This window comes from Sphingobacterium sp. JB170 (assembly GCF_900163865.1).
In the GTDB taxonomy this organism is placed as follows: domain Bacteria; phylum Bacteroidota; class Bacteroidia; order Sphingobacteriales; family Sphingobacteriaceae; genus Sphingobacterium.
Map to the genome: position 1 here is coordinate 458,757 of NZ_FUKU01000013.1, position 82,224 is coordinate 540,980.

General features: G+C 43.3%; 70 protein-coding genes, 1 tRNA gene and 1 pseudogene (1 of these 72 cut by a window edge). 45 read left to right on the forward strand and 27 right to left on the reverse strand.

What is annotated here, in order from left to right:
• Window positions 1-1,389, forward strand: the 3' portion of a protein-coding gene (locus tag FM107_RS03500) for a TonB-dependent receptor plug domain-containing protein (RefSeq protein ID WP_086947120.1). Its footprint begins 1,002 nt before the window's first position; 1,389 of the gene's 2,391 nt are visible here — the last part of the coding sequence; its start codon lies off the left edge, out of view; the stop codon is at window positions 1,387-1,389.
• A gap of 27 nt (window positions 1,390-1,416) precedes the next feature.
• Complete coding sequence (locus tag FM107_RS03505; RefSeq protein ID WP_086947121.1) at window positions 1,417-2,703, forward strand: DUF4374 domain-containing protein; 1,287 nt, start codon at window positions 1,417-1,419, stop codon at window positions 2,701-2,703.
• Between the two features lie 60 nt (window positions 2,704-2,763).
• Here the strand turns inward: FM107_RS03505 and FM107_RS20175 are convergent.
• Together FM107_RS20175 and FM107_RS19905 are read right to left on the reverse strand one after the other, a co-directional pair.
• Window positions 2,764-3,107: pseudogene (locus tag FM107_RS20175) on the reverse strand (JAB domain-containing protein).
• Window positions 3,107-3,232 carry a hypothetical protein gene (locus FM107_RS19905; RefSeq protein WP_256959310.1) on the reverse strand — a complete coding sequence of 42 codons (126 nt, stop codon included), beginning with the start codon at window positions 3,230-3,232 and terminating at the stop codon, window positions 3,107-3,109. The pseudogene FM107_RS20175 and the gene FM107_RS19905 overlap by 1 nt, the downstream one beginning before the upstream one ends.
• 95 nt (window positions 3,233-3,327) lie before the next feature.
• Here FM107_RS19905 and FM107_RS03515 point away from each other — a divergent pair, with 95 nt between their 5' ends.
• Both FM107_RS03515 and FM107_RS03520 read left to right on the forward strand, forming a co-directional pair.
• Window positions 3,328-4,098, forward strand: a complete 771-nt coding sequence (locus FM107_RS03515; RefSeq protein WP_143559417.1) for a ComF family protein — start codon at window positions 3,328-3,330, stop codon at window positions 4,096-4,098.
• Window positions 4,099-4,258: 160 nt separating this feature from the next.
• The gene (locus FM107_RS03520; RefSeq protein WP_143559418.1) at window positions 4,259-4,699 is read left to right on the forward strand and encodes a hypothetical protein; all 441 of its coding nucleotides are present in this window, start codon (window positions 4,259-4,261) and stop codon (window positions 4,697-4,699) included.
• Between the two features lie 263 nt (window positions 4,700-4,962).
• On the opposite strand, the gene FM107_RS03525 is transcribed toward FM107_RS03520, so the two are convergent.
• From FM107_RS03525 to FM107_RS03540, 3 genes are all read right to left on the reverse strand, one after another.
• Window positions 4,963-5,274, reverse strand: coding sequence for a hypothetical protein (locus tag FM107_RS03525; RefSeq protein ID WP_086947124.1), 312 nt, complete (start codon window positions 5,272-5,274; stop codon window positions 4,963-4,965).
• An 82-nt stretch (window positions 5,275-5,356) separates the two neighbouring features.
• Window positions 5,357-6,919, reverse strand: coding sequence for a Fic family protein (locus tag FM107_RS03530; protein WP_086947125.1), 1,563 nt, complete (start codon window positions 6,917-6,919; stop codon window positions 5,357-5,359).
• Between the two features lie 777 nt (window positions 6,920-7,696).
• Window positions 7,697-8,050, reverse strand: a complete 354-nt coding sequence (locus FM107_RS03540) for a helix-turn-helix domain-containing protein (protein WP_086947126.1) — start codon at window positions 8,048-8,050, stop codon at window positions 7,697-7,699.
• 87 nt (window positions 8,051-8,137) lie between these two features.
• Here FM107_RS03540 and FM107_RS03545 point away from each other — a divergent pair, with 87 nt between their 5' ends.
• The gene (locus FM107_RS03545; protein WP_086947127.1) at window positions 8,138-8,644 is read left to right on the forward strand and encodes a DoxX family protein; all 507 of its coding nucleotides are present in this window, start codon (window positions 8,138-8,140) and stop codon (window positions 8,642-8,644) included.
• Between the two features lie 67 nt (window positions 8,645-8,711).
• On the opposite strand, the gene FM107_RS03550 is transcribed toward FM107_RS03545, so the two are convergent.
• The gene (locus tag FM107_RS03550; RefSeq protein WP_086947128.1) at window positions 8,712-9,095 is read right to left on the reverse strand and encodes a JAB domain-containing protein; all 384 of its coding nucleotides are present in this window, start codon (window positions 9,093-9,095) and stop codon (window positions 8,712-8,714) included.
• Between the two features lie 272 nt (window positions 9,096-9,367).
• Here FM107_RS03550 and FM107_RS03555 point away from each other — a divergent pair, with 272 nt between their 5' ends.
• The gene (locus tag FM107_RS03555; protein ID WP_086947129.1) at window positions 9,368-10,306 is read left to right on the forward strand and encodes an NAD-dependent epimerase/dehydratase family protein; all 939 of its coding nucleotides are present in this window, start codon (window positions 9,368-9,370) and stop codon (window positions 10,304-10,306) included.
• A gap of 758 nt (window positions 10,307-11,064) precedes the next feature.
• Here the strand turns inward: FM107_RS03555 and FM107_RS03560 are convergent.
• Window positions 11,065-11,415, reverse strand: coding sequence for a helix-turn-helix domain-containing protein (locus tag FM107_RS03560; protein ID WP_256959311.1), 351 nt, complete (start codon window positions 11,413-11,415; stop codon window positions 11,065-11,067).
• 89 nt (window positions 11,416-11,504) lie between these two features.
• On the opposite strand from FM107_RS03560, the gene FM107_RS03565 reads away from it, so the two are divergent.
• The 4 genes from FM107_RS03565 to FM107_RS03580 all read left to right on the forward strand — a co-directional run bounded on the left by FM107_RS03565 (window position 11,505) and on the right by FM107_RS03580 (window position 13,913).
• Window positions 11,505-12,101, forward strand: a complete 597-nt coding sequence (locus FM107_RS03565; RefSeq protein ID WP_086947130.1) for a short chain dehydrogenase — start codon at window positions 11,505-11,507, stop codon at window positions 12,099-12,101.
• Between the two features lie 85 nt (window positions 12,102-12,186).
• Window positions 12,187-12,843 carry an NAD(P)-dependent oxidoreductase gene (locus FM107_RS03570; RefSeq protein ID WP_086947131.1) on the forward strand — a complete coding sequence of 219 codons (657 nt, stop codon included), beginning with the start codon at window positions 12,187-12,189 and terminating at the stop codon, window positions 12,841-12,843.
• Between the two features lie 90 nt (window positions 12,844-12,933).
• Window positions 12,934-13,431 (forward strand): hypothetical protein, encoded by a 498-nt coding sequence (locus FM107_RS03575; RefSeq protein WP_086947132.1) that lies wholly within the window; start codon window positions 12,934-12,936, stop codon window positions 13,429-13,431.
• Between the two features lie 284 nt (window positions 13,432-13,715).
• The gene (locus FM107_RS03580; protein WP_086947133.1) at window positions 13,716-13,913 is read left to right on the forward strand and encodes a hypothetical protein; all 198 of its coding nucleotides are present in this window, start codon (window positions 13,716-13,718) and stop codon (window positions 13,911-13,913) included.
• A gap of 361 nt (window positions 13,914-14,274) precedes the next feature.
• Here the strand turns inward: FM107_RS03580 and FM107_RS03585 are convergent, their stop codons facing one another.
• The 3 genes from FM107_RS03585 to FM107_RS03595 all read right to left on the reverse strand — a co-directional run bounded on the left by FM107_RS03585 (window position 14,275) and on the right by FM107_RS03595 (window position 18,914).
• Entirely contained in the window at window positions 14,275-15,402 is a 1,128-nt protein-coding gene (locus tag FM107_RS03585; protein ID WP_086947205.1) for a glycoside hydrolase family 105 protein, read from the reverse strand.
• 863 nt (window positions 15,403-16,265) lie between these two features.
• Window positions 16,266-17,267 carry a pectinesterase family protein gene (locus FM107_RS03590; protein WP_086947134.1) on the reverse strand — a complete coding sequence of 334 codons (1,002 nt, stop codon included), beginning with the start codon at window positions 17,265-17,267 and terminating at the stop codon, window positions 16,266-16,268.
• A gap of 6 nt (window positions 17,268-17,273) precedes the next feature.
• On the reverse strand, window positions 17,274-18,914 hold the full coding sequence (locus FM107_RS03595) for a glycoside hydrolase 43 family protein (protein WP_086947135.1): 1,641 nt from the start codon (window positions 18,912-18,914) through the stop codon (window positions 17,274-17,276).
• Between the two features lie 186 nt (window positions 18,915-19,100).
• Here FM107_RS03595 and FM107_RS03600 point away from each other — a divergent pair, with 186 nt between their 5' ends.
• The 12 genes from FM107_RS03600 (at window position 19,101) to FM107_RS03655 (ending at window position 34,120) form a co-directional block, all read left to right on the forward strand.
• Window positions 19,101-19,850: a rhamnogalacturonan acetylesterase gene (locus tag FM107_RS03600; protein ID WP_086947136.1), complete on the forward strand. Its 750-nt coding sequence runs from the start codon at window positions 19,101-19,103 to the stop codon at window positions 19,848-19,850.
• A 10-nt stretch (window positions 19,851-19,860) separates the two neighbouring features.
• Entirely contained in the window at window positions 19,861-20,877 is a 1,017-nt protein-coding gene (locus tag FM107_RS03605) for a zinc-binding alcohol dehydrogenase family protein (RefSeq protein WP_086947137.1), read from the forward strand.
• A gap of 379 nt (window positions 20,878-21,256) precedes the next feature.
• A complete protein-coding gene (locus FM107_RS03610; protein ID WP_086947138.1) occupies window positions 21,257-21,616 on the forward strand; it encodes a hypothetical protein in 360 nt (119 codons plus the stop codon).
• A gap of 18 nt (window positions 21,617-21,634) precedes the next feature.
• Complete coding sequence (locus tag FM107_RS03615; RefSeq protein WP_086947139.1) at window positions 21,635-23,545, forward strand: glycoside hydrolase family 88 protein; 1,911 nt, start codon at window positions 21,635-21,637, stop codon at window positions 23,543-23,545.
• 106 nt (window positions 23,546-23,651) lie between these two features.
• Window positions 23,652-25,118 carry a tagaturonate reductase gene (locus FM107_RS03620; protein ID WP_256959321.1) on the forward strand — a complete coding sequence of 489 codons (1,467 nt, stop codon included), beginning with the start codon at window positions 23,652-23,654 and terminating at the stop codon, window positions 25,116-25,118.
• Window positions 25,100-26,746: a UxaA family hydrolase gene (locus FM107_RS03625; protein ID WP_086947141.1), complete on the forward strand. Its 1,647-nt coding sequence runs from the start codon at window positions 25,100-25,102 to the stop codon at window positions 26,744-26,746. The genes FM107_RS03620 and FM107_RS03625 overlap by 19 nt, the downstream gene beginning before the upstream one ends.
• Before the next feature lie 20 nt (window positions 26,747-26,766).
• Window positions 26,767-28,173, forward strand: a complete 1,407-nt coding sequence (uxaC, locus tag FM107_RS03630) for a glucuronate isomerase (RefSeq protein ID WP_086947142.1) — start codon at window positions 26,767-26,769, stop codon at window positions 28,171-28,173.
• Window positions 28,173-29,204: a sugar kinase gene (locus FM107_RS03635; protein WP_086947143.1), complete on the forward strand. Its 1,032-nt coding sequence runs from the start codon at window positions 28,173-28,175 to the stop codon at window positions 29,202-29,204. Before uxaC ends, FM107_RS03635 begins: the two co-directional genes overlap by 1 nt.
• A complete protein-coding gene (locus FM107_RS03640; RefSeq protein WP_086947144.1) occupies window positions 29,197-29,844 on the forward strand; it encodes a bifunctional 4-hydroxy-2-oxoglutarate aldolase/2-dehydro-3-deoxy-phosphogluconate aldolase in 648 nt (215 codons plus the stop codon). The genes FM107_RS03635 and FM107_RS03640 overlap by 8 nt, the downstream gene beginning before the upstream one ends.
• 55 nt (window positions 29,845-29,899) lie before the next feature.
• Window positions 29,900-31,336, forward strand: coding sequence for an MFS transporter (locus FM107_RS03645; RefSeq protein WP_086947145.1), 1,437 nt, complete (start codon window positions 29,900-29,902; stop codon window positions 31,334-31,336).
• Between the two features lie 41 nt (window positions 31,337-31,377).
• Window positions 31,378-32,997, forward strand: a complete 1,620-nt coding sequence (locus tag FM107_RS03650; protein WP_086947146.1) for an NADP-dependent glyceraldehyde-3-phosphate dehydrogenase — start codon at window positions 31,378-31,380, stop codon at window positions 32,995-32,997.
• A 112-nt stretch (window positions 32,998-33,109) separates the two neighbouring features.
• On the forward strand, window positions 33,110-34,120 hold the full coding sequence (locus FM107_RS03655; protein ID WP_086947147.1) for a LacI family DNA-binding transcriptional regulator: 1,011 nt from the start codon (window positions 33,110-33,112) through the stop codon (window positions 34,118-34,120).
• Between the two features lie 56 nt (window positions 34,121-34,176).
• Here FM107_RS03655 and FM107_RS03660 read toward each other — a convergent pair whose 3' ends face one another.
• A complete protein-coding gene (locus FM107_RS03660; RefSeq protein WP_086947148.1) occupies window positions 34,177-35,355 on the reverse strand; it encodes an MFS transporter in 1,179 nt (392 codons plus the stop codon).
• Between the two features lie 93 nt (window positions 35,356-35,448).
• On the opposite strand from FM107_RS03660, the gene FM107_RS03665 reads away from it, so the two are divergent.
• The 4 genes from FM107_RS03665 (at window position 35,449) to FM107_RS03680 (ending at window position 39,121) form a co-directional block, all read left to right on the forward strand.
• Window positions 35,449-36,387, forward strand: a complete 939-nt coding sequence (locus FM107_RS03665) for a glycoside hydrolase family 43 protein (protein ID WP_086947149.1) — start codon at window positions 35,449-35,451, stop codon at window positions 36,385-36,387.
• A gap of 98 nt (window positions 36,388-36,485) precedes the next feature.
• Window positions 36,486-36,558, forward strand: a tRNA-Lys gene (locus FM107_RS03670).
• Window positions 36,559-36,938: 380 nt separating this feature from the next.
• A complete protein-coding gene (locus FM107_RS03675) occupies window positions 36,939-37,313 on the forward strand; it encodes a nuclear transport factor 2 family protein (RefSeq protein ID WP_086947150.1) in 375 nt (124 codons plus the stop codon).
• 437 nt (window positions 37,314-37,750) lie between these two features.
• Entirely contained in the window at window positions 37,751-39,121 is a 1,371-nt protein-coding gene (locus tag FM107_RS03680) for a Gfo/Idh/MocA family protein (RefSeq protein WP_086947151.1), read from the forward strand.
• A 274-nt stretch (window positions 39,122-39,395) separates the two neighbouring features.
• Here FM107_RS03680 and FM107_RS03685 read toward each other — a convergent pair whose 3' ends face one another.
• The 6 genes from FM107_RS03685 to FM107_RS03710 all read right to left on the reverse strand — a co-directional run bounded on the left by FM107_RS03685 (window position 39,396) and on the right by FM107_RS03710 (window position 49,667).
• Window positions 39,396-40,055 (reverse strand): ABC transporter ATP-binding protein, encoded by a 660-nt coding sequence (locus FM107_RS03685; RefSeq protein ID WP_086947152.1) that lies wholly within the window; start codon window positions 40,053-40,055, stop codon window positions 39,396-39,398.
• A gap of 159 nt (window positions 40,056-40,214) precedes the next feature.
• The gene (locus tag FM107_RS03690; protein WP_086947153.1) at window positions 40,215-42,620 is read right to left on the reverse strand and encodes an ABC transporter permease; all 2,406 of its coding nucleotides are present in this window, start codon (window positions 42,618-42,620) and stop codon (window positions 40,215-40,217) included.
• 115 nt (window positions 42,621-42,735) lie between these two features.
• The gene (locus FM107_RS03695; RefSeq protein WP_086947154.1) at window positions 42,736-45,096 is read right to left on the reverse strand and encodes an ABC transporter permease; all 2,361 of its coding nucleotides are present in this window, start codon (window positions 45,094-45,096) and stop codon (window positions 42,736-42,738) included.
• A 112-nt stretch (window positions 45,097-45,208) separates the two neighbouring features.
• Complete coding sequence (locus tag FM107_RS03700; protein ID WP_086947155.1) at window positions 45,209-45,889, reverse strand: ABC transporter ATP-binding protein; 681 nt, start codon at window positions 45,887-45,889, stop codon at window positions 45,209-45,211.
• Between the two features lie 39 nt (window positions 45,890-45,928).
• Window positions 45,929-48,325 (reverse strand): ABC transporter permease, encoded by a 2,397-nt coding sequence (locus tag FM107_RS03705; protein ID WP_086947156.1) that lies wholly within the window; start codon window positions 48,323-48,325, stop codon window positions 45,929-45,931.
• An 88-nt stretch (window positions 48,326-48,413) separates the two neighbouring features.
• Entirely contained in the window at window positions 48,414-49,667 is a 1,254-nt protein-coding gene (locus tag FM107_RS03710; RefSeq protein WP_086947157.1) for an efflux RND transporter periplasmic adaptor subunit, read from the reverse strand.
• 406 nt (window positions 49,668-50,073) lie between these two features.
• Between FM107_RS03710 and FM107_RS03715 the strand changes: the two genes are divergently transcribed.
• The 3 genes from FM107_RS03715 to FM107_RS03725 are packed head-to-tail and all read left to right on the forward strand — an operon-like array spanning window position 50,074 to window position 54,071.
• Entirely contained in the window at window positions 50,074-51,381 is a 1,308-nt protein-coding gene (locus FM107_RS03715) for a TolC family protein (protein ID WP_086947158.1), read from the forward strand.
• A gap of 14 nt (window positions 51,382-51,395) precedes the next feature.
• Entirely contained in the window at window positions 51,396-52,748 is a 1,353-nt protein-coding gene (locus tag FM107_RS03720; RefSeq protein ID WP_086947206.1) for a sigma-54 dependent transcriptional regulator, read from the forward strand.
• A gap of 48 nt (window positions 52,749-52,796) precedes the next feature.
• Entirely contained in the window at window positions 52,797-54,071 is a 1,275-nt protein-coding gene (locus FM107_RS03725; RefSeq protein ID WP_179204393.1) for a PAS domain-containing sensor histidine kinase, read from the forward strand.
• 15 nt (window positions 54,072-54,086) lie between these two features.
• On the opposite strand, the gene FM107_RS03730 is transcribed toward FM107_RS03725, so the two are convergent.
• Window positions 54,087-54,878 (reverse strand): NIPSNAP family protein, encoded by a 792-nt coding sequence (locus FM107_RS03730; RefSeq protein WP_086947160.1) that lies wholly within the window; start codon window positions 54,876-54,878, stop codon window positions 54,087-54,089.
• A gap of 253 nt (window positions 54,879-55,131) precedes the next feature.
• Here FM107_RS03730 and FM107_RS03735 point away from each other — a divergent pair, with 253 nt between their 5' ends.
• Entirely contained in the window at window positions 55,132-55,374 is a 243-nt protein-coding gene (locus FM107_RS03735) for a hypothetical protein (protein ID WP_143559420.1), read from the forward strand.
• Between the two features lie 60 nt (window positions 55,375-55,434).
• Here FM107_RS03735 and FM107_RS03740 read toward each other — a convergent pair whose 3' ends face one another.
• From FM107_RS03740 to FM107_RS03750, 3 genes are all read right to left on the reverse strand, one after another.
• Complete coding sequence (locus FM107_RS03740) at window positions 55,435-57,132, reverse strand: RagB/SusD family nutrient uptake outer membrane protein (RefSeq protein ID WP_086947162.1); 1,698 nt, start codon at window positions 57,130-57,132, stop codon at window positions 55,435-55,437.
• Between the two features lie 26 nt (window positions 57,133-57,158).
• Window positions 57,159-60,431 carry a TonB-dependent receptor gene (locus tag FM107_RS03745; RefSeq protein WP_086947163.1) on the reverse strand — a complete coding sequence of 1,091 codons (3,273 nt, stop codon included), beginning with the start codon at window positions 60,429-60,431 and terminating at the stop codon, window positions 57,159-57,161.
• A gap of 650 nt (window positions 60,432-61,081) precedes the next feature.
• Window positions 61,082-61,849: a DeoR/GlpR family DNA-binding transcription regulator gene (locus FM107_RS03750; RefSeq protein WP_086947164.1), complete on the reverse strand. Its 768-nt coding sequence runs from the start codon at window positions 61,847-61,849 to the stop codon at window positions 61,082-61,084.
• 373 nt (window positions 61,850-62,222) lie between these two features.
• Here FM107_RS03750 and FM107_RS03755 point away from each other — a divergent pair, with 373 nt between their 5' ends.
• The 6 genes from FM107_RS03755 to FM107_RS03780 are packed head-to-tail and all read left to right on the forward strand — an operon-like array spanning window position 62,223 to window position 68,883.
• Window positions 62,223-63,452, forward strand: coding sequence for an MFS transporter (locus FM107_RS03755; protein ID WP_218778908.1), 1,230 nt, complete (start codon window positions 62,223-62,225; stop codon window positions 63,450-63,452).
• Between the two features lie 32 nt (window positions 63,453-63,484).
• The gene (locus FM107_RS03760; protein WP_086947165.1) at window positions 63,485-64,489 is read left to right on the forward strand and encodes an NAD(P)-dependent oxidoreductase; all 1,005 of its coding nucleotides are present in this window, start codon (window positions 63,485-63,487) and stop codon (window positions 64,487-64,489) included.
• Between the two features lie 9 nt (window positions 64,490-64,498).
• Window positions 64,499-65,947, forward strand: a complete 1,449-nt coding sequence (locus FM107_RS03765; RefSeq protein ID WP_086947166.1) for an FGGY-family carbohydrate kinase — start codon at window positions 64,499-64,501, stop codon at window positions 65,945-65,947.
• Window positions 65,944-67,386 (forward strand): FGGY-family carbohydrate kinase, encoded by a 1,443-nt coding sequence (locus FM107_RS03770; protein ID WP_256959312.1) that lies wholly within the window; start codon window positions 65,944-65,946, stop codon window positions 67,384-67,386. The genes FM107_RS03765 and FM107_RS03770 overlap by 4 nt, the downstream gene beginning before the upstream one ends.
• A gap of 5 nt (window positions 67,387-67,391) precedes the next feature.
• Window positions 67,392-67,988 (forward strand): histidine phosphatase family protein, encoded by a 597-nt coding sequence (locus FM107_RS03775; protein ID WP_086947167.1) that lies wholly within the window; start codon window positions 67,392-67,394, stop codon window positions 67,986-67,988.
• Between the two features lie 19 nt (window positions 67,989-68,007).
• Window positions 68,008-68,883 (forward strand): glycerophosphodiester phosphodiesterase family protein, encoded by an 876-nt coding sequence (locus FM107_RS03780; RefSeq protein ID WP_086947209.1) that lies wholly within the window; start codon window positions 68,008-68,010, stop codon window positions 68,881-68,883.
• A 22-nt stretch (window positions 68,884-68,905) separates the two neighbouring features.
• Here FM107_RS03780 and FM107_RS03785 read toward each other — a convergent pair whose 3' ends face one another.
• Window positions 68,906-69,838: a ketopantoate reductase family protein gene (locus FM107_RS03785; RefSeq protein ID WP_143559421.1), complete on the reverse strand. Its 933-nt coding sequence runs from the start codon at window positions 69,836-69,838 to the stop codon at window positions 68,906-68,908.
• Window positions 69,839-69,983: 145 nt separating this feature from the next.
• Here FM107_RS03785 and FM107_RS03790 point away from each other — a divergent pair, with 145 nt between their 5' ends.
• Window positions 69,984-70,442, forward strand: a complete 459-nt coding sequence (locus FM107_RS03790) for a hypothetical protein (protein ID WP_086947169.1) — start codon at window positions 69,984-69,986, stop codon at window positions 70,440-70,442.
• Window positions 70,443-70,516: 74 nt separating this feature from the next.
• Here FM107_RS03790 and FM107_RS03795 read toward each other — a convergent pair whose 3' ends face one another.
• Window positions 70,517-70,966, reverse strand: a complete 450-nt coding sequence (locus FM107_RS03795; protein WP_086947170.1) for a hypothetical protein — start codon at window positions 70,964-70,966, stop codon at window positions 70,517-70,519.
• 166 nt (window positions 70,967-71,132) lie between these two features.
• Between FM107_RS03795 and FM107_RS03800 the strand changes: the two genes are divergently transcribed.
• The 6 genes from FM107_RS03800 to FM107_RS03825 all read left to right on the forward strand — a co-directional run bounded on the left by FM107_RS03800 (window position 71,133) and on the right by FM107_RS03825 (window position 76,253).
• The gene (locus FM107_RS03800; RefSeq protein ID WP_086947171.1) at window positions 71,133-71,477 is read left to right on the forward strand and encodes a HopJ type III effector protein; all 345 of its coding nucleotides are present in this window, start codon (window positions 71,133-71,135) and stop codon (window positions 71,475-71,477) included.
• 51 nt (window positions 71,478-71,528) lie between these two features.
• The gene (locus FM107_RS03805) at window positions 71,529-71,993 is read left to right on the forward strand and encodes a hypothetical protein (RefSeq protein WP_086947172.1); all 465 of its coding nucleotides are present in this window, start codon (window positions 71,529-71,531) and stop codon (window positions 71,991-71,993) included.
• A 24-nt stretch (window positions 71,994-72,017) separates the two neighbouring features.
• Window positions 72,018-73,073 carry an 8-amino-7-oxononanoate synthase gene (locus FM107_RS03810; protein WP_256959314.1) on the forward strand — a complete coding sequence of 352 codons (1,056 nt, stop codon included), beginning with the start codon at window positions 72,018-72,020 and terminating at the stop codon, window positions 73,071-73,073.
• Between the two features lie 223 nt (window positions 73,074-73,296).
• Window positions 73,297-73,581 carry an HU family DNA-binding protein gene (locus FM107_RS03815; protein WP_086947173.1) on the forward strand — a complete coding sequence of 95 codons (285 nt, stop codon included), beginning with the start codon at window positions 73,297-73,299 and terminating at the stop codon, window positions 73,579-73,581.
• Between the two features lie 4 nt (window positions 73,582-73,585).
• Window positions 73,586-74,419 carry a hypothetical protein gene (locus tag FM107_RS03820; RefSeq protein WP_256959315.1) on the forward strand — a complete coding sequence of 278 codons (834 nt, stop codon included), beginning with the start codon at window positions 73,586-73,588 and terminating at the stop codon, window positions 74,417-74,419.
• A 280-nt stretch (window positions 74,420-74,699) separates the two neighbouring features.
• A complete protein-coding gene (locus FM107_RS03825; RefSeq protein ID WP_086947174.1) occupies window positions 74,700-76,253 on the forward strand; it encodes an Rne/Rng family ribonuclease in 1,554 nt (517 codons plus the stop codon).
• 29 nt (window positions 76,254-76,282) lie between these two features.
• On the opposite strand, the gene miaA is transcribed toward FM107_RS03825, so the two are convergent.
• The 3 genes from miaA to FM107_RS03840 form a co-directional block, all read right to left on the reverse strand.
• Window positions 76,283-77,248, reverse strand: coding sequence for a tRNA (adenosine(37)-N6)-dimethylallyltransferase MiaA (gene miaA, locus FM107_RS03830; RefSeq protein ID WP_256959317.1), 966 nt, complete (start codon window positions 77,246-77,248; stop codon window positions 76,283-76,285).
• The gene (locus FM107_RS03835; protein WP_086947176.1) at window positions 77,245-78,417 is read right to left on the reverse strand and encodes a Gfo/Idh/MocA family protein; all 1,173 of its coding nucleotides are present in this window, start codon (window positions 78,415-78,417) and stop codon (window positions 77,245-77,247) included. The genes miaA and FM107_RS03835 overlap by 4 nt, the downstream gene beginning before the upstream one ends.
• A gap of 80 nt (window positions 78,418-78,497) precedes the next feature.
• A complete protein-coding gene (locus FM107_RS03840) occupies window positions 78,498-79,277 on the reverse strand; it encodes a hypothetical protein (RefSeq protein WP_086947177.1) in 780 nt (259 codons plus the stop codon).
• 70 nt (window positions 79,278-79,347) lie between these two features.
• Between FM107_RS03840 and def the strand changes: the two genes are divergently transcribed.
• Window positions 79,348-79,935, forward strand: coding sequence for a peptide deformylase (gene def / locus FM107_RS03845; protein ID WP_086947178.1), 588 nt, complete (start codon window positions 79,348-79,350; stop codon window positions 79,933-79,935).
• Between the two features lie 44 nt (window positions 79,936-79,979).
• On the opposite strand, the gene FM107_RS03850 is transcribed toward def, so the two are convergent.
• The gene (locus FM107_RS03850) at window positions 79,980-80,585 is read right to left on the reverse strand and encodes a trimeric intracellular cation channel family protein (RefSeq protein WP_086947179.1); all 606 of its coding nucleotides are present in this window, start codon (window positions 80,583-80,585) and stop codon (window positions 79,980-79,982) included.
• Window positions 80,586-80,710: 125 nt separating this feature from the next.
• On the opposite strand from FM107_RS03850, the gene FM107_RS03855 reads away from it, so the two are divergent.
• Complete coding sequence (locus FM107_RS03855; RefSeq protein ID WP_086947180.1) at window positions 80,711-81,901, forward strand: TIGR03862 family flavoprotein; 1,191 nt, start codon at window positions 80,711-80,713, stop codon at window positions 81,899-81,901.
• Window positions 81,902-82,224: the final 323 nt, after the last annotated feature.

The window sequence follows — 82,224 nt, forward strand, 5'->3', positions numbered from 1 at the left end:
GGACAATATTACAAAGAGATGCAAACAGGCGCACTTATCAATGCTGTATATGGCGCCTGGCACCTTAGGGGCAATGTTGCGATGCCAACCCTGAAATATCGAAAAAAGGACCTATTCATAAAGGGGCTTGACGTGACACTGAATGCCAACTACAATCTGGGACGGGAACAAAGTGTAGATACCGTCCACGCACGGTATAACTGGCTTGGTGAATCACGTCCTATGACGGGAAAAGGGGGCGAGTTGACCTATTTCCACAACATCTATAGAAATAACAAGGCAAGCGGAGCAGCGACCGCAACCTATAGGTTGGGTGACAGACATTTTTTCGCTGTCAATAATGTACTGAATCTTTTTAATCGCAAAGGATACGATGCCGTATTACCCGGAAGCGAAACTAACCAGATACCAAGAAAAGCAGACAAAAATATCGTAGGGCTTAGCTATCAATATAAAGGTTCCGAGAAATGGAATGCGACGGTATTTGGAAAATATCTATCACAGCGGGCACATACCACTGTATTCGTGATCAATCCAGCCAATCCATTGGATACTATTGTTAAAGATGGCCGTCTTAACCGTGATAAATTCGGGTATGGTTTTGCTTCCACCTATTTTATACAACCGAAAACCCAGGTAAAGCTTTCCTACGAAAAGACAACCCGGCTTCCGGAAGCGGAAGACCTCTTTGGCGACATGATGAACAGGATCGGGAACTGGGACCTGAAGCCGGAAAGGAGTGATAATATCAACTTAGGAATAAACCATGCCATTTCGTTTGCGGAGCACCGTGTTTCAGCTGGAGTAACAGGGGTATATAGTTATGTCAAAGATTATAATTACGATGTATTTGACGGGTACACGAACAGGCTCATGGCGGACAATGTATTGAAGGTATCCAATCTGGGCCTAGAATCCGAAATACGCTATTCATATGGAAGTCTATTAAGCGCAGGTGCTAGTGCTACGTATCAAAATTTACGGGATCGCGAACGGTATCGTCAGGATCTTGGTCCCGATATACAGATATTGAGCACTACTTATGGTGAGCGCATTCCTAACATCCCCTATTTTTTTGGTAATGCTGATGCGAGTCTCTATTTAGACAACCTGCTTCAGCAATCAGATAAGTTCAGTATTTCCTATAACCTTCTCTATGTACATTCGTTTTACCAGTTTTGGGCAACGGAGGGTGCAGCTGAAACAAGGCGTACCATTCCGACCCAGCTAGCGCATGATGTCAATTTGGTATATAGTCTTGCTGGCGGACGCTACAACATCGGACTGGATGTGAAAAATCTAACTGACAGAAAGTTGTACGACAACTTCAGTCTTCAAAAACCCGGGCGCAGTTTTAACCTGAAGCTCCGGTATTTTATAAATCAATAAATGCAACATTAAATTAAAAAACAAAACATGAAAATTACATCATTTTTTATTTATCTATTCAGTGCAGCGATTATATTCAGTGCATGCAGTAAAGACCCGGCTCCAATTGACGATAATAGCGGGAAAGAAGAGGAAGTTCCAAAAGAAGGCGTTTTTATCGTTACCACAAGAAATTCACCTTTCGCCGGCGCCGATGTGATCCATACGGTCAATTCATTGGACTCAGGCCTATTGGTGACCGTAGGAACGGGTATCCAACAATCGGCCGCCAGCATTAACTATTTATCAAATAATGGATTCTTATACAGTCTTCCCTTCAATCGTTCTGCCCCGGGCCCGATAAGCATTTTTAAAGCCACTGCTGATAAAAAAATAACCGCGTTGTCCGAAATCCAAACAGAATCCATGACGGCAATAGGAAATGTAGGCGATGAATTGCTACTGTTCAAAAATGCTTGGCAACCGGAAGAGGAGTTTACACAATGGTTTCGGGTAGATACCAAAACACAGGAGATTGTTGCCAGTGGGGAACTAAGTGCCAATAAATTGGCCGGAAATGGAGAAAAGGCTTTTTTTACCACGCCAGCAAAGGTTGGGGATAAAGTATTTGCTCCATTTTGGAGTATAGAAAGTGGTAGAACCTTTGGCTCCGCTTATCAGGATAGCTCATACATAGCCGTTTATAGCTACCCGGAAATGAAATTGGAAAAGGTAATCAGGGATGACCGTTCAGGTGGAATTGGCACACTTTTGACAAGCGGTATTGAGGTTGATGAACAGGGCGACACCTATATCTTCAATATGAAGATGACTTACGACAAAGCAGGAATAAATTATAGCACCAAAACACCGGTAGCTATTACTAAAATCAAAAAAGGAACGACGGAATACGATGAATCCTATTTCTTCGATATTACAAAGGCTTCCAACAGTCACTATATATGGCAAAAGAGCTATTTAGGGAAAGGTTATTTTCTGTTGACCATGTGTCCGAAAGCCTATGCATATGCCACACCTTTTTACAGCAGTATTATGGGAGGCGGTATGCGTTTTGCCATTGCTAATGTGCAGGATCAATCGTTCAAATGGGTAACGGGGGCGCCCGCTTCGGCAGATATCGTGAGCTCGACCGGAGAAAACAACTATTCGGCTCTGGATGGTACTGGCTATGTAGGTATTTATTACAATGAAGACAAAGTTGGCAAGTCGACGATTTTCAAAGTAGACGCTCCAACGGCCGTTGCAACGCCGACGTTAACGACAGACAATAAAGCAGCTATTACAACGATCAACTGGGTAGAAATACCAAAATAATAAGTTTAGATACAAAAGCCTAGCTTATATGCAGCGGCTCCTTGCTCCAACAGAGAAGCGCTATATCAGCCCTTCTCTGTTGAATGAATAATATCCTTCTGGAGTCAGGATCAGGGGATCAAGTATCCGAACGCCGAGCAGACCATCACCATCAGCCAACTTCTTTGTGAGTGCGATGTCGGCGGTGCTTGGCTTGAGTGTCCCCGAGGGATGGTTGTGCGCCTTATGATGCCTGATGCGATGTTCTTAAGCGCCGCTGTGAAGATTACCTTTGAATCTACCGGGACATAGTCGATACCTCCAGTGGATACCTCGAAAATGCCCGGTACTCTCTTGTCGTTGTTCAGCAGGAGTATCTTGAACTGTTCGACCAACTCGATCCTTCCTTCGTCCCAGCTAGCCATCAATATGTCGTAGGCTCGGTGAGGGTTATTGACGGCGGGGCGTTCGGAACTTTGACTTTGGATTTGTAAACGAGTTGGACTTCTGCTACGATGATGTTGTGCAGCGCTGTGCTTGTCACTTCCATAATTGATTGTTTTGAAGTGATGAAAAGAATTAATTATCGTGTCTGTCGCGACCGTTGTCGAGCAAGTTCAAAAAGCAACGGAATAAAGGTGGGGCTTGGTTGGTGGCATCCTGTTTACGCCGGAATTAAGGTTTGATGCAAAAAATGGATTGGTGTATGAAATGGTCTCCGTCAAAAAGACGTCCGTAAGTGACGATATGCTGGTTGCAAAGAGAACAACGCCTTTGTACGCCCTAACGGATATGGACTACGGGATGAAGTTCCTGGGGATTATAATGGGCGGTATGGCAGCTTTCGGTGGCGAAGACGAGGATGAAGATGATGATTACAGTATGGAAGAAGGGGATATCATCGTGCGCGCGTTGGGACATCAGGAGACGGCTATCCTGAGGAGGTCGGATCCGAAGCCGATGGATGTGCTGTGCCGCCATGTAGCGGATAAGGTTGGATGTGATTATGTTTCGGACCTGTTACGCAAGAAAAGAAAGAATGTGAAATTGAGGGGTTTAAGCCGCTTGGAGTGCGAAAGGACATTGGAGAATGGGTATGAGCTTGCCCCTGTGTTTGGTAGGGGCGATAAACGGGTTTGGATTGTAGATGATGTGGTGACGACCGGGTCGACCATTCGTGCTATTGCAGCTGCACTTGGGAAACTGTATACTTCCGTTGGGTTGAGTGCTTTTTGTCGGGCCCGGACGGATGGGTATTCTGGCCTTTTTGAGCGGGGTGTTTTGCAAGGGGAGCATTATGGGTGGGATATGCAGGGGGGATGGGTGGCGTTGGAGGAGGTTGCCAGATATGATGATCTGTGGCTGCCGGAGGCTGGGAATTTGTCGTGTCCGGAATTTGGGAATGAAGGCACGTAGTTCCTGGGGGTTGAGTGAATGGATTAAAATGGACCGCGGATTCTTATTGTTGGCTATGGCCTTTAGACGTTAATTGGGATGATGGTATGGGGCGCGGATGGAAAATGTTTTGTTTTCATTGGGAAAAGACATAACTTTAGGTTGGTCAAAATAAACGATTATGAGACTGCTATCATTTTTTTCTAAGATGTTCGGGTCAAAGCGGACATGGAGCGGAACGCCGGAAATGTTTCTTGCAATGGTCATGTTTATGCAAAAGAAGAATAATCCTGATTATGCTGAACATGAGGTATTGCAATGGGGCGAGGTGTTGCAGAAAGTGGTTAAGGTGAGCCTTTCTCCTTATAAAGATTTTAGTGATTTGCTGGAACGCGGTACACCAGATTTTTCCGTGGTGGAACAGTTGGAAGAAAAAGTGACTGAAATGCACCAGCGTATTGACCTTCGGAAAGCGATTTATGGAGAAAATGTCGATCTTGGTGATGACAATATCATGACGAGTAACTCTGATGGGGCTGTCTTTGCAAGAAAATTTGTTAAGGATTTATCAGAACATATTCAATTTCCAGAAGATGAGCAACGGAAACTTGATGATATTTAGCTTGATATTTTCTATAATTAAGTAGCGTACTTTTTATTGCCGAAATAAAAAAGCCTGCTTCGGGTAGCGAAACAGGCGGTTTGATTGAAATATTGTATCCGGGATTATTTGATGAGGTTTTTCATATTTAAAATAGCTTCGTAGTCATCGATGAGGTTAGACTTTCCGAAACTGCCCTCTACTTAAGGAGACACCACTTACTGGTTGTCTCCTTTTTTTATGCTAATAAAAACCTGTGAGCCAAACCGTTATAATCCGGTCATTTATAGTGCGATCTTTGTGAGTAAACTATTAAGCCTTTCGACGAGAATTGAGCTAAAAACAAGCTCCATTGCGTCATTAAGGTCTTTTTTAAAAGGTCGATTTCTCATCAAGGATTCGGCTTCTTGAGCCATATCTGGTTTGTTGTAGTTCTTTACGACAAGATACACAAAATCCAATATAATACTTACTTCATCCTCATTCACTTGGATACCGTTTTTTGCTAACGTCGCAATTGCTCGTTTATCCGAAGTTAAAAACCCAAAGCATAGCTGTTGCTTCAGGTTCTTTTGGAGTAATGTATTTTCGTCCATCCTCTTTGCCTCTGTTGATATATCCGAAAGAAGCTTTACCAGCCAGCGAAGACAGCATGGTTCGTATCCTAACTATGGTCTTTTATTTTTTTGGTAATTCAGCAACCGTTTTACCCTTTAGGTTTTCTTCTACCAAGTAACCGATAAATTTTGTGAAAGGCTCGATGTTTTGTTCAACACTGGCCTGTTCGAGTGCTTGCATATATTCATCTCGTCTTTCCACCGGAATGACCGACCATCTATATCCGCCCGATGCAAGCATGGCATTCAATAAAAAACGTCCCATCCTTCCGTTGCCATCCATGTAAGGGTGAATGAATACAAATATGAAATGCCCTAAAACAGCTCTAACAGATGCTTCTGTTTCTTCTTCCAACAATTCAAACAATACAGGCATCGCATCACGCATGGCGTCAACATTTAAGGGTACGTGCTTGGAGTTGCTGATATAAACCTGATTGTTGCGATATCCAGCCAGATCAACGGCTTTCAACAAACCTGCTGTCACGCTCGGATCGAAAAGTTGCCGATACCATTTCGAATGGTCTTTGTCTACCTGCATTCCCGCATTTGCTCCGCCCAATATGGAGTTGATACTTTCCTTGACGGACTGGAATGCCTGATAATAGCCTCTTGCCGCCATTGCATCGCGCTGTTTGCGATCCTCTTCACTCTCTTTGGTATCCCATTTTCCAGAACTTACCTTCTCAATCATTTCGGGCGTTACACGATAGCGCTCTATGGAGAGGGAATGGTAGGCATCAGTGACGTAGATATCGTCGATCTCTTTTAGGAAAGCTTCCTTATTTTCTGGTAGTCCCGGCGAAGTAGGGAAGTTCTGTATGATCACTTCTCGCATCTGCTCCCACATCAACCGGATACGGGTGGCATATGGGGATCGTTCGCGGGCTGGTATTTTAAGATCGATTTTATTTTCGAATGGATCTTCTTCGCGGATATCATAATCCGCCTGCTTAAAGGTATCTATGATCTGGTCGGCAATTCTTACCCTGTTGATATTTCGGAAGGCTCCTGCCAGTCGTCCTGCCAGTGTAGTGTGACCGTTTTCGAGTAGTATGGGCAGTAGTTCGGATGCGTCCCTTATTAATGACAATGCAGTACGGGCATCTATAGCATTTCTCGTGTAGATGGTTGCGCCGCTGTAAATGAGAGCAGACTGTAGATTGTACATTCGTATCCCATTATCGGTCATGACGAGCTGATCCGCTGGCGGTAGTTCTCCCCGTATATTGAAAAGAGATGTGTTGTGCGGCAATGCCGTTGGATGGTTATTTCCGTGGGGAGAACGAATAAGTAACTGCTGCGGTACAGATTGGTTGCCCGCATGAAGCAATAACGACTGGTCGGCTGAGAGGCACCAGTCGTCCCCATATCTATGATTTAGGAATACCGCAATAAAATCCCAATACGAACTATACCAGGCTGTGGTTTCGCCATCCTTCGCTTCCGGATCGGTAGCGATATACCAACCCTTGGCGACTTCCCTGATAAATCCATTCTTGGTCAGGATTTCACGGTATTTACGATTAGGAATGTCATCCGTATGGATGCTTATTGTCCCTTTTTCTTGCAATTGCTGTAGAAACTTTAGGGCTTCTACAAATCTTTCTCGCGGTGTTGCCATATCGTTATTCGTTTATCAAACACTGACGTGCTTTTGTTATCAAACGTTGATGTGGCAAATTTAGTAAACATTGTTGTTATATTTTTATTAAATCATGATGTGTTAATTTTATTAAACCGTGTTCAATTTTACAATCGCAGGTATTATGTTGGAATAGACTTTGCGAAAAATTAGCTAAAAACCAAAAAGAACTGCACTCCCTATTACCATTACCCCCGAGAAATTAGCTTTTAGGATTTTTTTAATCAATATATCAATTGATTCCCTGTTCAAGATCTATTTCTCTATTATTAAGTTATTTAGTCGAAGAGATCTTTTGCATTTAAAATGGCTTCATAATCCTCGACAAGGTTAGACTTTCCGCAACTCGACCCTACTAAAACGGCAAAATGCCTTGAAAGGTCGAATCAAAGCTAATTCTCCGATGATTTTTTTGTATAAATCAGTAAAAAACATTTCCTAAAAAGAACGACAAGGTTGCAAAGATAACGCGGACACCCCCGCATTGCCCAACCTTTGTCGATGTCCATAATGTTTGTAAGCCTGCTAAACGTTACGTGTGTTCCTGTCTTACATAGGCCGATTTGCCTGTGCTTGCCGTAGTATTCGGGATTTAAAGAACTGTCTGCAGTAATCCTCTTTGGTCAGCTTCTTTGGTTTGGAAGTCGCTCTTTTGGCATTGCTCGTTGACGGTTTTGTCTGTTCCGTTTCTGTTTCCGCAGTTTTAGAAGTTAAGTTATTAAAAACCCGTATTGGCGGTAGTTGTATGCTGTAGCTTTAATTTTGTTTTCGATTTTCCTCTCCCCATTGTGACATTTGGACAAGAATTTTCTTTAATGATTTTCCCTTAGTCGTTAATTTATATTCCACCCTTGGTGGTACTTCTGGGTAAGATGTTCTTTGAACTAAGTTATCTCTTTCTAACTCTTTTAGTTGAGCAATGAGCATTCGTTCAGAAATCCCTACTACTTTTCTCTTTAGCTCTCCATAGCGAAGTACTTTATCATCGAGTAAAAATCCCAAAATGCTAAGTTTCCATCTTCCGCTTATAACAGAAATAGTATAAGCCATTCCACAACTCGTCTCTAATTGATCTTTATTAAATGTGTTTGTTGAATTTATTTTTCTCATTTCTTACTTTTTTGTAAGTACATATAATTATGTATGTACTTGCTGAATACAAATATACTTAATTACTTTACGTCAAATTAAATTCTTATGAACGAGATATTTTTATTTAGAGATTATTTAAGCAATTTTAATTCGACAGGAGTTTTAATACTTAGGCTGATTGCTGGAATTTGTTTGTTGATGCACGGATTACCCAAGGCAGCTAATCCGATGAATTGGATGGGAGATCAATTTCCCGGTGTTTTACAACTGATGGCCGTTTTATTTGAGGTTGTCGGAGGACTTGCATTAATTATTGGTTTGTTTGTTCCTTTATTTTCGATAGGAATTGCAATTACAATGTTTGTGGCATTTATGGTTCATTTATCTTCGAGTGAACCAATCTTAAGACTGACCGTAAAAGGTTCATCAGAAGGAATAGGAAATAAGTTCTCTATATTCCCAAAATGGTTTGTCTTAGCAGATGGGAAAAGTGCTTTTGGGTCGGGTTCAGCCGAATTGGCTTTATTATTTTTGGCAATTGCTATCTGTCTGTTCTTTGTAGGTTCTGGAAAATGGTCGATAGATTATTTGTTGTTTGGATTGAAAAAGTAAAAATGATATAGTAGTAGTTGGGCTTGTCCTATTAAAGTTAAAGTGTTTGTAATCAAGTGAAAAAAGGCTACACGGGCCCTTCGTCCTGACAGGAATAATATCCGTTAGGTGTGATGATTAGGTGGTCAAGTGCCGTGATGTCTAGGAACTTGCCGCCACTCATGATTTCCCTGGTGAATGTGATATCTGCTTCACTGGGCTTAAGGTTGCCCGAGACATTGGCATTAAGTACTGCCGAGAATATCAACTTGAGACCGGCTACGCCTCGAGTAGAAACGTCATCGATTCCCAAAACCTGGCAGGCCGTACTCAACACCAAGATCTTGAACTGTTCCACAGATTCGATACGGTTCTGATCCCAATTGGATAGGAACCGTTCGTATGCTAGCGTTGAAGATGGGGTGTGCTTGTAGCTTCCATAACAAGTTGTCTTAAATGTGATTAAAATCATTAATTGTGGTGCCGGCCTGTTGTTTATGGCGGAATTTTTTGAACGCCACCGGAGCCAAGCACGAACTTGGTACCGGAATTATGGCTTGCTGGCAAAAAAGTAGAGTCTTGTCTGTATCATTATAACATCGGTTGGTTGTTACGTTTCTATATGGTGTAAAAGGCGAGTTGGTCTTGGGAGTTAACTTAATCACATAAAAAAAATAACATGATTCCATGCTGTTCTCATCATACCTTGATTATCTTTATGCGTTGTAAATTAGACTTATAGCTATGCAAACTATATTAGGCGCGGGAGGCGACATTGGAAGCCTCCTTGCAAAAGAACTTAAGCAATTCAGTGAAAAAATCCGATTGGTGGCTCGTTATCCCAGTCAGGTAAACGGCAACGATGAATTAGTTTCAGCCGATCTATTGGATCCAGATGCGGTATCTGAAGCCGTAAGAGATTCGAAAATAGTATACCTGACCGTTGGCCTGAAATACGACTTTCGAATATGGCAGTCGCAATGGCCTGCTATTATACGTAACGTGGTGGATGCCTGTGTGCTCCATGGCAGCAAACTGGTGTTCTTCGACAACGTATATATGTATGATAAAGGTGCCATTCCGAATATGACCGAAGACAGTCCGATGGCTCCACCTTCTAAGAAAGGAACCGTCCGGTTGGAGGTGGTACGACATATCATGGAAGCGATGGCGACCCGAAACCTGAAGGCGCTGATCGCTCGAAGCGCAGATTTTTACGGTCCAGCCTCCAAGAATGGCATATTGAATATACTGGTACTGAATGCGGCCGCGAAAGGTAAGAAGATGAGCTGGCAGGCCGATCCGTATAAAGTTCATTCGTTTACTTATACTCCTGATGCTGCTAAGGCAACAGCAATGCTCGGCAACACGGAAAGTGCTTTCGGACAGGTCTGGCACCTGCCCACTTCGTCCGAGCGATTGACCGGACATCAGCTTATTGAACTGGCTAGCGGTCTCAAAATGCGGAAAGCCTCTTATCGAGTTTTAACCCCTTTTATACTGTCCCTGGGCGGATTGTTTGACAGATCCATACGTGAGCTGAAGGAGATGCAGTACCAGAATGACCGGGACTACTTCTTCAACAGCGACAAATTCTGTACGGCTTTCGCATTTACTCCAACAAGTTACCGGGATGGTATAACCGAGACGCTGAAAAGGGAGTATCAATCTTTGAATCAATAAGCCGTCGTACCGTCTTTATTAAGAAATAATGAAATCTGGCGATGAACCTTTTGGCAATGCTCTATGTGGGTTTAGCTCTTGTTTTCAGGTTGAGTAATTGTTAATTCTATTTCTAATTGGGCGGTGGTGTGAATGAATGTTTGAATTCACTCATATTTAACGACTTGTAAATATTATTGTAATGTTCGATGTGTATCCAGTTAAGATCCGTTAAATGAAAACATACCTTACGGATTGTATTGTAAGGTCAATTTGCTGCTTCGTGAGGTTTCCAAATTGCAGAATATATTCAACCATTTCTTCCACTAATGCGAGGTAAAAATAATATTGTTTGTCTTATTTATCAGCTGTTAAACATTGAACTGCAATATAACACTGCTGACTTACTTTAATATCATCATATAAGTGTTCCTATATGCCAAATATAGCCAATCGATATAACCTTTTCCATTATCTTTCAAGCTTGTTTCCTTTGGCCAATAGAAATGAATAAAAGGATCTAATGCTTCACAAAGTCTTGTTTTTTATGCTTCATTGGTTTTCTATGGTGTCGTCCGCTACAATGTCCGCCAATAATATTTTTTTGCTAAGAAATTCTAGGAAAAAGCGAAAATAAGCAACACAGGTCAGATCAGTAGCCTATAAAAAGGTAGTCTAAATTAGGAAGTCGGTGTCTGATTATGGTTTGAGCGTAAAATGAGAAGGTTAGGGTACTAGATCATCACTGATTATAACCAAACTAAACATGGAGTGACAATCTATATTTCGACTGCATTATTCTTTTTACCCCATTCTGCGAGTAACTGCATCACATCGTTGAGCGACATCCCCTTTTCAGTGAGCGTATATTCTACCTTTGGCGGGACTTCGGCATATACCTTCCGGTTGATGATACCGTCTGCTTCCAGTTCTTTTAAATGCCTGGACAAAACCTTTAGTGCAATACCGTCAATGGCTTTATGAAGTTCGCCAAATCGTCTGGGACCTGATAATAACATCCAGATGATAACGGGTTTCCATTTGCCGCTGATGATACTGATTGACCCGATTATGGAGCAATCGCAATCCGGCGCAACTTTTTTTTCTTCTAACATGTTGATAACGAGCATTAGTTTCTTAAATGTCTATACTTGACAAATGTGCCATTACTTGCCAGATGTAAAGTTATCAATTAATTTTGTCAAAAAAATAAACAATAATGAAAATATTAATAGTAGGTGCCACAGGTACCATCGGAAAACACGTAACCGCCGCATTGCAAACAGATCATGAAGTGATTAAGGTTGGTTCAAGAAGTACTGATATACAAGTGGATATATCGTCAACCGAATCGATAGAAAACTTTTACAGACAGGTAGGGAAATTTGACGCCTTAATTTGTACTGCCGGGGACGCGCAATTCGGTCCATTAGCTAATATGAAAGATGCTGATTTCAGGATTGGCGTTAACAGCAAATTGATGGGACAGGTTAATCTGGTCTTGATTGGCCAGCATTATATTAACCCGAAAGGATCGTTTACCTTAACATCAGGGGTATTAGCCGAAGATCCGATTGTAATGGGAACAACCGTGAGTATGGTCAATGGAGCGGTTAATGGATTTGTAAAGGGCGCAGCCATAGAGCTAGAGAACGGTGTGCGTATCAATGTGGTCAGCCCTGAGGTGGTTGAAGAATCCACAAGCTATTTCCCATATTTCCCTGGACACGTTCCGGTTACCATGAACCGGGTTACCCAGGCTTATATCAAAAGCGTATTGGGCGGACAAACCGGCCAAATCTATGAAGTGCGTTAACAGCGGTTTAAAAACTAATACTGCTAAAAAGCTAAAAATGGTTTGTGTGCAATAAATGGATGCGAAATAAACAAAAATAAAAATCATGAAAATACTCCTTTTGGGGGCCACTGGCAGAACCGGTCGCCTTATCGTTGAAGAGGCACTAAAGCAGGGCTACGAACTAAATGTTTTGGTGCGGGATAAAAACAAAATATTCTTTAACTCAAAATCAATTAAAGTATATCAGGGAACTCCTACCCGTCGAGCAGATTTAGCGGCTGCAATGCAAGGGTGTGATCTGATCATAAGTGCTTTGGGGATCGTGAGAGCCTCTGATGCTCCCTGGTCGAAATTAATAACCCCAAAAAATTTCATTTCGGAAAGCATAAAAAATGTGATTGTCGAAGCGGGGCAGCAAAACCTAAAACGGTTAATTACTATCTCTGCGTGGGGTGTTGGGGAAACCAAAAAACAAGTCCCTTTTTGGCTCCGATGGTTAATTAACTACAGCAATATGGGCCCTGTTTACGCGGAACATGAATTAGAGGAAAAACTATTGGCAAATTCAGACCTAAACTGGACAGCGGTACGGCCTGTTGCCTTAAATGATTCCGATAAGATAAAAACTTTAAAGGTGAGTTTTAATAATTCGCCTAAGCCCAGTTTATATGTTAGCAGGAAAAGCGTAGCCAAATTCATTGTTGATATCGTGAAATCCGATAAGTATGTTAGGAAAAGTCCGACCATATCTGAAAATTAGTTCGACTTCAAAGGGCGATGTGAATACTTTACTACCCAAGTTCGGTTGTAGTTTAGGTCAAGTCAGTTTTTAATCATTTAATTTTTAGCAATGCACATAATATATCAAACTGCACTAATCACCCATATTGTGGGAATAACCCTGATGGCAGGTACCACCCTGGTGGAATATTTACTTACGAGACGTTTCTGGAAATTATACGTGGGCGAAGGATTGAGGGGCGTTACAACCAATGAAGAGGGATTTAACTTCCATTTACTGGTAAATATTGGAATTGTCCTCTTGATTCTCTCAGGTGTGACCATGTTTGTCATAACCCATGGACTTTTTGGTAACCAAATTTGGTTTCAAATAAAAATCGCTTTAATTGTTGTTATAGCCATTAATGGATCGCTGGTCGGGAGAAAACAGGATGCTAAACTCAAACACCTAATATCGCGGAAAAAACTACATCAGGGCTACGCACAGGGACCAGATAACCGGAAAGAGGATCTTTTGAAGATAAAAATCCGCCTTGACCTTTTTTATATTGCTCAACTCTGCATGTTCCTCGCCATATTCACACTTAGCGTTTTCAAATTTAACTAAACCTCAGCTTTTTTATAAGAACAGTCATACCACGTGGGATTTTTCAATTCGCTATTCAATCATCAATTTACAAATAACTGAAAGGATAAAATCTACAACGAAACGTAAGCTGTAAATAGCAATCAACGAATTGGGGATTGAAGCCGATAGCCTCGAACAACGCTCCGTTGAGCAGCTGAAAATATCAGGATTTCAAAAGTGACTAAACCGACAAATTTTATAATGTAACGCTATATAAGCAGGAAAAGGCAATTAATGAATTAGAAAATGACACGAACAGATCTATGCAAGTTATAGAAGCTGTTATAAAGCTTGCGGTTCGGTCTCTTTCTGATGTAAAAAATGATGTTCAAAAACGAGGATTTAAATATGTGGATGCAGAAATTCTCGTTTTTAAATACCTGAAGCCTGTTATTGTCTCAACACTGATCTACTATAATGCCACATTGCCGTTCCATTGGAACCTAGAATCGCTCTTTTAAATACTTGAAATTTAGCTATTTTATTTAATCTTTAAACCGTCCCGATTTTAATGGGACACTAGTGATAAAGGATAAAGAATCAATACTCTTTACCCTTTGTTTTTTATATTTTCAGGATTGATTTACAAGGTAATCAAATGAAAAAAAATGTAGTAAGCGCCATTACTAAATCGTTACCGATAGCGTTTCCCGCTCTTGTAAATTACTCTTTATTAGCATTCGCCACTTTTGGCGATAATCTCTTTTATTCAAAAATGAGCGGTTCGATAAGTTTTTTTCTCAATTCCAGTTCTTCAAGGCGTATGGAACGAATCACGACTAAGTTGATTTAATGGGCGCCATGGGAGATCTTCGAGTTAACTTATTGCATCAGCGCGAATGCTGTCCATAGTAATGGTGCTTGCCCGTGCAGGTCACCCGTCAACTGGCGCCGGTCCATGTAATATTGCCTGTCGTTCTTCTTGTTAGTCCCTTCGCATACAGCGCTAATATCGCCTCGTTCATCAATTTTATCAACGAGCGCAAGCCAAGCCCTACGGACAACCGGACCGAATTTTTTCTCTTCGAGCCAACCGTTCTTTACCCCTAAAGTCATCGCATAGCAAAACATCGCTGTACCGGAGCTTTCATTCCACGAGTTCGGATCATCAAGTAACTGCTTCCACATGCCTGAAGCATCTTGATAATCGAGTAGCGTGGTCATCATCTTCTGATACCCTGTAAGTATTTCTTCGCGGTTAGCGTTATCCGCAGGCAGTGATCGCAAGAGCTCAGCCATGCCTGCTGCATACCAACCATTTCCGCGACCCCAAAAAAATGGCACATCGTCTGCATGAAAAAACAATCCATTTTCCCGTTGTAAGCGTGCGAGATAAAGCGTCATTTCACGCGCTGCGCGGTTGATGTAGCTTGTATCCCCAGTCGCTCGATATGCTTGTGCTTGGATAGCTGATATCATAAACATGTCGTCGATCCATAAACGTGTCTGCCAGCTGTACCCCTTGTTGTGCCATTCGAGCTGATTCGCTTTGGGGTTCTCTGGTAGCACCCACTGTTGGTCAGCATAGGCTATTCCCTGCTGTAAGTAACGCGCCGAGTCGGTTTGCATATATAATTCCAATGGGATGCTTCCAAAAACCGTGTGATCGACATGATCAGCTTTGGGAATTAACATTTTCTCTGTAGACATCGCGACTTCATACCGGCCCTGGAGCGCTTTAAGTAGCATGTCATTTTTCGTTTGCTTTGCAAAGAGTAATGCGCCGTACCATGCACAGGTCTCGGGATAGGTGATTTCGTTTGCAGGACCCGAGTTCCCCCAGTTTGGATGGGGGCTCTGGATAAAACGTCCAGCGACTAGGAGTCCGATCTCTTCGGGCGAGCTTCCCTTAGGCCATTTTCGAAAATAATTATCCTGAGCGATCACACTCATAGCAAGGAATAGAAAGATGCCGAAGGTTAACAGTTTAAAAATATCCTTTTTTCTCATTTTTTGATTCGTAATATTTTTTAAATTTATGTTTTCATTTTGTATTTCAAGAAGATATCGTTCCTGGATATTCCTAAATACAAAGCGACCACAGGGAACTCTCTTCATAAAACCGAACGAAAAGCCGTCGATCAAAGGCTTCGGCCTTCGCACAACTAAACTAACACTTTTAAAAATGTTCAAACATTAGCGTGAAATGCCAAATACTGATGCGCGATTCACGCAAGCACACGGAGATTTATTATTTTCGGTAATCGTAGATAGCGTGCTTAATTGGCCTTAGGTATGCAGCACATGATAATCTTTGATATTGCTTTTATCCTAAAAATCGTCGTGCGCTGTGAGACGTTCTCGTAGCTTACCGGTACGTACGGAATCTTGCCAGCGGAAGGTCGCCCATGTCGTTGAGTCTCGCCCATGTACCGAAAAACCCGATGTCTACCGGGAATTTATCAGGGTCACAATATAACCCCTAAAGAATGCAGGCGGCACGTGAACGTGTTAGCCAACGAGTGGATACGAACCTAATAGGCCCCATATTACACGTTTATAACTTTATCAAACTCTCCACCCTGTTGTCAATAAACGGGTAAACCGCATAAACATCCAACGATCGATAAACGAATTAACGTATAAGGATAATTCAAATGGTGCCGTGTCGTAAACTTCTAATTGGTAAAAAAATTCACTTAATATCCTCAACGGAACATTGTTCCTTTAAACGATGGAAAAGGTCCCCCTTTATTAAGCCTTCTCGCTTCATTAAATCGGAATGTTCCTATTGTGTTGGGACGGTTACTGAGAACAGGTGTACGTCGCGATATCAAATGCCGTTTTGAACATAGCGTCTCCTTGAGTTACTTTTAGGGAGTCCATCCGCGGAGCACTTGTGTAAGCGTATATTCCTCTAAGTCTTCTTCAGTAAGTTTTTTGGCCCATCTCACACGCGAGCTTGTCGAACCGCCCCCGGCAACATGACTGCCATATTCAGCGTAGAAAGCCGTTTTTTCTTTATCCGGAAAGTTTTTATCACCGGGCCACGCGTGCCAACCTTCGCCCGTGATATGCGGCCCCATTTGCGTTTCGATAAACACGGTCTTGGCGTACGGTCGCCAGGGTCTACCCAGAAAGACCTTGTCGAGTTGTGGATCTTTAGCAACAAGGGAGCAGTCTTTAAATACGAAGCCATAAGATTCCTCTTTTGGTGTCGAGGCGGCGGTGATGTACGAATTGCTCAGGCTCTGAATGGTACAGTCTAGAAAATAGGCCGTTGCCGCGCCGAATATAAAATCTGTCGTTCCATTAATGAAGCAATCCTCCAGGTAGACCCTCGAACCTCCACGAGCTAGATAAAGCGTGTCTTGGTTGCCAAGAATTCGGCAGCGAAACAAGGTTATGCGGTCTCCTTCGGTATGTAGGGCAACACCCTGGCCCACCCTTCCCGAAGCATTCTGCACCGTTAGGTCTTCCAGGCTGCAGTCTGAGGCCGCAACGAGCAGCGTATAGGAAGTATAGGTGCTGTAGTTCGGGTCGCCAGTGAGGTCAATCCCGCGGTAGGGCTTTCCGGTATGATCACTATTGGTAATAATTGTCTTTTGCGCACCATCGCCCTGTAGGGTAATATTACGTTTGAAAGAAGGGATAACAACCTTCTCGTGATAGGTGCCGGCCTTGATATGGATCGTTACTCGCCGCTCGGCGTGATCGCGGACCATGTTTATGGCCTGCTGAATATTCGTGAAGTCGCCGCTGCCGTCTTTTGCGACAGTAAGCTCATAGCGGTTATCGATCGTTTGCGCCAAGGCCATTCGGTGTGGGCCAACGACCGCGCAAACAACCAGCAATAATAGGCTTATAGATTTCATGTGTTTTTAGTTTAATGGTTCAATGCGAAACCAATCGACCCGCGCGTATCCGCTATCGTTGATCGTCGTGTCTCGACTTGAGTAGAGCCCTAACGTGGCGCCGATCCATTTTCCGGCTCTAGCGGTAAAGGCTTGCCCAGCTGGTGTAAAGGTTTTTCCATCGGTACTATATGACCAGCTGCAAAGCCCGCCCGCCCGCACCTGAACGCGTAGGTACGTGTAGGCATGCTCGTCGATTGCCGCAACGCGTGTGCTGGACTCCTCGCCCGTTGTTAGCGCATCTTTGCATGATCCGTAATAGAGCGCTTGTTTACCGTTTTCACTTTTGATATATAATTGGCTATAGTCTTCGCCGACGACGGCAAAACCGGCTCGTTCTTCTTGGATTTTATCATTGTTAACCAGCTGAATCTTTGTGGTCGCCTGGAAAGATTCAGCTGGAAATTTCTGCGTCAATATATGGGGCATGTCGAGTAGGTTCGAATTCCCATCGTTTGGTGGCTGCTGGGTATAAAGCACAAGGTTACCCTGGTTGCTGGCCATCAGCCAGTTGCCCTCGGGATTTGCCTGCCACTGCCACTGCAAGCCCAGCTGTGGGGAGCTAAATTCATCGGACTCGGCCGGCGTTTCACGTGGATAAATTTTAGAGACGTTAGGTTTTTTATACCGTAGTACGGGTTCTCCCGTACCTTTCTTACCTTGCTCGAGGCCAATCACGGGCCAGTCGTCCACCCACTTCATAGGCTGCAGGTGTACGATACGACCGTAGGCTTCTTTGTCCTGGAAGTGTATAAACCAGTCTTCACCACTGTTCGTATCAACCCAGGCGCCCTGATGCGGTCCGTTGGTTGGGCTGCTCCCCTGCTCCATGACGACTTTACGTTCGTACGGACCGTAGATATTTTTGGATCGAAGCACCAGCTGCCAGCCTGTAGACACGCCGCCTGCGGGAGCAAAAAGGTAGTAGTAGCCACCCCGTTTATACACCTTTGGTCCTTCGACCGTGGGGTCAAGTTCATGACCATCGTAGACGATTTGCCCATCATCAAGGACTTTGGTGCCCGCTTGATTAAGCCGGGCGATAGCAAGGACACTTTTAATTCCCGCGCGGCTTCCCGCGTAGGCATAGGCCAAGTAGTTGTTGCCATCTTCGTCCCAAAATGGGCAAGGGTCGATAAGGCCTTTGCCTGGAAAAACCAAGATCGGCTCCGACCACGCTCCTTCTGGGTCTGTAGCACTAGTCATATAGATTCCGTAGTCTGGATCGGGGTAATATACGTAAAAGGTGCCCTCGTGATGGCGTATAGCCGGCGCCCATACCCCATTGCCGTGTTGCACGCTTGCAAATACATCCAGTGGGCGCTGGCGCGCAAGTACATGGTTTACAATTTTCCAGTTGACAAGATCCTTGGAATGCAAAAGGGGTAAACCCGGGGCGTGATTGAAGCTGGAGGCGACCATGTAATAGTCGTTGCCCACGCGCACCACGTCAGGGTCTGAATAATCCGCGTGTAAAATAGGGTTTTGGTAGGTGCCGTCACCCTGGTCGGCTACCCAAACAGAAGAAACGTACGGTTGTTGTGCTGCTAGATCGCCGGCAAATAGTCCAACGAATAGGATTGCCGAGGATAGAAATATTTTATTCATGTTTGCCCTCTAGATTTATTTTTGGTATACACAAGGTTACATATTTTTGCAGATTTACCAAATAGCTAACCGCGCAATCGATACCGGCATCGATTGCGAGGAAAGATCTGTATTATTCGGAAAAAAACCGGAAATTACAAGCTTTTAGCGGACGTTAGCTTTAACACGCTTGTAAACCTTTTCATCATGCATAAAAATATACTCGTTTGCTTGGCTTTAATATTAACGGCATTTTTATTTTCAAGTTTCCTTTTGCCATTAGGTAAACCGACCATATGGATGATCGGCGACTCTACAATGGCTATCAAGCAACCCGACAAGTTCCCCGAGACTGGCTGGGGAGTTGCATTTGCGGAGGCCTTTAACCACCAGGTCACCGTCGATAATAGAGCGCGCAATGGGCGGAGCACGAAGTCCTTTATAAGCCAGGGGCTTTGGGATGAGGTCGCGCAAGGAATGAAAGAAGGCGACTATTTGTTTATTCAGTTTGGGCATAACGACGAAAAGATACATAAGCCATCTACCGGAGCAGCTATCGATGAATTTAAAAAGAATCTCGCTTTTTTTGTTCAGCAGATACGCCGCGTGAAAGGAACGCCTGTACTATTAAGTCCTATCGCGCGTCGCAAATTCCAGAACGGTGTGCTTGTAGATACCCACGGACAGTATCCGGGAGCAGTAAAGCAGGTGGCAGATAGTCTTCAGGTTACCTTTATTGACCTCACCAGCGCGAGCTCGCAGATGCTCGCCCAGGCTGGCGAGGAATCCTCGAAAGCATTTTTCTTACAGCTAGCGCCCGGCGAGCATGAAAACTATCCCGAGGGCGTAATCGATAACACCCACCTGAATACCCATGGTGCCCGCGCGGTTAGCGATATAGTGACATCCGAACTAAAACGTATGAATGATCCGCTCGCGGCATTCTTAAAGAACTAAATAAAGTATAATGAAAAAATTAGTATGTGTCGAGCCGGGGCGGTTCGAATATACCCAGGTAGACATTCCCCAGCCCTCGGCGGGAGAGTCGCTACTGAAAGTAAAGAAAATAGGTATTTGTGGTACAGATATTCACGCTTTTGCGGGCAATCAGCCGTTTTTCAGCTACCCCAGGGTGCTCGGGCATGAGGTTGCCGCCGAATATATACAGGGCGATGCGCCGGGCTACAACCCAGGAGATAAAGTAACCGTTATTCCCTATTTCACCAAGGGAAAAGATATTGCCAGCCGTATGGGCAAGCCCAATTGTGCGAGTGATATGCAGGTGCTTGGTGTACATATAGATGGTGCGATGGCCGAATATGTGGTGGTGCCGTCCGATGCGCTGCGAAAGCTCGAAGGACTTGATTTTGACGATTTGGTGCTTGTGGAGCCACTGGCGATCGGGGCCCACGGGCTGCATCGCGCGCAGCTAGTTCCCGCAGAGAATGTACTGGTTGTCGGCGCAGGACCGATAGGCCTTGGAATCATAGCGCTCGCCAGCAAAGCCGGTGGCCGGGTTATTGCCCTGGATATGGATGTAAAGCGGCTGGCGATGGCCACCGCCCTAGGGGCCAATACGGTGATTAACGCCGCAGACTCCGACGTGCAGGAGCAGATAGCTGCGCATACAGGTGGTGATATGGCCTCGCTCATCTTTGATGCCAGCGGTAGCCGGGCCGCTATTAATAACGCGTTTTCTTTTATGGCGCACGGCGCGCGGTACGTCCTGGTGGGGCTACAGAAGCAAGAAATCGTGTTTTCACACCCCGAGTTTCATAAACGTGAGGGAACTTTAATGAGTAGCCGCAATGCACTCAGCACGGACTTCCAGTACGTGATGCAGCGCCTGTCCACGGGGGAGATTTCTGCTTCTGCGTTTATCACCCGGCGCGTTGCCTTTGATCAGGCAGCGGCACTGTTTTCTGATCCCAGCAAACCGCTGCTTGGCGGAATAAAAACGGTTATCGAGTTTGATAACCCGTAGCCCGCAGATACTTTCGGCGAGAAATTCTATCTTACAGCGAAAGCGCAAACGTTATCGATAACGTTTGCGCTTTTAATTTTGGTCTACGGCACCACGAAACCGAAATTTAATACCTAAATTTCGGTTCAACCAATTGGTCCGCAGTAGACTGTAATGTTGTTATTATAGATATATCCATATTATGCTTTCAGGGGAACTTTGCCGTAAGTAAAAAGGGGGATGCAGCGATGCGCAAACAGAGTTGAAGGTATTGGGAAGCCCATTTCGTTATACGGCAGTAGGCAAGATTTGTCCGGTAACGATTGCACAGTTTTTTCTTGCCTTTGCTAGACAAAGGATGTAGACTTGTGCTGCGAATGAACCAATTCTAGACAATATCATGATTAACACGAAGAAAACATTTGGAGCACAGCGTGGGATATTTTTTATCCTCAGATCGCTCGTGGGAACCCCCCAGCGGCATCAAAGACCCACACTCAAGCAGGTGACCTCCTTTGGTAAGGCCATCGTGATGGAGAGTAACTTGAATTTGCACCTACAGGGCCAGGCCGTTCTGTTATTCTCGGATGCGTTCGATCCCTACCAGCGCTTCGAATCGAATGGAGAAGGCGAACCTTCCTGGTGTATCCAAATTCCTATTTCAGAAAAAGACCGCCAAAATATAACTATGACCGAATCGCTTAAGTACAACAGCACGTTGGGTGCCGGGTCAACAAAAGACATGTTAATGATCAATTAACCGATTAAGAAAGAAATTATGAAAGTAAATCTAATATATACGTTTTGTCTGTTACTGTTAGCCACAGTAGGTTTCGCGCAAAATAAGACGATGTCAGAGCGCATGGCGATCTCGGCAATGGAAAAGCAGTTTAAGGGCGATCAGTTTACCAATAAGGAAAAAGGCCCCAAGTGGACTTACGACATGGGCGTCGTGCTGGACGGCATCGCCGAGGTATGGAAGAATACCGGTAAAGCGGAATATTTCAACTATATACAAGCTTGGATGGATCAGTTTGTGACTCCCGAGGGGGGACTAAGAAATTACGACCCCACAGAATACAATATCGATCACATTAAAAATGGGACATCGTTACTTCTTTTGTACAAAGTAACGGGAAACCAAAAATATTTAAAGGCCGCGGATCTGTTGTATACGCAGCTGCAATCGCATCCGCGGACCAACGAGGGCGGCTTCTGGCATAAGGAAATCTATCCGTACCAAATGTGGCTTGACGGGTTATACATGGGGCAACCATTCTATACAGAGTATGCTTCTATCCGCAACATTCCGAGTATATACGAGGACGTGGTAAATCAATTTACCTACATGGAAAAGCATGCGCGTGATGAGGAGACCGGTTTGTTATATCACGGATGGGACGAGTCGCGTAAGGAGCGCTGGTCGGACCCCCAAACAGGCCTCTCCAAGCACTTCTGGGGACGCGGCATGGGCTGGTTTTCGATGGGACTCGTCGATGTGCTCGAGTATTTCCCCAAAGATCATCCTCGCCGAAAAGAGCTGCTCGCTATTTTAGAGCGTACCCTCACTGCAGCGGCGAAATACCAAGACCCCAAAACATCAGTGTGGTATGATATCGTAGATTTAGGTACACGCGACGGCAACTATGTGGAGGCCTCTGCTTCAAGCATGTTTGTATACGCCATGGCGAAAGCCGTGCGCCGTGGATACGTGTCGGACAGTTTTGCCAAAAATGTTTATAAAGGATACAAAGGGCTATTGAAAGAGTTTGTTACCGATGACGGACCGGATAAAGTAGATATAAATGGCGTGGTCGAGGTATCGGGACTCGGTGGTTCGAAATACCGTGACGGCAGCTTTGAATATTATATGTCAGAACCGGTGCGTAAGAATGACCCGAAAGGGGTCGGCGCCTTTATTCGTGCTGCTTCGGAGGCCGAGTTTCTGCAGGGAATAAAAGGCAAGCACACCTATAACGTAACGCTTGACAACTATTACAACAACGAGTATAAGGAATCTGCAGGGGGGCAGCTGCTGCCCTACCACTACCTGTGGGACGGATGGGACAATAACGGGTATGGCTTGTTCGGCCGTCTTTTCGCACGCCAGGGAGCGAAACTGCACACCTTGAAACAGGCGCCTACCGCAGCGAATCTTGCCCAAAGCGATGTTTATATTATCGTTGACCCGGACACCCAGAAGGAAACCGATGAGCCCAACTACATGAACGAGCCGCAGGCGGTAAGTATCGCGCAATGGGTGCACGATGGCGGGGTGCTGGTGATGCTTCTAAACGACGCGGGAAACTGTGAGATAGAGAAATTCAACACCCTGGCCCAGAAATTTGGTATAACGTTCAATCAAGATAGCCGAAATCGCGTGCAAGGGAAAGCCTACCACACCGGAGCGATAGCGATACCCGCAGGAAATAGCATCTTAAAGGATACTAAGAAGATCTATATCAAAGAAATCTCCACGCTGCAAGTTGTATCCCCCGCCAAGGCGGAACTCGTAGAGAGCGGTGATGTGATCATTGCTACGGCGAAGTATGGTAAAGGGACGGTGCTCGCCGTGGGGGACCCCTGGGTATATAACGAATATATTGATGGACGCAAGCTGCCCGCCGAGTATGAGAATTTTAAGGCCAGTACCGAGATCGTGAGCTGGCTGTTAAAAAAGGCGAACTAGCCTCGCCCCGTCGATAAATAAGAATAAAATAGAAAAAATATAATACCATATAAAAATGTTGCTTACAAAAGAAAATATAGAAAAGATTAATGTTTCCGGTCTCGCGATGCCTACACCGGCATCCTTCGAGCTGCCCGAACGCGTGCTGCAGTTTGGCACGGGGGTACTGCTGCGCGGCCTTCCCGATTATTACATTGACAAGGCCAACAAGGCAGGAACCTTCAACGGGCGTGTGCTGGTAGTGAAGTCTACATCGTCGAAGGGGGCCGACGCTTTTGATAAGCAGGACAGCCTATATACCTTATGCATCAAAGGAATTCAAGATGGGAAACAGGAGGTGAGCTACCACATCAATAACGCCATATCGCGGGTGCTGGCCGCCTCGAGCAACTGGCCCGAGATAATGAACGCGGCACATAACCCGGAGCTGTCGATTATACTGTCCAACACGACCGAAGTAGGGATCGTGCTCAGCAACGACAATGTAAACGATGCTCCTCCGGCATCCTTTCCTGGGAAGCTACTCGCCTTTTTATATGAACGCTATAGGCACTTCAAGGGGGATGACCAGAAAGGACTGGTGATCCTTCCCACCGAGCTGATCACCGACAACGCATCCAAGCTCAAAGGCATCTTGCAGAACCTAGCAAAACAAAATGCCCTAGGGCCCGAGTTTGAAGGCTGGCTGCTGCAAGCGAACGACTTTTGCAACACCTTGGTAGACCGTATCGTGCCAGGGAAGCTGCCTGCAGCACAGCAGCAACAGACCGAGCAAGAGCTGGGCTACAGCGACGAGCTCATGATCATGGCCGAACCTTTTAGCTTATGGGCCATCGAAACGGATTCTCCCCGGGTGCACGAGCGGTTAAGCTTTGCGCAGATCGATAAAGGCATCGTTTTAGTACCCTCCATCGAGAAGTTTAAAGAGTTAAAATTGCGCCTGCTCAACGGTACGCACACTTTCAGCTGTGCAGCGGCACTAGGCAGCGGCTTTCAGGTGGTAAAAGAATCAATGGCCAACCAGACCTTCTGCACGTTTGTAAAAAACCTAATGCGCAACGAAATTGGCCCATCGATTTTAGGCGCCTATATTGAACCCGAAGATGTCGCACAGTTTGCCAATAGCGTAATCGACCGCTTTAGCAATCCGTTTTTAGACCACCGCTGGGAGAATATCGCCCTGCACTACACCTCGAAAATGAATATGCGCAATGTGCCGCTGCTCAAGAAGTGGTACAGCAAGAATGCCGCAGCGCCGGCATATATGGCGTTTGGGTTTGCGGCATATATTAAATTCATGGATAGCAGCCTCGAAGAGGGAAAATATTTTGCAACCATCGGCGGGCAGCATGTCGCATTACAAGATGAGTGCGCCCCGGCGTTGCACGAATATTGGAAAGATAGCACTACAGTTGTTTCTAAGGTGCTCGGTGAAGATAGTTTATGGGGCATGGACCTACGCACCTTCGCCGGTTTTGAGCAGACCGTGAGCGACTATTTACAGCAAATTAACGCCCAGGGCGTACATCAGACAATTGAAAAGTTAAACGCAGAATGGCAAGTAGAATATTAAAAATACACCCCAAGGATAACGTCCTGGTGGCACTCAAGGATTTGGCACAAGGTGAACAGATTGCCTTCGAAGGGAATCTATACGTGACGCAGCAAGATGTAGCTGCCAAGCATAAATTTTTTATGCACGACATGCAGCAGGGCAGTGAGATTTATATGTATGGCGTTTTAGTCGGTAAAACCCAGTATGCGGTGCCTGCTGGTGGCCTGATGACTACCGAAAACACCAAGCATGCGGCCGATCCGTATACCTTCCGCCCATATAACTATCACTGGGAGGCGCCCGCGGTAGACCGCTTTGCCGGCCGAACTTTTGCCGGCTACCAGCGTAGCGACGGGCGAGTGGGTACAGCGAACTATTGGCTGTTTATTCCGACCGTGTTTTGTGAGAATCGTAATCTTGATGTGATCAAAGAGGCGCTATATAACGAGCTGGGCTACTCGGTGACCGGCAAGTACCGTGATTTTACACATGAATTGCTGCAAGCATATAGTGATGGCGTGGACATACACACACTGGATACCGACACGCTTTCGGCGGCAAACCACAAGAAAGGCCGCGTGTTTAAGAATGTAGATGGTATTAAGTTTTTAAATCACCAGGGCGGCTGCGGTGGTATACGTCAAGATGCGGCCGTACTCGGGAAATTATTGGCAGCGTATGCTGACCACCCCAATGTAGCCGGGGTAACGGTGCTTTCCTTAGGGTGTCAAAACCTACAGCTGAATGACCTTATAAGTGACATTAAAACGCGCAACCCACAGTTCGATAAGCCCCTACTCGTCTACGAGCAGCAGCAGTCAAAGAGTGAAGAATCGCTCATCAAAGAGGCGATCCGCGATACGTTTGCCGGACTGGTGGAGATTAACAAGCATACCCGGCAGCCCGCACCTCTTTCTAAGCTCACACTAGGGGTGAAATGTGGTGGTAGCGATGGTTTTAGCGGCATATCGGCCAATCCGGCTGTGGGCTACGCCTCCGACCTCTTGGTCGCCCTAGGAGGCAAGGTCCTTCTAGCGGAATTTCCGGAGCTTTGTGGAGCCGAGCAAAACTTAATAGACAGAACAATAGATCCCCAGGCAGCAAAGAAGTTTATACGCCTGATGGGCGCCTATAGCCATGCTGCGGAAAGCGTTGGATCAGGCTTTCATATGAACCCTTCGCCGGGAAATATTCGCGACGGATTAATAACCGATGCCATAAAAAGCACGGGTGCAGCAAAAAAAGGCGGGACATCACCCGTGGTGGACGTGCTCGATTATACCGAACAGGCGACAAAGGCGGGACTTAACCTGGTATGTACGCCGGGAAACGACGTGGAGGCGACAACGGGGAAAGCAGCATCCGGAGCGACATTGATACTTTTCACCACCGGCCTAGGCACGCCTACTGGAAACCCAATCTGTCCGGTCATTAAAGTGGCTACAAATAATGAGCTTACCCGCCGGATGGGTGATATCATCGATATCAACACTGGAGGAGTGATCGAGGGCGAGAAAACCATCGAGCAAATGGGTGTAGAAATTCTTGAATTTTGTATTAAAGCAGCAAGCGGAGAAGTGATACCTAAAGCCGTGCAGCTGAATCAAGACGATTTTATTCCTTGGAAACGAGGCGTTAGTTTATAACCACGAAACAAACAGAAGACATGAAAAACTTTTTAGACGATAATTTTCTACTAAACAGCGAAACGGCGCAAGAGCTGTATAACCAGTACGCGAAGAACCAGCCGATCATCGATTACCATAATCACTTGATTCCAGAGCAGATTGCGAATAACAGGAGCTTTGAGAATATTACCCAAGTATGGCTAAATGGTGACCACTACAAGTGGCGCGCCATGCGTGCAAATGGTGTTGATGAACGATATATTACCGGTGATGCAACCGATAAAGAAAAGTTTTTGAAATGGGCCGAAACGGTACCCTACACCATGCGAAACCCGCTGTATCACTGGACGCACCTGGAGCTGCAGCGTTATTTCGGAATAACAGAACTCCTTTCACCCGCTACGGCAGAAAAGATATACGAACAGACGGCAGAAATGCTCGCAACACCTGAATATTCGGTGCTCGGGCTACTCAAAAAGATGAATGTGGAGGTGGTATGCACCACTGATGATCCGATCGATTCACTCGAATATCATCAACAATTCGCTAGGCAGCCCCAAAGCTTAAAGATGCTGCCCGCGTTTCGGCCGGATAAAGCGATGAACGCCGACGATATTCCGGCACTCAACGCCTATATCACGAAACTCGAGACCGTGAGCGGCCTTAAGATCGACACTTTTCAAAGTTACCTGCAGGCCTTAAAATCGCGCCACGACTACTTTGCTGAAAATGGTTGCTCTGTTTCTGACCACGGCTTGGAGCAGATATACGCCGAGGACTACACCGAGCAAGAGATCGCGCAAATATTCGAAAAGATTCGTCGCGAGCAACAGATTACCCATTCAGAAAATCTGAAATTCAAATCCGCGATGCTTGTCGCCCTAGCACACTGGGATCACCAGAAAGGCTGGGTGCAGCAGTATCATCTGGGGGCACTGCGGAACAACAACGAGCGTATGCTCGCAAAGAACGGTCCGGACACCGGTTATGATTCCATAGGCGACTTCAGCCAAGCACGCTGCCTGTCGAAATTTTTAAACAAATTGGACAGTACCGATCAGCTTGCAAAGACGATCCTTTACAACCTCAACCCGGCAGACAATGAGCTTATTGCGACCATGATTGGAAACTTCAACGACGGTAAGATCAAAGGGAAAATACAATTTGGGTCCGCTTGGTGGTTCTTGGATCAAAAAGATGGTATGACCAAACAGATCAACACGCTATCGAACATGGGACTGATCAGTGGCCTAGTGGGGATGCTTACCGACTCAAGAAGCTTTCTTTCATTTCCGCGCCACGAGTATTTTCGTCGTTTGTTATGCGATATCTTTGGAGAAGACGTGCAGAAAGGGGAGCTACCCAACGACCTGGAGTGGATTGGCAAGATCATTAGCGACATCAGTTATCACAATGCTAAAAACTACTTCAACTTTCAAGGGTGATGGGTGAAGGAAAAATTTTAAACTTCGGCGAGATCCTTTTGCGGATCTCGCCCGATACAAGCTCCAGCTGGGTGGAGAGTGGTCTGCTGCCCTTCCATGTGGGGGGCGCAGAACTCAACGTGGCGACAGCTCTAGCGTGCTGGGGACTGCCCAGCGCATACAGCTCCGCGATGCCCGACAATACGATATGTCGCGATATTGCAACGCATCTGCAAAGCAAGGGTATCGACGTCTCGCGCATGCATTGGTCTGGAGAACGGCTCGGTATATACTATCTGCCTAAAGGTAAAGACGTAAAAAATGCGGGTGTCGTCTACGACCGAGCAGGCTCTTCCTTTGCGAGCCTGTCGCTCGAGCAGATTGACTGGGATGCTTTATTCTTCCAGGTAGAGTGGTTTCATTTCTCTGCTATATGTCCAGCCATCAATCAACAAGCGGCAGACATCTGCTTAGCGGCGCTCAAGCAGGCCAAAGCACGTAACGTTAAAATCTCGTTAGACCTTAATTACCGCGCCAAACTGTGGAAATACGGAAAAACGCCCCTTGAGGTAATGCCTGCTTTAGCTGAATATTGCGACTTGATTATGGGTAATATTTGGGCTGCCGAACTTATGCTCGGCACGAGCCTCGAAGAACCCCTTCGAACGGTAGAACAGGAATACCCACGACAGCTGCTACTCGAGCAGGCAGAACGTACCAGTATCGAGTTGCAGCAGCGGTTTAAGAACTGTAAATATGTGGCCAATACTTTTCGCTTTGATTATCGGCAGACAGGTATAAAGTATTTCACCACCCTAACGGTACAGGACAGGTTCTTGGTTTCAAATGAGTACCTTTCAGAATCCATTGTCGATAAAGTGGGTAGTGGTGACTGCTTTATGGCGGGACTCATCTACGGATTTCACCAAGGCATGCAAGCCAATTATACACTCGAATTTGCGACCGCCGCGGCGTACGACAAATTGTTTATTGCTAGCGATGCGACTTCCAGTTCAGTCTCAGAAATAGAAAAAAGAATACAAAATGACTAAAAGAAACGACGTATTAGACGCGATCCAGCAACAAGGGATGCTGCCCCTATTTTATCATGCCCACGAGCGAGAAAGTATTGCCATCGTGCAGACCCTTTATGCAAATGGGATTCGTGTATTTGAATTTACAAATCGCGGTGAGCAAGCACTCAGTGTTTTTAAAGCGCTAATCGCAGCACGTGATAAGGAGATGCCAGGCCTTTACTTAGGGATAGGCACCATCAAAACCGAGCAGCAAGCACAAGATTTTATAAATGCTGGTGCTGATTTTATCGTTGCTCCCACCGTCAATACCCAAGTCGGTGAATGCGCGCACCAGGCAGGCCTATTGTGGGTCCCCGGTTGTATGACGCCAACAGAAATCGCTCTTGCCCAGCAAGCGGGAGCCGGACTAATAAAGCTTTTTCCGGCCAACATCTTGGGCCCAGGCTTCCTAACAGCGATTCGTGAGCTCTTTAAAGGGCAGCTATTTATGCCTACCGGAGGAGTGGACCTAGAAATAGGGAACCTTTCTGCCTGGTTTAAAGCGGGCGTATGTGCAGTGGGAATGGGCAGTAAACTCATCGATCCTAAAGACACCAGCGGGCTGGCTCAGAACACATTAAAGGCCTTAGCGCTCGTACAGCAAGCACGAAGTTGATCTCGTCGTAACCTAACTAATGATAACTAAAATTTAAACCTTATAAACTATACCAATGACGAATGTTAAAAAAAGTACTTACAGATGGTCAATCTGTATGCTTCTATTTTTTGCGACCACGATAAACTATATGGACCGACAGGTCCTATCGCTGACCTGGAAAGATTTTATTAGTCCTGAATTCCACTGGACCAATAGTGACTACGGCCTTATCACCGCATTATTCTCCATCTTTTATGCTGTTAGTATGTTGTTTGCCGGACGGTTAGTTGACTGGCTGGATACTAAGAAAGGATTTTTATGGGCAATCGGTGTTTGGTCTGTAGGCGCTGTTCTACATGCATTTTGCGGTATTGCCACCTCCGGAATTGTTGCTGGCGAATGGTTTGTCGGCTTCCATGGAGCTAAAGAGGCAATTGCGGGGGTAAATGATGTTAGCCGTGTGATCAACGTGAGCGTCGTGCTTTTTATATTTGCTCGTTTTGTGCTTGCCGTAGGTGAGGCGGGAAACTTTCCTGCAGCGATAAAAGCTACAGCAGAATATTTCCCTAAAAAAGATCGTGCACTTTCCACCAGTATCTTCAATGCTGGAGCGACCGTCGGTGCGCTGGCGGCGCCACTCACAATTCCGATTATCGCACAGAAATGGGGATGGGAGATGTCTTTTATCATTATCGGTGCCTTGGGATTTGTGTGGATGGGCTTCTGGAATTTCATGTATAAAAAGCCGCACGAGCATCCTAAAGTAAACAAAGATGAGCTCGAGTATATCATGCAAGACAATGATCAGGAACCTGTACTTGCGGAGGGTGAAAAAGCGAAAAAGGTATCGTTAATTGGAGCCTTTAAGCACAGACAGACTTGGGCATTTGCGTTTGGTAAATTTATGACTGATGGTGTCTGGTGGTTTTTTCTCTTCTGGATGCCGGCTTATTTGTCCTCTGTATACGATATTAAGTCTTCCGACACCGAAGGGCAGCTCGCAATATTTGTCCTGTATGTAATCACATTACTCTCGATTATCGGTGGGTGGCTGCCGACCTATTTTGTCGACAAAAAAGGTTTTGACCCCTACCAAGGTAGGATGCGTTCGATGTTAATTTTCGCTTTTATTCCTCTGGTGGTGCTCGTCGCCCAACCCCTGGGGCACTATACCTACTGGATCCCGGTAGTGCTTATCGGCTTAGCGGCGGCAGCACATCAAGCCTGGTCGGCGAATATCTTTTCGACTGTAGGTGACATGTTCCCGCGCAGAATGATAGCCACCGTAACGGGTATCGGCGGACTAGCCGGAGGCGTCGGATCCACGTTTATTAACTACGGATCAGGAATACTCTTTGACCATGCGGGACAAACGCAGATGAAGTTCATGGGCTTTCAAGGGGAAGAGGCTGGATATTTTATTGTGTTTTCATTCTGTGCTGTAGCCTATCTAATAGCTTGGGTTGTGATGAAGTCACTTGTGCCACGTATGGAAATGATTAAAGACTAAGCAAATGGACTAATTTTTATCACCTATATTAAAAAAAAAGAATGGACGTAGATTTAGAGCGGATATTCTTCCGGGAAGAAGATATTCCGAAAGAGTATGCCTTGCTGGAGCAGATTGACCAGCGCGAATTCCTTTCCAACGGCGAAATGTTGCCATGGTCAGGCCAGGTAAGTGAAGTGTTTTCACCGATATGTGTGAAAACCAAAGACGGGCTAAAACGAAAGCGTATCGGGAGCTACCCTGTCTGTACCGAAAAGGAATCGATGGAAGCGCTGGAGGCCGCTGTAAGTGCATACGACAACGGTCGTGGTGCATGGCCGACGATGAGTGTGGCTGACAGAATCGCCTGTGTGGAGACTTTCACGCGGAAGATGATCGAGAAGAAAGATGTCGTTGTCAAGCTCATCATGTGGGAAATAGGGAAATCGTTCACGGATTCAATAAAAGAATTTGATCGTACGGTAGAGTATATTTATGCAACAATTGATGCCTTAAAAGATATTGACCGCGATTCCTCGGGGTTCAAGATCGAGCAAGGTATCATTGCGCAGATTCGCCGTTCACCGTTAGGTGTGGTGCTTTGTATGGGACCATTCAACTATCCGTTAAATGAAACCTTTACCACGCTGATCCCAGCATTAATCATGGGGAATACGCTTCTTTTTAAACCTCCGAAACACGGGACGCTATTACACTATCCCCTTTTGGAGGCTTTTCGTACCAGTTTCCCTAAGGGTGTTGTCAACACCATTTATGGACGTGGGAATAAGATTGTTCCACAGCTTATGCAATCCGGGAAGATCAATGTGTTGACTTTAATTGGATCTAGTCGTGTCGCCGATTCGTTAAAGAAGTTACATCCGAAAGTAAATAGACTGCGCGCTATCCTGGGTTTGGATGCCAAAAATGCAGCTATTATCTCCAAAGATGCAGATATAGATTTAGCCGTATCGGAAACGGTTTTGGGATCGCTATCATTTAATGGACAGCGCTGTACGGCATTGAAGATCGTCTATGTCCACCGGAGTATTGCGCAGGAGTTCTTAAAGCGTCTGAGTGAGGAGGTTGGTAAATTGAAGTACGGAATGCCTTGGGAAAAAGGGGTGACCCTCACTCCCGTTCCAGAGCCCAATAAGCCGGCTTACCTAACCGAATGTCTTGAAGACGCCAAGAGCCACGGCGCCAAGGTTGTCAACGACCATGGCGGGAAGACTTTAGAGTCGTTTTTCTACCCAGCAATCGTTTATCCCGTAAATTCAAAAATGAAACTTTACCGGGAAGAACAATTTGGGCCTGTAATTCCGGTTGTTCCTTTTGATGATTTGGAGGAGCCAATAGAATACCTTATTGAATCTTCACACGGTCAACAGGTGAGTATTTTTAGCAATAATGCTGCGGTAATATCCTCGCTGATCGATCCCCTGGTGAATCAGGTAAGCCGCGTGAACATCAATAGCCAGTGTCAACGTGGACCTGATACGTTTCCATTCACAGGGCGTAAGGATAGCGCCGAAGGAACCCTATCGGTTGTCGATGCGCTACGCTCGTTTTCCATTCGATCACTCGTGGCGACAAAAAATAGCGAAAGCAATAAGAAGCTGTTAAACGAGATCGTGGGCGACCACAGTTCGAATTTCTTAAGTACAAAATTCATCTTTTAGTTAGATAGTTGGGTGCAGGGGTTGGTTGCTGGCCGCCCCTGTTCTTTTCTTATATCGTTCTTCCTCGGTTTTCGTACCATTATTTGGGTATTATTAGCTATTTTTACCTAATATGGCATTTGAAAACTATACCATTAAGGATATTGCAAAGGCATTGAATCTATCGACTTCAACGGTCTCTAGAGCACTCCGCGATAGCTATGAGATAAGTGCGGAGACAAAGAAGCTGGTGATGGATTATGCGCAGAAAATTAATTATCGCGCCAACCCCATCGCTCGAAGCCTCAAAGAGCGCAAGAGTAATAGTATAGGGATCATCGTAACAGAGATTGCCAATAATTTTTTCTCTCAAGTAATTGACGGAATTGAGTCTGTTGCCTATAGTAGAGATTATCAGGTTGTAATTTCGCAAACCCATGAGTCCTCTGAGCGGGAAAAACTGAATGTAGAACACCTTTTCTCGCGTTCCACCGACGGCCTGTTGATGGCGATGTCTTCCGAGACCGCTGACGTGACCTACTTGCGTAATCTCATGGAGCGAGGTTTTCCAATCGTGTTTTTTGACCGCGTCCCCAGTGGAATTGCTTCCCATCAAGTGATCGCAGATAACCGGCAAGGGGGCCTGGAGGCTGTTAACTACCTAGTCGCGCAAGGGAATAAGAAAATTGCCCACCTTACGGGTGCCCATAACCTATCCATTACCACGGAACGTTTAGAAGGGTTTAAAAATGGGCTAACCGCCAATAATCTCCCTTACTTTCCCGAACTTGTAAAGTATTGTGAATATGGTGGACTTCTCCAGGAGGAAATTGAAAACGCGGTAAATGAACTCGCGCAGCATAATTACGATGCTATTTTTATCTCAGGAGACAAGTTGACCACTGGATATCTGCAGGCAGCAATGGGAAGCTCGGATATCGATACGGATAAAATTGCGATTGCCGGTTTTACCAACTCCAAAGTTTTCAATATATTCTCGCCTTCGATTACGGCTATACGCCAACCCGCTTTTGAGATGGGAAAGCGCGCCGCTGAGCTACTGATAGAGCAAATTGAATCTAAATACCCCATTGATGAATTCCAGACTGTCGTATTGCCGACGACACTTATAGGCCGGCCGTAACTTCCTATTCAGGATGCACGTTGGCGCGTGAATGGTCTCTCCCTCGGCATACTGGTCTATTCGTTGTTGAAAGCTTTCAGCCTTGTTGTAAGCACCAACATTAGTAATCCAAAGAAAGCAAACAAGCCAAAAGAATAGCGTAAGTTAAAGAGTTCGGCGACATAGCCTATCAGCGGAGGGCCCATTAAAAAGCCCAGATAGCTCACGCTAGAGACCATTGCGAGTGCCACGCCAGAAGATATTGTAGGGTGCTTTCCTGCCACCGAATATACCGAAGGAATATTACAGGCAACCCCTATTCCTACCAGCATAAATGCAAGTGTGCATATGACTAAACTCGGAAAAAGTACAGCCGTCATCATACCCATAAACATGAGAATTCCACTTATTTGCAGCGTACGTTTACGGCCAATACGACCGATAACCCGATCGCCAGCAAATCGACCTAAGGCCATCATCACCATGAATGAAGCATATCCTAGAGTCGTAAGGGTTGCTGGAGCCATAACAATATCCTGAAAATATACGCCACTCCAGTCGAACATCGCTCCCTCGGTAGCCATACTACAAAAACCGATTACACCGAGCGAGATGAGGAGCTTATCGGGTTTAAAGGAAAATGATTTCTTGTCTGTGCTGGCAGACACGTCTTGGACAAGGTAGTTTTTATTGACGAATATATTTGCAAAGACGAGCACCGAAACGAGGAGAAAGTGTAAGCCTGTTGATATAGCTAGGTTCAAGGTGAGCAGCCCTATTAGTGCACCGCTGAACCCCGCAATACTCCAGGATCCATGGAATGAAGACATGATCGGTTTTTTGTACACGCCTTCGGCAAGTACACCCTGTGTGTTGACCGATATGTTACATATATTTCCAAGGATTCCAAACAAAAGTAGACACAACCCGAGTTGCCACGCATCGGTCGCTAGGGAGATCGAACAAAGCACGAGTAAATAGATTGCTACGCCAATGGGAAGAACGCGATGGCTTCCGTATTTACCGACCAGTTTACCAGAGATCGGCATGGTAATAAGTTGACCAATGGGCAACATTAATAATATTGTTCCTAGTTGAGCATCAGAAAGTTGTAGGTATCCTTTGATGATTGGTATCCGACTAGCCCAGCTAGCGAAGGCAATTCCTTGACCAAAGTAAAAAAGAGAAACTGCAATTCGAATGCGCGTTCTGTTATCGTAGTTTGCTCCGAGAGGAGCTGTTTCTGGAGTTTCCATCGCTGCCGTGTTTGAGTGCAAAATTACATCAAATTTTGATTAAAAAGTTGTAAACTTGTAAAACAGCTATAACCACCCAAACTTAGATTTCAGATGAAACACTTTCTTTGCTCGATTACCATTTTACTATTCAGTTTGTCTGCCGTTTTTGCACAAAAGGATAGCGTATATATGTTTTCCTATTTTGTTGGTAACGGTGAAGATGGCTTGCATTTGCTTTACAGCGAAGATGGATTTAAATGGGAAACAATCGAACGGACACCTTCTTTTCTTACGCCGAAATTGAGTTCTGATAAATTGATGCGTGACCCCTGTATTATACGTGGGAAAGACAATAAGTTTCATATGGTTTGGACCGTCAGCTGGACCCAAAAAGGAATTGGTTATGCCAGTTCGGACAACTTAGTGGATTGGTCTGAACAGCTCTATATCCCGGTGATGGAACACCAAACTAAGGCGCGCAATACTTGGGCGCCAGAGGTTACCTACGACCCAGCGAATCAAGAATACATGATCTACTGGGCAACGACAATAGAAGGCTTATTCCCCGAAACACAGGTTGAAGAAGACAACGGGTATAATCATCGAATGTACTATGTGACGACTAAGGATTTTGTAACCTTCTCCGATACAAAACTCTTGTATGAGCCGGGATTCAATAGCATCGACGCTACTATTAAGCACGATGGTAGCAAGTGGGTCATGTTTATAAAAGACGAAACGCGTGTGCCCGCACAGAAGAATATTAAAATAGCGTATTCGGATAAATTAACTGGCCCGTATTCTCCAGCGAGCAAACCGATAACTGGTTCCTATTGGGCGGAAGGACCAACGACTGCGAACATTGATGGTTATTGGACAGTATATTTCGATCGATATATCGATAATAGATTTGGGGTTATACGTTCTAAAGATCTTAAAACATGGGAGGATATTTCGGGTAAGCTGGTTTTCCCAAAAGGGCTTCGACACGGAACAATTTTTAGGGTGTCTCGTAGCGAACTGGATGCAGTATTGACCGTAGCAAATTGATTAATTGCTTTGTTTATCAAGCAGTACGATCGATCAAATTAAAAAACTCAAAAAAACTATTGACAATTCTTCGGATTGACCTTACATTTGTTTTGAACGACTTCGTAGCTCAGTTGGTAGAGCAACAGACTCTTAATCTGTGGGTCCTGAGTTCGAGCCTCAGCGGGGTCACGTTAATAATCAGGGTGTTATGTAAAATAGCATTCTGATTTTTTTGTTTAAAACGAACATTTGACGAACAAACTCCCAGTTCCTAAATAAACCTTTATTAAATAATAAGTTATTTTTCTTTATTTTTAAGTGTTTCAAAAAGAGAAAATTATGATTTTATTAGCCGGTTATTCGATTTTAATCATTTTTTTCACCCTTTGTTTTAGTTGTAGATTGGCATTTGTCCTTACATTAAATTTACATTGCAAAGATGCGTTGGCGTAAATCCCTCTAATTGTAAAAAGTCGTTTTTCTTATACCGATATAGCTAATTAATCAGTTTGTTATATAAATTTGTACCACATGAATAATCTCCATTTGGTGGCAAACATATATAGATTATGGATAATACAATAACAGAAAACAACATTCTAGAACAGGAAAACAAACTTTATAGCGCAATGAAAGAAGGCAATGTACCGTTGCTTGACGAATTGCTGCACAATGATCTGTTGTTTATCCTCCCAAGCGGGGAAGTAATAACTAAGGAAATCGATCTTGATACCTATCGTGACGGGACATTGAAGGTTGACGAGCTTCTTCCAAAAATCGAAAGCCTAAACATTATCGATGATATGGCGGTTATTACATTGACAATGAAATTGAAGGGAAAATTTAATACCGTACCATTTGAAGCTGACTATCGCTATATCAGGTTTTGGAAAAAATTCGATAAAGGCATTAAAGTGGTAGGTGGAAGCGGTATAGCAATTTGACCCATATAATGACAGCTACAATTTTTAAATTATACTGTCTGAAAAATTAAATAAATATACCTGCCAAAAAGCTTAACATTGTGTCGATACCATGCTTTCATCAAGGTATAATTTGGTTTTTCTCACAATTTGAATTTACTCTTTGTTAAATGAATGTTATTCGGATTTAAATCGTTTTGGTACGGACTGTCTTTTAGTTGATTTAATCGCTTCAAATCTCCCAAAAAGAATTCGAGTTTGTGTCAGTAAGTTCACGCGGGAAACCAGCGTGCTACAGAAATTAACATCTTGGTTTTTTTATTTTTGGCGAACATCTGACAAACGATCTACCCGACATCGTATAATGAACTGACTTTCTTCTATAGTGCCGGCCTTTCCATTTAACTTCACAAACTCACATTTAATCTGTATATTTAGGTAATCCAAACCATATACCTATGAGTGAAAACCATCTCACGTCAAGAAGGAGCTTTATACTTACTGTTGCAGGAGCTGCAATCGGAGCTCCATTTGTTTTAAATTCAGTATTTGCCTCGGTTCCGGCAAAAAAAATACGCCATGCTTGTATCGGTGTTGGTGGTATGGGCGGATACGACTTGAAGAATTTTAAATCGCATTCGGACGTTGAAATTGTTGCTTTATGTGATGTCGATGAGAATCATTTGAAGAAGGCTGGTGAGATAGTGCCAGGAGCGAGATTATATACAGACTGGCGAGAATTGCTCAAAAAAGAGGGAAACAACATTGATTCTGTTAATGTAACTGTACCGGATCATAACCATTTTGTAATTGCAATGGGAGCGATCGCGCTTGGTAAAAATGTATATTGTCAAAAACCCATGTGCCACGATGTTGCTGAGGTTAGAACACTCACGCAAGCAGCCGTAAAAAAAGGTGTTGTTACTCAGCTAGGCACTCAAATTGCCTCCTCAGTAGGCGACCGTACTGCTGTTCAATGGATCAAGGAAGGGCATATTGGAAAAGTTAAGCATGTTTATTTATGTTCAAACCGGTCAGGTATTGACGGATACCGATTGGAAGGCCCTCGTCCAGCTAATGCAGAAACCGTGCCTGCGACTTTAGATTGGGATAAGTGGTTGGGAACAGCGCCGGAACGTGCATTTGCATCGAATATTTATCATCCCGGGATTTGGCGTACTTGGCAGGACTTTGGAACAGGCTGGTCAGGAGATATCGGATGCCATATTTTCGATGCGGTTTGGAAAGGCCTAGACTTAAATGCGCCCTTGACTGTAAAAGCAGAAGTGCAGCAATCTTGGAAAGACTCAACCGAGCGCCGAGAAGATACTTGGCCACAAGGAAATCATATTACTTGGAGCTTTCCAGGAAATGAGCGGATCGAAGGGGATGTTTTACCTTTAGAATGGTTTGATGGCGAATTCTATCCGCCAACAGAGGTACAAGCATTATTCAAAAATGATGAAAAATATCCAGAGGAAGCAGCGATGTTGATTGGTACCGAAGGAGCTTTGCTTATTCCACATGGAGGAACTCCAGTTCTATTGCCAGAGAGTAAATTCGGGAAAGATAAATACCCTAAGCTGGAAGATAGGAATCATTATCACCAGTTTGTAGAAGGCTGTTTGGGCAGAACAAAACCTGAATCGCACTTTGCGCAATCTGGTCCGATGACCGAAGCTATTCTATTGGGAACAGTGGCGATCCGGGTGCCTAATACTTTATTAGAATGGGATTCAGCAAAAATGAAATTTCCAATGAATCCTGAAGCTGACAAATATTTACGGAGGACTTATCGAAAAGGTTGGGAAGTGAAGGAGTTTGGATAGCAACCTTTTCTAACTATGCAAACGTGTTCTTCCCTATAAAATATTAGTTGAAGCTTCGTAATTAATTGGCGTTCCCCGTCAGGCACCACCTCTATAATAACTGATCAGTTAAATACTTTAAATACAACCGTGTCGTGTTTTGGCATTCTATAAAATTTGCTGTAGATATTAAATAAAAGGGACAATATCTTTAGTATTGTCAGATGATGCACGTGAAATAATGATATCCTTCAACTTCCAGCATTTTACTGTTCGCTATCACCGTTCATCTTTATTATTTTACCTGACCATCCAGCATATTGAGGATGCGATGTCCGTATTCCGCATTTTTTCCCGAATGTGTCACTTGGATAATTGTTACCCCATCTTGGTTGAGTTGTTTGAACAGTTCCATAATCTCTTCTCCCTGCTTGGAATTTAGATTACCTGTCGGCTCGTCTGCTAGTAACAATTTTGGTGACCCTGCAAGTGCGCGAGCAATGCCCACAACTTGTTGCTGGCCTCCCGATAATTGTGACGGGAATAGGTCTTTCTTTCCTACAATATTAAAGCGGTCGAGGAGATCCGACACGATACTCTTACGCTCTGAAGAGGAAAATTTTTTGTAGATCAACGGAGTTTCAATGTTTTCGTAAACTGTTAATTCGTCAATAAGATGGTACGCCTGAAACACATATCCAATATGAGATTGGAACAGTTGAGATCTCTTTTTAGACTTCATTTTGAGAATATTCTCATCTAAGAAGAAATAATTGCCTTCGTCTGGCTCATCTAACATGCCGATAACATTCAATAACGTCGACTTTCCTGAGCCAGAGGGCCCCATGATGGAAACAAAATCACCCTCTGCTATTTCTACATTAATATCCTTTAAAACAAAGGATCGTGCACCTCCAACATTGTACCACTTGAAAATATGTTCTAATTTTATCATAGTTTTTTTTCAATCAGCGAACAGATATTTGTTCTCCGATTTTACGTTGTTAATTCTAATTTACATTTTTTAGTTTACTTGACTCCTTTTTGCTTACTGAGAATAGTCTTCCTCGGAGAACAAAATTATCTTATTTTACTAGGTTTAACTGAACCTCTTCTACTCATCCCGCAAACTATCCACGGGATTAGCTGTGGCCGCTCTTAACGAATGGTAGAACATTGTTGCGAATGCAATCAACAAGGTCGCTACTGCCGGGATGGTGAATATCCACCAGCTCAGTTCAATTTTAAATGCAAAGTTTACGAGCCATTCATTGATTGCCCACCACGCAATGGGTGTAGCAATTAAAATGGAAATAGTCACAAGCTTTAAATATTCGAACGAGAGTAATTTGACGATTTTACTTACAGAGCTGCCTAAAACTTTGCGGATCCCCACCTCTTTCGTCCGCTGGTTAATACTAATTGTGACAAGACCGATCAGGCCAAGGCAGCTTAGTAAAATTGTGATTCCAGACGAGAGGTTGATTATATTGGAGAGCCGGTAATCACTTTCATAAAATTCTTTCATTTGGTCATCAAAGAATTTGTATTCCATGACATTCTTTGGGTATATTTTTTTCCATTCACTTTCAAGATTAGAAATTGCGTCCGTCCATTCGGCGGTATTACGAGATAGCTTAATATTTATTACGCGTAAATCATTTCTCTGATTTGATGTTAATATGGATAATGGTTCGAAACCATGGTGCAAGGTCGTGTTATTAAAATCACTGATAACCCCGACGATGGTTCTCGGCTTCTCCATGATGGTGAGTGTTTGTCCAATAGCTTCTTTCGGATGTTTGATCCCGAACGATTCAATAGCCGTTTTCGTCACAATAATGCCACTGGCACTGTCGGTAAGGACTAAATTTCTGCCTGCTAATAATTTGAAATTGTAAAGATCTAGGTATTTATCATCGGCGAACTTAACTGCCGTCTGAATATTAATGCTTCCAGTATCGGTTGACATGGTGAGGGTATTTCCGAAATATTCAGAACTCATAGGCATGTGGCCTAGAGCTACCGATTGGATTTCCTTATATTTATTTAAGGATTCTTTCAACAATGCAGGACTATTATCTATCTTTTTTTCCGGTAGAAAAGGAAGATCGACTGTAATGATGCCATTATGGTTAAATCCCAGATCCTTCTTTAGCATATACCGAATCTGAAAACCCATTAGCACGGTCGAAATAACAAATATTTGTGCTATTACAAATTGAAAGACGATCAGCACTTTTCTCAGCGGGATGCTGCCCAACTTTAATCTAGCTCCACTTTTCATTTTGATAACGTCCGCAATCTGAACTTTATTAATCAGAAATGCGGGGTATATACTTGTTGCCAAAGTGAGGGTAACGACTAAAAGAATTAGAAAGACCGCTACAGGCAATGCATCGGAATATTTGTTAATGTCCTCGGGCAAGTAACTACTGAAAAGGTTTTCAAATACTTTAATTAAAGGCCATGAAACAAGTAAGGCCGTGCATGAAATGGTCAATGTTTCCGTCAAAAAGCTTATTAAAACGTTTCGGGGTTGCTCGCCTAATGTTTTGCGAATCCCAATTTCTTTTGCCCTAATGGGCACTTGTGCTGTTGTTAAATTAACATAATTAATACAAGCTAATACAAGTAGAAAAAAACCTATCCCAATCAGGCCGTATAATATGTTTTTCTCGACGCTTCCGTGAATACCTCGCTGAAAGTGAAGACCATCTAATGGAGCCAGCCCAAACCCTTGTTTTATATTGTAGGTACTATTCATTTCGGCGTTCATCTCGTTAATTTTTTTGTCTAACAAGGTGATGAAAGTTCGCTCGGCCTTTTTATTATTAAGTTTGACAAAAAGCTTGTGGTTCGATGTCACCATACCCCAGTTATCACTCCGCTGGTCTTCGGATGAGAGCGGCATGAACTCTTTTGCCGTGAAGCTTGTTGTTTTTTCCAAATCTTTAATAACTCCAGTAACCGAATAGCTCACAGTATCATAGCGTACGGTTTTACCGATTATATCTCGAGGATTTAGATCCGGAAAATAAACTTTTGCCCGAGACTCTGTCAATACCACCTCGTGAGGGTTTACAAAGACAGACTCTTTATTTCCAGCTAACCACGTATAGGGAACCAAGGAAAAATAATCTTTATACGTACCTATAATTTGCTCGCGATTGGTGACTTCTTTCTCTTTTCCAGGTCGCTCTAACACTTTTATTTTGTTAAAATAATACGTGTAAGAGGGCGCCACCAACTCCACATCCGCAATATTTTCTTTGACATATCTGGCTACAGGGACACGTACTCCGTCAAACATATTTGATCGCCCCTCGTCGATTGAAGTACTGTAGACTTTAAAAATCATTTCTTTATCGGGATGACCTTTGTCGAAACTGTACTCATAATTAACGATTCTAAATATAATCCAACAAGCGCTAATACCTATTGCTAAACCAAGGATATTTAGAATGGTAAATAATCTGTTTTGCCATAGTCTTCTAAAAATTAAATTTATTCTTTTCATTGAATAACTATTTATAAATAGGAATTTTATTATTTGACGGAATCATTATCTGTTCGGCTGGTTATTGCATGTTTTTTTGAATTGAACGAGATGATTACGTTCTCTAAGGTCAATGCTACTCATCCCTCAAACTTTTCACCGGATTAGCTAATGCCGCCTTTATGGACTGAAAGCTTACTGTAGCTAACGTTATGGCGATTGCTAATACCGCAGTGAGGACAAATATGTCCATACTAATGTTTATACGATAAGCATAGCCCGAAAGATATTTATACATTGCCCAGTAGGCAACAGGAAACGCGATTAAGCAGGATATACATATGAGAATGACGAACTCCTTCGAAAGCATTTTGGTAACCGAAAGTACCGAAGCACCGAGAACTTTGCGCACGCCAATCTCTTTGGTCCTATTCTCGGCCATATACGCTGCAAGACTAAATAAACCAAGACATGAAATAAAGATCGTGAGTCCAGCGAAGACGGTTACCAACGTGCCTGTTCTTTCGGTCTCGTCGAATTTTTTGGCATATTCCTCGTCGATAAAGTGATAGTCAAAAGGATAATTTGGGTTGAACCGTTTGAATATCTCTTCGGATCTGCTCAAGGCCTCTTTGGTACTTAGTGCTGGATTAAAGCGGATGTGAATGGTATTCATCCAGCGACTTGCCCCTTCGATAACAGTTGGCAGCACCGACCGGAAAGGGGATTCTTGAATGAAATCTTCAACAATCCCTATAATGAGGAACCGATCTTCACCATCGTTAAAATAATTTCCGACCGGATCTTTATAGCCCATCGTTCTCGCGGCTGTTTCATTGATTATCGCCGACATGGAATCAGTAGGGAATTTTTTTAAATCAAAATCCCTCCCCTGAATTAATTTTAAACCAACCGTTTCTACAATGTTATCATCTGCCGATTGCCGGTTAAATTCAACGATGCTGTTGGGGTCTTTACCATCCCAACTAAACCCGTTCCAGCCACTCCATCGCTCTGTAATTGGTGACATGGTTCTGCTAACCGATGCGGCAATTCCGCTGTCCATTAAAGCTTGTTTTATTAACTCGATATTGTTTTTAATATCGCCCGATTCAGCGACGTAGATAATGTTTTCTTTATGGTACCCGGGATCCCGATCCTGAACATATTCTAGTTGCTGCCGAATCACTAGGGTGCTAATAATTAGGACTACGGCTACAACAAACTGGGTTACCACAAGAGCTTTTCGAGGATTAAACTTTTGTTGAGTCTGTACATACTTTCCTTTTAAAACCTTAATAGGTTGGAACGAAGACAGAAAGAAGGCTGGATAGCTTCCCGCTAATAAACCTGTCAAAAGGATAAAGCCAATAAATGAAAGCCAAAATTGTACGTCACCAATAGGAATAGATAAATCTCTTCCAATTAGATTACTATACGAAGGTAAGAGCAGTGCCACCATCATGATTGCTATTATACCCGAGACGAATGCAAGTAACATTGATTCGGAAAGGAACAGCCAGATTAAAGTTGATTTATGTGCTCCTATTACCTTACGAATTCCGACCTCTTTTGCCCTTTTCTCACTCTGGGCAGTACTTAGGTTCATAAAGTTTATACAGGCAATTAGTAATATAAATACGGCAATAATGATAAACACTCGGACCATTTCAATTTTTCCACCTACAGCTACACCATTCTTATAATCGTCATATAAGTATTGTCTGTTGATTTGTTTGAGGAAGTTTTCGGTTCTCAGTTCTGAATGTTTTTTTGTGATCCCCTTAATTTTTTGTTGTACGACCTCCAAATTAACTTGCGGATCTAATTCGACATATAACTGCACTGAGCTGTTGCTCCAGTTTTCATCAGAGTAGCCCATCTTTTCCATAAGCGTCCATGGTAGAAAATATTCCGACTCTGCAAATCTACTATTGGATGGAATATCCATTAAAACCGCCGACACCGTCACGGATTCCGAACTATCGATCTTTATGGTTTTGCCAATAACATCCGTCGAACCAAAAAGTGATATTGCTAGTCCTTTAGTCAGAACAATATTCGAAGGCGCCTGTAAAGAAGTCTTAGCATTACCCGCTAACACGGGTAATTCAAACATGTTTAAAAAGGTGGAATCAACGAAGCTCCCAAATCCAGCAACAATTTTTTTATCTCCAATAGTAAATAGAAATCCCTTAGCTGCTGACCGGCGGCTGACCACGTTAATTTCCGGAATCTCATTTTTCACGACCTTTGCCAGTGGTTTTGGCGTAGAGAACCAGACAGACAGGCCTTCATCAGAAGGCTCTACAGATCCGACCCCATATAGTTGATCTGCTTTGGGGTATATTTTATCAAAACTCAGTTGCGAATTCACCCATAGTAGAATCAATATCGCCGCGGCCATACCAATCGCCAAACCGATAATATTGATCGAAGCATATCCTTTGTTCTTTTTAAGACTTCGGTATGCAATTTTAAAATAATTCTTAATCATGGTAATTTTTTGGTGTGTAAATCAGCAACCGGAGGATTTTCTGATTGATCATTATCAGTTAGTTCCTTGTAGTTTCGATTTGCTTAATAATTTTTTGATTAGATTCTATTGGTTAAAGTACCGTCGCTGTTTCCAAAATAACCTGCCCGTCTAACATTCTGATTACCCGATCGGAAAACTTTGCATCATGCTCCGAGTGGGTAACCATGACTATCGTTGTTCCGGCTTCATTCAACTCGGTAAGCAACTGCATTACCTCGTTCCCATTACTAGAATCGAGGTTCCCGGTCGGCTCATCAGCAAGGATTAATTTCGGATTGTTTACAACAGCACGTGCTACTGCCACACGTTGCTGCTGACCCCCAGAAAGTTGTTGTGGGAAGTGATTGCGGCGGTGCATAATTTGTACCTTTTCCAATACTTCCTCGACACGTCGTTTGCGTTCGGCAGCTGGTACATTCGTATAAACTAGCGGAAGCTCCACGTTTTCGAAGACGGTCAACTCATCGATAAGGTTGAAGCTCTGGAAAACAAAACCTATGTTATGCTTACGTAAATCAGAACGTTTGCTCTCTTTGAATTTGGCAACCTCTATGTTGTTAAAAAGATAGCTTCCTTCATCTAAATCATCTAAAAGACCGATTATATTTAGTAACGTAGATTTCCCACAGCCTGACGGCCCCATTACCGCTACAAATTCTCCTTCCTTGACATGAATATTCACGTCATTCAGCGCAACCGTTTCCACCTCCTCGGTGCGGTAAAATTTTTGAAGATTGGATATTTTTATCATGTTGTTTTCTTTAAAATTTGGTGCAATGTTTATAATTAATTATTCGTTTCTCAAGATGTTTACTGGGTTTGTTTTTGCCGCCTTGATAGATATCCTGGCGGCAGTCAAAAAGACCAAAATTATTGTTACGACTCCCGATAATATAAAAATCCACCCGTCTACGGGTGTTCGATACACGTAATTTTCTAACCATTTTGAAACGATAAGCCATGCGACCGGAAAAGCGACAAGTATTGCTATGAAAACAGGTGCCATATACTCTTTAACAATTAATAAGACGATGCTATTTACTGAAGCCCCTAAAGTTTTCCGTATTCCAATTTCTTTAAGTTTGGTCTCGGTCGTAAAAACAATTAGACCTGCTAGGCCCATACAGGACAATAGAATAGCAAGTACTGAAAAAATCGTCACTAATTGTGCGCTTACAATATCTTCTTTGTACAATCGATCAAAAGCATCATCTAAGAAAAAATAGTTAAACTCTGTTTCAGGATTATATTTTGACCAGAGTTTTTCTACGGCTTCAATTGCAATATCGGCTTTATCTGGGGCCGTTCTTACATACATTCCACCTAAAGCAAATCCCATTCCCATAAAGAGGATACAGGGTTTGATCTCTGTCTTTAAATCATTGAAATTAAAATCCTTTGTGATACCTGTAATTGTAAATTTCCGTTGGTGGAAATCAATCGTTTTTCCAATTGGGTTTTTTATTCCCATTTCTTTTATGGCAGTTTCATTTAGTATGACGTGGTTGCTGTCTGCGGCAGTACCGGTAAAACCTATTCCTTGGTTAAGGGGAATATCCATGACTTCTGTAAAGTTCCGGTCTATACTTACTTGGGTAATAAAAAAATTTATCTGATCGATAGATTTTCCTTCCCAATTGATGTCCGCTGTTTCCGACCCGAAGTTACTTAAATCGCTACTTGCCGCAGTAACGCCTAGGATTCCAGGTTGTTTCTCTAACTCGTCGCGAATTGCATCGTAGCGCGCGAGAAAATTTTTTTGTTCGAATAAGAAGACATTTTCCTTGTCGTAGCCAAGATCCATTTTCCGCATAAAATGCAATTGTCTTCCAAATGTTATTGTCGATATTATCAGAACGACAGTAAAGGAAAACTGTAATACAACTAGGAGTTTTCTTAGGTTATTTTTATTACCAAAAGAAGTTGTGTTTGTTTGGAATAGGCTTGTAGGTTTATTACGAGAGAAAAGAATTGCCGGGTAAATACCTGCAAAAACAAATGTGGTGAAAAATGTAATCGCAAATATTAAATAGATGTTCTTTGATCGAAGATCCATCGTCAAATTTTTCCCTGACAAATCGTTGAAAAGAGGTATGAATAGATAGGCCAAAACAATTGCAATTAGCAACGCGATGAGAAAGATAGTGCCAGATTCTGCTACATATTGAAAAAATAGATCTGTTTTTTTTGCGCCAGCTATTTTCCGAAGAGTTATCTCTTTCCGTCTTTTTGTTGTTTTTGCCGTTACTAAATTGACATAGTTCACACTGGCGATCAAAAGGATGGCCAATCCTATTCCACAGAATGTATAGATTAATTGCATGCCTTTATCTTTTCCGGTGGGACTATAGAGATTCACATCGGATATTGGTTGTAAAAAGTAACTGAAATTCCGATATAACCCTTCGTTTGCAGCTGTACCATCGACATCCTGAAATCTCTTTTTCTGCATGTTGGTTAATTGATTTGATACCGCCTGTGGATCGGAATCTTTACTTAATAGAAAATAAACTTGATATTGAAAATTTCCCCATTGCATGTCAAAATCGTTCCCCCGGATGTTTTTTAGTAAGGCGATTGGTAATATAAAATCTCCATTTAGAGAGCTGTTTTCTGGAAAGTTGTCGATGACACCGGAAACCACAAACGGTTCTGTTTTTGTTTGCAGAATCCAATCGAGCTGTAGTTCAATGGTTTGACCTAATGGGTCTTGGGTGCCAAAATATTTATCTGCCAGTGATTTCGTAATAACAATAGATCTATGCGAAGAGAAGGGTTTTTCCGTGTCTATAAACTTTGATGGAAGATCGAATAAGTTAAAAAAGGAATTGTCCGCATAGATCCCACTTTCATCGTATCTTAACTGACCATTGCTAAACGCTATTTTAGCGGATTTGAAAATTCGACAAGCGTCTTCAATTGCCGGAATCTCTGTTTTCCCAATTGTTGCAATAGGTGCGGGTACTGTGTAATTGAACTTTTCACTATGCTTATCGAATTGTGCAGTGGCCTGATATGTTCTGCTGTACTTGCTGAATGCCGTATTGAAGCTTAGCTCGTCATTAATCCACAAAGAAATTAGTATTACAGAGGCTAAGCTTATACTCAAGCCCACGATGTGTAATAGCGAAGATTTTTTGTCGCTCGTTACAGCGCGGAGTCCAAATTTGATGTAACTTTTTAGCATTTCAATGGTACTTAATTAAAGGGAGTATATAGCCCTTATTTACGTTTACGTATATTTTCGTCAGACTTCGGCCAGACCGAATTTTAAGCTATTTCCGTATCTTGAGTTCCTGAATCTTATCGTACGTTTCATAACTCGACACGACCACTCTATCTCCCGGCTTCAAACCTTTTAACACCTCAAAATATTCGGGATTTTGTCGCCCCACCTGAATCTCTGTTCGGTAGGCTATATTACCATCTTTATTCAGCATAAAGATCCAATTTCCGGCTGTTTGTTGGTAGAAGCCTCCCTTTGCTAATAAGACCGCTTTGGTCTGATCACTTAAGGCTAAACGAATGGTTAATGTCTGCCCTCGACGGATGGTCTGTGGACGCTCGCCGATGAATTCCATATCAACCTGGAACCGACCATCTTTCACTTGGGTATACACTTTTTTTATTTTTAAATCGTAGGCTTTGTTTCCAATGCTAAATGAACCTCGTAAATCAGGGAAGATGCGGTTAATATAATGCTCATCAATTTCTGCCCGCACTTTGAAGCCTGTTAAAACATCGATCTGTCCTAAACGCTCGCCCGGGCTTTTGTTCTGTCCAATCTCCGCATCAAATGAAGTTAACTGACCATCTACCGGTGCGCGCAGAATTAGGTCGCCAACCTTTTTGCGCATTAATTCCAAGGCATTCTGTGTACGTTTATATGTTTCACGATCCTGATTCAATTTCTGATTTGTAGACACCTCATCTTGTTGTAAGATCTGTTTGGTCAGGTTGATACGCTCTTTCTGATAGTTATATTCATTTAATGATTTTTGATATTCCTGCGAACCAATCGCCTTTTCATCCAGCAATCGCTGATTGAGGCTGTAAATTCGTTCTGCTTCTTTAAATGCCTGCTCCACGTCGGCCATTTGATTTCTGTTGTTAATGGATACCTGTTGGGCATTGGTTTGTGCAATCTGAGCCTGTGTCAATAAATTTAAAACCTCCGTTTCTTGCTGGATTAAACTGAGCTCCATATCCGTATTGGAAAGGCGCATGATTGGATCGTCCTTTTTAAGTTGGGCGCCATCTTCAACGTATTTTTCCTCGACACGCCCACCAACCGAGGCGTCCAGATAAATACTGCTAATGGGCAATACCGAACCGTTAATGGGAATAAATTCCTGAAAGGCACCTTCCTTAACCTCGTAGATCGAAAGGCGTTCAGCGTCTACGTTTAATCTTCTGTTTCCGCTAGTATAATAATAACTAGCACCAATCAAGGCTATTATGCCTACGATTCCGACCAATGTCAATATTCTTTTTGTATTCCACTTGTTTTGTTTAATCGGTCTGTCCATTTACGTCAATATTCAAATTTGAATAATCTATATATAAGTGTGTGCCAGTTTTTTAATAAACTGATAAATAGCTTCTTGCGGATCGCTGCTCGGGGGGGACTGTTCGAAAGCGAACAGTAAATGTGCGTTGGTGAACAAACGTATAAATCACATGCCGCAGACCAGCGAAAATGTACGCATTTTTTCGTAGCTATTCTCTATAATACGCAACGAACACCGTCTCGTCTATTCTTAAATAGGGCTATATTCTCATTTTAAGGAGCAATTTTACTTGTGGTGTTCATAAGTGAACAGTAGGCTGTTCGGCTTCGAACAACTTGAAAAATAGTGAAAGATTAATTATTTGATAATCACTGTTTTATTTGTTTGGCACAACCTGTGAAATGCGGAATGAAATAGTTGTTAAATGAAATGTAATTTACTTTGTGTCGTTTATTTAGTTTGTTGTATAGTTAGTTTGGCAAAAGGACAGGATGGCCTCCTGTCTTTAGCCGACTGCGTCAAGCAAGCGATCCAAAATAATCCGACTCTAAAAAGAGAGGAACTGAATGTCGAGCGCTTCGAACTTACACATAAACAAGCTAAATACGATCGATTACCTTCTATAAACGGAAGTGTTTCGCACAATATTTCGCAGGGGAAAACCATTAACCCGACGACCAACCAATTTATAGATAACAATAATAGTTCGGGAGGCCAATCGCTCAGCCTAGATGTTCCGATCTTTAATGGTTTTTATATCCTTCACAACATACGTATGAAGTCCAATGCGCTCGATGCTGGCAAGTTGGAATATGAGGGTGCAATTAACGATTTGAAATTAGACGTTATCGAGGCATACGTAAAAGTGTTAACTGCGCAAGATATGCTAAAACAGACGGAAGGGCAGTTAGCTGTAACAACTGAACAGCTGCATAGAAATGAGATCCTTAATAATGAGGGAGCGACCAACCCCGGAGATTTTTACGATATTAAAGGACAATATAGCAGCGACCGGAATAGCGTAGAGCTAACGCGGCAAACATTGCATAATGCACGCGTTACACTGGCGGAATTAATGAACGTGCCCGTACAAAGTGTGGGGGAATTGCAATCAATAGATATTCCGTCGAACATTGCTGCTCGTGATGCTGAGTCTTTATTTGAGCAGTCAATGATAGCCTTGCCCCAATATAAAGCACTGGATTGGCGAATCAAAGAAATGCAGACCGGAGTGAAGGTCGTAAAATCCGAGCTGTGGCCTAGTCTTTCGCTAAATGGGGGCATGAACTCAAATTATAGCAAAGGAGAGGGAGCGGTATTTACTCAAATTAAGAATAACCTGAGCAAAGGCGTCGGTATAACACTATCTGTACCAATTTTTAATCAGTTTAGGAACCGCACCCAAGTGAAACTGGCACAGGTGTCGTTGAACGAAGCGGAGCTGAACAAAGAAATTTTCACGAATCTTCTGCGAACGAAAACAGCGCAGGCAGTGTTTGATCTAGATATTTCCCAGAAAAACGTGATAAACCTACGGGATCAAGAAGCAAGTTATGCGGAGGCCTTTCGTATAGCTACGGTTCACTTTGAATCGGGAAATAGTAACTCAGTTATTTATTTAACGGCCAAGAATAAATTGGACGCCACCCGTAGTCAACTAATAATTAGTCAATACGAGTGGTTAATGCAAAAATATGTGAATGATTATTATGTAGGATCCTTAGATTTATGAGTAACTTCGTTCAAATGAAAAAAGCGACCATACTAGTTGTTGATGACGATCAGGATTTATTAATTGCCACACGAATTTTATTAAGACCTAATGTTAAGGAAGTGTTGGTAGAACATAATCCGGAGCGATTGATGAATACCCTAGAGAGGAATTCAATCGATATCGTCATGCTGGATATGAATTATAAAAGCGCAATGAACACGGGTAATGAAGGGTTATTTTGGCTGTCAAAAATAAAGTCCAAATTTCCGAGAATTAACGTCATCATGATCACGGCATATGGTGCAGTAGATTTAGCCGTTAAATCCTTAAAACAAGGCGCTTCAGATTTTATAGTTAAACCTTGGCAAAATGAACAGCTCGTTAATGTACTAAGAAATATATATGCGGAAAATAGTCCGAAGCAAAAAACACCTTCGGATTTTAATTTGCGAGAGCAGAACGGTATCATTGGCCAATCTGCAATTATGGAAGATCTACAGTATAAGCTAGACAAAGTTGCACCAACGGAGGCAAACATCCTTGTTTTGGGAGAGAACGGAACAGGAAAGGACCTCGTTGCAAATGCCATACACCAGCGTTCAACACGATCAAAAGAATCTTTTGTGAAGGTCGATGTCGGCGCATTAACCGAAACTTTATTTGAGAGCGAACTGTTTGGTTATAAAAAGGGAGCGTTTACCGATGCGCGTGAGGATAGAAAAGGACGATTTGAACATGCGGATAACGGAACCTTATTTCTGGATGAAATTGGTAATATTACGCTGCAACAACAAGCCAAGTTATTGAGCGTATTACAAAATAGATCAGTTGTGCCTTTGGGGTCAAATCAATCTGTTCCTGTTGATATTCGTTTGATTACTGCAACGAATGTCGCTTTGAGCGCCTTAGCCGATGAAACGCGGTTTCGTAAAGACTTGATATATCGTATTAATACACTCGAGATCCAGGTTCCAGCGTTACGTGAGCGTGCTGAGGATATCCCTTTGCTGGCAAATCATTTCTTGAAGATCTATAATGCTAAATACCATAAGGATATCATAGGTATGGAGCCGAGTGCGTTAGCAAAGCTAAAAGGTTACCATTTCCCCGGCAATGTTCGTGAATTACAATATAGTATAGAGCGAGCGGTAATTATGTCTGAACATTTGACGATTCATGCGGATGATATCTTGTTTTCACCCATAGAACGCCAATCACCGAGCCCGTTGGGGGCTGACGTTTCTTCGCACAACTTGGAAGAAATGGAACGTAAAGCGATTAAATTGGCCGTCGAACGTTATAATGGAAATATCAGTAAGGCAGCCAAAGAATTAGGCCTAACACGTGCAGCACTGTACCGTAGACTGGAGAAATATAATCTTTAACCTATGACTCGTCACGCCGTAACAGATTTCTTCAAAATGTTGTTGTTAATGGCATTTGCAGTAGGTGTTGCTTTTTTGGTATTCAAAGGATATTATCTATACGCGGGGCTTGCTTTTATCTTTTCGGTACTAATGGGCTTTCGCTGGTTTTCTATTCAAAGGTTACTCCTAAAGCAAATAGTAGAATTTTCAGAGGCGGTAAAGTATCGTGATTTCACACGTCGATTTAAAGTGAAGCGCCGCAAATCTGTAGAGGGGCAGATGTATTCTGCTTTCAACCAAATTAATGAGGTATATAAGAATATTAGTATCGATCAAGCTTTACAACAGCAGTATCTAGATAAGGTAATCAACATGTTAGATACTGCGATAATATTCTATCACGCAGATTCAGGCAAAATTGTATGGTTGAATGACGCTTTTAAAGACTTGTTTCAAGTTCCTCATCTGGGTAATATCGTGGGGCTGCAGAAAAGACACCCCGACCTTTACGAGAAAACGCTGCAACTGCAGGTTGGAAAGCATCAGATGGAAACCGTTCATTCCAGCAAAGGAAAGATAAAGCTATTTATGCAGAGTTCGGGATTTGAAACCCAAGAGGGCGCTTTCCGGATAATTGTCTATCAGAATATTAATGAAGCAATTGATGAAACTGAGACTAGAGCATGGCACAAATTATTGAGAGTGCTGACACATGAAATCATGAACTCCATTGCTCCGATTAGCTCCTTAGCTGAAACGCTGCATGAACGACTGGAACATTGGGAAGCAGAGAAAGATATAGAGGATTTAAAAGTGGGAATCTTCACGATACGACGTCGAAGTGAAGGGTTATTGCAGTTTGCTAAAAGTTATAGATTGATAAATAAGGTCGACCAACCGCAATTGTCGGAAATTCTGGTGGTACAGCTGTTTGAGAATATATATAAACTTTTAGAACCAAACTTGATACAGAAAAATATTGATGTTGATATTATTATTAAGAATACCAGGTTGGTTCTTCTTGCGGATATTAACCTTTTGGAGCAGATACTCATCAATTTGCTCCTGAATGCAATCGAAGCGGTGAAGGAAGTTAAAAGTCCTTATATTAGTCTGTCAGCCATCGACGGGAAGGACCATATTCAATTAAAAATACAAGACAATGGAGTTGGGATGTCCACAGAGATTCAGGAGCAAATATTTACACCCTTCTTTACCACTAAGAAGACTGGAACGGGTGTTGGTCTGACTTTAAGCAAGCAAATTATGTTATTGCATGGCGGAAATATCTTTGTTGATAGTCAAGAAGGCACCGGTAGTATATTCACGCTTCAATTCTAGACATGAAGAGCGTGATCAGAAATCAGAGTACGAAGTTGGAGCACAAAGTATAGTAACATTTTTAGACACGTTGTTTTGGTATTGTGGTAATTCGTCCATCGCCTTATACGGTGGACCGAAAGCTTTCCAATGCGCTTCGCGATCTGCCATATTTTCAAAACAAGTTAAGTACATCAAGTTGGGCATAGTACTTCCAGCAATCACCTGACCGTAAAAAACGGCATTGAAATTAAGATTGCTAAAAATGTCTATTTCGCCATTATTAAACATGCTGATTTTGTTGGCCGATAGCTTCTCGGTCGGGCCTTCGTAGCTCCGTAATTCATAGACGCGCAGACTCTTGTCCGAACTTAACTTCGGAATGGACAAATCAGGCATTCCTTGAAAAGCCTTCATTAAAATTGATTCGATTCTGGAGAATGGCGGCTCATTGTGCGGTGCGTCTAAATAGGGCTTGCCTTTTTCGATATATTGGGCATCCTTTAAGATCTCCACGTCTAGATTTGCGAATTTCTTCAATTCGTTGGCCGTGGACAGTACATATATGAGCTTATCGCTCTCTTTTTTGTTGTCCAGCGGTTTAAAAACTCCAATCTGCTTGAAACCCAACCGGTGCATGGCCGGAATATACGCTTGGGCTAAAAATTGGTCAATTGCCTTCTCTTGATTAGGTGTTTGAAAATGATATACTTTGAGCTGGAAATAAGACGGTTTCTGACCCGCTTGTACAAAAGGGCTTCCGCCGATTAATAGCATTAATAAAAGTATTCCTATACGAGCTGTCAAATGGTTGATTAATTTTTTCATTTTTAAAATGGACTAAAGTTGAGGTCCTACATGCCTTTATCTGGCGTTTAGTAAATATAACACTTTTTTGTTAATTAATTCCGTGCACCTTATTGTTGGGGATAGTTTTCGGTGTTTGTACGGCGTTTATCGATTATGCAATTTACGGGAGCGCATGTTGTTTTTTCGATAATATTTATATTCGCTATCAAAATATATTTTCAATGGGTCAATAGTCTTGTTATTTATATACTGCACGAAAAAGGAGCTTCTTTTGCAAGCTTTTTGTCTATTTAGCATCACGGAAAATGCGCAGCTACATAAACCTAATATCGTTTTTATTCTAGCCGACGATCTTTCTGTCGATCCTGGTGAAAGCAGTCCAATTGAGAATCCCTCGTTGATCCGGGAGCTTATTAAACTGATCGACAAGGAACATAAAGAAGCGCGCTGTTTCCACTACGCGAGGCTTCGTAGGGGAAAACGTTCGGGCGTACAACTGATATTAATCGACTAAAAATAGAATGGGGTAATCGGATTTCCGATTACCCCATTCTGGACGGGTCTAGCTTAAAAGCTAATTTTGTTTTAACACGCCGTTGCTGCGGTCGATTTCCGCCTGAGGAATAGGCCAGTATTCATCCTTTTCGCTAAAAGTCAAACCTTTGTACGAAGGTAGGAAGCCTCCTTCGAATGTAGAGTAGGACTCTATGGTCTCTTTTGCGATACCCCAGCGTACCAAATCAAAAAATCGATGCCCTTCTAAAGCGAGCTCAAGGCGACGTTCGAATCGCACTGCATCTTTTGCATATTCTGCATTCGGGAACGAAGCGTATGGTTCTACCGTGTAGTCTGCTGCATTTGCTCCATCGGCCGTTTTCTTCGGTGCAAGGTTTGCAGCACGCTTACGTACATCGTTTACGAGCTCCATTGCGCCCGATAAGTTTCCTGCTTCTACCTCACACTCGGCAGCCATCAGCCAGACATCCGCTAAACGGATGATGTTGACGTCGAGTCCGGTTACATATTTCTCCCCTGGGGCAGTTTCGTTCGCAAATTGTGATTGGGGAACCATCGTTTTAATCCCTACAAAGGGGCCTGCATAGTTCGCATCGCGAATCCATCCATTACCCGGCATAATACCGTAGTCTAGGTATGAAACGCCGCGACGTCCCACGGTGTAGTCCAATCGTGGATCGAATTTTAGCTGTACATCCAACTCGTACGAGTTGTCTGCCTTGCCAAGATCTGAGGTATAAGGGTCTTCTCTATATTCACCATTTAAAAAAGGTAATCCATTTGCATCAACGCGGTAGGCGTTGACAAGGTCAATAGACGGTTGGTAAAATCCACAACATCCAACCGGTGAACTTCCATACAATCCTGAAAGCATATCGCCAACGTTTGCGTTATCGGAAGAACCATTGTCATTTATAGCATGCTTGGATGCCATAACTACTTCAGGGCCGTTTTCCTGGGTCACATCGAAGTTATTCCAAAAAGGCATAGCGACAAGATCTTTGCCAGCCATGACTTGCTTGAAGAGTACTAAGGCTTCCGGAAATTTCTGTTGGTACAGGTAGAGCTTTCCCAGATAAGCCTGGGCAGTTGCTTTGTCCATTCTGCCGTATTCCTCATTAATTTTTGTTTCAGGCAAGTTCTCGATAGCGAATTTAAGATCCTCTTCAACAAACGGTAGTATATCCTGGTCGTTGGGAATTGTTTGCGCCTCCTCGGTGGTCATTTCTTCGGTAATCAGCGGTACATTTCTGAAAACGCGCCACAGATAAAAGTAGTAATGGGCACGTAGCATTCTTGATTCGGCCTGTATCTCAATTGCGCGGTCGGCAGAAACCTCTTGTGCTCCAGTCTGATCGGCATTCAAGAGTTTGAGCGTGTTGTTACAACGAAGGACACCCTCGAAATATACCTGCCACATTGTACTTAAATTATCGTTCGTACTGATTGTTCCATAAGCCTCAATCTCATTCATTGGCGTCTGGTCGGTTAATTCGGACCCTTTATGTGCGTTGTCTGAGGCAAGTTCGCCGAAAACCCATTGACTAGGCGCGGAGCCATAGTGACCCCAAGTCCCACTTATGTTTCCATTGAGGATGCTGTATGCTCCGATTAACGCTCCTTCTACACCATCGGAATTACCCACCTGTGGTTCAGCGAGCTCTCCTTGTGGTAATTTCTGTAAGAATTCTTTTCCACAGGAGCTTGCTAATAGCATTCCTGCACCTAAAAGAATCATTAATTTATTTCGTATCATGTTAGTTCTTTTTAATTTATAAGCGATTAAAAACCGAGATTAAGACCAAATGTATATTGGCGTGCTTGTGGATATGCGCCAAAGTCAACACCTAAGGCTGGATAGTCTGACGGTGTTGCCGTAATCTCCGGATCCAGACCTTCATATTTGGTGATCGTAAACAAATTGGTTACACCAAAGTATACCCTAAACTTGTTAAACGTACTGTTTTCTCCAAATAATTTAGTAGTCGGAATGTTATAACCAATTTGTAGATTTTTTAGCTTTAGAAAGCTACCATCTTGTATGTAATACGATGACGTCGCATATTCTAAAGGATTCGTTTTATCGTTCGGGTTGGCAAGTGAAGGTACATCGCTTCCGGTATTTGTTTCACTCCATGAGTTTAACAACCTTGTGCTTTTTTGCCCTTTGAATACCCCGAAATCGGTGAAATAGCGCGTAGCCTCGTATAGATCGTTGCCCTGGGATCCGTAGAAAAAGAGCGATAGATCGAAGTTTTTGTATGCCGCGTTTACGTTTAACGAGTACACAAAATCTGGATGCGGACTTCCAATAATTGTTCTGTCTTCTGGAGTGATTTCACCATCTCCGTTAATGTCCGTATATTTTAGGCCTCCTCGTCTCGCATTTTCGTACGAGGCGGAATTTTGAATATCTTCTGCGCTCTGGAATATTCCGTCAACTTGGTAACCATAAAAAGAGCCCACCGGATCTCCTTTTCTTAACAGGGAAGTTTCCATACTTCTAAATACGCCATAGTTTACTTGGGTGATGGATGGAGTAAGGGCGACCACTTCGTTAACGTAACGGGAGATATTAGCCGCTAGGTCTAAGGTGAAAGGTTTTTCTTGGCGACGACCATAATGGTAGCCTAAAGACAGCTCGACGCCACTGTTACGCATGTCCCCAACGTTTTGGTAAGGCGGTATCGCGCGGCCAGAAGCAGCAGCAGGTAGCGGTACACGGAAGAGCATGTCGGTTGTCTTTTTATCAAACCAATCAAAAGATCCGTCGAAGTCACCATTAAACAATGTGAAGTCAACACCAATATTTAACGCCTTTACCTGTTCCCATTTGATGTCTGGGTTGGCGTAGTTCTTCTGCCAGATACCATTGACAACCCCTTCATTAATTGGGTAGGACGACTCTGTTAACGAAGCCAAATAGCGATTTAGGAATTGCGAGCTAGGAATTCGCTGATTACCAGTAACACCATAACCGGCTCTTAATTTCAAGTCAGTTAACCAGTCTGCATCTTGGGCAAACTCTTCTTCAGAAATACGCCAAGCACCACTCACACCCGGGAATACGCCATAAAGGTTCTCCTCACCAAAATTCGAGGAACCGTCACGACGGAGGGTTAGACTTAATAAGTAACGGTCTTTGAAAGCGTAGTCTGCTTTCCCCATGATCGAGAACATTGTGCCTATAGAACCGACACCACTATTATTGAAATTCGAACTGCCGGAATTCAAATAAAGATAATCCAGGCTGTTCATGATGAAATAGCCGTTTCTAGAGCCGCTAATCTCGCGATTACGATTTTTGATAGCTTCGGTACCGACCATCACATTTAAACTATGATCCTCACCAAGTTTTGGTTTGTAGTTTAAGGTGTTAGTCCAGGTCCACTCGGTCGTATAGCCGTGGTATTCACTCATTCCATTATTGAAGTTCCCTTCCGAAAATTCAGGGTTAGGATACGTATAGCTTACGCCGTTGTAGTTATCGTACCGAAGCCCATAACTCGTGCGAAGCGTCAGGCCATCAATAATATCGTACTCTGCAAAAGCATTTCCAAAGAAGGTATTGTTGCGATTTATGTTGTCCTTTTGACGATAAGCCATGGCGACCGGGTTTTCCCCGTTCCCTAAGCCATTTCCAAACGATCCAGCAAAGTTGCCGCCCTCATCGTATACAGGAATGATATTCTGTATACGGTAAGCAAAACCTAGAACCGACCCCTCTCCGATGTAGTTTCCGGCGGTGTTCGTGTTCACACCCAGACCGTACCCCTCGGAATACGTGTAGGACATGTTTTCCCCGAACCGGAGCTTGTTGTTGAATGCTTTAAATTGGGTATTGGTGCGCACGCTATAACGCCGGAAGCCGGTATGGATCATGGTACCTTTTTGGTCCAAATAACCACCCGAAAAGGCGTATGTCGCTTTGTCTGTACCGCCGTTTGCTGCAAGTTGATACGATTGTATTGGCGCGGTTTCGGTAAGCTCGTCGAACCAGTTGGTACCAGCCTTGTTTGCCTTTGTAATTTGGTAGAACGACGCCCTGTCTTTTGCGTTATAATTATACTTACTCATGTCAATATCATCCGGGGTGATATCCCAGTTCGTTTTTGATCCGGCGAGTAAGTAATCTTGTAGTGCTAAATTGGTGCCGTTGAATTGATTGTCATAATCTAGAATTTGTTGCGGCGTGAGCATCTTTGGAAACGCTTCGCTTTTGGGTACGGCAGCGCCAGCGTAGGCATCGAAAGTGATGTTTGTTGGTCCTACGGCACCCGATTTGGTTGTTACGATGATTACACCGTTGTTCGCCCGTGACCCGTAGATCGATGCCGCTGAAGCATCTTTCAAAACCTGCATACTCTCGATGTCATTCTGATTTAACCAGCTTAGTTTGCCTTCATAAGGCACACCGTCGATAATATAAAGAGGCTCGTTGTTATTAATGGTCGAATAACCCCGGATCCGAATTTGAGGCGTGGAGCCTGGGGCGCCGTCATTGACAATCTGTACCCCTGTTGCGCGCCCTTGCAGGGCTTCAACAGCACTGGCTGCAGGCTGTGATTTAAGTTCGGCGACATCCACGACCGCAACGGCGCCGGTAAGGTCCTTCTTACGCTGGGTTCCGTAACCCGTCACAAGAACTTCTTCAAGGCTACTGTTGTCTTCGTTGAGCGATATAGCAATCTCTTGTGTCGTTTGTACAACGGTGTATCGTTGGGTGGCGAATCCGATGTAGGTGATTTCAAGGACGTCGTTTGCGTTTGCTGGGATTTCGAAATTTCCGGTTTCGTCGGTTTGCGTGGAAACAGATTTTCCTACCACGCTAATGGTGGCGCCAATTATCGGTTCGCCATTCGTCTGATTTAGGATTTTACCTTTTACTGGTGTTTGTAACGCATGTAGTGGGTGCGTTGTGCGCTTATTCCATAATGTGTTTTCTGAGGCCCCGGCAGTGCTCATGGTGAGCATACCCATGGAGATCAGAAGCCCATTTCGAAGCAGCCTCTTAGGGGAGAGGGAGATGCTATGGAATTTTTGTGGTCTTCCCATAATTGTTTGTGTTTAAATTGTTTAAATAGTTTTAGTGGTCGAATTTTTTACCATAAGTAGCCGTAGGAGATTACAAAGAATGTAGTTCCAACCGGCATTAGCCGAATGATTATTGCGCTTGATGTGTACTTATGATTTCGCGGTTAGCTGGGTGTTCGAATGTAAATAGTGTAGCTGTGTTTCATCAATTGTTAGTTTGTGTTTAAAATTGTTTGTGTTAGCATTATAAATCTACATATTAAGTGCCGGGCAAAGTGTACAGGTGACACCAGTATTTTTTGCCGGTAGCGATCCTCGAAAGGAATTCGGGGATCGTACGTTATATTTGGATTTAAATTCAGTTAACGGTGAGTTGAACTGTTTGTCTAATTTAGGAATTAATTTTAAAATGCAAGCGTATTGTGTAACTAAATTTTTGCAAAAAGGTTCTTTCGCTACGTAAAGATATAAATTGTTGAAATAACGTTATATGATTTTATGCGAATTAACCTGGGTATATCAGCTGTCGCTTTAACAAGTCACACCTTGATCGGTGGCCAAGGCGATAGGTTGACAATTGTCACATAGCTAAATCCGTTATTCAATTTGAAATGTATGTGTTTAGCCTTGGTAAAACCAACAAGAATATTGTTTAATGGGAGAAAATTGAATTATTCGACAATAATAACCTTTATGCCCGCCTCTTCAAGTGTGGGAAGGTATTGACGTGGAATGTTTTTATCGGTGATAATATAATCTATCTCGTCAAGATTACATATTTTTCCCAGTCCGCGTCTTCCAAATTTGGTGCTATCGGCCAGAATAACAATTTTTTGTGAGGTGGTTAACATTTTCTGATTTAAGGTCGCCTCGGTGAGGTTACTAATTGTCGCCCCATAATCCAAATCTATACCATCTACGCCGATGAAAAGTATGCCACACGATACTTCATCGAGAATATGCATCGCATATTGACCGGAAACCGATGAAGAGTTTGGGCGGATAAGTCCTCCAAGTTGTAGGACTTCCACGTTTGGACGGCCCGTGAGTTCCAAAGCTACTTTAAGTGCTGGAGTGATTACCGTCAGGCTGTTTGTTGGGTTGAGTTGCCGTGCAACAGCGAATGCTGTAGTGCCCGATCCGATCAGAATCGAGTCGTTGTCTTGTATTAGTTCGACCGCTTTTTTAGCGATCTTAAGTTTCTCGTCTGAATTGATCGACTCTTTAATTGAAATTGAACGGTCAATCGCATATGGGTTGTTGATCGAGGCGCCTCCTTTTGTTCGGTATAAGAGGTTTTTCTCCTCCAGCATTTTTAGATCTTTACGAATAGTAACGCTCGATACATTCATTTTTTCACAGAGTTCCTGAATGGTAACTTTCTGTTCCGCTTTAATTTTCTTTAAAATATATTCGTGTCTTTCGGTGATTGTCTTCATAAATCTAGATTAACGTACGGAAAATATAATGTTCAACGGATTGAATATTGCAAAAAGTCGCTGATAGATCAATTCCCTTTTTTTAGATATTTCTCGATAACTAAATTAAGCATTAACTCGTTATGTTCCTACTGCAAAGATAGAAAATTATGTCTTGGTGCGCTATGTTTTGTCACACTCCCAATAGTGTTGGAGGATTTAAAACTGTATGGTTTAACCACACTCCTGTAAAAGTACCAATTGAAGCAATTGAAGGGGGATTTTCATTCGGTTAACACTTTATTAACATTATTTTATTTTTTATTTAATGTTATTTTTTATTGAAAAATATTTAATTTAGTTTGTGTTAACCTAATTATAACAGAATATACCAATGGAAAAGACATTAGAACGGGGCCCCTGGATGCCGGGGAATTTAAAGTGGGGATACCTGGGGGTTTTGATCTTCATGATGGGCGATGGCGTCGAGCAGGGCTGGTTAAGTCCCTATTTAATTGAGCAAGGTATGTCGATGGGGCAATCCGCCTCCTTGTTCACCGTATACGGCATTACAATCGCAATTTCTTCATGGTTTTCCGGTGTGCTCGCAGAGAGCTACGGACCTAGAAAAGGAATGGCGATGGGACTACTTCTTTATATCATAGGTACGATTGGCTTTGTTAGTTTAGGGATGGCACAGCTTGATTACCATGCCATGTTGTTGTTTTATGCTGTGCGCGGCTTTGGGTATCCGCTTTTTGCGTACTCGTTTTTGGTATGGATAACTTACCGGGTACCACAGAATAGGCTGGGGACGGCTGTAGGCTGGTTTTGGTTTGTGTTTACCGGAGGGCTGAATGTTTTGGGCGCCTATTATTCTTCCTGGGCACTCGAGCGTTTTGGGTATGAAAATACCCTATGGAGTTCCCTTTTGTGGGTGCTCATTGGTGCCTTCTTTGCTTTGGTGCTCAATCGGGATAAATTCCAAGTCAAGGCAATCAATGGTTCGAAACTACGGGAGCTGATGAACGGCTTGACCATTGTCAAAAAAGAACCTAAAGTGCTTATTGGGGGCATCGTGCGCGTGATAAATACGACTGCACAGTTTGCCTTTCCCGTCTTTCTGCCGATATATATGGCTGAACACGGTTTCGATACCAAAGAATGGCTACAGATTTGGGGGACGATATTTACGGCCAACATCATATTTAATCTCGTGTTTGGCTACGTTGGCGATAAAGTAGGCTGGCAAAATACCATTATGTGGTTTGGTGGGGTAGGCTGCGCGCTGACGACTATTATTTTTTACTATTCCCCGGTGCTATTTAACGCAAGTTATTGGGCCGTGATGGCTTCCGGTGTCTGCTGGGGAGCATTTTTGGCCGGCTACGTACCACTTTCGGCATTGGTCCCTTCGCTAGTTAAAGAGGATAAAGGCGCTGCAATGGCCATCTTAAACCTTGGTGCGGGGTTGCCCGTTTTCATCGGTCCGGCAATCGTAGGGATACTTATCGGACCCATAGGTAGTGAAGGAGTGGTGTGGGTGCTGGCGGGTCTTTATTTATTGAGCGCCGTGCTAACAAAATTTATCCGTATCGATAGCGCGCCACAGACACTGACATAAATATTAATGGACAAAACATTTAAAACTAATATATGAGAGTATTGCTTACCGCCCCTTATGAAAATGAGCGCGCACTAGCGGAACTAGAATCTTTATTCGACGAGGTAATTTATAAATCCTGGAAACCAAATGGTAGAGCATATAATGCGAATGAGTTATCCGAATTGTTAAAGCAATCCAGAGCCGAGGCCCTCATCGTTGAACACGACGAGATCACAGCTGACGTACTACAAGAGAACCCGAATTTAGCTTTTATAGGTATATGTCGTGGAACACCCTCGAACATTGACCTGAAGGCAGCTAGTGAGCTCGGTATCCCGGTGTTTAATACGCCTGCTCGTAATGCTCAGGCGGTAGCGGAAATGTTTATTGCAAACGTGATCGCTGTCTTGCGGCATACATTTTCGGGTGTCGAGTGGTTGGCAAACAAAAATTGGGGCGAAGGGGCCCATACCTCGTACTTGAATTTTAAAGGAAATGAGCTTGCAGGAAAAAAAGTTGGCATGGTAGGCTTTGGTGCGGTGGGACAATATATTGCCCGGATGCTGGTCAGTTTTCCGGCAGAAATTTACTATTTTGACCCTTATTACACAGATCCCAATTCGAACTTTATAAAAGTGGAGCTAGAGGAGTTGTTTTCATCTTGTGATGTGGTCGGGATTCATCTACCCGTAACGGCAGAAACAGTAGGAATGATTGATAAGAAATATTTAGATCTGCTGAAGCCCGAAGCGATATTCGTGAATACTGCGCGAGCTACGGTCGTAAATCGAGATGATTTGCTTGCAACTGTTGAACAGGGTAAAATTCGAGGCGTAGTGCTTGACGTATTTTATAACGAACCGCCAGACGAAATAGATTACAAGATGATCCTTAATAAAAGGGTGCTTGCTACTCCGCATATCGCTGGGGCGACGCACGAAGTGGAAGATCACCATGCTTTTATAATGAATAACAATTTACGTGAATTCTTTTTCAAAGGCAATAAAGCGATCAAACAGTTGGTGAACAAATCGATTTTAAATGAAATTAGCTAGTAAGGAATAATGGAGGTGAAATACGCTTATTTAATTGTGGACATCGGTACTGGTAATGCGCGGGTAGCACTAGCGACGCCCGCTGGGGATATTTTGGCGATAAAAAGGGAAAACGTACACTATATCACCGACGCTAATTATGAGGATTCAATTTATTTTGAACCTAAGGCGCTATGGGAGCAAATCTTAAGGCTTTCGGCAGGGGTTTTAGCAAGCGCCGGTGACGTTACAGTTACAGCAGTCATCGCAACCAGCCAGCGGGAGGGTATAGTCACCGTCGATCAGCAAGACATGGACCAGTTCGGCATGCCTAATATTGATCATCGCGGCCGCAAGTGGGAGTCCGAGCTTATCGATAAAGATTTGGTGTATAATTTATCTGGCCGTTACCCAACGTCCTTGTTTTCGGCTTATAAATTAATAGGGCTTGCTAAGGTGTATCCCGATCGATTTAAGCAAGTGGCGTGTGTGATGAGTATCTCGGACTGGATTCAGTATAAGTTTTCCGGTATCAAAAGTTATGAGCATTCACAAGCCTCCGAAACACTACTTTATGACGTGGAAAGGAAGTGTTGGTCAGCTGATTTACTTCAGGCGTTCGGTCTGTCTGGGACCATTCTTCCGCAGCTTCGCGAATCGGGGTCCGTGCTGGGTAAAATGCGTCCCGAAATAGCACACTTATTAGGTGTTTCTAATGAAGCACTTGTTGTAGTCGGTGGAGGAGACACACAAATGGCCGTTCGCAGTATGAACCCCTCTGCAAACGATGTGGTGATCGTGTCGGGAACGACAACGCCAATATTAAAAATCGTTCCCGGTTATGAGAAGGATGAAAACCAACGTACATGGACAAGTAGGCATATCGACCATTCCAACTATATACTAGAGGCAAACGCGGGTGTAACCGGTTTGAACTACCAACGACTTAAGGAGATCTTTTACCCCAATGAAGGCTATGATGTTATCGAGAAGGAACTCCAAGAGATTAGCTATGCGCAATGTGTTGCTTCCCTCGGATCGTTGATTGCCGAAGAGGATGAACCACTTACCAAAGGTGGGTTTATTTTTAATGCGCCCGTTTCCCATCAACTTACTCGAGGCAGTTTTGTTTTTTCGATTTTGTGGGATATTGCCTGTTCGATTTTTGAGAATTACAAATTTTTGTGTGCGGTGTCTAGCCACGATCAGAATTATATTTGGGCCTGTGGTGGCGGGATGGAAAGTCGTAAACTGCGAGAGTTTCTCGCAAACTTATTTGGAAAAAGTATCCGCATCACCGACACCTACCGGCAGGCATCGGTGCTTGGAGGTGTGTTTGTTTGCAACGGTGCTCTGGGAGTGGAAAGCAAGACCCCGAGGCTTGAAGAGGAAGTTTTTCCTCAAGAACACGAGAAATTCGAGCAACTCTTTCAAGAATGGAAAGATGCGCGGCGCACTTTTAAACAAGTGGCCTCATGATGCTAAAATACTTTTTAGGAATTGACGTGGGTACCCAGGGGGTGCGCGTATTACTGGTTGATCAGCACGGAGAGACGATTGCGGGGGCGCAGAAGGATTTTGTCTTGGATGACTTGTTTCGCCAGGAACAGTCTACCAATACCTGGTGGGAAACCTGCGAGGAACTCGTCGATGAGCTTATAAGTAGCCTGTCCAAAGATGTTGACCGTAGCGCTATCGTGGCTGCATCGGTGACCTCTACTTCTGGAACAGTTATCCCGCTGGATAAAAATAACGAACCGCTATCAAAAGCAATTATGTATAGCGATCCGCGATCAATCACGCAGGGCGAGCGAATTAAAAAGTGCGCGCAGGAATATAATCCAGAAGGTTATACCGGCTTTAATGCTTCTAGTGGGTTGTCAAAGATCCTGTGGTACGTGGAAAATAACCCCGATAAAGTGATCCATATTACACGCTGGGTACACGCGGCAGACTATATTGTGGGTAAATTATCGAGCGTTTATGGAATAACCGATTATACCAATGCACTTAAATCCGGTTATGATCTCCAGAAATTAGAATGGCCCTCATTTATCCACGTGGAACTTGGGTTAGATCCGAATTGGTTTCCTAGCGTTGTTCCATCGGGAACCGTTGTCGGGAAGCTCGATAGTGGTCTGGCGGCACGATGGGGAATTGGTGAGGTTGCACTTGTAGTTGGTTTAACCGACGGTTGCGCGAGTCAAATGGCCTCCGGCGCGGTGAAAGTTGGTGACTGGAATACCACGATTGGGACAACAATGGTCATTAAAGGTGTGACTAAAAGTGCTGTCAACGATCCCTTAGGAAGAGTCTATAGTCATCGTCATCCGCAAGGGCAATGGATGCCTGGGGGAGCAAGTAATACCGGTGCAGACTGGGTTACACTCGACTTTGCACATTTAGGGTTAGAAAAACTTAATAAGGCCGCGCAGGGTTTAATACCTACTGGGAAGCTTGCTTGGCCACTAAAGCAGCAAGGGGAGCGTTATCCGATAATGGCGCCCCAAGCACGTGCAATCGTGCCTGTGAACCTTAACGCGCAGGAGCTATACGCGGCGAATATGGAAGGTGTGGCGTTTCTTGAGCGGTTCGCCTATGAGTGTATTGAAGAGCTTTCTGGGGAGAAAGTCGGCGCCGTTTATACCGCCGGCGGGGCAAGCAAAAGCGATGTCTGGCTCATGATACGCGCTTCGGTATTGAATTTGCCCATATTTCGCTGCAAAGAGACCAGCGGCGCATTGGGTGCAGCGATAATTGCGGCTTCACAAACATTCTATAGTACCCTCACCCAGGCCTGTGAAAATATGACAAGCGCCGACAAGAAGGTTATGCCCGAGGCCAAACTTGTACAGGCCTATGAACTGCAGTATAAAAACTTTAAGAAAAAGCTTATCGATTTAGGCTACCTAGAATAAGACATATGTTAAAAATTTGTTTATTAAGGCACGGTCAGACGAGCTATAATGCCGATGGCAATAAGTATTGTGGTCGGACCGACGTGGGCTTGACAGACCTCGGCGTGCAGCAGGCCGAAAAGATGAGAGATTTGCTAGCCAATAGAGATTTCGACGCGATCTTTTGCTCGCCCTTGATTCGTGCACGACAGACAGCGGAAATTGCCTCTCGCGGTGGCCAAATTGTGCAAACCGATCCGAGACTGATCGAGATAGATTTTGGTCAGTGGGAAGGACGTCGTCCCGAGGAGTTTCAAGTTACCGATGGCCAAGATTGGAATAGCTGGCTTGTCGATCCTTTTCATAATCGTGCCGGCGGAACCGGAGAATCTGGCGCAGAGGTTTTAGAACGTCTAAGTTCGTTCTACAATGAGCTGTTAACCACGTATGATAATAAAATGGTGCTGGTTGTTGGACACAACGGTATTAACCGTTTTTTTATGGCCTCTAAACTAGGTATGCCCTTGAGAAATTACCGTATGTTAGTACAGGAAAATTCGGCATTAACCGAGCTGACTTTAACGGCGAATTCAGGATTCAATTTGTTAAAACTAAATGCTTAATGATACGCAAAAGATTATTATGTTAAAAAAGGGAATTTTATTAATTACGATGTGGGCAGGGCTTAATGTCCTTCCCACAAGCGCGCAGACGCTGCACACCGTGAATTTTAAAACGGTCGAACAGATGTATGAGTATTTTCGCTACGCACCCGACAAAAAGATTATCAGTGGTCATCGCGGAACAATAGAAAAAGGGATGCCCGAGAACTCCATTGCGGCAATGCAAGCCGTACTCGAATATACGCCGGCAATCTTTGAAATAGACCCTCGATTGACTAAAGATAGCGTGCCGGTGATGGTTCACGATGCGACCCTAGATCGGACCACGAGTGGTTCTGGAAAATTGAGTAACTATAATTGGACGGACCTCCAGAAGTTGAAACTAAAAGATCATCAAGGGAATGTTACCAAATATGGTATTAACACCTTAGATGAGATGATTGAATGGGCTAAAGGCAAGACCATTTTAAATTTAGATAAGAAGGACCTTCCAATGGAAATGACCGCGGAAATTATTCGTAAACATGATGCCTATGCGTGGGTTTGGGTTACGGTACACAATGTGGAACAAGCTAAATTTTACCTCCGTAAAAATCCGAAACAATATTTGTCGATGCACATCAAAGATGCCCAAGCATTGCAGGCGTTTAAAGACTCCGGATTGCCTTATGACCGGATGATTGTGTACATAGGTCCTGAAATTAAGGATGATAATCAAAACATGTACACCTTTTTTAAACAAAAGGGTGTTTTGTGCATGATTTCTACTGCACCCACTTACGATAAGCTCCCCAGTGAAGAGCAACGTGCTGATAAATATAGAGCCGTTTTTGTCGATGGCGCGGGCGTAATAGAATCCGATCTTCCGATTGAAGTCGGTAAAGCGATTCAGTAGTTTTTCCCAGGTAGCACGATAATTAAACGCTTGATTTTAATTTTTTATAGATCTTTTTGTAAACTGGTAAGTCAACATCTAGTGCTCCTGCTCTTCGCACCGGGTAGCCAATCAAACTCTCCATCTCAGATTGTCCTTTACCCGATAAGATATCCGAATGCATCGAGGTCGTCGCTTCAGCCGGTCCGTTCATGAGGTTTGCAATAATTTTTTCCTTTGCGCCTTTGCGTAAAGAGATGCCTTCCGCTGTACAAAGAGTGAGTGCCTCATCCACCAATTCTTGGAAGGTATCCATTGCTGTGTGGTCTGCTCTGATTTTACCAAATGGCGCATTATAGTAACTCGTTGTCGCTGCAGCGGCGGAAATAAAGATAAACTTGAACCATATTTGCTCCAAAATATTTGGTGTAAGTGTGGAGTCTATCCCCGCCCCTATGAATAATTCGTGGATTTTTTCTAACCTTCTTCCCAGTATGTTTTGTATCCCAAAGTGAAGCGATTTGAAGCTCGAGAAGCTCTCCACCAGGCCCGGTTGCACCAGACGTACAATTATGTTTGCGCACCCTTCGGTGACCAGCGCGTGTGGAAAAAAAGTGTGGATTGATTGCGCGCCCTCTACGCCGTTAAGCAAAGGAATAATAACGGTTGTATTACCAACATTCTTCTCTAGACCTGCTAATAAAGGGGGTAGGTCGTACGATTTTACCGAAATGATAATGTAGTCCATTATGCCAAAAGCGGCCGAATCGGCCGCAGCGGCGGTCGGTTTTGTGGTAAACTCTCCAGAGGATGTTTTTATCGTGATCCCCTGCTTATTTATAACGTCAAGATTTTTACCGCGAGAAAGGAAGTAAACTTCAATATCCGGATCCGATGCATAGGCTTTTGCTAAATGTCCTCCAAAGTATCCGCCAATCCCACCCATTCCTGCGATTAGTATTTTGTTTTTAGTCACGAGATGTTGTGTTTTAAGTGTTGCTGAAATCAATAAAGTTAGTCATTCTTGGAGAAAAATAAGGCGTGTTTAAATAAGAGATGTTTTTATCTTCTATTTAATTTGAGTATATTTAAGTTTTAAGAACTTGTCTAGAGAAAGTGCTATGGGGAATGTACCTTTAAAACGAGATCACGCATTGCAATCACTTAGTAAAGAGCATCATTTTGCGCTGCTGCTTTGTTGGGAGATTCGTCGGTGGATGGAAGCAGACGTTGATTGCGTTAAGATTGGGGGCTATTTAACCCAGATGTGGATTCAACAACTTGACGCGCATTTTTTGGTAGAGGAAAAGTATGTTTTTTCAATTTTAGGCGCACAGCACCCACATGTGCGTAAAGCGGCTGCAGGACATCGCGCGTTAAGGCGTCTCTTTCAGTCTCGTGAATTTACACCTAAAGTCGTCGTCGCCATTGAAGAAACGTTGGAAAAACACGTGCGTTTTGAAGAAAGAGTCATATTTCCGGCAGTACGACAGGCCGCGACCGAGCAGCAGCTCAAGGAACTGCTGGAGGCTCATGAGGCTCCAGCTGACGAGGTCCCGTGGGAGACGAATATCGATTAGTGGGCATCGTTATACTGCGAAATCTCTATCTAAAAATGTCTCTATTGAAGGAGCATTGCGCCTTTTTTATCCCTTTAATTTTTTCGATTTTCAAGCGAAAGAATTGTTTGTTCGAGCTGTTCGCTTTGACCTTCAATCATACGGGTGAGTGACTCTTCCTCAATACTACTTTGTGTTAAGACATACTGATACGTTTTAACATTTTGTATTTCGGCGTGGATACAAATGTTTAACAGCTCGTTGCGCTCGAGCGTAACACCGGACTGCTTAACTGGGACGGACCATTTTGCATCGTGGGATGCAGAAAGTTTTGAATGCTCGTGTTGTTTCTTAGTGCCAAATGGAATCAACTGGGCGTTGAATTGCTGCGCTTGCTGCATCCACTCCTCAAGTAGTGCGAGTAAATCGTCGTCATTATCTTCGTCGATATGGCTCACCACCCTACTGTATCCTTCTAGGCGACTCTGGTTAAGGGCAATGAGTTCATCGATCATCACTGAGTTTTGCTGGTTTTTACTTTCCATGGTTTCCTTGCATATGTATATTCAACGAATGGGCAGCGAATTAGTTTATACATTGGAAAAATAAATGGCTAATATTGTTTTGAGATCTAATTTTCGTCATAAGAAGACTGTGTGGATTCGTTTGTTAATGGTAGTTTTGTATGAACAAAATCGACACTTTTATAACATGAACGCGACAATTCAACAACTGATTGAAGATCTGAATTCAAAAAATCGTTTGTTTTCAGATGTAATCTCCTTCATCGATCGAAACTACGAGCATACCCCTACCCCATTTAACAACGGGACGGTTGTAAACCGAGCTGCTGAAAATCAGGGAAGCGCTAAAATACTCGCGCTAGGACACTTAAATAACCTTACAAAAGAGGACACATTACAATTATTTGCTGAGCATTATCAGACGGTACTTGAACGTCCTTCTGGTGAAGATCATCAGAATATCCGGCAATTTATGGAGAATGGCTGGCGAGGCGTTACTTTCCACGGAGAAGTACTAAGAAAGAGGGGATAAATTAGCTGTGCCTAAAAAAAGAGGTAGTTTTACAACTTGAGAGAACAGATCATGAATAAAAGAACAGTACTGATGGTTGGCGTTTTACTTTGGGTGGGAACATTGTTTGCGCAGCAGCCAAAACCAACCAATTGGATCTGGGGGCCTTCGGTAGGTTGGAAATACCAAAGGGGTAACTTTCTAACGGTTTCCGGCTGGGGTCTTTTTGCTCCCAATCATCATCAATACATAAAGATCGACGCGGGAGCGAACTTCACTTGGATGCAGGATCAGAGTACGGTAATTCCAGAGCTTGGCATCACCTATTACCTCAGTGATAAGCTTATCTTCCCTTTCCTAGGCGCGGAGATTACACCCTACACCATCACACCGAAAGTCGGAATTGGAATCTTTTCATTGATCGATCTCGGAGTTGGGTATGGTTGGAGGTTGCAAACGAAGAACAATTTTAAGTCGATCGCGGGATTGTCTGCGTCGATAAAACTGAATATACCCCTGAACTTCCATCTTTATTAAATAGATGGCGGCTACTGCATTACAATGAACGAGAATCTTAGAAGCTTATCAACAGCGACGACACGCGTCATCAGGCATCACGACGAGGAATATCTTTTCTTTGGTGGAACGGCTTATTTAGGGCTCCTGTATGACCGTGCCTTTATTGATCTTTATAAACAGGGGCTCGAATTGTATGGGTTAAATAACGGAACCTCCAGGAGTAATAATGTACAAATCGATATTTATGATAAAGCAGAAGCCGAAATGGCGCTGCGGTTTGGTTTCGACGATTGTATCTTGTTATCGAGTGGGTATTTAGCTGCTCAAATTGTGGTACAGGCGCTATCGGGTCTCGGAGAGTTTTTGTACGCTCCTGGCGCACACCCGGCATTGTGGGTCTCAGGTGCCCCGTTAATGCGTGACCTGTCTTTTGATCAATGGGCCGTTATAACGACCGAATATATCAATCAATCGGCAGGTAATTGTTTTGTCATCGTAAGTAATTCGCTAGATAACCTATCACCCCAGGCTTTTGATTTTTCCGTATTTAACGATGTGGATCCAAACAAAGAATTGTATTTCGTATTGGACGATTCGCATGGTATTGGTGTAAAAGGTGCCGGAAGCACGTTTGTGGATACGCAAATTATACAGCGAGAAAATTCGCATGTCGTTCTGGTCGCCTCACTTGCGAAAGGAATGGGGACAGATGCCGGTGCTGTGCTTTGTTCGTTCGTTGATAGCTCGTTATTTCGAAGATCAACCATCTTTACGGGAGCTTCCCCCTCGAGTCCTGCGTCGATGTATGCTTTGTTACACGGGGCGGAGATATTCGCCCAGCGATCAAAATTGTTACAAGAGCATATTTTCTACTTAGACACGATGCTCGGAGCGAAGGTACACCGTATTGCTAACTTCCCTGTTTTTACGGTACCGCAGCAGGGTGCCTTCAAGCATTTTAAAGAAAATGGGATACTAATTTCCAGCTTCTCCTACCCGCGATCGAGCGATCCGCCCATTAATCGAATAGTACTGACCGCTGCACATCAAAAGTCCGATCTGGAGCGTCTTATTCAAGTGGTCGATGTTCTTTGTTAAAATGTTGATAACTAATATTCTATATGCATTATGTCGGGTTTAAATCTGCTGTCCTGTAACTCTTTCTAACATAAATATCTGATTCATAAAAGTTTCCTAAGGTCGTCGTTTAGTAAAAAAAGACAAATAAATTTTTAAACATCATAAAAAAAAGATAATTTTGCATCCCCAAAGTGCTATATCGTTAAGGGTTGAGAAATAAATAATTACAGTAAAAATAGATATGACTAAAGCAGAAATTATTGCAGAAATCTCTAACAAAACAGGTTTAGAGAAAGTAGATGTTCAAGAGACAGTTGAAGCATTTTTCAAAGTGGTTAAAAATGCAATGATTGGAGGTGAGAACGTTTACGTTCGTGGTTTTGGTAGCTTCGTGGTAAAACAAAGAGCAGAAAAAACAGCGCGTAACATCTCGAAAAACACAGCGATCATTATTCCGGCGCACTTTGTGCCTAGTTTTAAGCCAGCAAAAATTTTTGTTGAGAAGGTTAAACAAGGAAATAAGTAAGATTATGAATACCAAACAAATAATAGTTGTTGTCATTGTAGTTGCCCTTATGGGTGGTTTACTTGCGAGCCCTATTAAAGGTTTGGTAACGGAAGATAAAGGAGCTACCGCTTCGACAAACACTGAATCAACATCCCCCTTTAATTTTAGCAGTGTGTCTGAAATTACCAAACAGTCAATAAATGCAAGTTTGGCACAAGAAATCACGGCGATTGAAGGGAAGATTGACGAGAGCAGTGGTGAGGAGAAGCTCGCTTTATTAGAGCAATTGGCTCAAAAATGGGATGATTTAGCCAAATTTGCACCTCAAGGATTTATTTATGAGGAAATGGCGAAAATTACTCCTAAATTTGAATATTGGTTGAATGCGGGTAATTCCTACCGTTCGGCATATACAAATTTACAGGATACAGCAATGTCGGCCGAGCTTAACAGGTTGGCAATCAGTTCGTATGAGCACGCTATTGCGCTTGATGGTAACAATTTGGATGCCAAGACAGGTTTGGGAGCCGCGTTGGTGACAGGTACAAATAATCCTATGGCCGGTATATCTTTGCTGATGGAAGTCGTCAAGAAAGACCCAGAAAATATCCAAGCTAATAAAACATTGGGGCTATTTTCATTGCAGTCCCGGCAGTTCGACAAGGCTATTGAGCGTTTCAAAACCGTAAGCGAATTGCAACCTGACGCTGAATCGTTTTTCTATTTAGCAACGGGATATGAAAATATTGGGTTGAAGAACGAGGCTATCGCTGCTTTTTCAAAAAGTAAAGAGCTCGCCTCTGATCCAACTCTGTCACAGTTCATAGATCGTAAGGTCGAAGAACTTAGTAAGTAATTAACATATTTAATCATTTAAAAACATTAAGCTATGCCAAGCGGAAAAAAGAGAAAGAGACACAAAATGGCTACTCACAAACGTAAAAAACGTTTAAGAAAAAATAGACACAAGAAAAAATAAACTTGTTGGTCTTTAAGGGGTGACCCAGCGAAGACGTTGTACAATCTATAGTTTCTCAACGGAGAAATTATAGATTGTATTTTTTCATTAACGGGTTTTTATGTTTCATCAGGCGGTGCCGCTGCGAGTTCGCGCGATCGCCCTAAAAAAGTAGTTGTTGGTAAAGGAACTAATTATCGATTCAACTCCCGATAAAGGAGTGACTATTGCTTTACTACAAGACAAACAGCTTGTTGAGCTGAACAGGGAACAGGCCGATAATAACTTTGCTGTCGGAGATATTTATCTCGGGCGAATCAAAAAAATTATGCCCGGCCTGAATGCCGCTTTCGTAGACGTAGGCTACGAGAAAGATGCGTTCTTACATTATTTGGATTTAGGACCTCAGGTTCAGTCTTTACTCAAGCTGACGCGTATAGTAAAGAACGGCAGCTATCAAGAGAAGTTGCTCAATAGTTTGAAACTTGAGAAGGACATCGATAAGGCAGGGAAAATTTCCGATCTTTTAAGTCGGAATCTGCTTTTACCGGTACAGATTGCCAAAGAGCCGATCTCAACGAAAGGACCTCGCTTAAGCTCGGACCTTTCGATTGCAGGGAGGTTCGTTGTATTGGTTCCATTTTCAAGTGCAGTTTCCATATCCAAGAGAATTAAAGGGAATGCCGAACGTACTCGGCTGAAGAAAATTGTGGAAAGTATAAAACCCGCAAACTTCGGTGTGATAATACGGACGGTTTCCGAAGGCAAAGGTGTCGAGGAATTACAGAAAGACCTTTTGGATTTAATCTCTAAATGGGAACTTTTTACCAAACGCCTTAAAACTGCGGAGCCATCGAATAAGGTGCTCGGTGAGATGGATAGAGCTTCTACCATTTTACGGGATCTTTTATCAGATGAATTTACGCATATTCATGTTAATGACCAGACACTATACGACGAAGTAAGGTCATATGTGCAGGAAATATCACCGGATTTAGAGAAAATTGTGAAACTTTATAAACATAAAGAGCCAATTTTTGACCATTTCGGTGTTGAAAAACAAATTAAGGCGACTTTCGGCAAAACGGTCAACCTTCAAGGAGGGGCTTACCTCGTTGTAGAGCACACAGAAGCGCTTCACGTTGTGGACGTCAATAGTGGCAACCGGATTGCAAGTAAAGAGAATCAAGAAGAAAATGCGCTTTTAGTGAATAAAGAAGCTGCAAAGGAAATCGCAAGGCAGTTGCGATTGAGAGATATGGGAGGAATTGTCGTGATCGATTTTATTGACATGCACAAGCCTGCCAATCGTAAAGAATTGTACGGTTATTTGAAAGAATGCATGGCTACCGATAGAGCCAAGCATACGATCCTTCCTCCAAGTAAATTTGGGCTGGTACAGATAACACGTCAGCGCGTGAGGCCCGAAATGAATATCGTGACAAGTGAAAAATGTCCGGCATGTGAAGGTACAGGCGAAATCCGCTCGAGCATTGTATTGCTTGACGACATAGAGAATAATTTGAGCTTTATTTTACAAGAGCAAAATGAAAAGGGTGTCACTTTATGTGTACATCCTTACATAGGCGCCTACATTACGTCTGGTTTGATCTCGAAAAGGCTGAAATGGTTTTTTAAATATGGCAAGTGGATTAAGATAAAGACCGTGTCATCTTATTATTTGACGCAATTTCGATTCTTTAATAGTAAAGAAGAAGAAATTAAGTTATAAAGAAATTACTGAAATGGGAGTAGCGAAAGTTACTCCTTTTTTAGTTTACAAAGGATTTCGGCAAGCCGTTGTTCGTTTGTTAGTCCTTTTAGCCAGTGAATTGTTAAGCCGTCTCTTTCCATCTTTCTGAAAAATGTCATTTGCCGTTTAGCATATCGATGAATTTCCGTTTCCAGCTTAGTAAAAAAATTCTGGTAGGTTAGTTCGCCAAGAAGATACCTCGAAACATATTTATACTCTAGTCCGTAATATTGGAGGTCTTGGTGAGTTACTCCGATCGATAGTAGGCCCCTGACCTCTTCGATAAGGCCATTCTCAATACGTTGGTTTAATCGGCTGGTTATATTCTTCCGCCGCTGTGCAACTGCGGGATTTATGCCGAAAATAAGGGGCTTGTATGGAGCTTTTTTGATATCCTGGGGTACATTACCTGTTGTTACGGCGTCAAGTATTTCTATCCCGCGAATTAAGCGTTTATGAGAACTGATATCTATATCAAAATCATCTGGTATCTGATAATTGCTTAGCAGCGCTATCAGCGCAGCTTTGTTCAGCGGTAACAAACGCTCGCGTAACCCCGGGTTTGGGGCCACATGAATGTACGGTCGCTGGATAAACAAGCTATGCAAATAAAGGCCCGTCCCGCCAGCAACAATAGGCGTGCTGCCGCGAGTGGTAATATCGTTGTAAGCATTATTAAAATCATGGTGGAACCGTGAAACATCATAACGTTCTCCAGGATTGATAATATCGATCAAATGGTAAGGCGTCTGTCCATATTCGTTTAGATCTTTGCCGGTGCCGATATCCATTCCTCGATATATCTGACGGGAATCAACGGAGATAATTTCTCCAGAAATAACCTGCGCCAGGGCGACAGCAAGGTTGGTCTTGCCGGAGGCAGTAGGTCCCAAGATGGTATATAAGCAATCAGGTAGAAGTTTACCTTCTACCTGATTGTTGTGACAAGTTCTATTTTGTGACTTTGTTATCACGAGATAATTTTTGTCCATTTTTCGTTGCTGTGGTTGCTTTCCACAGCAGTTTGTACGAAAGCCATCCCTCGAACACCATCCTGTACTGACGGGAAGTCCAATTGTTCCGGAGTTGGCGTCCTACCTTCAAGTTTTGCACTCACGGTAAGCGCAAAATTACGGTAGATGTTTGCGAACGATTCAAGTAAACCCTCCGGGTGTCCAGCCGGGATACGTGTGTTATGCGTTGCAAACGAGCTAAGCGTAAACGGAGCCGCGTATGCATTACCCGTACGGTAAATTTGACGAGGTTGATCGAGCATTTTGATGATTAGATTGTTTGGATCCTCGTTTGCCCATTCTAAACCACCATTTTCGCCGTAAACACGAATGCGTACAGCATTTTCTTCGCCGGCAGAGACCTGCGAGGCCATCAGTACTCCCTTGGCACCTTGTTCAAAGCGTAAAAGGAGGTTGCCATCGTCATCGAGTTGGCGTCCTTCGACAAATGTGGTTAAGTCCGCACATAGCTCGGTAATACGAAGCCCTGTAACATATTCAGCAAGGTGGGCCGCGTGCGTTCCAATATCACCCATAACAAGTGATAGCCCTGATTTTTTTGGGTCTGCACGCCATGCAGCACCCGCGTTTCCTTCGCGTTCGGTAAGTCTGCTTAACCAGCCTTGTGGATATTCGACGACAATCTTACGGATTTTTCCAAAATGACCATCTTTGACCATCGCTTTTGCTTGTTTTACCATCGGATAACCCGAATAGGTATGTGTAAGACAAAGTGTGCGTCCCGTGCGTTCTACGATTTCTTGCAATTCTTTCGCTTCTTCAAGTGTTACCGTCATAGGCTTTTCAACGACAACGTCGAATCCATTCTCTAGTGCGAGTTTCGCAGGGCCGAAATGTAGAAAGTTTGGCGTTACGATTGTAAGAAAGTCCATACGTTCACCTTCGGGAAGTTGGGCCTCTTTTGCAATCATCTCTTCGTAATTTAGATATACACGATCTGCAGCAACAAATAGCTCTTCGCCAGATTCTTTAGAGATCTTTTCGTCGATGCTAAAGGCGCCACAAACCAGCTCTATTTTTCCATCCATAAAGGCAGCAATGCGGTGAACAGCACCGATAAAGGCATCTTTACCACCGCCCACCATACCCATACGTAGTTTACGTTTCATAAATGTGTGTCAGTTTAAGTTTTAAAATTTCTAGGCTAAATATACGTATCCCAAATGGGTTTTCATAATCGAAGAGTAGATTATGGCAATTCTAAAATAAGCTTAGTGCTGCCTGAATTGTAGATTAAATAGCCGTCAGGGAATGAATTTTGAAGCTCTGCAAGCGAAACCTCATTCGGTGCATGGTGGCGATGTCCGCTAGCAATCCAAAACTGTTGTGGCAATGTTTGCCCGCGTTCACGGAAACCGATCGTATGCAGGTTCGAGACGCGCGCCCAGTCGCGATCAACGTAGGTCATAATATCATTTGGTTTAAAGCTTTTTATGAATGCGCTCGTGAGTTTGGAAAGGCCCCCAACAACACGTACGCCGGATTTGTGACAAAATCGTAATAGTTCGAAAGACCGGTAACTGGCTTTTTTGTCTCGCATATGACGACCGCCGCTGAATACGGCTATCGAGATAAGCTCGCCGTCAGAAAATAGGCCGTAGCGATATTTTCCTGCAAGCGCGAGTTGTAAATGATGGTCTATTTGAAAATCAAGCGCTACTTTTTTGTCTATTCGTGCGACAACGGTTTGTCTGGCGTAAATGACTTGTCCCTTTCCCAGCAAGGTAAGTAGGCGCAAAAGAGTTTTTTTAGGGGCAGTTGCAAGTTGGTCGATATCAATATGGAACGTTTTCGGTGTTCGGTTCTCGAGCCGTGTAACAGGCCGATTCGGAAAGTAGAGATGGATCGTAAAAATTGGGTCCTGTGAAGATAGTGTCAATACTTGTGCAGCAGTATCTTTTGTTAGCACAGTACCTAACTGGTTTTCAAGACTAGTTACAAATTCCTCTATTAAATCATCGAATAGCATATCGACAAAGTTAAGAGAATCTAAATGTGAATTAATTTTTATTGGTACCTTTGCACAGAAAATTGAAAGTATGAAATTACCTATTATAGCATATGGTGACCCTGTTCTAAGAAAAAAAACGGAGGAAATTGATGCCGATTATCCAAACTTAAAACAGCTGATAGATGACATGTTTGATACCATGTACGCGGCACGTGGTGTCGGCTTGGCCGCCCCGCAAATAGGTCTGCCTATTCGTCTATTTGTTATCGATGCATCTCCATTTGCTGAAGATGATGAATACAGTGAGGGAAATGCTTCCCTAAACGAATTCAAGAAAGTACTCATCAACCCGATAATAGTGGAAGAGACGGGCGAAAAATGGGCGTTTAGTGAAGGATGTTTGAGTATCCCGGATATTAATGAAGATGTAATGCGTCCGAGGAATGTCGTTATCAATTACTTGGACGAGAACTTTGAGGAAGTAGAAGTGGAATTGTCGGGTTTAGCCGCACGCATTGTACAGCATGAATATGATCATATTGAAGGGAAACTATTTGTCGACAAATTGGGTCCGTTAAAGAAAGCGATGCTCAAAGGTAAACTTGATGCGATTTCTAAAGGTATGGTGCAGGTCGATTATAAGATGAAGTTTCCCACTCGGAAAAAGAAACGTTAATGGTTCAAATTGATTTTAGTGGAGCTCTTCTTTTGAGCTCCTTTTTAATTCGATTTGATCACGGGAAGTGAAAGTTGAAACCTTACAGCCAGCACGCGGAAGATGACGGTTAGGGAAACTGAAATAAACGCATTGGTCATAGTGTCGAGTCCTGCCATTTGAAGGAGTACATAGGTTGTGCTGCCAGTGAGACATGCCGTGGCATATATTTCTCTTCGGAATATCAACGGTGTTTCATTCATCAGCGTGTCGCGTATTACCCCGCCCATTACTGCAGAGAATATCCCCAAGATTATCGCAGCAATTGAAGAAGCATCGTGAGTGATCGATTTTTGTACGCCAACAATACAAAAAAAACCGATACCAATAGCATCAAATAAAAAGAGCGTTTTAGCAAGACGATAGAGTTGTTTGTTTAATACCACAGATAATGCAAAGCCAATAAGTATAGCCAACAGGTAGTTACGGTCGTCCACCCAAACCGGGCGTAAATTTAAAAAGATATCGCGTAGCGACCCCCCTCCTATAGCAGTTACGAAACCTGTAAACATCGCGCCGAAGACATCTATGTTTTGACGGCTTGCGGCCATGGCTCCCGATATAGCAAATACCATTGTACCAAGGAGATCGATGTAATACATTGTTTGCATGAGCCGATGCTGAATTTAGTGTATAATAGCACAATTATACAAAAAAGTGCCAAATAATGAAACTTCGTAGATCGCTGCTATCGAAAATTGAAGTGTTAAATCCATTATTTCTGTATTTTTGAAAGATGGGGAATTCTACTGTTATAATAATTGGTGCCGGGCCTGCTAGTCTGATTGCTGCCGCAGAACTAGCTTCGGCGGGAATTCCTGTACAGGTTTATGAACAGAATAAGGCGGCTGGGCGAAAATTTTTAGTGGCTGGTCATGGTGGTTTTAATTTGACACATAGTGAAGATATCAGTGATTTTGTTAACCGGTATGATACCACTGAAATTCAGGATATCGTAAGGGCGTTTGATAATATGGACTTGGTCGGTTGGTTCAACGACATCGGTATTCCGACGTATGTAGGGAGCTCAGGGAAAGTCTTTCCAGAAAAAAATATAAAACCAATTCAGGTCCTTCAGGCAATTCTAGCGTATTTGGATCGGTACGGTGTACAGATTTTTTACGGTCATAGGATGGTCGATTTCGACCACACATATGTCGAAATGGATTGCGGTGTAGACCGCGTTAAGATCAAATATCAACGATTATTGCTGGGTTTAGGGGGTGGTTCTTGGGCAAAGACAGGATCAGACGGGAAATGGATGGCGTTGCTTGAATCCAAAGGAATTAAGCTAAATTCGTTGCGTGCGGCGAATTCAGGATTAAATACAATAAGTGATTATTCGAGGCTAGCGGGAAAAGTATTAAAAAACATACATCTGAGATTCGAAGAGATTCAAAAAGCGGGTGAAGTTCTTTTCACCCGTTATGGTATTGAGGGGTCCCCCGTTTATTATATGAACCGCTTTATTAGAAAATCTCCTTTTCCTGTTACCTTATATATAGATTTAAAGCCAAAAATGGCTAAAGAAGAGATGGAGCGTCTGTTGGGGCAACCGAATGTGAAGGTTATAGATGTTTTACGAAATAAGATCAAGCTAAGCCCCGTCGCTATTGAGCTGACTAAAGAGTTGTCGAAAGAGGTTTATACGAGTGTGGAAGGGCTGGCGTACGTGTTAAAACACTACCCTATTCAAGTAGATGCATTTCGTGATATTGATGAAGTGATCTCCACGGCAGGAGGCGTATATTTCTCGGAATTAGATTCTGCGCTGGAACTACGTAACTTCCCTGGCGTGTTTTGCATCGGCGAGATGTTAAATTGGGAAGCTCCTACTGGCGGCTATCTATTACAGGCTTGTTTCTCCAGCGGTCATTGGGCGGCTAGGAAGATCAAGGAAGCCATTTGGAAGGAGATGAATGTTTGATGGTTTACGCTAACGTCTAGGGGAAATTGCAATTAATTTTGTGTTTTTTTAAAACCATTTTATGACTTCAGTTGTTCTAGTACTCCGTGCATTTCGTAACGCGAGTGCTTGAAAAGGGGCAAATCTTAATGTATACGGTTGTTTTTTAGAAAAATATTGTTCAGGTTTTCAGATTCTTGCGTTTGTTGTTAAAGAATGTTTGGCTTTTGATTTGGAAATAGGGTTTACGTTTTGTTACCTTTGCACCACTCCGCGAGGGAGGGACGGTTTTGAGAAGCAGGATTAAGGTATGCTGAATAGTTGGATTTAGGTTCTATTATTTG

Coding starts and splice junctions, on each gene's coding strand:
- FM107_RS03505 (WP_086947121.1), top strand. CDS start 1,417: ATGAAAATTACATCATTTTTTATTTATCTATTCAGTGCAGCGATTATA.
- FM107_RS19905 (WP_256959310.1), bottom strand. CDS start 3,232: ATGGAAGTGACAAGCACAGCGCTGCACAACATCATCGTAGCAGAAGTC.
- FM107_RS03520 (WP_143559418.1), top strand. CDS start 4,259: ATGAGACTGCTATCATTTTTTTCTAAGATGTTCGGGTCAAAGCGGACA.
- FM107_RS03525 (WP_086947124.1), bottom strand. CDS start 5,274: ATGGACGAAAATACATTACTCCAAAAGAACCTGAAGCAACAGCTATGC.
- FM107_RS03530 (WP_086947125.1), bottom strand. CDS start 6,919: ATGGCAACACCGCGAGAAAGATTTGTAGAAGCCCTAAAGTTTCTACAG.
- FM107_RS03540 (WP_086947126.1), bottom strand. CDS start 8,050: ATGAGAAAAATAAATTCAACAAACACATTTAATAAAGATCAATTAGAG.
- FM107_RS03545 (WP_086947127.1), top strand. CDS start 8,138: ATGAACGAGATATTTTTATTTAGAGATTATTTAAGCAATTTTAATTCG.
- FM107_RS03550 (WP_086947128.1), bottom strand. CDS start 9,095: ATGATTTTAATCACATTTAAGACAACTTGTTATGGAAGCTACAAGCAC.
- FM107_RS03555 (WP_086947129.1), top strand. CDS start 9,368: ATGCAAACTATATTAGGCGCGGGAGGCGACATTGGAAGCCTCCTTGCA.
- FM107_RS03560 (WP_256959311.1), bottom strand. CDS start 11,415: ATGCTCGTTATCAACATGTTAGAAGAAAAAAAAGTTGCGCCGGATTGC.
- FM107_RS03565 (WP_086947130.1), top strand. CDS start 11,505: ATGAAAATATTAATAGTAGGTGCCACAGGTACCATCGGAAAACACGTA.
- FM107_RS03570 (WP_086947131.1), top strand. CDS start 12,187: ATGAAAATACTCCTTTTGGGGGCCACTGGCAGAACCGGTCGCCTTATC.
- FM107_RS03575 (WP_086947132.1), top strand. CDS start 12,934: ATGCACATAATATATCAAACTGCACTAATCACCCATATTGTGGGAATA.
- FM107_RS03580 (WP_086947133.1), top strand. CDS start 13,716: ATGCAAGTTATAGAAGCTGTTATAAAGCTTGCGGTTCGGTCTCTTTCT.
- FM107_RS03585 (WP_086947205.1), bottom strand. CDS start 15,402: ATGAGAAAAAAGGATATTTTTAAACTGTTAACCTTCGGCATCTTTCTA.
- FM107_RS03590 (WP_086947134.1), bottom strand. CDS start 17,267: ATGAAATCTATAAGCCTATTATTGCTGGTTGTTTGCGCGGTCGTTGGC.
- FM107_RS03595 (WP_086947135.1), bottom strand. CDS start 18,914: ATGAATAAAATATTTCTATCCTCGGCAATCCTATTCGTTGGACTATTT.
- FM107_RS03600 (WP_086947136.1), top strand. CDS start 19,101: ATGCATAAAAATATACTCGTTTGCTTGGCTTTAATATTAACGGCATTT.
- FM107_RS03605 (WP_086947137.1), top strand. CDS start 19,861: ATGAAAAAATTAGTATGTGTCGAGCCGGGGCGGTTCGAATATACCCAG.
- FM107_RS03610 (WP_086947138.1), top strand. CDS start 21,257: ATGATTAACACGAAGAAAACATTTGGAGCACAGCGTGGGATATTTTTT.
- FM107_RS03615 (WP_086947139.1), top strand. CDS start 21,635: ATGAAAGTAAATCTAATATATACGTTTTGTCTGTTACTGTTAGCCACA.
- FM107_RS03620 (WP_256959321.1), top strand. CDS start 23,652: ATGCCTACACCGGCATCCTTCGAGCTGCCCGAACGCGTGCTGCAGTTT.
- FM107_RS03625 (WP_086947141.1), top strand. CDS start 25,100: ATGGCAAGTAGAATATTAAAAATACACCCCAAGGATAACGTCCTGGTG.
- uxaC (WP_086947142.1), top strand. CDS start 26,767: ATGAAAAACTTTTTAGACGATAATTTTCTACTAAACAGCGAAACGGCG.
- FM107_RS03635 (WP_086947143.1), top strand. CDS start 28,173: ATGGGTGAAGGAAAAATTTTAAACTTCGGCGAGATCCTTTTGCGGATC.
- FM107_RS03640 (WP_086947144.1), top strand. CDS start 29,197: ATGACTAAAAGAAACGACGTATTAGACGCGATCCAGCAACAAGGGATG.
- FM107_RS03645 (WP_086947145.1), top strand. CDS start 29,900: ATGACGAATGTTAAAAAAAGTACTTACAGATGGTCAATCTGTATGCTT.
- FM107_RS03650 (WP_086947146.1), top strand. CDS start 31,378: ATGGACGTAGATTTAGAGCGGATATTCTTCCGGGAAGAAGATATTCCG.
- FM107_RS03655 (WP_086947147.1), top strand. CDS start 33,110: ATGGCATTTGAAAACTATACCATTAAGGATATTGCAAAGGCATTGAAT.
- FM107_RS03660 (WP_086947148.1), bottom strand. CDS start 35,355: ATGGAAACTCCAGAAACAGCTCCTCTCGGAGCAAACTACGATAACAGA.
- FM107_RS03665 (WP_086947149.1), top strand. CDS start 35,449: ATGAAACACTTTCTTTGCTCGATTACCATTTTACTATTCAGTTTGTCT.
- FM107_RS03675 (WP_086947150.1), top strand. CDS start 36,939: ATGGATAATACAATAACAGAAAACAACATTCTAGAACAGGAAAACAAA.
- FM107_RS03680 (WP_086947151.1), top strand. CDS start 37,751: ATGAGTGAAAACCATCTCACGTCAAGAAGGAGCTTTATACTTACTGTT.
- FM107_RS03685 (WP_086947152.1), bottom strand. CDS start 40,055: ATGATAAAATTAGAACATATTTTCAAGTGGTACAATGTTGGAGGTGCA.
- FM107_RS03690 (WP_086947153.1), bottom strand. CDS start 42,620: ATGAAAAGAATAAATTTAATTTTTAGAAGACTATGGCAAAACAGATTA.
- FM107_RS03695 (WP_086947154.1), bottom strand. CDS start 45,096: ATGATTAAGAATTATTTTAAAATTGCATACCGAAGTCTTAAAAAGAAC.
- FM107_RS03700 (WP_086947155.1), bottom strand. CDS start 45,889: ATGATAAAAATATCCAATCTTCAAAAATTTTACCGCACCGAGGAGGTG.
- FM107_RS03705 (WP_086947156.1), bottom strand. CDS start 48,325: ATGCTAAAAAGTTACATCAAATTTGGACTCCGCGCTGTAACGAGCGAC.
- FM107_RS03710 (WP_086947157.1), bottom strand. CDS start 49,667: ATGGACAGACCGATTAAACAAAACAAGTGGAATACAAAAAGAATATTG.
- FM107_RS03715 (WP_086947158.1), top strand. CDS start 50,074: ATGAAATGTAATTTACTTTGTGTCGTTTATTTAGTTTGTTGTATAGTT.
- FM107_RS03720 (WP_086947206.1), top strand. CDS start 51,396: ATGAAAAAAGCGACCATACTAGTTGTTGATGACGATCAGGATTTATTA.
- FM107_RS03725 (WP_179204393.1), top strand. CDS start 52,797: ATGGCATTTGCAGTAGGTGTTGCTTTTTTGGTATTCAAAGGATATTAT.
- FM107_RS03730 (WP_086947160.1), bottom strand. CDS start 54,878: ATGAAAAAATTAATCAACCATTTGACAGCTCGTATAGGAATACTTTTA.
- FM107_RS03740 (WP_086947162.1), bottom strand. CDS start 57,132: ATGATACGAAATAAATTAATGATTCTTTTAGGTGCAGGAATGCTATTA.
- FM107_RS03745 (WP_086947163.1), bottom strand. CDS start 60,431: ATGGGAAGACCACAAAAATTCCATAGCATCTCCCTCTCCCCTAAGAGG.
- FM107_RS03750 (WP_086947164.1), bottom strand. CDS start 61,849: ATGAAGACAATCACCGAAAGACACGAATATATTTTAAAGAAAATTAAA.
- FM107_RS03755 (WP_218778908.1), top strand. CDS start 62,223: ATGGAAAAGACATTAGAACGGGGCCCCTGGATGCCGGGGAATTTAAAG.
- FM107_RS03760 (WP_086947165.1), top strand. CDS start 63,485: ATGAGAGTATTGCTTACCGCCCCTTATGAAAATGAGCGCGCACTAGCG.
- FM107_RS03765 (WP_086947166.1), top strand. CDS start 64,499: ATGGAGGTGAAATACGCTTATTTAATTGTGGACATCGGTACTGGTAAT.
- FM107_RS03770 (WP_256959312.1), top strand. CDS start 65,944: ATGATGCTAAAATACTTTTTAGGAATTGACGTGGGTACCCAGGGGGTG.
- FM107_RS03775 (WP_086947167.1), top strand. CDS start 67,392: ATGTTAAAAATTTGTTTATTAAGGCACGGTCAGACGAGCTATAATGCC.
- FM107_RS03780 (WP_086947209.1), top strand. CDS start 68,008: ATGTTAAAAAAGGGAATTTTATTAATTACGATGTGGGCAGGGCTTAAT.
- FM107_RS03790 (WP_086947169.1), top strand. CDS start 69,984: ATGGGGAATGTACCTTTAAAACGAGATCACGCATTGCAATCACTTAGT.
- FM107_RS03795 (WP_086947170.1), bottom strand. CDS start 70,966: ATGGAAAGTAAAAACCAGCAAAACTCAGTGATGATCGATGAACTCATT.
- FM107_RS03800 (WP_086947171.1), top strand. CDS start 71,133: ATGAACGCGACAATTCAACAACTGATTGAAGATCTGAATTCAAAAAAT.
- FM107_RS03805 (WP_086947172.1), top strand. CDS start 71,529: ATGAATAAAAGAACAGTACTGATGGTTGGCGTTTTACTTTGGGTGGGA.
- FM107_RS03810 (WP_256959314.1), top strand. CDS start 72,018: ATGAACGAGAATCTTAGAAGCTTATCAACAGCGACGACACGCGTCATC.
- FM107_RS03815 (WP_086947173.1), top strand. CDS start 73,297: ATGACTAAAGCAGAAATTATTGCAGAAATCTCTAACAAAACAGGTTTA.
- FM107_RS03820 (WP_256959315.1), top strand. CDS start 73,586: ATGAATACCAAACAAATAATAGTTGTTGTCATTGTAGTTGCCCTTATG.
- FM107_RS03835 (WP_086947176.1), bottom strand. CDS start 78,417: ATGAAACGTAAACTACGTATGGGTATGGTGGGCGGTGGTAAAGATGCC.
- FM107_RS03840 (WP_086947177.1), bottom strand. CDS start 79,277: ATGCTATTCGATGATTTAATAGAGGAATTTGTAACTAGTCTTGAAAAC.
- def (WP_086947178.1), top strand. CDS start 79,348: ATGAAATTACCTATTATAGCATATGGTGACCCTGTTCTAAGAAAAAAA.
- FM107_RS03850 (WP_086947179.1), bottom strand. CDS start 80,585: ATGCAAACAATGTATTACATCGATCTCCTTGGTACAATGGTATTTGCT.
- FM107_RS03855 (WP_086947180.1), top strand. CDS start 80,711: ATGGGGAATTCTACTGTTATAATAATTGGTGCCGGGCCTGCTAGTCTG.